Here is a 111,820-nt window from a genome sequence, read left to right as displayed (position 1 = left end):
CATCCAATGACGTCCTCATTCGCCCCGGCCGGATCGACGATGTCGAAACGATCCACGCGGCGATCCTGAAACTCGGCACGCACATCGGCGCGCCCGAGGAGATCATCTCGACAGCGGACGATCTCAGAACCTACGGCTTTGGCGAAAAACCCGCGTTCTCGACCCTGATTGCCGAAGTCGGTGGCGAATTCGCCGGCCTGTGCCTCTATTTCCCGATCTTTTCGACCTGGATGGGGCGGCCTGGCGTCTATGTACAGGACCTCTATGTCGAGGACCGGTTTCGCGGCCGCAAGATCGGCGAGCGCCTGCTGCGGCGCGTCGCGGCACAGTGTCGGAAAGAAGGCGGCGTTTATCTGAGGCTGTCTGTCGACAGCGACAATGAGGGCGCCAAGGCCTTTTACGAAAGGCTGGGCATCGCCTGGTCGAGCTATGAGCAGACGCAGAAGATCATCGGCGAGGCCTTTTTTGCCTTCGCCGACGCGCCGGAGAATGGGGAGCAGGAATGAAAGCCTTCTATGCCGAGGAACAGAAGCGCCATGACCCCAAGGCGTTCCTTTCGAGCGGTGCCGCGCAGCCCAATCCGGAAAAACCGGAGCGGGTCGAAAGATTGTTAGCCGGTGCAAAATCCGCCGGCTGCACGATCGAGCGGCCGCGCAATCACGGGCTCGGTCCGGTCGCGGCGGTGCACACGCCGGAGTATCTCGATTTCCTCGAACACATCTATACGCGCTGGCAGCGCATCGAGGGCGCGTCGGCGGAAGTGATCCCCAACATCCATCCGATCGCGCGCAACGGCTCCTATCCGGCCTCGGCGGTCGGCCAGGCCGGCTATCACATGGCCGACACCGCTTGTCCGATCTCGGGCGAGACCTGGCAAAGCGCGCTATGGAGCGCCTGGAGCGCGGTCGAAGCCGCCGAATCCGTGATGGCAGGCGCACCGGCCGCCTACGCGCTGTGTCGCCCGCCAGGCCACCATGCCTTTGCCGATGTCGCCGGCGGCTTCTGCTTCATCAACAATTCGGCGGTTGCGGCTCAGGTCCTGCGCAAGACGGCATCGCGCGCGGCGATCCTCGATGTCGACCTGCATCATGGCAATGGCACGCAAGGCATCTTCTATGCGCGGCCCGATGTGCTCACCGTCTCGCTGCATGCCGATCCGGTGCGCTTCTATCCATTCTTTTGGGGCCATGCCGACGAACGCGGCGAAGGGCCGGGCCTCGGCTATAATTTCAACCTGCCCCTGCCGCGCAAATCCGCCGACGCCGCGTTTCTCGGGGCGCTTGAGGTTGCGTTCCAGCGCATCCGTGCCTTCTCGCCAGACGCGCTGGTCGTGGCACTCGGTCTCGACGCGTTCGAGGGTGATCCGTTTGGCGGGCTTTCCGTAACCACGCCAGGCTTCTCACGCATCGGCGAAGCCATCGCCAAGCTCGGCCTGCCGACGGTCATCGTGCAGGAAGGTGGCTATCTCTGCGACGAACTCGGTGACAATCTCACCGCATTCCTCACCGGCTTCGGCGGCAAGGCGCGATGAAGATGCAAGCTGACCTCAGGAGCGCTGCTGCCTGAGCATGGCGATAACCCGATGCACGCTCTCCAGTGTCTCGTCGATTTCGTCGGATGTGTTGTAGTGGGCGATGCCTATGCGCACGACGCCATGCTCGGCTGGGATGCCGAGCTGATGGACGATCTCCCACGCGTAGTTATGGCCGGACCACAGGAAGATGTTTTCGGCGTTCATCTGCCGAACGATCGTCTCCGGCACGATGCCGTCGACGGTGAAGGAAACGGTCGGTACGCGATCACTGACCCGCTTCGGATCGGTGATGCCATGGATGGTCAGGCCTGAAATATCGGACAGGCCATCGATCAGCCTTTGCGCCAGCGGGTTCTCGTAGGCGATCGACACCGCGAACGCCTTGGCAATCTTCTGCCTTCGCGATCCCTTCTCGCCTGCCGCCGCGCCCAGCTCGGTAAAATAATCGACCGCGGCCGTGAGGCCGGCCATCAGTTCGATCTGCGGTGTTCCGAGTTCGAAACGCTCGGGCAGGCCGTTCGACGAGCAGCGGCATTTATAGGGCTTCAGACCATCGATGACGTCACGCCGGCCCCACAAAATGCCCATGTGCGGACCGAAGAATTTGTAGGCCGAGCAGATCAGGAAATCGCAACCGAGGTCCTGCACATCGATCAGGCCGTGCGGCGCGAACTGCACGGCATCGACATAGACCAGAGCGCCTGCCTGTCTTGCGATCGCGGTCAGCGCCTTCACGCGATTGATCGAGCCAGTCAGGTTGCTGGCATAGTTCAACGCCACCAGCCGTGTCTTCTCGGATAGCAGCCTGGCCAGCGCCGCCTCCTCGACCTGCCAGCTCTTTTCGTCGAACGGCAGCCAGCGCACGACGAGACCAAGGTCCTCGGCAAGTTGCAGCCAGGGCGACACATTGCCCTCATGGTCCATGCGGGTAAGGATGATCTCGTCGCCCGGCCTCATCGTCCGGCCGAGCGTACGCGACATGTGGTAGGTCAGCGTCGTCATGTTGGCGCCGATGATGATTTCCTCGGGGCTCGCCGCACCGAGGAAATCGGCCATTGCCTGATGCGCCTCATCGACGACAGCTTGAGCAGCGATCGTCGTTTCGAAATAGCCGCCGAGATTGGCATTGGTGGCGAGCAGGCAATGCGACACCGCATCGGCGACGGTCTGCGGCACCTGCGTGCCGGCGGGGTTGTCGAGGTAGATGCGCCGGCGGCCCTTGTCGGTCAGGGAGAGAGCGGGAAACTTTCCACGCACTGCCTCGATAGGAAAGTCCACCATTATCTCCACCCCTTTGTTATTCCTCGTCAATTCTGCACTCAGGTCCGATCAGGGACAGGGATTGCCGACCCGCTGGTGAATGGCATCCACCGCCTTCTGCATCTCTTCGGTCCAGGCGACATCGACGGAAGACAGCGCCATATCGAGCTGCTCGACGCTGGTGGCTCCGACAATGTTCGACGTAACGAAGGGCCTGCTCGACACGTAGGCATTGGCAAACAGCGCCGGTTCCAGACCAAAGGAGCGCGCCAGTTCGTTGTACTCAAGCTGTGCCTCGGCCGCATTCGGCGTCTCGTAGCGCTGGCCGCGGTTGAACAGCTGCGAACGCGAGCCCTGCGGACGCGCGCCATGGTCGTATTTGCCGGTCAGGTAGCCCTGCGCCAGCGGCGAATAGGCGAGCAAGGACACCTGCTCGCGCTCACAGACTTCGGCGAGGTTCACTTCGAAGGTGCGGTTGACGAGATTATAAGCGTTTTGAATCGACGCGACGCGCGGACCGATCCCTTTGTCGGCCTCGGCAAGGAACCGCATCACGCCCCAGGAACTCTCGTTCGACAGGCCGAAATGACGGATTTTTCCCGCCTTCACCAATTCATCGAAGACGGCAAGCGTCTCGGCGATCGGCGTTTCGTTGGTCGGGGCGCCGTCGGCATCGGCGCGCCGAGCCACAGCCCCGACACGCGTCGGATTGGCGCCCCAGGGAATATCCCGTTCCGGCCAGTGGATCTGGTAGAGGTCAAGATAGTCGGTGCCAAGCTTGGCCAGCGATTTGTCGATGGCGTCAAAAATATCGGCGCGCACCAATTGCGACGGCCTGTCGCCGCGAAACCAGCTGTTGGCCGTGCGGCCGACGACCTTGGAGGCAAGGATCACCTTGTCGCGGTTGCCCTTGGCCTTCATCCAGCTGCCGATGATCTTCTCTGTCCGCCCTTGTGTCTCGGCCTTGGGCGGGATCGGGTAGAGTTCGGCCGTGTCGATGAAGTTGACGCCGCGCGAAAAGGCCAGATCCATCTGGGCGTGGCCTTCGGCCTCGGTGTTCTGCTGGCCCCAGGTCATCGAACCCAGGCAAATCTGGGTAACAAGGAGATCGGTCCGACCGAGACGGCGTTTGTGCATGGAATTCTGCTCCGGAGGGAAAGCTGGCGCGGCTGCGCGGGGAGGAATTCGCATTTATAGGGAAAGCAGAGGCGCTCTCCAAGCCTTGGCAAGCCGACTTTTGCGTGAACCCGAGGCGTTTAGCGGCGGGCGCCGGCCAGCGCGCGGCGCTTGGCCTCGTCGATCAGCATGTTGGCCACCTGCATTCGGATCATGGCGCGCTGGCGCAGATGCGGAGCGACACGGTCTGGATGGTTGGCGAAGGCAAAACTGCGGCGCATGCGGCCGAAATCGACCTGTTTCGGCTGATCAAGGCCGAGTTCGACGGCGATCGATTCCGGATCGATCGGCGGCAATTTTTCCTCGGGCTTTGGCTCTTCGCCTGCGAGAGCCAGCTTGGCGTGGTCGAGCAAGGCGGCGAATTCGGTCGCCAGATCGGCACCAGCCTCACGATATTCGGTGGTAAAGCCGCTGCCCGAAACCTTGATGCGGCCGGAATGGAGCTCGTCGGCAACGGAGAGATAATCGAACGGGATGGACGGACGAGCGCCGGCCTCATCGCCCTCAATCCCGTCGCTCTTGTCGGAGGCAACGAAGAGGTCGTCGAGCAACGAAGCGAAATCCCGCTTGGCGCTGGTAACGATGTCAGCCTCCCTCTCGCCCGACCATGCAAGCTTCAGAGCATATAACCGGCTCGTTAAAATTGCATGCCACCGATCTTGACGAATTTAGCCGTTCCCCAGACCGCTGCTCGGGCAGTTGCCATCCTCTAACAAAAAGCCGGACTGCATTTTCATGCAGTCCGGAATTCGCCAGGAGTGGCGAGGAAAAACCGGCCATGTGCCAGCGTTGAAGCCTACGGTCCGCGCCGAGCAAAAGTTTCACTCGGGTCGCATAAAAACGGCCAAAAAAATCAACAGCACATGGCAGGCATGCAAATGCTGCACTGCACAATTGTCACGATTCACCTATATTGCCAGCCGTGGAGGACCAATCAGGAGCCTGAATCATGGGTTTCTTCACTGAAATGTTCGCCCGGCCGCGCCCGCAGGAACATCTTAGGTATCGCGCGGCACTTGCGTTGCTTCATTCGATGAGCAATGCGGACCGTGCCGACATCGGCATCAAACCCGCCGATTTTCCGCGCATCGCACGCGAAATGTCCACCCGCTAGACGCTTGCCAGGGTTTCCCGGCAACAGCCGGGAAACCTCGGTGGCCGGCAATGGTCAGCGCGTTCCCAGGAATGTCGCCTTGCCCAGCGGTACGCCATTGTGGCGAAGGATGTCGTAGGCGGTGGTGAGGTGGAAATAGAAGTTGGGCATGGCCACATGCAACAGATACTGCATGCCAGCCATCGAGGTTTCGCGTCCGCCAAGCTTCAACTCGATCACTTTGTCGTCGGAGCCATCGATGTCGGCGGCCGAGAAAGTCGCCAGATGCGCGATCGTCTTGGCGATCCTCGCCTCCAGATCGGCGAAGCTCGCTTCATTGTCCTCGTATTTCGGCACTTCGCGGCCGGCCAGCCGCGACGGCGCCCCCTTGGCATGGTCGGTGGCGATCTGCACCTGCCTGGTCAGGGCGAACATGTCGGGCGCGAGCCGCGCCGTCAGAAACACCTGTGGGTCGATCTTGCGGTCAATCGCATTCCGCTCGGCTGCCGCCAGCACGCTAGAAAGCGCTTTCAGTCTTGCCGAAAACACGGGCACGGAGGCCTCGTACATCGATATCGTCACGTCAAATCTCCTGTCCGGCCGGAACGCCGGAGGACAGGACCTAGCGCCTTCATGCACGATTCTTCAAGCGTCCTGACACCGCGTCACCACGCTGCCGCAATCGCCATAGTAGAATCTCCCTATCGAGCGGAGATTCCCGATGAGACGCGCCCTATTCGCAGCGACTGCCTTTCTCTCCCTTGTCCCGACAGCCCAGACGGTATTGGCCGCCGACGATACTCCCGAAGCACCCTATGTCGACGATCGGTCGAGCGCCGACGCGGTCATCCGGTCGCTCTACAGCGCCATCAACCGGCACGAATTCGCCCGCGCCTGGGGTTATTTCGGCGAGACCAAGCCTGCGAAGGATTTCGACAGTTTCGTCAAGGGCTATGACGGCACCGACAAGGTCGAGGTCGAGACCGGCAGCGTCTCCGACGAAGGTGCGGCCGGCAGTATTTTCTACAACGTGCCTGTCGCCATCCGTGCCACGGACAAGACCGGCGGCGAAAAGGTCTTTGCCGGTTGCTACACGCTGCGCCAAGTGAATGCCCAGATCCAGGCGGCGCCGCCCTTCGATCCGATCCACATCGAAAAAGGTGCGCTGAAACCCTCCACCGCCGATTTCGAGGAAGCTCTGCCATCAAGCTGCGGCGACGGGCCGCCGCCACCGAAGAAGGACGCGGCACTGGAGCAGGCCAAGAAGGCCTTTCTGGCGACCTATGGTGCCCAGTGCGACAAGAACCTTCTCGCCAATGAGCCGGAAACTTTTTCGATCAAGTACAAGGACAAGGATGCGGCTGCCAGCGACCCTGAAAGGGAAACGCGGCTTTTCCATTTCTCCTGTTCGGCCGCCGCCTACAATGAAAGCTCCATCTACTACATGAGCGACGATGTATCTGGCGTAAGGCAGTTGCAGTTCACCGAACCGGAGATGGATATCCGCTACGTGAACAACGACAGCGAAGGCAAGGTCGAATCCATGCATATCATCGGCTTCCAGACGACTGGCTGGGCGACCAACTCGGACTATGACCAGGAAGCCCACACGATCACCACCTTCAACAAATGGCGCGGCGTCGGAGATGCCTCGTCATCGGGCACCTATCTGTTCCGCAACGGCGATTTTTCGCTGGTTCAGTACGATGTCGACGCATCCTATGACGGCGAGGAGAACCCGCAGACGGTCGTCGATTACAACACCGCGCCCTGAAGGTCGGACTGACTTCTGGGCAGCGTTGGTCAGGGCGCCTTCGACAGCATCCAGTTCAATGTGCCGCGCCAGTCGGTCATGCGGATCGGCGTGCCGTGCGTGCCCGTCTCGAAGCGGACGAAGCGGGTCGGGTAGCTCTTTGTTTTGGCCAGTATCGAGCGAAAAAATGCTTCCTGGTTTGCCACGGGAAAAACCACATCATGGCTGCCTTGGCCGAAGAACACTGGTACGCGGCGCTTGAAGGCGGGACTGGCGAAAAAACTCTCGTCCCATAGCGAGCCGAGCAGCAGCAAGCCGTTGATACGGCCACCGGTGTCCTTGCGGGCGGCAAGCTTCCAGCACAGCGCGCCGCCCATCGAGCCGCAGGCGACGAAGACTTTCGCGCCCGGCGACTGTTCGGCATAATGATCGATCAGCGCCGCGACCTGCGCCGCTCCCGTATCGCCGAAATCGGGAAAGTCAGGTGACAGATAGAGGCCGCCATTTTCGGCCATCAGGTTCTTGAGGCGATTGAAATTGCCGCCGAAGGTGAAGTCGTCGACGCCTTGCTTGCGGCTGCCACCCTGCCCATGCAGATAAAGCACGATGATGCCGGCACCCTCGGTCTTGCCGACGGCAACATGTCTGACATCGCCGGCCTCGGTCTTCAGCAGCAGATCCTGCTGCACCTTGCGCACGCCGGTGTCGGTGTATTGGGGGTGCACGCGGCGCTCGGGCACCTCGTCGCGCTGGTTGATGTCGCGCATCTCGCGATAATCGATGACCGTGTAGGCGCCGTTGGTGTCGGACGAGAGCGTGGCCGGATAGGCAAAGAGATCGTCCTTGAAGGGTTTCAGCGACAGCGTCTGACTTTGGGCGGCCGACGACACCAATGCTGCCACGGTTGCAAGGACACAAAGAAATCGGAAACGGAAAGACATGCCAGCAGGCATGCGTAATTCGGCTTGGGTTTGTCAATCCTGCAGCACGCCGCCGGCACCTTCGAGCGCTTCGCGGGTATCGACGTCGACGGACGCCGCTTCGCCGATCTCGACATCAATGACATCGAGCCCCTCGGCTTCGACCAGATGCCGCGCGCCGGTATCACCTTCGAGATGAGCGATCGCCGGAAACAGCGAGCGTGGCAACAGCACCGGGTTGCCGCGCTTGCCTTGGTGCGAGGCGCGGACCACCGAATTGCCTCCAGCCTTGCGGAAGGCATCGACCAACCTGTCGAGGTCATCAGACGAGACGCCCGGCATGTCACCGAGAACGATCATCACGCCAGCGGAGTCCTCAGGCAGATAGGCAATGCCGGCCTTCAGCGAGGTGGACAGGCCGTCGGCGAAATCGGGATTGTCGGCGAAGGTCACATCCAGCCCCGCCAGCGCCGCGCGCACACGCTCGCGCTGATGGCCGGTGACGACAATCGTGCCCGAAGCCTTCGAGCCGAGTGCGCGCTCGGCGGTGCGGCGCACCAGCGGCTTGCCGTCGAACAGCGCCAGGAGTTTGTTCGGCCCGCCCATGCGGCTCGACCGCCCCGCCGCCAGAAGCACGATCCCGACCTTGAGCTGGCTTTTGGGCGGCAGCGGTTCGCGCGGCTGCGGCCGTGTCGGGATTTCCATCAACAACCCGCCGACGCCCATGCCGGCGATGTCGCTCGCGGTGACGTCGAGGCCGGCAACCAACCGGTCGAGCACCCAGTCGAAGCCGTTCTCCTTCGGGCTGCGGGCGCAACCGGGCGCGCCGATGACGCGCTTGCCGCCGAGCGTGCCGAGCACCAGGAGATTGCCGGGATCGACCGGCATGCCGGCGCGGATAACAGTACCACCCGCCCTTTCGATCGCCGCCGGAACGACGTCGGAGAAATCGCTCATCGCCGAGGCACCGAAGATGACCACAAGGTCGTTGTCGCGCGCCAGCGAGACCACGGCCTCCGCCACCGGCGCGATCTCGTGCGGCGTGCGACGTTCCGCTGTCAGCCTGCCGCCGGAACGCGCCAGCCGCGCTTCGGTGACGCGGAGCGTCTTGTCGAGCACACTCGGCTTGGTCCCCGGCAGCACCGTCTGGATGACGCCGACGCGCACTGGTTGATAGGCGTTGACGGCAAAGATCTCGCCGCCGGCACAGATTTTCATGACCGCATCGACCAAGGCAGAGCCGACAGCGAAGGGAATGATCTTCACGGTCGCGACCATCTGGCCTTTCTCGACCGGCGCATGCTGAGCCAGCGTTGCGATGGTGATGGTCGGATCGACGGCGTTGATGGCGTCGATCATCGCCGCGTCGACGGTGAAGATGCCGGCCGCTTCGGCATGGAGGTTGACCCGGCCGGTGGCCGCGGGCTTTGCCTCGACATTGCGATGGCGCATGCTGGCGGCGATCTTTTCGGCTGCCGCATCCTCGCCGAGATCATCGGGGGCAAGCACGGCCGCGACGACTTCGGCGATCCCGGCGGCTTTCAGCTCCGACAAATCATCCGCGCTCAGGCGGTGCGCCTTGCGGAAGCGCCGTTCTCCGGCGGTGGTGGCATGAGCCAGCACCGCCCCCTCAGCCGCCTCGAGCGGTATCGGGCCGAATTTCACGCCGCCGCACCCTTGGCGTCGAGGCCGCGCGAGCGGAAGGCATGGATGGTCTGAGCGAGAACGGCGACAGCGATCTCGGCCGGGCTGGCGGCACCAATGTCGAGCCCGATCGGGGCATGAATACGGGCAATCTGGTCGGCGGTCGCGCCCAGCGCCAGCAAGCGTTCGACGCGCTTGGCGTGTGTCTTGCGGCTGCCAAGCGCCCCGACATAGAAACAGTTGGCGTCGAGCGCCGCCTTCAGCGCGAAATCGTCGATCTTCGGATCATGAGTGACGGCGGCAAGCGCCGTGTAACTGTCGAGCGGCTGGCGCTTCAGCACATCCTCCGGCCATTCGGCGTGCAAGGCGATATCGGGAAAGCGCTCGGACGTGGCGAAGGCCGTGCGCGGATCGATGATCTCGACAGGGTAGCCGGCGATTTTCGCCATCGGCGCCAGCGCCTGGCTGATATGGACCGCGCCGATCACCACCAGGCGCGGCCGCGGCAGGTGCGCATTGAGAAAGAAGGTCCGCCCTTCGGCCTCGACCGAACCGGAATTACCGGTGCGGAACGCCTTGGCGATCGCGGCGCCGAGATCGCCGGCGACCTGATCACCTTCGCGCACGATGCGGTCGCGTCCATCACCAAGGTCGGTGACAAGGATCGCCGCGCGGCGGGCGCGGCGTTCGGCGTTGAGGGTTTTCAGCGCATAGGGATCCATCGCAGATCAGCCCAGTCTTTCCACGTACACCTTGATGCGGCCGCCACAGGACAGGCCGACCTGCCATGCGGTTTCATCGGCAACACCAAATTCCAGCATCCTGGCCTTGCCGCTGTCGATCACGTCGATCGCTTCGGTCACCACCGCGCCTTCGACGCAACCACCCGAAACAGAGCCGTGGAAATTGCCGTCGGCGTCGATGACCAGATGGCTGCCTACTGGGCGAGGCGCCGATCCCCAGGTCTCGACCACAGTGGCGATGGCCACGTCCTTGCCGTCCTTCATCCAGCCCTCGGCTATAACAAGTGGGTCGCGGGCTTCGTCGAGATAGATGCTGTTTTCCATGTCCGTTTCCTAGGAGTCTGTTTTTCCTCGGGAAACATATGTTTCTCGGGGAAATATGGTTATGCGGCGTGCCTCGCGCCGGCGTCCATCCATCGGCCTGGATCCACGGATTGCGCCGATGTCTTGTCGAGCGACGCGCAGAGATCGGCGAGCGCATCAAGGTTGTGCACCGAGCGGAATTCGTCGACATGCGGCAGCATCGCCTTGACGCCGCGGGCACGTGCCTGGAACCCGTCAAAGCGCAGCAACGGATTCAGCCAGATCAGCCGCCGGCAGGACTTGTGCAGGCGCTCCATTTCTTCCGACAGGCCGGCGACATCGTCGCGTTCCAGCCCGTCGGTGATCAGAAGCACCGCCGCGCCCTGCCCCAGCACACGCCGTGACCATAGCCGGTTGAACTCGGCCAGCGTGTCGCCGATGCGCGTGCCGCCCGACCAGTCCTTCACCGCCGCCGAGCAATCGGCAAGTGCTGCGTCGGGATCGCGGTGGCGCATCTGCCGGGTCAGGTTGGTCAGCCTGGTGCCGAAGACGAACGTGTGCACGCGCCGGCGCTTTTCAGTCAGCGCATGCAGGAAATGCAGGAAGATGCGCGTGTACTGGCTCATCGAGCCGGAAATGTCGGCCAGCACCACCAGCGGCGGGTGAACTTCGCGCGGTGAGCGGAATTTCGGCAGGATCAAGTCGCCGCCGGTCCGCGCCGCCGAGCGCATCATGGCGCGTGGGTCGATGCGGCGGCCGTGCGCGTCGGCCCTGAAACGCCGGGTCCTCACCATGTCGAAGGGCAAGCGCAACCGGGCGATTGCCTTCCTGGCATCCGCCATCTCGGCGGCGTTCATCTGGGCAAAGTCCTTGCCGCGCAGAACCTCGTTGCCAGAGAAGGTGAAGCGGGCATCGACCTCGATCTCCGGGATTTCCTGGGCCGGCTGGTTCTTCTGATGACCCTCGAACATCGCCTGGCTGACGCGATTCTCGGCGGCGCGCGGTTTCTGCTTCTCCCTGACGTCAGGCGCCACCGGCGAAAACATCGCCAGCATCTTTTCGATCAGTTCGCGCGACTTCCAGAACAGCCGGAAGGCCTCATCGAAAATGGCGTGGTCCTCGTGCCGCGAAACCAGCACGGCATGCAGCGTCCAGTAGAAATCGTCGCGCGAGCCGATGCCGGCAACCAGCACCGCCTCGATGGCGTCCTTGACTGAAGCCGGTCCGACCCGCATGCCGGCCTTGCGCAAGGTGCGGGCGAAATAGACGATGTTGTCGGCGATACGTCCGTCCGGCCAGGCTTCCTTCGGTTCGGGGCGGGACAGCGGCATGGGCCTACCCTATTCCGCCGCCGAAAGCTCGGCCTTCACCTCGTTGAGGATGCGCCGGCCTTCGCCCTGTTCGATACGGGCAATATCGTCCTGGTATTTCAACAGCACGCCGATCGTGTCGGACACGGTTTCCGGATCGAGCGCGACCTTGTCGAGTTCGGTCAGCGCGCCGGCCCAGTCGATGGTCTCGGCGACACCTGGCACCTTGAACAGCTCGATCTGGCGCAGCTTCTGGATGAAGGAAACCACCTCGGCCGAAAGCCGCTGGTTGGCTTGCGGCACCTTTCGGCGCACGATCTCCAGCTCGCGCTCGGCATTGGGATAGTCGACCCAGTGATAGAGACAGCGCCGTTTCAGCGCGTCGTGGATCTCGCGGGTGCGGTTGGTCGTGATGATGACGATCGGCGGCTCTTCCGCCTTGATGGTACCGAGTTCGGGCACCGTTACCTGGAAGTCGGACAGGATTTCCAGCAGGAAAGCTTCGAAGGCCTCGTCGGTACGATCCAGCTCATCGATCAGGAAAACCGGGGCAGCACCAGCCTTGCCGGTCAGCGCATCGAGCACCGGACGGCGGATCAGGTACTTTTCGGAAAAGACGTTGCGCTCCATGTCGGAGCGATCGACCTTGCCCGCCGCCTCCTCCATGCGGATTTCGATCATCTGCGCGGCGTAATTCCACTCATAGACGGCGGACGAGACGTCGAGGCCTTCATAACACTGCAGGCGGATCAGCCGGCGGCCAAGCGCCTGCGCCAGCACCTTGGCGATCTCGGTCTTGCCGACGCCGGCCTCACCCTCGAGGAACAGCGGCCGTTTCATGCGCAGCGACAGGAAAAGCACGGTCGCCAGCGACCGGTCCGCCACATAGTCCGCACCGGTCAGGAGATCGAGTGTCTCGTCGATCGTCCGCGGCGCGGCGCGCGGTTTCAGCTCGCTCATTCTTTCTCCGTGAACGCCGCCGCTCCGCTGTCCAGAACGTGGTAGCCGCGGGCGTGGTAGATCAGTGGGCGCAAATTATCGCCCATACGCAGGCCTGTCACCTTGCCAAAAAGCACACGATGGGTCGCCAGATCCTTGGTGTCGATCAGTTCGCAGTCGAAAACGGCGAGCGCACCCTTCAGCGTCGGCGCGCCGGTCGAGATCACGTCCCATTCGCCGAGCGCAAAACGCTCCTCCACCGACAGTCCGGTCATACCGGAAAAGCCGACCGACAGTGGCTCCTGATGTGACGCCAGCGTGTTCAAGGCAAATCTGCCGTTTTTCACGAACAGCTCATTCTTGGCATTTTCGCGGTTGAGACAGACCAGAATGGTCGGCGGCGTGTCCGACACCGAACAGGCCGCGATGACCGTGGTACCGCGCTTGCCGGCCGGCCCGTCGGTGGTAACCACATGGACGTGGCCGGCAAAATGGCTCATTGCGTCGCGATAGGCCTGTGGCCCAATGTCGTTCTTCTTCAGCACCGGAAATTTTCCACAGCCAGAACCCTACCGCTATATATGGCGCCATACGACATGCCACAAGCGAAGTGCTTGGCCCATCTCCTGAAATTCGCGTGTTGCACCAAGGCCAGCCAGCCTTTAGGTCTTGGCGGGAATTGGCGCAGGGAGATGTCGCCAGCTTGGAGGAACTCTTCAACAGGATGCGATCCGGGGCAACGATATCCGCCGCACTGGTCTGGCTGTTCCTGGCCAGCGCCGCCAGCGCCCAGACGCTTCTGGTCGGCGTCGCAGCACCCTTGTCAGGCCCATCGGCGATCCTCGGTAAGCAGATCGAGGCTGGCACCAGCCTGGCGGCCGAAGCGAACGGCATCGAGCTCAAGATCATGGATGATGCCTGTACCGCCGATGGCGGCAGTGCCGCGGCGAAGGAATTCGCGGCGGCCAAGGTCAATGTCGTGGTCGGCTTTCTCTGCACCGATGCGATAGAGGCAGCGATGCCGATCCTGAAGGACGCCAACATTCCGGTCATTACCGTTGGCGTGCGAACCGAAAGCCTGACCGACCGCCGCGCCAAGACCGGCTGGCCGGTCTATCGTCTCGGGCCACGCGGCGACGATGAGCGCAATGCCGTCGCCTCTGCCCTCACCCGTCTGTGGCAGAACGAGCTGTTCGCCATCATCGACGACGGCACCATCTATGGTCGCGAGATCGCCGAGACGCTGCGAGCGGCGGCCGAGCAGGCGGCGCTGAAGCCGGTGTTCGTCGACACGTTCCGGCCACAACTCGACAACCAGATCGGGATGGTTGGCCGGCTGAAGAAGGCCGGCGCGACGCATGTCTTCGCCGGCGGCGACGGCGACGACATCGCCATCATGGGCCGCGATGCAGCGCAACTCTCTGCCGGCATCGTCTTTGCCAGCGGTGAGAATTTGCGCACTCCACCCGGCGAGGTTCCATATGCCACCGGCACGCTGATGATCGCGCCGCCTGAATGGGCCGATGTCGCCGATCCAAAAGTGCTGGAGAGCTTCTCTGGCCGAAAGATCGTGCCGGACGGATACACGCTGCCGGCCTATGCGGCGGTCGAGATCGCCAAGGCGGCATCAAGCTTGTCCGAAACCTCGGGCAAGCCGCTGACCGAAGCCCTCACCGGACAGGATTTCACCACTGCGATCGGGCCGGTCCGCTTCGACGCGAAAGGCGACCTCAGCCAGAGCCCCTACCGTGTCTTCCGCTTCGATGGCACGCGTTTCGTATCCTTGGAAAGCAATTGATGTTTCGCACCGGCCCGCGCAATCTGATCACGGACGTTGCCGGCCTGCGCGTCGGCAATGCTTCCGATGCGAGGCTGAAATCCGGCGTCACGACCATCCTTTGCGATGAACCGGCGATAGCCGGGGTGCAAATCCTGGGCGGTGCGCCGGGCACCCGCGAAACCGATCTGCTGGAACCGCACAATTCAGTCGAGGCGGTCCACGCCGTGGTGCTTTCGGGCGGTTCGGCTTTCGGCCTCGACGCGGCGTCCGGCGTGCAGGCGGCGCTGCGCGAACGCGGCATCGGTTTCGAGGTGGGCGGCTTCCGCGTGCCGATCGTGCCGGCGGCGATCCTGTTCGACCTGCGCAATGGCGGCGACAAGGATTGGGGCCGCTATCCACCCTATCGCGACCTCGGCTATGAAGCAGCGCAAACCGCGACCGCCGATTTCCAGTTCGGTACGATCGGCGCCGGCACCGGTGCTTTGGCCGCGGGACTGAAGGGTGGCCTCGGCTCGGCCTCGACGCTGCTGGAAAGCGGCGTCACGGTCGGGGCACTGGCGGCCGTCAACCCGACCGGCTCGGTGACAGTCGGCCGAACCCGTTACTTCTGGGCGGCTCCGTTCGAAATCGGGGACGAATTTGGCGGACTTGGCTACCCCTCGCCAATGCCGGATGACGCCAAGAAGATCCTGCTGAAATTCCGCGACAAGGATGTCGGAAGGCAGATGGAGGCCGGCGGCAGCACCACCGTCGCCGTCATTGCCACGGACGCGGTTCTCACCAAGGCCGCCGCGAAACGCCTGGCGATATCAGCGCATGACGGCTTCGTGCGCGCCATCTGGCCGACACATACGCCAGCCGATGGCGACCTCGTGTTCGCGTTGGCAACCGGCCGGAGTGGCATAGAACTCACGGCGGACGCGGCAATCGATCTCTATGCCGCGGCCGGAGCCACCATGGCGCGCGCTATCAGCCGCGGCGTCCACGCGGCGAGGCCAGCTGACGGCGACCTGTTTCCCGTCTGGTCGTCACGCCTGGGGTGAAGTGGTCGATCAGACCGGATCGGACTTTTCTTCCTCGAACGTCACCGCGACATCCGAATTCGCGGACAGCCACACCTTCTTGCCGTCGATCTCGGCAACAAGGCTCAGGGGAATGTAGTGGTGATGGCCCTTGTGGGCGCCCTCGCCGCTGTCGACCTTGGTCAGTTTGATGCGCTTGCCGTCGACCTTGTCGACGGTGCCGACATGCACGCCATCGGCGCCGACGACTTCCATATGCTCACGAATTTTGCTGGTGTCGGTCATGGTGGTTCTCCATTGAGACTGCCGACAATAACAAATGACGGGCCGATTGGATGCATCTGCTTTCAGACGCACGACGTTTTGATTCCGTCGTGGTAGGGGGATTGCAACGATCATCGGCTGCCGGAGTGACGAACCGATGCGAATGCTCTTTCTGTTTGCCGTTTTCCCGCTTGCGCAGTTTGCGACGTCGGTCGCCGCCCATGCCGGCGACGTCGCCGAGCTGGAGATCCTCGGTTTCACCAGGGATGGCGGCGTGTTCGCCTTCGAGGAATACGGTGTCCAGGACGGCTCTGGCTTCCCCTACGCCAACCGCTACTACATCGACACCAGCACCGACAGTTTTCTCAAGGGCACCCCGATCCGGGTTCGGCTTGACGACGAGAATGCCAAGCTTGACGCGGCGCGCCTTCAGGCACGGCAGAAAGGCGAGGTCATTGTCAGCGAGGCGGAGTTGACCGCCAACAAGGGCATCACCGCAGGTTTCAACCCGGTGACCGAGCTTTCGGCCGATCCGCACCGGATGGCCGTCAATCCGCGTCCGATCTTTTCGCCGGTCGACCCACCACTCGAGTTTCGGCTCGACGAGATCAGCATGAACAAGACCGAAGGCTGCGAGAGCCAGGGCAAGATCAACGGCTTTCGCCTGCTGCGCATCGAGGCGCAGGATGGCGGCGCGACCAAGCTGCTGCACGAGGACAAGTCGATCCCCAAGAGCCGGGGATGCCCGAACGGCTACCGGATTGGCGCGGTGCAGACGTTTTCGATGGATAGTCTCAGCGCCTATGCGGTGCTGATCGCGGTGCGCCAATATGGCTTCGAGGGACCGGACTTTCGCTGGATCGCGGTGACCGGCCGCCTGTGACACCGCACGCCGCCATTTCCAGCCGCGCCCCGAGCTACATCCGCCGCGCCTTGCCAGGGTGGCGGACAGCGCTTTTCGGCGCCTTGTTGTGGGCCATGTCGATGGGCGCCAGCGTGCTCGTCAACCTGGATGCCTGGGAGACGCCGGAGAAAATCCGCACCGTGTCGATGCTCTTTGCAAGTGGCGGAGCACTCGCCTTTCCGGTTGGCCTGTTCGCCGCGCGGCTGGTCTCGCTCGGAAGGCACTGGGAGGTCGCCTTCGCGGCGGCATTCGTGTGCCTTGCCGCCGCGACCATCGGCCTGACTGGCGGACTGTTTGCCCTGCAATACCGCTCCTACTACGCCGAATGGCATGCGCCTGCTTTCACCCTCACCTGGGCCTTCCAGTTCGTCTTCACGACGCTGGTGGCGCTCTACCAGTTCGTGGTGCTGGGCATCCGGCTCTATTTTCCGACTGGTTTCGTCGCCTTGTTTGCCGCGAGCGTCTGGTTTGCGCGGCAGCGGCGTTGAGCATTTTGTCTTCCTCTGTTAGGACGCGGGCAAACTCCTCGACACATCAGGACTGACCGATGATCCCACGCTATTCCAGACCGGAAATGGTCGCCATCTGGTCGCCGGAAACGCGGTTCCGCATCTGGTTCGAGATCGAGGCCCATGCCTGCGACGCGCTGGCCGAACTCGGTGTCATTCCGAAAGAGGCCGCGAAAACCATCTGGGAAAAAGGTGGCGCGGCCAAGTTCGACGTCGCGGCCATCGACGAGATCGAGCGCGTCACCAAGCATGACGTCATCGCCTTCCTCACCCATCTTGCCGAATTCGTCGGACCAGACGCCCGCTTCATCCACCAGGGCATGACATCGTCGGACGTCCTCGACACCTGCTTTGCCGTGCAGCTCACCCGGGCCAGCGACATATTGCTCGCCGACATCGATGGCCTGCTTGCAGCGCTCAAGCGCCGAGCCTTCGAGCACAAGGACACCGTCACCATCGGCCGCAGCCACGGCATCCACGCCGAGCCGACGACCTTCGGCATCAAGTTGGCGCAGGCCTATGCCGAATTCTCGCGCTGCCGCGAACGGCTGGTGCATGCGCGCGAGGACATTGCCACCTGCGCGATTTCCGGCGCGGTCGGCACCTTCGCCAACATCGATCCCTATGTCGAGGAACACGTCGCGGCAAAGCTCGGGCTCAAGCCGGAGCCGGTGTCGACGCAAGTGATCCCGCGCGACCGCCACGCCATGTTCTTCGCGACGCTCGGCGTCATCGCCTCGTCGATCGAGCGGCTGTCGATCGAAATCCGCCACCTGCAGCGCACCGAAGTGCTCGAGGCGGAAGAGTATTTCTCGCCCGGCCAAAAAGGCTCGTCGGCGATGCCGCACAAGCGCAACCCGGTGCTGACGGAAAACCTCACCGGCCTTGCCCGCATGGTGCGGTCCATGGCGCTGCCGGCGATGGAAAATGTGGCGCTCTGGCACGAGCGCGACATTTCGCACTCCTCGGTCGAGCGCATGATCGGGCCGGATGCCACCGTGACGCTCGATTTCGCTTTGTCACGGCTGACCAGTGTCGTCGACAAGCTGCTCGTCTATCCAGAGAACATGCTGAAGAACATGAACAAGTTCCGCGGCCTGGTGCATTCGCAGCGCGTGATGCTGGCGCTGACGCAGGCCGGCCTGTCGCGGGAAGACTCCTACCGGCTGGTGCAACGCAACGCCATGAAGGTGTGGGAGCAAGGCGCTGATTTTCTTGAAGAACTGCTGGCAGACAAGGAAGTGACCGCAGCCCTGCCGGAAGCCGAGATCCGCGAGAAATTCGACTTGGGCTACCACACCAAGCATGTCGACACGATCTTCAAGCGGGTGTTTGGGGAAGCTTGAGCCACCCCAGCATAAAAAAGAGGCCCGCCCCGGCCACTAGCCGGTGGGCCTCCTTTGCTTGGCGTGCCCGATCAGGCCTTGCCGGGAACGGTCCTGATCACCGTGCCCCACGGATCCTCGCGGGTCGTTTCGCCGGTCACATTGTCCGAACGCATCTCGACCCAGGCAAGGCCCGAGCGAGCGGTGTCGCGGCGGCCGGCGCCGACGCTCTGCCAGGCATTGGCGCCGATGTGGTGGTGATAACCGCCCGACGACAGGAACACCGCCTGGCCGCCATATTTCGCCACCGTGTCGAAGCCGAATTCCTTGTTCCACCAGGCTTCGGCGTCTTCCGGCCTGCCAACGCGCAGGTGGACATGGCCGACAATGCTGTTTTCCGGCGCGCCTTGCCAACCGGCGTCACCCGCCGGCACCTCGGCAACGACGGCCGGGATGTTCAGCCGCTCCGTCGCCATGGCCACCTTGTCGCCATTCCATTTCCAGTCCTGCGGACGGCGGTCTGAATAGATCTCGATGCCATTACCTTCCGGGTCGGTCATGTACAGCGCTTCGCTGACCAGATGGTCGGATGCGCCATCGATGGCGATCTTGTTGGCGATGGCATGGTTGATCCAGCGGCCGAGATCCGCGCGGCTGGGCAGCAGGAATGCTGTGTGGAACAGGCCGGCGCCGCGCGGATCGTCGGGCTTCGCCGAAGGATCCGGCTCGAGGACGAGCAACGGCCGGTTGGCGGCGCCCAAGGTGATCGCGCCGTCGGCACGGCTAAGCTCCTGCAGTCCGACGACTTTGCGATAATAGGCGGCCAGACTTTCGGCGTCCCGCGCCTTCAACCCGACGCGGGCAACGCTGACCGGGGTGGTGGCGGCAAAAGGTAATTCGCTCATCAAATGCTCCGTTCGGCCGGTCCGCGGTGAAACTCCCAAGGCCAAGAGCCCCGCGCCGCCAATCATCTTACGTCGTGTCGGTCCCAAAATCGGGGTTTTCGCACACGCTGTCTCTTTTCCTTACGACAAATCGTCCATCGGCATCGTTCACACAAGATGGCAAGAAGCGAACATCGTGTTCACCATTGTGATCAAGAGTGCAGCCTATGACCGTTGCACGAAGCGGCGGCGCTCGCTATCTCAGCGCCATGAAGGTCAAGGAAGCAGATATTCTCATCGTGCCGGGCTACACCAATTCCGGCCCCGATCATTGGCAAAGCCGCTGGCAGTCGAAATTGTCAACGGCGCGCAGGGTCGAGCAGGCGGAGTGGTCGAAGCCAGTGCGCGACGACTGGACGGCGAACGTGGCCAAGGCGGTCAACGAGGCCGAGCGGCCGGTTGTCATCGTCGCTCACTCGCTCGGTGTCGCCGCGGCGGTGCAAGCCATTCCGCATTTCAAGAAGCCAGTTGCCGGAGCCTTTTTCGTGGCACCGCCCGACGTCGCCAATCCCGAAATGCGGCCCAGGCACCTGATGACCTTCGGCCCTTACCCGCGCGCGCCGCTGCCGTTTCCTTCCCTGGTGATCGCCAGCCGCAACGACCCGTTCTGCGCGTTCGATGTCGCCGAGGACATTGCCGGCGCGTGGGGTTCGCTGTTCATCGATGCCGGCGAGACCGGTCATCTCAACGCGGATTCGGGCTTCGGGCCGTGGCCCGAAGGCTCGATGACCTTTGCCAAGTTCCTCACGGATCTAAAGGCCTGAGTGGTTTGGCCAGGGCTCCCTCACTCAGGAGCCGATCGAATCCCTGACGCTCTTCAGCAGGGTTTTGGCACCGAGCCCGATCAGCGCGTGTTCGGAGCCCATGGCCAGCAGCCGGTAGCCCATCGACACGACGCGGCCGGCAATCGCCGGCTCGACAACATAGATCGCGGCGTGCTTGCCGGCCTTGCGGGTGCGCTCGGCGACCGAGGCTACGGTCTCCATCATGCTTTCCAGCGTTGAATTGACCGTGGCGCCGTTGCTCCATGCGATCGAGAAATCGGATGGCCCGAGGAAGATTCCGTCTATGCCCGGCGTGTCGAGGATGCCGTCGAGCGCGTCGAGAGCCGCGCGGGTCTCGACCATGGCGAAGGCCATGGTGCGCTGATTGGCGTCGCGCAGCCATTCGGCCTGGTCGCCTTTGCCATGGCGCGGAAAGGCATAGGTCGGCCCCCATGAACGCTCGCCGAGCGGCGGATATTTCATGGCTGCGGCGAACAGCTTCGCATCGGCCACCGAATTCACCATCGGTGCAATGACAGCCTCGGCGCCGAAATCGAGCGCGCGGCTTGCCATGTCGAAGCGGCCGACGGGAATGCGCACCAGCGCCGGTTTGCCTGTGGCGAGCACCGGCACAAGGCCGCGCAAGACGCTGTCCTCGTGGTGGCCGCCATGCTGCATGTCGAGCGTGACGGCATCAAAACCCTGCTTGGCGACGATCTCGACGGTCAAGGCATCCGGCACGCCGGACCATGCGGTGAACAGCGTTTCATCGGCCGCAAGACGGGACTTCAGGGACATCTAATCTTTCCTTTGTTAACGTCGGCAGTTTCAGCCGGAAACCGCTGCAAAGGCAAAGAAAAACCGCCCGGCTAGGCCAGGCGGTCGATTGGTCCAGCGTGTGGTTGGATCAGGTGTTCTTGATCTGCTCGATCGCCTGCGCCATCAGCTCGTCCATGGTGCGACGGATCTGATGGTCCGACTGCTCGACACCGGCCGCATCGAAATCCTTGCGGATCTTGCGGAACACGTCGTGGTCGCCGGCTTCCTCGATGTCGGAAACAACCACTTCCTTGGCATAGGCATCAGCATCGGCGCCCGACTTTCCGAGTTTTTCGGCGGCCCACAGGCCAAGCGCCTTGTTGCGGCGCGCCGCGGCCTTGAACCGAAGTTCCTCGTCGAATGCGAATTTGCGCTCAAAGCCCTCTTCGCGGTCCTTCATGCTGCTCATGGCATCCCTCCGATGGAAATCGATTCGCTGGTGATGATCTATATGTGTTGACGAAGCACAAACCAAAAGGTCGCGAGCCGGTCAATACGCTTCGTCGCATGCTGCGCTGCGGCATTTCGGTCCCGAAAGCGGTTGATTGGAAGGATTTGCCGATTGAGCAAATGGTGTGATTGGGATAGACCCGGCATTGAACCCTACCGTAGCCGCACTATTTCAGGCAGACGGACAGGAAATGGTCGCTTGCCGCCTGTCCGGAAATCCAGAGAAAAATCAGATGAAACATCGCCGCCGCATTTATGAAGGCAAGGCCAAGATCCTCTATGAGGGACCCGAGCCGGGTACGCTCATCCAGTTCTTCAAGGACGACGCAACCGCGTTCAACAAGAAGAAACATGAGGTCGTCGATGGCAAGGGGGTGCTCAACAACCGTATTTCCGAGCACATCTTCAACCACCTCAACCGCATGGGCATTCCGACCCACTTCATCCGCCGGCTCAACATGCGCGAGCAGTTGATCAAGGAAGTCGAAATCATTCCGCTCGAAGTGGTGGTGCGCAATGTCGCCGCCGGCTCGCTGTCCAAGCGCCTCGGCATCGAGGAAGGCACTGTCTTGCCGCGCTCGATCATCGAATTCTACTACAAGGCCGATGCGCTCGACGATCCGATGGTGTCGGAAGAGCACATCACCGCGTTCGGCTGGGCGAGCCCGCAGGAGATTGACGACGTCATGGCGCTTGCCATCCGCGTCAACGACTTCCTCTCCGGCCTTTTCATGGGCGTCGGCATCCAGCTCGTCGACTTCAAGATCGAGTGCGGCCGCCTGTTCGAGGGCGACATGATGCGTATCGTGGTCGCTGACGAGATTTCGCCGGACTCCTGCCGCCTGTGGGACGTGGCGACGCATGACAAGCTAGACAAGGATCGTTTCCGCCGCGACATGGGTGGCCTCGTAGAAGCCTACCAGGAAGTTGCCCGCCGCCTCGGAATCATGAATGAGAACGAGCCCGTTCGCCCCACGGGCCCGGTGCTTGTCGCCTCGACCGAAGGCGTCAAAGGCAAGCCGCACTGATAGCGGCTTGCGCCCCGATACCCAGAACAGGAGCATGTCCAGCGTGATCAAGGCCCGCATTACCGTCACCCTCAAGAACGGCGTTCTCGACCCGCAAGGCAAGGCGATCGAACACGCACTCTCCGGGCTGGGCTTTGGCGGCGTCGGCGCGGTGCGGCAGGGCAAGGTGTTCGACGTCGAGCTGGCGGAAAGCGACAAGGCCAAGGCCGAGGCCGATCTCAAGGCCATGTGCGACAAGCTGCTGGCGAATACGGTGATCGAGAATTACGCGGTGGAGATTGCCTGACGTGAAATCAGCCGTCGTCCTTCTTCCTGGCCTCAACCGCGACCGCGACATGATCGCGGCGCTGACCAAGATTTCGGGAAAACCGCCGGTCACCGTCTGGCAGACCGACACCGAAATCCCGGATGTCGACCTGATCGCCATTCCGGGCGGGTTTTCCTTCGGCGACTATCTGCGCTGCGGCGCGATCGCCGCGCGCATGCCGGTCATGCGGGCGGTTGCCGAAAAGGCGGCCAAGGGCGTGATGGTCATCGGTGTCTGCAACGGCTTCCAGATCCTGGTCGAGGCCGGCCTGCTGCCTGGCGCTTTGATGCGCAACACCTCCCTGAAATTCGTCTGCCGGCAGGTCAAGCTGCAGATCGCCAACGCCAACACCATGTTCACCCGCCGCTATCAGCAGGGCCAGATCATCCGCTCGCCAGTCGCGCATCACGATGGCAACTACTTCGCCGACGCCGAGACGCTTGCCCGTCTCGAAGGCGAAGGCCAAGTTGTGTTTCGTTACGCCGAAGGCACCAATCCGAACGGCTCGATCAACGACATCGCTGGCATCATCAACGAGCGCGGCAATGTGCTCGGCCTGATGCCGCATCCGGAAAACCTGATCGAAGCAGCCCATGGCGGCAACGACGGCCGCGCGCTGTTCGAGAGCGCGCTCGGCATTGCCGCCTGACATCGTCGAGGCGTACGCCTTGAAAACAGCCGGACATTGCAGCCCATTTTATTGGGCAAGTCCGCTTCATTGGGGAGAGAGACGGTCATGAAACTCTATTCGCGGCCGTTGTCGCCCTATTCGTCGATCGTGCGGGCGCTGGCCTACATCAAGGACGTTCCGCTCAAGATCATCGCGCCGCCGCCGGGCTTTCCGATCCCGGAAGAGTTTCGCGCCATTTCGCCGCTGAACCGGATTCCGGTGCTGATCACCGGTTCTGGCGAAACGATCCTCGAATCGGTGGTCATCGCCGAGTATCTCGAGGAGCGGTTTCCGGAGCCGGCACTGCTGCCGCCCGATTCCAAGGACCGCGCGCTGGTGCGCATGTTCGCCCGTATCACCGACCTCGATGTCCTCACGCCGACGATGAAGCTTTTCGAGCTTCATTTCCTATCGAAGCGAAACAATGTCGAGATCGACGCCCAGTTCGTCCGCCTGCACCACGGACTGGCGGTAATCGAGGCGCGCATGGCGCAAGGCCCCTTCGCGCTCGGCAACGACATCTGCTTCGCCGATGCCTGGCTGACGCCGACACGGTTCATCTTCAACAATTTCCGGGCGATGACGGGCCGCGACGACCTGCTCGACGCCTATCCCAAATTCGAAGCTTACGAACAAATCGCCTTGCAACACCCGGCATTGTCGCGCGTCTGGGGCGAGATGACCGACGGCTTGAAGACCTTTCTGTCCGAACTTGAGATGGGTGCCGCTTGATCAAGAGCAAGACGATCGCCTTCGTCGCCGCGGCGGGCTTTGCCTTGGCGTCCTGCCAATCGCCCCCAAAGAGCGCGCCTGTTCCCTCGAGCAAAAGTGCGTCGCTGCTGGCCATGGAACAGGTGGCGATATCAGCCCATAAATGCTGGATCGCCAGCAAGGACCCGGCCTTCAAGCAATACCAGATGGCCAACGAACTGAACTCGTTCAGCGGCACGCCGCGTTTCCTGCTGGTGCCAGCCAAGCACTATGGCGGCAAACCATTGCTGGTCGTGCAGGCGCAAGGCAATTCAAGCCGCGTCGACGCGTTCGGGCCGCTGATGAACGACCCGCTCGGCGCGCGCATCGGCTCGGACATCGCGCGCTGGCAAGCCGGCAACCCGGCCTGCGCCGCGGCCGCCTAGCCATGGGTCGCTTTCTGCAGCAGGCGGGTCTGGTTATAGGCCTGGCCGGGCTCGTCCTGCAGTTCTGCATCACCATTCCAGCATCGATGGAAGCCGGCCGCAGCCTGCTCGGCTCGATCGTCTTCCTGTTCAGCTTCTTCACCATCCTGACCAACATCGGCGCGGTCTTGGTGCACACATCGCTGTTGTCGCCCACCGGCTATGCCTGGCTGCCGGCCTTCGCCGGGCCACGCATGCGGGCGGGTGTCGCGGTTTCGATTGCTTTGGTCTTCATCGTCTATGCGACGGTTCTGGCACAGCTCTGGCAGCCGCAGGGGCTGTTCCTGCTCTGCGATGTGCTACTGCATTATGTGACGCCGGTGCTGTTCGTTCTGTGGTGGCTGACATCAGGCGCCGACGGCAGGACACGTTGGAGCGACATCTCCTGGTGGATGCTTTATCCCGTGGCCTATCTGGTCTATGCGCTGACGCGGGCGCCGCTTGCCGGCGAGGTGCCCTACCCCTTCCTCGATGTCGCCAAGAACGGCCCAGCCAGCGTCGCCGTCTCGGCGCTTGCCATCACCGGGCTTTTTCTCGTGCTGTGCATCATCGCAGTCCTTGCGGACCACAGCGTTTCACGATTGCGGGCGCCGGGCGGCAATCGTTAGCTGATGTTCCGGTTCGAGATCATGGCTTTCGTTCTTGGCGATGGTTTTTCGAAGCCCGTTGGCGCTAGTCCCAGAAAGGCTTGAGCCCCTCGTGATGGGCATCGCAGCGCGAGATGCCGATATCCTTGAGCTGATCGTCGGTCATTTCCAGCAATGCCAGCCGGCTGCGCCGGTGCTCCAGCACATTGTCGATCCATCTCGCCAGCGAGCCGACCACGCGCACCAGACGGCTGACAAAGCCGCGCCGGCCCGATGGGCGTGCCGGTTGACATGGTAACTCGGCCCTTGAATGAGGGATTGTCGCGATTGTATTCATTTTCTTTCCACCAGAACTCTTAATTGTACCCTTTTTTCATGTCGCTGATATGTATTGACTCACATATCGGTGCAATATAGAAAATTGTCACCATGACAAATTGGCTTCCAGACCTCACCGCCGGCTCCGGCCCGCTGTATCAACGCCTGGCGGATTCCATCGAAACCGACATCGACCGGGGCGTTATCGATGCCGGCGCAAAACTGCCGCCGCAACGCGATCTCGCCTACGACATCGGCACCACCGTCGGCACGGTCGGCCGTGCCTATCAATTGCTGCGCGAGCGCGGACTGGTAAGCGGCGAAGTCGGGCGTGGAACCTATGTGCTCGGCCAGCGCGCTGGAGGTGTGACGCCGGACTTGCTGGCTCCCGACGCCAGCGCCGAAGGCACGCGTTACATCGATGCCCCCAGAGACAAGTTGCGGTTCGACAGCACGGCAGCGCCAGACATCGGCCAGGGCGCCATTGTCGCCGATGTCCTGTCGCGCACGGCACAGGATCATCCGCACGAGATTTCCAGCTACACGCGGGATTTTCCAGACAGCTGGTACGAAGCCGGCGCCCGCTGGTTGTCGCGAAACTCCTTCCGGCCAACCGCCGACACCATCGTTCCGACGCTCGGCACCCATGCCGCTGTGATGGCGGCGATCGCAGCTTTGACCACGCCCGGCGATTATGTTGCCTTCGAGCACCTCACCTATTCGCAGATTTCGCGTAGCGCCGGCCTGATCGGCCGGCGCACCGCACTGGTGGCATCGGACGACGAAGGCCTCGACCCGGCCGATTTCGAGCGCGTCTGTGCGCAAAAACATCCGAAAATGATCTTCCTGATGCCGACGGCCAAGAATCCGACGCTGGTGACGCTGTCGGCCACGCGCCGCGAGGCAATTGCCCGGGTGGCGCGCGAGTACAATGTCATCCTCATCGAAGACGACCTCTACGGCGACCTCACCGACGACCCGACGCCGCTGCTTGCCGAATATGCGCCCGAACGCACCATTGTCGCCGGCGGCCTGTCGAAATCGGTGGCGGCCGGCATTCGCGGCGGCTGGCTCTCTTGCCCACCCGCTTATCGCCATCGCATCCGCGTCGCCCACAAGATGATGACAGGCGGCATGCCTTTCCTCCTGGCGGAGGTGAATGCCCGGCTGGTGCTGTCCGGCCAGGCCGCTGAGATACGCAAGCGCAGCATCGCCGAAATCGCCGCCCGCATCGCGATCGTACGCGAGACTTTGGCCGGATTTGAGTTCAAGGCGCACGACAAGGTGCCTTTTGTCTGGCTCACCCTGCCTGATCCGTGGCTTTCCGGTACATTCAAGAACGCCTGCCTCGAACATGGCGTGCTGCTCGACGACGAGGACGAGTTCAGGGCGGGTCGCTCCGAGCAGGTTTTCCATGGCGTCCGCTTCGGCATTTCGCAGCCAAGACAACGCAAGGACATCGCCGAAGGCGTTGCTGTCATCCGGCGGCTTCTCGACGAGGGCCGCGCCGGCTACGACAGCTTCTCCTGAACCCCAAAGAGCCTCGCACGCGCGGGATCGCCGCTGCCGAGGACTGCCCAGTGGCTTTGTCCGGCTTTCCTGCGTTTTTCGTCAATCCATGGGTGTATCGGGCTCAAAGCTTGCGATAAGACGGGACTCAAATCCCAACGCCCCGGATAAAAATCGCCACCCATGACCATTTCCAATTCCGTGCCGATCACCCCCGAACTCATCGCCGCGCACGGGCTGAAGCCCGACGAGTATCAGCGCATCCTCGATCTCGTCGGCCGCGAGCCGAGCTTCACCGAACTCGGCATCTTCTCGGCGATGTGGAATGAGCATTGCTCATACAAATCCTCGAAGAAGTGGCTGCGTACTTTGCCGACCACAGGCCCACAGGTCATCCAGGGTCCGGGCGAGAATGCCGGCGTGGTCGACATCGGTGACGGCGACTGCGTCGTCTTCAAGATGGAGAGCCACAATCACCCGTCCTACATCGAGCCTTACCAAGGTGCGGCGACCGGCGTCGGCGGCATATTGCGCGACGTCTTCACCATGGGCGCACGGCCGATCGCGGCGATGAATGCGCTACGTTTTGGCGCTCCTGACCACCCCAAGACCAGGCATCTCGTCTCGGGCGTAGTTTCCGGAATCGGCGGCTACGGCAACGCCTTCGGCGTGCCTACGGTCGGCGGCGAGGTCAATTTCGACGCCCGCTACAACGGCAACATCCTGGTCAATGCTTTTGCCGCGGGCCTTGCCAAGACCGATGCGATCTTCCTGTCGGAAGCCAAGGGCGTTGGTCTGCCGGTCGTTTATCTCGGCGCCAAGACGGGCCGCGACGGCGTCGGCGGCGCCACCATGGCCTCGGCTGAATTCGACGACAAGATCGACGAGAAGCGCCCCACCGTGCAGGTCGGCGATCCCTTCACCGAAAAGTGCCTGCTGGAAGCGTGCCTCGAACTGATGGCCTCGGGCGCGGTCATCGCCATCCAGGACATGGGCGCGGCCGGCCTCACCTGCTCGGCGGTCGAAATGGGCGCCAAGGGCGACCTCGGCATCGAGCTCGATCTCGACAAGGTGCCGGTGCGCGAAGAGCGCATGAGTGCCTATGAGATGATGCTGTCGGAAAGCCAGGAGCGCATGCTGATGGTGCTGCGCCCCGAGAAGGAAAAGGAAGCCGAGGCGATCTTCCACAAATGGGGCCTCGACTTCGCCATCGTCGGCAAGACCACCGACGATCTGCGCTTCCGGGTTCTGCACCAGGGCGACGAGGTCGCCAACCTGCCGATCAAGGACCTTGGCGACAAGGCACCGGAATACGACAGGCCCTGGGTCGAGCCCAAGAAGCCGGCGCCGCTTGCGGCCAACGACATTCCGCAGGCCGATGTTGCCGATGCGCTGCTGAAGCTGCTCGGCGGACCGGATCTGTCGTCGCGCCGCTGGGTGTGGGAGCAATATGATACGCTGATCCAGGGCAATTCGCTGCAGCTTCCGGGCGGTGACGCCGGCGTGGTCCGCGTCGATGGCCATGCGACCAAGGCGCTCGCCTTCTCCTCCGACGTGACGCCGCGCTACTGCGAAGCCGATCCCTATGAGGGCGGCAAGCAGGCAGTGGCCGAATGCTGGCGCAACCTGACCGCGACGGGCGCCTTGCCGCTCGCCGCCACCGACAACCTCAATTTCGGCAATCCGGAACGGCCCGAGATCATGGGTCAACTGGTCGGCGCGGTGAAAGGCATTGGCGACGCCTGCCGTGCGCTCGGCTTCCCGATCGTCTCCGGCAATGTCTCGCTCTACAACGAAACCAACGGCCAGGGCATCCTGCCGACACCGACGATCGGCGGCGTCGGCCTGATCGCCGACTGGTCGAAGATGGTGCGCACCGGATTCGCCGCCGAAGGGCAGATGATCCTGCTGGTGGGCGCTCCAGCCTCATGGGGAACGCATCTCGGCCAGTCGGTCTATATGCGCGACATCCACGGCCGCACCGATGGCCCGCCGCCGCCGGTCGATCTCGAGCATGAAAAGCGCGTCGGCGACCATGTGCGTGCCTTGATTGCGTCAGGTATCGTCACGTCGGCGCATGACGTTTCCGACGGCGGAATCGCGGTGGCTCTGGCCGAAATGGCGATGGCGTCCGGCATCGGCGCGACTGTCCCCGGGCTTGTCGGCACCGATCCGATCCCGGTCTGGTTCGGCGAGGATCAGGGCCGCTATCTCCTGACCCTGTCGATCGACCCGCATGGCGATGAATGGGATGCCATCCGCAAACAGCAAAGCGAGCTCGGCATTTTCGCGCCGTGGATCGGCTCGACCGGCGGCAACGCACTGAAACTCGGCGAGGCGCGGGCGATACCGGTCAGCGAACTGACCGCCGTCCACGAAGGCTGGTTCCCCCGTTTCATGGATCAGGCCAGTTGACCAGACTGGCTGCCCGGGCGCTGCTTGCAGTCGTTTTCTGGCCGTCGCTGTTCTTCTTCTGGTTCCTCGGGCCGTTCGTTTTTTTCCTGCTGTCGACGACCTCGAGCGAGGTTTGCGCCCGGCTGGAGACGCGCGCGGAGTTTCTTGCCGCGGCCAACGGCACCATTCCGATGCTCGCCGTGCAGAACGTCATCTATTCGGTTCCGATCTTGTGCCTGGTACTATGGGACCGCCTTTCACCGGAGACTGCGCGAGCAAGCCATATTGTCACCTGCATCAAGCTTTTTGCCGTTGCGGCGGTCATAGGGGGACTGTGGGAGTACGGCTCCTCGCTTGTCTGCGACGGCCATGGCCAGGCGTTCTTCTCGCCGCTCTGGCAGATAACCAGCTATCTCCCCATCGTCAGCCTGGTCATCAACGTTCCGCTCTATGTGCTGGCCTTCAGTCTCGGCCGCGCTTTCTCGACGCGCGAGGATGTTGCCGAGGACGAAGCAAGCCCACCGGCTTAGGGCCGTTCTGATGCCGTCTTGCCCGTAGCAGGACAGAACAGCTTCAATCCGGACCGGAAAGGCTCTAGGCTCTGGCGAGTCACATCGCATGGCCGCCGGCCGGCCGCTCGAAACAGGATTTTGCCATGGCAATGGATGCCCACGACATCGAAAAACTGATCAAGGACGGCATTCCGGACGCCAAGGTGACGATCCGCGATCTGGCCGGTGACGGCGACCACTATGCTGCCGAGGTGGTGGCCGAGAGCTTTCGCGGCAAGAGCCGAGTTCAGCAGCACCAGATGGTCTATGACGCGCTGAAGGGCAATATGGGCGGCGTGCTGCACGCGCTGGCGCTGCAGACCAGTGTGCCGGACTAAAGGCCTACCCGGCACGCAAAGACGGTCAGGTTGTGCCTCAGGCCGCTTGGCCCAAGACAGCCCATCCTTTGCGCCATTTCGGCCACGGCGCGGCTAACGTCTTGTTTCGAGCAATCGATGGGTTTATTTGAAGGAAATGCTTCGAGCCTGACTCCCACAGGCGTGAAAGGATCGTCCATGAGCGGTATCAACGACTACATCGACAATGAAGTGAAGGGCAACGACGTCGTCCTTTTCATGAAGGGCACGCCCGGTTTCCCGCAGTGCGGATTTTCCGGCCAGGTCGTGCAGATTCTCGACTATATCGGCGCCGACTATAAGGGCGTGAACGTCCTGGACTCCGCCGAGTTGCGCCAGGGCATCAAGGAATATTCCAACTGGCCGACAATCCCGCAGCTCTACGTCAAGGGTGAATTCGTCGGCGGCTGCGATATCGTCCGCGAAATGTTCCAGGCCGGCGAGTTGCAGACGTTCCTCGTCGAAAAGGGTGTCAGCGTCAAAGGCGCCGCCTGACTTTTCTTCGGGCATGATGCTCTCCGAAAATCGAATTCGATTTTCGGGGTTGTGCACCAGGCGTCGGGGCCGCCCCACCTCGGCAATTTTTATGTCCTGACGTAGGGACTAAGACGAGCCAATGCGCCGGCCCGCCGGCGCGTTTTCGTTTGAGAGATCGGACTTGCCGTGGACCAGCCAACAGCAGCGCCGCAATCGGCAAGCAAACTGCCCATTCCGCGCTGGGAATTCATCGCGCTGTGCGCGGCGCTGATGGCGCTGAATTCGCTGGCCATCGACATCATGTTGCCGGCCCTGCAGCAGATCGGCGCCTCGCTCGGCGTCGAGAATGAAAACCACAGGCAGTATGTGGTCACCGCCTACATTCTCGGCTTCGGCGGCGGCCAGCTGTTCTTTGGGCCGGTGTCGGACCGTTTCGGCCGTCGCGCACCGCTTGTCGCCGGGCTGATCATTTACGTGGCGGCGGCTGCCGCGGCCGCCATTGCGCCAAGCTTTGAAACACTTCTCTTGTGCCGGGCCGTGCAGGGCATCGGCGCAGCCGCCACACGCGTCATCGCCGTCTCGATCGTGCGCGACACATTTGACGGCCGGCGCATGGCCGAGGTGATGTCGCTGATCTTCATGGTGTTCATGGCCATTCCGGTCGTGGCGCCGGGGATCGGCCAGTTCATCATGCTGTTCGCGACCTGGCACTGGATCTTCGTCACCATGGCCGCCGGTGCCCTGATCGTGTCGGCGTGGTCGCTGCTGCGCCTGCCCGAAACGCTGCATCCCGAATATCGCCGGCCGCTGACCGTCAACGCCATCGTCGGCGGGTTTCGCATCGTGCTCACCAACCGCATCGCGATCTGCTATGCCTTCGCCAGCACCTTCATTTTCGGCGCCATGTTCGGCTTCATCGCCTCGGCGCAGCAGATCTACGTCGACATATTCAATGTCGGTGAGATGTTTCCGGTCATCTTCGCCGGGGTCGCGGGCGTTCTTGCTTTCTCCAACTATCTGAACTCTCGGCTGGTTGGCCGTATCGGCATGCGGCGCCTGTCGCAGAGCGCGCTGCTGCTGTTTCTGGTCATCAGCCTGGCCTGGCTGGTCGTTTCGATCGAAATGAAGATGCCGCTCTGGCTGTTCATCACCTTCTTTGCCGGCGCCATGCTTCCGTTCGGTGCGCTCGGCGCCAATTTCAACGCGTTGGCCATGGAACCGCTCGGCCAACTGGCCGGCACGGCGTCATCCATCCTCGGTTTCATGCAGACCTTTCTCGGCGGCATTCTCGGCACGCTGATCGGTCAGGCCTTCAACGGCACGGTGACGCCGCTGGCCGCCGGCTTCTGCAGCGTCTCGGTCGCGGCGCTGCTGATGATCTTCATCGCCGAGCGCGGCAAGATGTTCCAGCCGCACAACCCGCCCGTTTCAGGGCACCTGCCGGACGTGCATTAGACTATTGTTTTTCGGCATACAGCCCGGCGATTTAAGCGCTGGCGCACGAATTGATCCTATTGTGCCCAGAGTTCGCGGCGCAGGTCCTGCCAGCTTTGCCTGTCGGGTGCGACCAGCAGACCGCCGCCGAGATGCGACGGCAGATAGGGGCTGCCGTCGAAGCGCGCCGCGTATCCGCCGGCCTCGGCATGGATCAGCACGCCGGCCAGATGATCCCACGGCATCAGCTTGTTGTAGACGACGAAGTGGGCATGGCCGCTGGCCAGCAGGCGGTATTCATGCGCCGCGCAGCGATAGGCGAATTGCGACAGGATCTTCGTCTGGTTGCGGGCCAGCCGTGACCGTTCCGGTTCGGGCATGTATTGCCAGGAGACAGAGCCGGTCATTTCCGAGAGCGGCGCGGGTGCCGTGACGCACACCTTCTCCAGACTGCCATGCGCATGCCTGATATGGCTGCCGGCGCCCCTGGCGCCGATCAGCCAGTCCTTGCCGACGGGGTCATGAATGATGCCGGCAACGGTCTCACCCTTGACCACGACGGCCAGCATGACGCCGAAAAGCGGCACACCCGAAGCGAAGTTGAAGGTGCCATCCACCGGATCGATGACGAAAGCCAGATCGGCATCGCCCAGGCCGTCGAGAAGCGCCGGATTGTCGGAACAGGCTTCCTCACCGACGACCATGGCCGAGGGATAGCGCCCGCGCAGCCTGGCGGTGATGAGCCGCTCGGCATTGACGTCAGCCTCCGTCACCAGGTCGGCGGCGGATGTCTTCTGCCTGATATCGCCGTCGCCCAGCCGGCGAAAGCGCGGCATGATCTCGGTCTGGGCTGCCTCTGCCAGAATGCCGGCCAGCCAGTCGATCGCGGTGTCGTCAAATATCATCGGAAATGTCTTGCCCGGCGGTGAGGGTCTCATTGAGCGCTGCGAAATCGAACAGTTTTCTGTCGAGCAGATGCGATGGCCTGCTGTTGGACAGCGCGCGGAGCATCGTGTCCTTGCGGCCGGGCATGCGCTTTTCGATATCCTCGAGCATCGCCTTCATGGCGTTGCGCTGCAGACCGTCCTGGCTGCCGCAGAGGTCGCAAGGGATGATCGGGAACCGCATCGCCGCGGCGAATTTCTCGAGGTCGGTTTCGGCGCAATAGCTCAACGGCCGCAGCACCATGACGTCGCCCTCGTCGTTGAGCAGCTTTGGCGGCATGGCGGCAAGACGGCCGCCATGGAACAGGTTCATGAAAAAGGTTTCCAGAATGTCCTCGCGATGGTGGCCGAGCACCAGCGCCGAGCATCCTTCCTCGCGCGCGATGCGATAGAGATGGCCGCGCCTGAGCCTCGAACACAGCGAACAATAGGTGCTGCCCTCGGGCAGCTTGTCGGTGACGACGGAATAGGTGTCCTGATATTCGATGCGATGCGGGATGGCGTATCTATCGAGATAGTCGGGCAGGATGTGTTTGGGAAAATTCGGCTGGCCCTGGTCGAGATTGCAGGCCAGCAAATCGACCGGCAGCAGCCCGCGCCATTTGAGGTCCAGCAGCACGGCAAGCAGCCCATAGGAATCCTTGCCACCCGACAGCGCGACCAGCCAACGCTGGCCCGGCTTGACCATCGAGAAATCCTCGATCGCCTGACGCGTGAGCCGCAGCAGCCGCTTGCGCAATTTGTTGAATTCGACAGAGGACGGCACATCGGCGAACAGCGGATGAAAGCCACCTTCGATTTCGGTTCCTGATTCAAGCGATTCGGCGTCTGGCAGCATGTTCATGGCGTCAGTTCCAAAATCCTCGGGCGACGAATGCCCGGCACGGCGCTGCGCCCGGAATTAGCGGACATGGCAGACAAAGAAAAGGCCGCCTCGAAGGGCGGCCTTGTCTTGATGTCGTAAAATGCGTTCGATCAACGCGAATAGAATTCGACGACCAGGTTCGGTTCCATCTGCACGGCGAACGGAACGTCCGCCAGTCCAGGGATGCGCGCGAAGGTCGCGACCATCTTGTTGTGGTCGGCTTCGATGTAGTCCGGCACGTCGCGCTCGGCAAGCCCGACTGCCTCCAGCACGATCACCAGCTGCTTCGACTTCTCGCGCACTTCGACGACATCGCCCGGCTTGCAGCGGTACGAGCCGATGTTGACGCGCTTGCCGTTGACGTTGACGTGGCCGTGGTTGACGAACTGACGGGCGGCGAAAATGGTCGGTACGAACTTGGCGCGGTAGACGACCGCGTCGAGACGCGACTCGAGCAGGCCGATCAGGTTCTCCGAGGTGTCGCCCTTGCGGCGGTCGGCCTCTTCATAAACCTTGCGGAACTGCTTTTCCGAGACGTCGCCATAGTGACCCTTCAGCTTCTGCTTGGCGCGCAGCTGCAGGCCGAAATCAGAAAGCTTGCCCTTGCGGCGCTGACCATGCTGGCCGGGGCCGTACTCACGCTTGTTGACCGGGGACTTCGGGCGGCCCCAGATGTTCTCGCCAAGACGGCGGTCGATCTTGTACTTCGCGGATTCGCGCTTGCTCATCGCATTCCCTTTCAAAACAAACACACCCGGAACCTCATGGTCCGGGTGAAGGAAACGCGCCCTCCTCTGGCCTCCGTTTTCGAGACCTGACAGGGTCTTCCCACGCAACGCGGCGGAAAACCCACGGGACACGTCATTTCAAACAGGATCAGAAAACGGCTAAGGCTCACTGATCTTGCGTATACAAAACAAACACCGGACATCGCTGCCCGGCGTTGGCGGCTGGTTAAACCGAGTTTTAACCGCTGTCAAGCTTGTGCCTAGCGTGGCGTAAGGCAAAGATATAGCGTTTCGCATGTTGATGCAGTGGCGGATGTGGCGGGAGGTGGCTGCGCCAGCGGCATCAGGAAGGGACTGGAGCTAGAGGAGACTGTAGTCACATGAAGAAGTTCTTCCTTACGTTGGCAGGCGCGGCGGTGTTGGCCGGGTCGATGGCGGTTGCACCGGAGCCGGCAGAAGCCAGACATTGGCAAGGGCACCGGCATCATCAGGTTTGCCGCGTGGTGGTGAAGAAGAAGGTGGTCTGGCGGCATGGCCACAGACACGTCATCCGCTACAAGGTGCGGCGCTGCTGGGCGCGCTGGTAAATCATAGTTCGGCCTCAGGCGACCGACATATCATCCGAAGCCCGCGGTTGTGGCCGCGGGCTTTTGATTCTGACCCGTCTTGTCTCCGATTCGATTGGTCTTAGTGCTTCGATTTCTTTTCAGGCAGTCCCTTGCGCTTCGTCTCGGCGAACTCCTCGAGTTGCTTTTCGCTCATCGATTCGAACATTTCCCGGGACGCGCCCTTGAGCTCACTCTTTTTCGTCTCGCCGCGCTTTGCGGAAAGTGCGGCACCGGCGGCCTTTTGCTGGGCTTTCGAGGTGGCAGGCATGATCGGTTCTCCCGTTTTGCATCAGGAGAAAAACGCAACGGCCGCCGTGATGTTCCCTTCGAGGATCAGGACATCGCCAGCCCGAACCCCTGCATCAGGCGACGGGTCGGGAAATCGGTCCTTTCCGATGTGAAGACAGCAAAATCGGGGCCTTCCGGCAGCATCTCGCCACGACCGGTCGGATCGATGTCGGCGAGAAGCGAAAGCGCCCGGCGCGCGATCGCTTCGGCCGGGTCGAGCCAATCGACCGGCCAGGGCGCCGTCTTGCGCATGCGATTGGCCAGAAAGGGATAGTGCGTGCAAGCGAGCACGACGATATCCGTACGCAACGCATCATGTTCGACGAAGCATGGTGCAATCTCGGCGCGCACAGCCTCCTCGTCGACGAAACCCTCGCGCATGTAGATTTCGGCCAATCCCGCCAGATTGTCGCTGCCGACCAGGCGGACGTGGCACTTCTGCGCCCATTTGCTGATCAGATCCCGCGTATACTGGCGCTTCACCGTGCCGGGCGTCGCCAGCACCGAAACCAGCCCGGAACGCGTCCGTTCCGCAGCCGGCTTGATCGCCGGCACCATGCCGACGAAAGGATGCTCGGGAAATCTCTTGCGCAGCGCATCGATCACCAGCGTCGAGGCCGTGTTGCAGGCGATGACTGAAATGGCCGGCGTAAACCGGTCGAGCAGTTTGGCGAACAGTTCGAGGATGTGCGTCCTCAGCGCCGGCTCTTCCCAGGCGCCATAGGGGAAAGCGGCATCATCGGCGACATAGATGAAGCGACGATCGGGCATCAGGACGCGCGCCTCGCGCAGCACGGTGAGCCCGCCAATGCCGGAATCGAACATCAGGATCGGCCGCTCAGTCATTGTCGGTTCCCTTGCCGCCGAGCGGCGGCGTGTCATTGTCGTCGCCATTGGCGTCGGGCGCCGGTCGACCCGCTTCCGCCTTGCGGGCGCGGGCGGCTGCCGCGGGCAAGCGCCTTGGATCGTCGCCAGGAGACCCGTCGCCGCGTGGCATCGCCGGCGAAAATCTGTCGAGTGACGAGATGATGCCGCGCAGCACCTTGAGCTCCGGTTCGGCAAAGCCGGCACGTGTCAGCACGGCGCGCAGATTGTCGACCATCTTCGGCTTCTTCGGCGCCGGCCGGAAATAACCGCGCGCTTCGAGCGCACCTTCCAGATAGGCGAACAGGCCGTGCAACTCTTCCTTGCTCGCCGGCTTCATGTCTGGACCGGCAAAGTTGGTTTTGGTCTCGTCTTCGAGGCCTGACTTCATCCACTCGTAGGACATCAGCAAGGCCGCCTGGGCGATGTTGAGCGAGGAGAAATCAGGATCGACCGGAAAGGTGACAATCTCGTCGGCAAGGCCAACCTCGTCATTGTAGAGACCGAAGCGCTCGCGGCCGAACAGGATGCCGGTGCGCTGCCCCATACCGTGACGGGCCCGAAGCACCCTGCCCGCTTCCACCGGGCCACGCACGGATTTGAAGCCGTCGCGCTGCCTGGCGGTGGTGGCGAAAACGAAGTTCAGGTCGGCGAGCGCCGAGGCCAGATCGTCAAACACCTTCACGGCATCGATGACATGGTCGGCACGGCTGGCGGCCGCGCGCGCCTTCTCGCTCGGCCAACCGTCACGTGGGTTGACCAGGCGCAGCTCGACCAAGCCGAAATTGGCCATGGCGCGTGCGACCATGCCGATGTTCTCGCCGAGCTGCGGCTCGACCAGGATGATGGCCGGACCGGCGGCGGGAATGGTGGTGGTGTCTTCGGTGGCTGGCATGATTGTCAATGAACTGCTGTTTGCGGCATTTCAGCGTCCCCTGCCACATTCGGCCGCGAAAATGAAGCATTCGCAAATGATGGCGGCCACGGCCCCACATTCGTGACCGATCGCCGTTTGCGCGGCCAAAAACGCTTTGATATACGGGCGGCATCCCCCGGCCGAACGCCACGCGGGCAAGGCCGTCCCATATCCCAGCAACGAGGCATTCTTTCCATGGCGAAGATCAAGGTGGCGAACCCGGTCGTCGAACTCGACGGCGACGAGATGACCCGCATCATCTGGCAGTTCATCAAGGACAAGCTGATCCACCCTTACCTCGACCTCAAGCTGGAATATTACGACCTCAGCATCGAGCATCGTGACGCCACCAACGACCAGGTGACCATCGATTCGGCCAACGCCATCAAGAAATACGGCGTCGGGGTGAAATGCGCGACGATCACGCCCGACGAGCAGCGCGTCGAGGAATTCAAGCTGAAGAAGATGTGGAAGTCGCCGAACGGCACCATCCGCAACATCCTCGGCGGCACCATCTTCCGCGAGCCGATCATCATGAAAAACGTGCCGCGCCTGGTGCCCGGCTGGACCAAGCCGATCATCGTCGGCCGTCACGCCTTCGGCGACCAGTATCGCGCCACCGATTTCCGCTTCCCCGGCAAGGGCAAGCTGACGATCAAGTTCGTCGGCGAGGACGGCAAGGTGATCGAGCATGAGGTGTACGACGCGCCCGGCGCCGGTGTCGCAATGGCCATGTACAACCTCGACGAGTCGATCCGCGAATTCGCCCGCGCCTCGCTGAACTACGGCCTGCTGCGCAACTACCCGGTCTATCTGTCGACCAAGAACACCATCCTCAAGGCCTATGACGGCCGCTTCAAGGACATTTTCCAGGAAGTCTACGAGGCCGAATTCGAGGCCGAATTCAAGGCGCGCAAGCTCTGGTACGAGCATCGCCTGATCGACGACATGGTGGCGTCCAGCCTGAAATGGTCGGGCGGCTATGTCTGGGCCTGCAAGAACTATGACGGCGACGTCCAGTCCGACACCGTGGCGCAAGGGTTTGGGTCGCTCGGCCTGATGACCTCGGTGCTGATGACACCGGACGGCAAGACTGTCGAAGCCGAGGCCGCGCACGGCACCGTCACCCGCCACTATCGCCAGCACCAGAAGGGCGAGGAAACCTCGACCAATTCGATCGCATCGATCTTCGCCTGGACTCGTGGTCTCGCCCACCGCGCCAAGCTCGACGACAATGCCGAGCTGAAGCGCTTTGCCGAGACGCTGGAAAAGGTCTGCATCCAGACAGTCGAGTCCGGCTTCATGACCAAGGATTTGTCGCTGCTGATCGGCCCCGACCAGCCCTGGCTCTCGACCACCGGTTTCCTCGACAAGATCGACGAGAACCTGCAAAAGGCGATGGCCTGACAAGTAAGCAAGATGGGCAAGCCCATCGTTTACGGGGCGGACTACAGCGTCTATGTGCGCATCGTCCGCCTCGTGCTCGCGGAAAAAGGTGTCGACTACGAGCTCGTGCCGGTCGATGTCTTTGCCGCCGTGGGCATTCCCGCCTGGTATTTCGAGCATCACTCGTTCGGCCGCATCCCGGCCTTCGAGCATGACGGCTTCCGCCTTTTCGAGACGAGCGCGATTGCCAGATATGTCGACGAAGCGTTCGACGGCCCGGTACTGCAGCCGAAAGACCCGCATGCACGCGCAACGATGAACCAGATCATCGGCATGCTCGACGCCTATGCCTACCGATCCATGGTCTGGGATGTCGCCGTCGAGCGGCTGGAGAAAGAGACGCCCGACGAGGCCCTGATCGCCGGCGGGCTTTCACAGGCAAGCAAAACGCTTGAGGCACTCTCCTCGCTGAAAGCGCCTGGGCCATGGTTGCTGGGCGACCAGCTGACGCTGGCCGATCTGCATGCGGCGCCGATCATCGGCTATTTCGTCAAGGTCGCGGACGGGCAAAAGCTGCTGGCCGAATTTCCCGAGATCCAGGGCTGGTGGGCCCGCATCGCGGCACGGCCGGGCTTTGCCCGCACGCAGAAGGCTGACTGACAGCAAAGGTCCCTTAGCTGGACCCTTGCTATCTGATCATGCGGCTTCGAGCGCGGCCCTCACCGCGGCAATCGCATCATTGGCCTTCGACGCATCGGGACCGCCGGCCTGAGCCATGTCAGGCCGACCGCCGCCACCCTGCCCGCCGAGTGCGGCGGAGGCCACGCGCACCAGATCGACGGCGCTGAAGCGGCCGACAAGATCATCGGTGACAGCGACCACGACGCTCGCCTTGTTGTCCTCGCCAGCGCCGACGAAGACCACGACGCCGGAGCCGAGAGACGTCTTGCCGGCATCAGCCAACGGCTTCAAATCCTTCGGCGAGACGCCGGAAACCGCCTTGCCGAGGAAGCCGACGCCCGCCACCGTCTCGTTCTCCGACGGTGCACCCGCCGCGGCACCGCCGCCCAGCGCCAGCTTCTTGCGCGCCTCGGTCAGCTCTTTTTCGAGCCTCTTGCGCTCGTCGAGCAGCGCCTCGACACGCGCCGGCACGTCAGCCGGCGAGATCTTCAGCGTTGCGGCGACCGATTTCAAGCGCCGGTCCTGCTCGTCGAGATGCTTGCGTGCGGCCTCACCGGTCAATGCCTCGATGCGGCGCACGCCGGCCGCAACCGCGCTATCCGACACGACACGCACCAGACCGATATCGCCGGTCGCCCTGACATGCGTGCCGCCGCAGAGCTCGACCGAATAGGGCCGGTTCGCCTTGGCCCCATGCAAGCCGGTGCCCATCGATACGACACGCACTTCATCGCCGTACTTCTCCCCAAACAGCGCCATGGCGCCTTCTGCGATTGCATCGTCGACCGACATCAGGCGCGTGGACACCGGGCTGTTCTGCACGACGATCTCGTTGGCCATGCGCTCGACTTCTTCGAGTTCCTCGGCCGAGATTGGCTTGTTGTGCGAAATGTCGAAGCGCAGGCGCTCGGGCGCGACCAGCGAGCCCTTCTGCGCGACATGGCTGCCCAGCACCTCGCGCAGCGCCTCGTGGATCAGATGCGTCGCCGAATGGTTCGCGCGCAGCCTGGTACGACGGGCATGGTCCACTTTCAACTCGACCGCCGCGCCGGTCTTGACCGTACCGCTGGCCACCTTGCCGATATGGACGAACAGCCCATCAGCCTTCTTCTGCGTATCGGAGATATCGATCGAGAAGCCTTCGCCCGAAATGACACCGGTGTCGCCCATCTGGCCACCGGATTCGCCATAGAACGGTGTCTGGTTGACGACCACGGCAATCGCCTCGCCTTTGCTGGCGATGTCGACGGTCTTGCCGTCCCTGACAAGCGCCTGGATGAGGCCTTCCGCCTGCTCGGTCTCGTAGCCGAGGAACTCGGTGGCGCCCGCCTGCTCGCGCACCGGGAACCAGACCCTCTCGGTGGCCGCCTCGCCGGAGCCTGCCCAATGAGCGCGCGCCTCGGCCCTCTGCCGCTCCATCGCATCGGTGAAGCCGGCAAGATTGACCGAGATGTTGCGCTGGCGCAGCGCATCCTGCGTCAGATCGAGCGGGAATCCGTACGTGTCGTAGAGCTTGAAGGCCGTTTCGCCATCCAGCATGTCGCCGGCATGCAGCTTCTCCGTAGCCTCCGAAAGCAGACCGAGGCCGCGCACCAGCGTCTTGCGGAACCTTGTTTCCTCGAGCTTCAGCGTCTCGGTGATCAACTGTTCGCCGCGCACCAGTTCCGGATAGGCCTGACCCATCTCGCGCACCAGCGCCGGCACCAGGCGCCACATCAGCGGATCACGGGAGCCAAGCAACTGCGCATGGCGCATGGCGCGGCGCATGATGCGGCGCAGGACGTAGCCACGGCCTTCGTTCGACGGCAGCACGCCGTCGGCCACCAGGAAGGAGGACGAGCGGAGATGGTCCGCGATGACGCGGAAGGACGCAACGGTCTCCTTGTCGGGGCCATGCCCGATCGCCGACGACGCCGCATCGATCAGGTGACGGAACAGATCGGTTTCAAAGACGCTTTCCACGCCTTGCAGGATCGACGCCATGCGCTCCAGGCCCATGCCGGTGTCGATCGACGGGCGCGGCAGGTCGATGCGCTCCTCCTTCGTCACCTGTTCATACTGCATGAACACCAGGTTCCAGAATTCGAGGAAACGATCACCATCCTCCTCCGGACTGCCGGGAGGGCCGCCCCAGATGTGCTCGCCCCGGTCAATGAAGATTTCCGAGCACGGCCCGCACGGTCCGGTGTCACCCATCGCCCAGAAATTGTCCGAGGTCGCAATGCGAATGATGCGGTCGTCGGAAAACCCGGCAATCTTCTTCCAGAAGCCGGCCGCCTCGTCATCCGTATGATAGACGGTGACCAGCAGCTTGTCCTTCTTCAGCCCGAATTCCTTGGTGATCAGGTTCCAGGCCAGCTCGATCGCACGCTCCTTGAAGTAGTCGCCGAAGGAGAAATTGCCGAGCATCTCGAAGAAGGTCAGATGGCGCGCGGTATAGCCGACATTGTCGAGGTCGTTGTGCTTGCCACCGGCGCGAACGCTCTTCTGGGCGGTCGAGGCGCGCGAATAAGGCCGCTTCTCGAGGCCCGTGAAGACGTTCTTGAACTGCACCATGCCGGCGTTGGTGAACATCAGCGTCGGATCGTTGCGCGGCACCAGCGGGCTCGACGCGACGATCTCGTGACCCTCCTTTTGGAAATAGTCGAGAAATGTCGACCGGATCTCGTTCACGCCACTCATGAATGCTGCCTTTTCGAGAGAACCGCCGGCCAGCCGACGGAAAATGGGCTCTTGCGTCCTGGAAGATAGACTTGGCCTTTTAGCGATCGCACCGCACCCTGTCCAGAAACACGGAATTGGTCCAAATCGCGGCCTTTGCCGACTGTCCGGACCAGCCTGCCTCGCCGCCAAAACGCAAAACCGCCGACCCAGGGCCGGCGGTTCGAAACGCATTGATACGCAAACTCAAACTGGGGTACGCGAACTCAGGCTGAAGCCCTGACGGGCCATGCTCGTCCTACATCGCGCCGGCTTCATCCTCGAAACCGTCGTCACCGCCTTCGGAGCCACCATTCTCGAGGAATTTCTCGGCGATCAGCCCGGCATTCTGCCTGAGCGCCAGTTCGATCTCGCGCGCCGTGTCGGGATTGTCGCGCAGGAAAAGTTTTGCATTCTCGCGACCCTGGCCGAGACGTTGCGAATTGTAGGAGAACCAGGCACCCGACTTCTCGACCACGCCGGCTTTGACGCCAAGATCGACCAGTTCGCCGGTCTTGGACACGCCCTCGCCATACATGATGTCGAACTCGACCACCTTGAAGGGCGGCGCCAGCTTGTTCTTGACCACCTTGACGCGGGTCTGGTTGCCGACGACCTCGTCGCGATCCTTGACCGAGCCTATGCGGCGGATGTCGAGGCGCACCGAAGCATAGAACTTCAGCGCGTTGCCGCCGGTCGTGGTTTCGGGCGAACCGAACATGACGCCGATCTTCATGCGGATCTGGTTGATGAAGATGACCATGGTGTTGGAGCGCGAGATCGACGCGGTGAGCTTGCGCAGCGCCTGGCTCATCAGCCGGGCCTGCAGGCCCGGTAGCGAATCGCCCATCTCGCCTTCGATTTCAGCGCGAGGCGTCAACGCCGCGACCGAATCGACCACCAGCACGTCAATGGCGCCGGAGCGCACCAGCGTGTCGCAGATTTCCAGCGCCTGCTCACCGGTGTCGGGCTGCGAGATCAGAAGGTTCTCGAGATCGACGCCAAGCTTGCGCGCATAGACCGGGTCAAGCGCATGCTCGGCATCGACGAAGGCGCAGATGCCGCCCTTCTTCTGGGCTTCCGCCACAGTGTGGAGGGCGAGCGTCGTCTTGCCCGAGCTTTCCGGCCCGTAGATCTCGATGATGCGGCCGCGCGGCAGGCCACCGACGCCAAGCGCGATGTCGAGGCCAAGCGAGCCGGTCGGCACCGTTTCGATCTCGACGACCTGCTCGTTCGCGCCGAGCCGCATGATCGAGCCTTTGCCGAAAGCCCGCTCGATTTGCGACAGCGCCGCATCCAGAGCCTTTGATTTGTCCACCGCTTTGTCCTCTACCAGCCGCAAAGAATTCTGAGCCATGATACATCACCCCTTGGTCGTCAATGAAGGCCGGACAATCCGTAATCCCTGCCATTTTGTACCTTTTTTGTTCTCGTTTGGCAAGGGGCTTCAAATATCTGAAAAACAATCAAAATTCGGATTTGTTCTTTTTTCGTCCCAGAACCCGAGCAGGAATGCATCCCACATTGGGCCAGACAGCTTGGCCGTTTCGATCCGCCGAATCGTTGCCTTGCATGCGAAACTCCGTCACGCAGCCTAGCGCTTGTGCGGTTGGAATAACAAAGGTCATATCGCCGGCATGGTGAAATCTCCAAGAATTCTGGCGGTGGGCGGTGCCCATATCGACCGGCGCGGCCAGGTTTCGGGCGCTTACGTGCCCGCCGCCTCCAATCCGGGCACGATGCGCGAGGATGTCGGCGGCGGCGTCTTCAACGCATTGCGCAGTCTGGTGCGGCGCGGAGTCTCCGCCTCGCTGCTGTCGGTGCGTGGCGGCGATGCCGCCGCCGATACCGTCGCGCGAGCCATCGCGGAAGCAGGCATTGCCGACCTGTCCGCCGTGTTCCTTGATCGGACAACGCCGAGCTACACGGCGCTGATCGACCGCGAGGGCGAACTGATCGTCGGCTTCGCCGACATGGCGCTCTATGAGCTGGCATTTCCCAAGCAGATTCGTCGTTCCAAGGTGCGGGAGGTGATCGCGGCCGCCAATGCCATTCTGTGCGACGCCAATCTGCCTTCGGCGGCACTGGAACGGCTGGTTTTGCTTGCCGCCGGCAAGCCCGTGTTCGCCATTGCCATTTCGCCGGCCAAGATCGTGCGTTTGAAATCGGTCCTCAGCCGTCTGGCCGTCGTCTTCATGAACCAGCGCGAAGCCGTCGCCCTGGCTGGCCTGGACGGTACGGCGTCCGGGCCAGACATCGTTGATGGTCTGAAACGCGCCGGCCTCAACAGCGCGGTGGTCACGGCGGGCGGTGGCCCGGTGCTGGGTTTTGACTGCGACGGCACCTTTGCCGTCATGCCGCCCGCGCCCAGGAAGGTGGCGGATGTCACCGGCGCCGGCGATGCGCTGGCGGGCGCAACCGTTGCCGCCCTGCTGCGTGGCATGCCCCTGCGCGCGGCACTGCGCGAGGGCGTCGCCGCGGCGACGCTGGCCATCGAAAGCGCCGACGCCGTTCCCGATTTCACCGCGGCGACCTTCTCCGAGGCGCTGGCTCTTGTGCCGGATGCGCAGGAAGTGGCATGAGACCGGCAAATTCATAGTGCCGGAGTGCCGCTCGCGCGTCCCGATGGATCGCCGCACTCCGGGTTGGAGATACAGATGACCCCTGAGACCGCCCGCCCCTTCATCGACATCCATGCGCCGGTGGCGCAAGCCTTGGCCGCTGGCCGGCCGGTGGTGGCGCTGGAAAGCACCATCATCACCCATGGCATGCCCTACCCCGACAATGGCGCGATGGCGGCGGACGTCGAAAAGATCATCACCGATGGCGGCGCCGTGCCGGCGACGATCGCCGTGGTTGCCGGCCGCATCAAGATCGGGCTTTCGGACGGTGAGCGCGAATCGCTCGCCATGACCGGCGATGCCATGAAGCTGTCGCGCGCCGACCTCGGCTTTGCCGTCGCGCAAGGGCGCACCGGCGGCACCACGGTCGCCGCCACGATGATCGCGGCGCACATGGTCGGCATCAAGGTGTTCGCCACCGGCGGCATCGGCGGCGTGCACAAGGGCGCCGAAAAGAGTTTTGACATTTCCGCCGATCTCGACGAGCTGGCGCGCACGCCGGTCATCGTCGTATCGGCCGGCGCCAAGGCCATCCTCGACATCGAAAAGACGCTGGAAGTGCTGGAGACGCGCGGCGTGCCGGTGGTTGGCCATGGCTGCGAGACGATGCCAGCCTTCTGGTCGCGCCATTCGCCGTTCCGCGCGCCGTTGACCTTGTACAAGCCGGAAGACATCGCGCATTTCTACCAGACGCGGCAGGCGCTCGGGCTCGGCGGCGGCATGCTGATCGCCAACCCGGTGCCGGAGAACCACGAAATCCCGGCCGAGGAGATGGCCGGCTATATCGAAGCCGCGCAGCAGGCAGCCGAGGCTCTCAACGTGACCGGCAAGGCGGTGACGCCATTCCTGCTCTCGAAAATCCTCGAACTGACCGGCGGCAGGAGCCTCAAGACCAACATCGCCCTGGTCGAAAACAATGCACGACTGGCGGCGAAGATCGCCAGGGCATTGTAGTTTCCACGCAGCTACTTGCCGGCGCGCCGTCCCGCCTCATGGGCGCGGCGCGCCCACACCGCCATCTCGTCCGGATCGTCGAAGGCGCTGTCGGGAATGCTCCAGTAGGGCATGGAGACCAGCTTGCCGTGCCGCGAGCCGGTATAGGTCCATTGCTTGCAACCGGCGGCTTCGAAGGCGGGCGCGCTTTGCTCGTCCGCCTTCAGCATCAATTCGCCGCGCAGCACGATGGCGACGATGACGCCGTCGAAATAGATGCCCTTGCCGCCGAACAATTTGCGGATGCTGACCGGGCCAAGGCCTTCGAAAAGTTCGGCTATGCGTTCATTGTCCATGCCGCGATCATGACATCGGCATCTGGCATTGTCATCGCCGCAACCAAAACCATGCTGACAGGTTGAGAACGAAATTCGTCGGAGTTTTTCATGCCGCTTCTGCTCAAAGGGTCCTGCCGGTGCAACGCCGTGCGTTTCGAGGTCGAGAGCCACACACCGGTGCCGTTCATGCTCTGCTACTGCTCGATCTGCCGCAAGCAACAGGGTGGTGGCGGCTTCGCCATCAATCTCGGCGCCGACTACGAAACGCTGAAAATTACCGGCAAGCGCAATCTCGGCGTTTATCGAGCCGAGATCGAGGATGACGAGCATCCGCAATGCGAAGTCTCGTCAGGCGAGCGGAATTTCTGCAGGAAATGCGGATCGGCACTGTGGCTCTACGATCCGACCTGGCCGGAGTTGGTCCATCCCTTCGCCTCGGCGATCGACAGCGACTTGCCGAAGCCTCCGAGCAAGGTGCATCTGATGCTGAAGTACAAGGCGAACTGGGTCGAGCCTGATATCGGCAAGGGCGACAAGACATTCGACGTCTATCCGGAGGAATCGATCGCCGACTGGCACAAACGAATGAAAATGTGGGTGGATTAGCATCCTTCTCCCCGTTTGCGGGGGAGGAATACTCAGGCCGACGCCCGCGCCTCTGCCAGCGCTTTCAAGTCAGCCGGCTTCAACTCGACGGATTCGCCGCAGCCGCAGGCCGAACTCTGGTTCGGGTTGTGGAAGGTGAAACCGGTGCGCAGCGTCGTCTGCTCGAAGTCCATCTCGGTGCCGAACAGGAAAAGCGCTGCTTCAGGCGCGACATACACATGGGCGCCGTCGCGCTCGATATGGTCGTCCTTGGTGTTGGGCTCGGTCACCAGATCGACCGTGTATTCCATGCCGGCGCAGCCGCCCTTCTTGATGCCGAGGCGTATGCCATGCGCGTTGTCGCGGGTGGCGACGATCTCGCGCACCCGGTCGGCGGCCTTTTCGGTCATCGTGATGACGGCGAAGCGTCCCATTCTTTTTCTCCGCGTTCACGCAGGTTCAAAGCCTGCGGAATGAGTCTTCACCTAAAATGGTGAAGAATGTCGGCCGGCGCAACCCCGGTCCGTTCAGTGTGCCTTCGACAGCAATTGGTTGGCTTGCCGTTGCAGGACCTCGTGCATTCCTACCGGATGGCTGTCTTCGGCTGCATAGAACCGATCAGTCGCCTCGTCGAATGCCGTCTCCGGCAATTCGTCCATCTTGTCCATTCTAGCAAGGCGATCTTGAGGGAAGTCTGCGCCAAAAACCAGCAATGCACTTCTGGCAGCTTCGGCATGATCTGGCAGGCCAAGTGTCTGCATCGCGGATATGGCCCGCTCCACGGTAATTCCAAATGAGTTGTGGAAATATTGGTGGAAGCTTCCATTCAAGACGTCGCCGAATAGCAGGTCCGCACAAAGGACGTCGACGACATCGGCTGGCAACTCTTGCAGGATCGAGTGAAACTCGTTTGGGGCGTTGCAGGCATTCAGAAAGCGATCCCCACCCCAGCGCTGCATAAGTTTCATAGTTGCAGGCGGCACGAAGTCGGGAACGTCTATTTCCCATTCCTCCACCTGCAGCCCCTCAATACCAACCCACCGCGACCTGCGCCTCTTCCGACATGCGGTCGGGCGACCAGGGCGGGTCGAAGGTCATATTGACCTCGACGCCGGAAACGCCTTCGACGGCGCCGACGGCGTTTTCCACCCAGCCCGGCATTTCGCCAGCGACAGGGCAGCCGGGCGCGGTCAGCGTCATGTCGATCTTGACCGAACGGTCGTCCTCGATGTCGATCTTGTAGATGAGGCCAAGCTCATAGATATCGGCCGGGATTTCCGGGTCGTAGACGGTCTTCAGCGCCGAGACGATGTCGTCGGTCAGCCGCGCCAATTCGTCGGCGGGAATGGCCGAAGCGGAAACCAGCGGGTTGATGGCCGCATCCGGTGCGGTCTCTGTGGTATGGCTAGCGTCGTCCATGATCGTCACCCGAAGAACTTTCGCGCTTTTTCGAGCGCTTCCGCCAAAGCGTCGACTTCGGCCCTGGTATTATACATGCCGAACGATGCCCTGCATGTGGAGGTTACGCCAAAACGTTTCAACAGCGGCTGGGCGCAATGGGTGCCCGCGCGGACCGCTACTCCCTGCCGATCTATCACCATCGACACGTCATGGGCATGAATGCCCTGCAACTCGAAGGAAATGATCGCCCCCTTGCCCGGTGCGTCGCCGAAGATGCGCAGCGAATTGATGGCGCGCAGCCGCTCGTGGGCATAGGTCTTGAGGTCTTCCTCGTGCGCGGCAATGCGCTCGCGGCCGACCTTTTCCATATAGTCGAGTGCCGCGCCCAGCCCGATAGCCTGCACGATTGGCGGCGTGCCGGCCTCGAAGCGGTGCGGCGGCTCGTTGTAGGTGACGATGTCTTCCGTCACTTCCTCGATCATCTCGCCACCGCCCATGAACGGTCGCATGCCCAGGAGAATGTCCTTCTTGCCATAGAGCACGCCGATGCCGGACGGACCGTAGACCTTGTGGCCGGTGAAGACGAAGAAATCGCAATCGAGATCCTGCACGTCGATCGGCATGTGCACGGCGCTCTGGCTGCCGTCGACGAGTACGGGAATTCCACGCGAATGCGCAATGCGCACGATCTCCTTGATCGGCGTCACCGTGCCCAAGGCATTCGACATCTGCGTGATGGCGACAAGCTTGGTGCGGTCGGTCAGCCGCTTCTCGAATTCCTCGATGTGGAAGACGCCGAGATCGTCGACCGGCACCCAGACCAGCCTGGCGCCCTGCCGCTCCCGGATGAAATGCCACGGCACGATGTTGGAGTGGTGCTCCATGATCGACAGCACGATCTCGTCGCCCTCGCCGATGTTGGGCATGCCATAGCCATAGGCGACCGTGTTGATCGCCGACGTCGTGTTCGAGGTGAAGACGATGTTGTCGGTGCTCGGCGCATTGAGGAAACGGCGCACAGTCTCGCGCGCCTTCTCATACGCATCGGTCGCGGCATTGGACAAGAAATGCAGGCCACGGTGAACGTTGGCGTATTCCTGGCTGTAGGCGTGCTGGATTGTATCCAGCACCACCTGCGGCTTCTGAGCCGACGCGCCGTTGTCGAGATAGACCAGCGGCTTGCCATAGACTTCCCGCGACAGGATCGGGAAGTCGCGGCGGATCGCCTCGACGTCGTAGAAATCTCCGATCTTGCCTGGAGCGTTCATCAGGATCACCCGTGTGCCACGAACCAGTCGTCAAGCCGCGCTTCGAGCGCCTCGACAATCGTCTCGTCGTCCAATTCCTCGATCACCTCGGCGACAAACGCCTTGACCAGAAGGCCGCGCGCGCTCTTCTCGTCGATGCCACGCGCCATCAGGTAGAACAGGTGGTCGTGGTCGATCTCGGTGACGGTCGCACCATGGCCGCAGACGACGTCGTCGGCGAAGATTTCAAGTTCGGGCTTGGTCGAGAACTCACCGTCGTCCGACAACAGCAGCGTGTTGCAGGCCATCTTGGCGTTGGTCTTCTGCGCATACTGGTGGACGTTGATGCGGCCCTGGAAGACGCCGCGCGCCTTGCCCGTCACCACGTTGCGGATCACTTCCGTCGAGGTCGTATGCGGCACGGTGTGGTCGAGCACCATGGTCACGTCGCTATGGGTGTCGCCTGCAAGCAGGTTGATACCACGCAATTTGAAGTCGGCGCCCTCGCCAGTGGTCTTGACCATGATCTCCTGGCGCACGAGCTTGCCGCCGGCATTCATGACGAACAGCGTCAGTTTGGCGTTCTTACCGATATGGGCCTTGAACTGCGCCAGATGCGTTGCCGTTTCCGGCTGTTCCTGGACGATCAGCCACGTCACCTCGGCGCCCTCGCCGAGCACGAGCTGGCTGACCGAACTTACCAGAGCGGCCCCGTCACCCGTCTGACGCTCGACGATAACGGCCTTGGCGCCGGCGCCGACCCGCAGCGGCAGGCGCACATGCGTCTGGCCACCGGCCTGCAGGTTCTGCAGTTCGATCGGCTTGTCCAGTTCGACGCCATCGGCGATGTCGACAAAATAACCATCGGCAACGAAAGCGGTGTTCAAAGCGCCGATGGCATCGTCGCTGCCATAGGGATCGAGCCCCGGCGCGATGCTGCCATCGATCAGCTTTTCCGACAGGCGCTGCACGGTGACGCCCTCAACGGCCGGCACCTTCGTGCTGGATACGCCGTTCAGTACGGCCAACACGGCCGAGCCTTCCACGATCGGAGCAATGGCTTTGACCGCTGCGGCCGGATCGAAGTCCGGCACCGCATTCAGCAACCGACGCAGGTCCGTGTAGTGCCAGGATTCGACGCGCCGCGTCGGCAGGCCGTGCTTGATCGCCTCGATGGCGTCGTCACGCTTCAGCATCACCGCGCCGTCGCCCGGCAGCAGCGACAGCCGCTCGCCGAATGCGTCTATCAACGCCGTCTCGGCCGGTGTCCGCTGGGGCTGTGTGTGCATATTCATCAGTCTTGCCTCTGGCATCTCACGCGGCTTCGCCGATCACGCCGGCATAGCCATTGGCTTCCAGGTCGAGCGCCAGCGACTTGTCGCCGGACTTGATGACCTGGCCCTTGTAGAGCACGTGCACGCTATCCGGCACGATGTGTTCGAGCAGGCGCTGGTAGTGGGTGATGACCAGGAAAGCCCGGTCCGGCGTGCGCAACGCGTTGACGCCGTCAGAAACGATCTTCAGCGCGTCGATGTCGAGGCCTGAATCGGTTTCGTCGAGCACGCACAGCTTCGGCTCCAGCAGCTTCATCTGCAGGATCTCGGCGCGCTTCTTCTCGCCGCCGGAGAAGCCAACATTGAGCGGTCGCTTGAGCATCGCCATGTCCATGCTGAGCGAGGCGGCGGCTTCCTTCACACGCTTGAGGAATTCCGGTATCTTCAGCGGCTCTTCGCCACGCGCCTTGCGCTGCTCGTTCATGGCCACTTTCAGAAATTCCATGGTCGCCACACCCGGTATTTCCATCGGATACTGGAAGGCGAGGAAGATGCCTGACGTGGCGCGCTCGGCCGGATCCATTCCGAGGATCGACCGGCCGTTGTAGAGGATGTCGCCCTCGGTCACTTCATAGTCCTCGCGGCCGGCGAGGATGTAGGACAGCGTCGATTTGCCCGAACCGTTCGGACCCATGATGGCGGCGACCTCGCCGGCTTTCACCGTCAGGTTCAAGCCGCGGATGATTTCGGTGCCGTCATCGACGATGCGGGCGTGCAGGTTTCTGATCTCAAGCATTCTTTTGTTTCCTGAATATCTGTCCGGTCAGCCGACCGAGCCCTCAAGCGAGATTCCGATCAGCTTCTGCGCCTCGACGGCAAACTCCATCGGCAGCTGCTGGATGACGTCCTTGACGAAGCCGTTGACGATCAGCGCGATCGCTTCCTCCTCGGGAATGCCGCGCTGCATGACGTAGAACTTCTGGTCCTCGGAAATCTTCGAGGTCGTCGCCTCATGCTCGAACTGCGCCGTCGAGTTCTTGGCTTCCATGTAGGGCACGGTGTGCGCGCCGCACTGGTCGCCGATCAGCAGGGAATCGCAGTTGGTGAAGTTGCGGGCATTGGTCGCCTTGCGATGCGCCGAAACCTGGCCGCGATAAGTGTTCTGCGAGAAGCCGGCGGCGATGCCCTTGGAGATGATGCGGCTCGACGTGTTCTTGCCGAGATGGATCATCTTGGTGCCGCTATCGACCTGCTGATAGCCATTCGACACGGCGATCGAATAGAACTCGCCGCTGGAATCGTCGCCGCGCAGGATGCAGCTCGGATATTTCCAGGTGATGGCCGAACCTGTTTCGACCTGCGTCCACGAGATCTTCGAGCGGTCGCCACGGCAGTCGCCGCGCTTGGTGACGAAATTGTAGATGCCACCCTTGCCCTCGGCGTCGCCGGGGTACCAGTTCTGCACCGTCGAATATTTGATCTCGGCATCGTCGAGCGCCACCAATTCGACCACCGCGGCATGAAGCTGGTTCTCGTCGCGCTGCGGCGCCGTGCAGCCTTCGAGATAGGAGACGTAAGCCCCCTCCTCGGCGATGATCAGCGTACGCTCGAACTGGCCGGTGTTCTTCTCGTTCATGCGGAAATAGGTCGATAGTTCCATCGGGCAGCGCACGCCCTTGGGCACGAAGACGAAGGAGCCGTCGGTGAACACAGCCGAATTCAGCGTGGCATAGTAGTTGTCGGAAGTCGGCACGACCGAACCGAGATACTGCTTCACCAATTCCGGGTGCTCGCGAATGGCTTCCGAGATCGAGCAGAAGATGACGCCGGCCTGCGCCAACTCCTTCTTGAAGGTGGTGACGACGGAGACGGAATCGAACACCGCGTCGACAGCGACACGGCCGGATTTGTAGACATTGTCGCTAACTTCCTCGAGTTCCGAGGCGTCGGTCTTCTGCACGCCGGCGAGGATTTCCTGCTCCCTCAGCGGAATGCCGAGCTTTTCGTAGACCTTCAAGAGTTCGGGATCGACATCGCTGAGCGAGGTCGGGCCGGGCGTGCTCTTGGGCGCCGCATAGAAGTAGATGTCCTGGAAATCGATCTTGGCGTAATGGACGCGCGCCCAGGTCGGCTCGTCAAGCGTCAGCCAGCGGCGATAGGCTTCCAGACGCCATTCCAGCATCCAGGACGGTTCGTCCTTTTTGGCCGAAATGAAACGGATGATATCTTCGCTCAGCCCTTTCGGGGCCTTGTCCATCGCGATTTCGGTCTGGAATCCATATTTATACTGGTCGACATCGATCTTGCGGACTCGATCGATCGTCTCCTGCACAGCAGGCATTAGCGTTCTCCATCCACGCCGGGGTCAAGGCCCGGCAGTTTTCAAACTATGGCACCGCCAAAATGAACACCCAAAGGGCAATCCGCGGCAGCGTAAGTTCCATATAGTGCGTTCCGACCGGAAATTCACCCGGCCAGCATGAAACGCACGGCTCTACCAGGCCGTGAAGCCTGTCTATCCCTGGCCGCTCATGCGGCCTTTTCCCTGTCCGCCTTTTCCCTGGCGGCTTGTCGCGCGGCGATCCCCGCCAACGCGATGCGGAACAACTCGATGTCCTGCGCGCCGGTCGCTGAACCGATCGACACGCGCAAGGCGCCAGCGCTGTCACTGTGCCCCATGGCCTTCAGCACATGGCTCGGCCCGACCTTGCCCGACGAGCAGGCGGAGCCGGCAGACAGAGCCACACCGGCCAGATCGAAGGCGATCTGCGCGGTTTCGGCCTTGACGCCCGCAATAGCGAAGAATGTCGTGTTGGCAAGCCTTGGCGAACCGGTTCCGAAGATTTCCACGTCCGGCACCAGCATTTTCACGATGGCTTCGATCTCGTCGCGGCGATGCCCAACCGCATCCATGGCCGGCAGTCCGGTCCGAGCCTCGCGCGCGGCCGCGCCAAAACCAGCGATGGCCGCGAGGTTTTCCGTGCCGCCGCGATGGCCCTTTTCCTGGCCGCCGCCACTGATCAGGGGCTTCGGCATCATCAGATCGGAGGCGGCGACGATGGCGCCGACGCCTTTGGGACCGCCGATCTTGTGCGAAGACAGAATAAGATAGTCGGCGTAACCCGCTGACATATCGATCGAAACACGGCCCGCGGCCTGAACGGCGTCAACGACGAGAACGCCGCCCGCCGCCTCGACGATTCCGGCAATCCGATCGATCGGCTGGATCACCCCGGTCTCGTTGTTGGCGGCATGGATGGCAACCAGCGGCAGGCCATCGGCCTTGCCATGCGCGGCAAGCGCCGCGGCCAGGGCTGCAAGGTCGGCGATGCCGTTGGCGTCGACGCCAATCCGCGTCACCTGCGCTGCCGGGAAGCGCCCGCCATTCAACAGGCAGGGATGATCGGCCTCGGACACGTAGAGCCGGCTCATGTGCACCGTGCCGCGCCCCATCCGCCAGTCGGGTGTCAGCAGCGTCGAGGCGGCCTCCGTCGCGCCGGAGGTGAACACGACATGCTCGGGCTTGGCGTTGACCAGCGCTGCCACATCACGCCTTGCAGTCTCGATCAGGCGTCGTGCAGCACGCCCCTCGGCGTGGACCGACGACGGGTTGGCGGCGACATCAAGCGCCGCGACCATAGCCTCGCGCGCCACCGCAAGCAGCGGCGCACTGGCATTGTAGTCGAGATAGGCGCGTAGTCCGGCCATTTTCGTCCAGTTGGTCCCGTCAGAAGCCATTCCGCCGTCGTATGGCGTTATTTCCTTGAAATTCCAAGGCGAGCCGTCCTATTTACGCGGCTTGCGGCGCGAGTGGCCGGGCTCGACGTTTTGGCTACTCAGTTTTGAACAATTCTAAACTAGCTTCTAAGAAGACGCTCGCCCTGCGTCAAGGCCAGAGGAAGATACGTTCCGGGCGCCGCGCATTCGTATTACCTAAGTGGAGTATTTCATGCCTGAGGTCATTTTCACCGGTCCGGCCGGCCGTCTGGAGGGACGCTACCAGCCCTCCAAGGAAAAGAGTGCGCCGATTGCCATCATCCTGCACCCGCATCCGCAATTTGGCGGCACGATGAACAACAAGATCGTCTACGACCTCTTCTATATGTTCCAGAAGCGGGATTTCACCACGCTTCGCTTCAATTTCCGCGGCATCGGCCGAAGCCAGGGCGAATTCGATCACGGTACCGGCGAGTTGTCGGATGCCGCTGCGGCACTCGACTGGGTGCAGTCGCTGCATCCGGATTCCAAAAGCTGCTGGGTCGCCGGATATTCGTTCGGCTCGTGGATTGGCATGCAGTTGCTGATGCGCCGGCCGGAGATCGAGGGCTTTATCTCGATCGCGCCGCAGCCCAACACCTATGACTTCTCGTTCCTGGCACCCTGCCCGTCATCGGGCCTGATCATTCATGGCGATGCCGACAAGGTGGCGCCGCCGAAGGACGTGCAAGGCCTGGTCGACAAGCTGCACACGCAAAAGGGCATCACCATCACGCAGAAGACCTTGCCTGGCGCCAACCACTTCTTCGCCAACGACGCCGACCTGCTGCTCGAGGAATGCGCGGACTATCTCGACCGTCGGCTCGCCGGCGAATTGTCCGATCCGCGGCCGAAGCGGCTGAGATAGACCAGGAAGAGGCGACAGGCGATGTACGAGCCTCCTCAATTCAAGGAAACGCGGACGGACATCCTGCACGAGCTGATCCGGGCGCATCCGCTGGGCCTGTTGATTTGCAACGGCGCCGAGGGGCCTGTCGCCAACTCCATCCCCTTCCTGCTCGATGCCGACGTGCCGCCCAACGGCAGGCTGCGCGCGCATCTTGCCAGGGCCAATCCACAATGGCGCCTGTTGGCCGACAATCCGGCCTCGCCGGTGCTGATCGTCTTCCAGGGCAGCGATGCCTATGTGACGCCGTCCTGGTACGAGACCAAGCGCGAAACCGGCAAGGTGGTTCCGACCTGGAACTATGCCATCGTGCAGGTGCGCGGCACGGTCAAGGTGATGGATGACCAGGACTGGCTGGCGCGGCAGATTGCCGATCTGACTGCCTCCCAGGAAGGCGCTCGCGAGGCCCCCTGGGCAGTGACCGACGCGCCAGCGCCATTCATCCAGTCGCAGATCAAGGGCATCATCGGGCTGGAAATCGAGATCAACGAAATCCACGGCAAATGGAAGGTCAGCCAGAACCGGCCGGTCGCCGACCGCGCCGGCGTTGCCCAGGGGCTGGAAAGCGAAGACCACCGGTCACCCGATATGGCCAGCCTGGTGAGATCGTATGGCGGTCTCGACGGCAACTAGGCTTCGGCAAATCCGTGCGCTCAGGCAATCTTCCTGGTCGGGCCAATCAGCCAAAACGTCTCCTTGCGAACCGGCAATCCCGACCCTGTCGGACGAAAGATGAAGCCAAGCCGGGCAAAGACCAGCCCACTAGCCAGCGCGAATGCGCAGCCAAGGCCGAAGCCGGCGACGGTGTCGCTGGGATAGTGCGCGCCGACAAAGACCCGCGTCGACGCGATGCACGCCGTGATGGCCAAGGCGATGTACCAGCGGCGCGGAAACAAAAGCAGGGCGACCCCGAACACGGCGCCCATTGTCGTGGCATGGCCGGACGGAAATCCGGCGAAGCGCGCATCAAAGGCGAAAGGGTGCAGGGACAGAACACCAAAATCGTGGAAATAGAGCGGGCGGGCCCGACCGATGGCGTATTTCAGCACATTGACGGCCAGGCCGGACAGACCAACCGCGCTCAGCACCAGAAATGCCAGGCAGGTCCAGTTGTAGGCCAGCATCAGCGAACGCCTCGAAAGGCTTCGCCAGTCCGTCAGGTTCGCGGCGACGAGCAGAAGCGCTGATGGAATGAGATACCAGCCACCCAGGCCGAACTGTGTGAAAAAATCGGCTAGGTGAACGAACCTTGGCGACCACTGGTCGCGAAGCATCCCCGCCGGAGTGTCGAGGCGAACAAACGCTGCCGCCGTCAGAAAAACCCAGACCAGGCCCCAGACAGGCCACACTATGTTCGGGTAGCCGGCGGGTCGAACGGCAAAGCGCTTGCTTGCGATCTGCATCGTATCGCGAAAATTGTCCAGGGATCGGCGCCCCACGCCAAGGAGCCCGCGGGAAACAGAAGGGCGCGATTTCACGAGCATTGGAAATTCGACCCTATCATCGAACAGCCGTCATTGAACCACACGGTAAAGGCCGAGCGACAGTTTGTCTCCCGACGAATAGTTGAGCCCGTCGATCCGGGCAACGCGGTTCGCGGATTTGCCTTGTGCCGCCAGCAGGCCATTCAGTTTCTGCTCATCGCCGACCTGCGCCAGTGCTAACGCACAGGCAGGGTCGGCAAGAAGATGCCTGGCGACGCCATCGACGTCGGTCAGAACCGTTTTCGTGCCGACAAGGAACACCAGGCTCGGCTCGTGATACCCCGCCGAGGCAAGCACGGTGGTGTCGCAAGGCCTGTTGGCGCGGACAGCCGCCTCGATCGCCGGGCTCAGCCAGACCGGCTTCAGCGAGGGCGCAATGATGCCGAACAACAAGGCATAGGTGATGCCCGCACAGACCGCGACGGCGGCAATGCGGCGAAGCGGCACTTGCAACCGCCGCGAAAAGGCGAAGTAGCCGGCGCCGAGCGCCGCGGCGGCCGCTGGGATGCTCCACCATGAGAAGGTGCCGGTGAGGTAGATCGGCGCGCCCACGCACACCACGGCCAGGCCGAGGCTGACCACGACCAGGCCGAATGCGGTCGACCACCACAACCAGCTTTGCCAGCGCCGGAGCGGTGCATTGGCATCCTGCGGCGACAATGTCAGCAGCCAGCCGATCAGCAGCGCCATGCCGGGGTACGCCGGCAGGACATAGTGCGGCAGCTTTGTCGGAATGAGTTCGAACACCAGCCAGAATGGGATGTACCAGGCAAGGCAGAAACGCAGCCGGGGATCGTCGCGCAACCGGTTGAGCGCCTGGAGCCCGGCACCAACCGCGATCAGACCGAAAGGCCACATGAACAGCGAGTAGGTCAGCATGTAGAAGCCGGGCGGCAGGCCATGCGATTCCTCGCCCGACGCGACCTTGCCAAGCATGTCCTTGCCGACGGCCTGTTGCAAGAAAGCGCCATGGCTTTTCCAGGTGATCAGGGCAAGCCAGGGCAGCACGATCAGCACAACGAGCGCCAGACCGCGCCCCACTCTGAGCTTCGCCAGCCAGCGCCCATCGCGCTCGAAGGCGAACAGCACCGCGATGGTGAGCGCCGACAGCAGCGGCGCGATCGGTCCCTTGATGAGGATTGCAGCACCCTGCGCTATCCAGAAGATCCACCATAGATGGCCGGCGACAGGTTCGTTCCGGCGTGACGCCAGATAGATCTGCGCCAGCGCGCCTTGCGCCGCCACGCAACAGGCCAGCAGCATCGCATCGGTCTTGGCGTCGCGGCCCTCGAACGCGGTGGCGAAGATCGCGGCCATGACCAGGCCGGCGGCGATACCGGCATTGGCTCCGAAAAGATTGGTGCCGGTCCAGGTGATCGCCAGCACGGCAATGGCAATGCCTAGCGCCGAGACCGTGCGATAGACCCAAATCGGCGCTTCGGCGCCCCCGCCGCTCAGCATCACGGCCGTGGATTGCAGCCAATAGATACCGATCGGCTTCTGGTAGCGCGAGGCGTCCTGAAAGCGGATGTCGACATAGTCGCCGGTCTCGACCATCTGCTTGGTGGCCTGGACGAAGCGGGGTTCATCGCGGTCGATCGGCGGCATCGACGCCAGCCCCGAAACGGTCATCACCAGGCTGAACAGGAAGAGAAGGATGTAATTCCTGTTCAGCGCCATGTCTGGGCCTTTCCGACCATTTTCTTAATAACGCCCAGGCCGCTCAATCGACCTTGGTCATCGCCGCCGCCTTGCGCTCATTCGCGATCAGCCAGAGATTTCTGATATAGATGAACATGCCCATGGCCTGCCCGGCGATGAACACCGGATCCTGACGCTGGATGGCATAGATCAGAAGCAGGCCGCCACCGAACAGCGAGAAGAACCAGAAGGCGACCGGCACGACGCTGCGCTTGGCCTTCTCCGAGGCGAGCCACTGCACGACGAAGCGCATGGTGAAGAAGAACTGGGCGATGAAGCCGAGCAGGATCCAGGCATCGAACTGCTTGATGAAAACCTGGTGAAGCCAGGTCACCAATTCCTGAAGCACGTCACCCATGCCTGATTTCCTCTACTTTGGGCATTCTGCGGCGCCTGCGGCGCAGCCACCAGACACCGCCGAGATCGAGCGCGCCCTGCAGGCCGCGATCAAAAATCCCATAATTCGACTTGCCGTGGCGGCGCGAACGATCGACGACGTCGCAATGCACGACGCGGTAGCCCTCCTGGATGACCAGCGCCGGAACGAAGCGATGGGTGCCGTCGAAGAACGGCAGTTTGCGCAGGATATCGGTATGGACCGCCTTCAGGCCGCAGCCGGTGTCGCGCGTCTCGTCATGCAGGATGGCATTTCTCAGCCAATTGGCGAAACGCGACGCCAGTTGCTTGACCTTGCTGTCGCGGCGCTTGAGGCGCTGCCCTTGTGCAGCGCCGAACTCGGGCCCGGCCTGCCGCAAGGCATCGACCAGCACCGGAATGTATTGCGGATCGTTCTGGCCATCGCCGTCGATCGTGGCGACGATGCTGCCGCGCGCCGCCCAGGCGCCTGAACGCACCGATAGGCTCTGGCCGGCGGATTTCTGGTGCCGCAATTCCCGCAGCGGAAACGGGCGAATTGCCGCCTGCTCGGCGAGCACCGAAGCGGTCTCGTCGGTCGAACCGTCATTGACGATGATCAGTTCGAATTCGCGGCCGGCCATCGCCGCCTCGATCTCATCGATCAGCAGCGGCAGGTTTGCCGCCTCGTTCCTGCAAGGAATGACGATGGATATCAATGCGTCCGGCATGTCGCGTCGGGCTCTGTCGTCGGATATGGCATTGGATGGATGCCGTGCGGTGCCGTTCGAGGTCGTGGGCTGCAAGAACCTTCTGGCGCGGCGCCTCATTACGCCAGCCGAAACGATGAAGCAAGCATTCGTGCCGGAAGGCTCGCTGCAACGTTTCAACAACGGGTGATCGGTTCGGCGTCTTGCGATCCCTGGCGCAAGCGCAATCACCCGCAAAACCGGATTCCACTTTTGCTAATCGCGAGTTCTTCGTTGACGCGCGATCTGACACAAAACCGGATTCCACTTTTGCTAATCGCGCTTGGATGCTAAACGCCCGCGTTCATGCACGCCAGAGCCGCAGCGGCCGGGCGCTTCCGGGAAAGAAACAATGTCCGCCTTCAAATCCGATTTCCTGCGCACGATGAGCGAGCGCGGTTTCATCCACCAGACCTCGGACGATGCCGGCCTCGACAATCTCTTCGCCAAGGAGACGGTGACGGCCTATATAGGCTTCGACGCGACCGCCAAGAGCCTGCACGCTGGATCGCTGATCCAGATCATGATGCTGCACTGGCTGCAGCAGACCGGCCACCGGCCGATCGCGCTGATGGGTGGCGGCACTTCGATGATCGGCGATCCGTCCTTCAAGGACGAGGCGCGCAAGCTGCTGACCCCGCAGGATATCGACGACAACCTCGCCGGCATCCGCCGCAACTTCATGCCCTACCTCAAATTCGGCAGCGGCCCGAATGACGCGATCATGGTCAACAATGCCGACTGGCTGATGGAGATCAACTACGTCAATTTCCTGCGCGACGTCGGCCGTCACTTTTCCGTCAACCGCATGCTTGCCTTCGATTCCGTCAAGCTCCGGCTCGATCGCGAACAGTCGCTGTCGTTCCTCGAATTCAACTACATGATCCTGCAGGCCTATGATTTCGTCGAGCTGTACAAGCGCCTTGGCTGTCGCCTGCAGATGGGCGGCTCCGACCAGTGGGGCAACATCATCAACGGCATCGACCTCGGCCGTCGCATGGAGGACGCTCAGCTCTACGCGCTGACCACGCCGCTGCTCACCACCTCATCGGGCGCCAAGATGGGCAAGTCGGCCTCAGGCGCGGTCTGGCTCGATGCGGAAATGCTGAGCCCCTACGAATTCTGGCAGTACTGGCGCAACACCGAGGATGCCGACGTCGGCCGGTTCCTGAAACTGTACACGACGCTGCCCTTGACCGAAGTCGCACGCCTGGAGCAACTCGGCGGATCCGAGATCAACGAGGCGAAGAAGGTGCTCGCCACCGAAATCGCCGCCATGCTGCACGGCCGCGAGGCGGCGGAAAGAGCCAGCGAGACGGCGCGCAAGACCTTCGAGGAAGGCGCGCTCGCCGAATCGCTGCCGACCGTCGAGGTGGAAAATGCCAAGCTCGAAGCCGGCGTCGGTATCCTGTCGCTTCTGGTAACAGCCGGGCTGGCGGCGTCGAACGGTGAAGCGCGGCGGCATGTGCAAGGTGGCGCCGTGCGCTTGAACGATCAGCCTGTCAGCGATGATCGTCGGCTGGTGACATCCAGGGATTTGAGTCCGGAAAACGTCGTAAAGCTTTCACTCGGCAGGAAAAAGCACATCCTCGTGCGGCCGGCCTGAGGTCGATTACCGGTACTCGAAGATCGACCTGAATATACCGGGAGCGATGACGGACAGCGGATTGACGTCCAGCAGTGGCTTGTTGGCGTTGCCCTTGAGCCGGTAGGTGACGCCGATCAGGCCACGATCGCGGCCGTTGCCGAGAAGCGCGCCGACGATCGGCAATTCGCCGAAGATGCGGTTGAGGCCATAGACCGGCATGAAGGTGCCGGTCATGTCCATGTTGTTGTCCTGGTCATAAAGCGTGCCCTGGAAGGTGGTGCCGATGCGCGGACCGCGCAGCACGCCATTGGCCAGTTTCAGGTAGCCGCTGCCCTTGTCGATCTCGGCATAGCCGCGTTCGAACTTCACCCGCGACGTGTCGAGATTGCCCTTGACCGCCTGGTTGAGACTGCGGCTGTCGCCGGCCGGCGTCGTCGAGACGATGGAGGCCAGCTTCGGTTCGTTGACGACGAAGAAGTTGGTCGTATCGACCTTGCCCTTCATCGGACCGTCGCTCGCTCCCGACAGCGCCAGCGTGATCGAGCCGCCTTCCATGTGTTCGTAGATGTTGAGAAACCTCAATATGGCACCCGCATCCGCGGACTGCACGTTGAGCGCGCGGCGGCCTTCGCCGGTCGTGTTGCTGATGGTTATGGCGGCACCCGAACTTGCCGTGGCGCTGACCTTCAGCCCGTTCACCCTCGAGCCGGCCGCGCTGTAGTCGAGCTTGAGGTTGGACAATTGCTCGTCGTGGAAACCGGTCAGCTGATCGACATCGGCGCTGACCGAAATGGCGTCCGAACCGGTGGTCTTGGTCGCTGTGTCGACGTCCGAGGTGAACTGCTTGATGAGAGAACGGGCATCCAGCACGTTGCCATTGACGTCGACCGCATAGCCCTTGCCCGACCGCTTCACCGACACCGCGACGTCGTCTCCCCTGTTCAGGGCGACCTTGCTGAACCGTGCGGACGACAGCGCGCCATTGACCAGCACAACGCTGCCGTCGACGGAGAAAGTCTTTCCGTCGAGATTGAAGTCGGACAGCGTCGTGGTGTCGCCGGACTTGGTCATGACGAACGTGACATTGGCGGGAACCCCCGCGCCCTTGCTCCAGCCCGCCCAGGGAATGTCCAGCCTGGCATTGGTCAGATCGGCCGAGACGTTCTGGTTGCCGGTACCGCTCTTGTCGATGGCGACCTTCACCGTTCCGGCAAGCAGCGGCGTCAGGCCGGGCATCGCGGCGGCACGCACCTTGTCGTCGAGCACCAGAGCCACCTTGCGGCTGCGCGCCGGACCGCCGTCCTCCAGCGGCTCGACGAGATCGAGCTCGGCCGGCATGCCGTTCAGCGCTGCCTTGGCGGAGATCACCGCCTTTTCGGGGTCGATCGTGATCGAGCCGTCGGCATCCGCCACGGTCTGGCCCTCGAAAGGCTTGGCCAATGAAAGGCCCGTGTAGTCGAGCGACACCAGCCAATCTAGCTTCGAGGTGTCGATACCGGACTGCAACGGGATGTCCGCCTTGACGTGGCCGGTGACGCTGCCGGACAGGTCTTCCGGCAGGAAGCCGACATGGCGCATGGCGTTGATCGGCTCATACGAGGCGAGTTCGGCGATTGCCGGCGCTTCGCCCTCGACGTCCAGGTCGAGCGAGCCGATGACCGGTGGATGGTTCGCCGCCTTGACCGTCAGCGTTCCGTTGCTAGCCGCGACTGTACGGCCACTGGGCATGAAGACCGTGCCCGAGGTCAGCGCGATATCGACATCATTGGCACGGAAACCAACGACGCCGACCGCGTCGCGTATCGGCGGAATGCGGCCGGCCGTGTCGAAACGCGAGCCTTCGATCTGGAAGCGGCCGAACACCTCGTCGGCGGAAAGCGGCACGCCATTGCCCAGGCGATCCGGCACGACGTGGAACTGAAGGTTGGCGTCGACGACGCGGCCGCCAAACAGATTGTCCAGCACCCACAACCGCGCATTGCGCGCCGAAAACCACGGCCAAAGCTGCTTGACGTGGGAGACCGGCATGTTGTGGACGTTGAAGGCGAGATTGATCCCAGGCGCCTTGCCGTCGACGAATTCCACGGCGGCGGTGCCCAGCACCTCGCCGCTGGAATCGGAACGAAGCGCGATCTGCTCGGCCACCAACTTATGGCTTATGGTCTGATAGACGCCGGCAATTCGAGCGAGGAAAGCAAGCGCGGGCTCTGGCGACTCCGATGGCGCCAACGTCGAACCGTCGCTGGTCAGGTCGTAACGATAGGACGGCTCCTCACCGGCAGCCCCCGTCGCCGGCTTCGGCCCTACCGAGCCGGCAAAATTGAATGTCGAGCGGCCGGTCTTCAGCAGCAGCCTGTCCACCTGGATCTTGTTGCTGCCCGCAACCAGCGTCGCATCGACACCGACATCTGCCGGCAGCAGTCCACGAGCGTCAAGATCGAACACGGACCCCGTCGATGACAGCGCGGCCGTAAGGCGCGAAGCATTCGTGCCGGTCCCTTCCGATCCTGTCAGCTTCAGTGCGACCGCGCCCAACTTGCCGGCAGCGGCCGTGGTGTCACCGGCATCCGCCAGATCGATGCTCGCATTCAGCGCCGTCACGCGGTGTACCGCGATATCGCGGGTGGCGGAAGCGGCGACGGTAACCACCCTGCCGTCGACCTCCGCCTGTGACGAAAACTCCACGCCGCCCGGCCCCGACTGCGCGACGGTGGCGTCGGTGATCTTGACCCGTCTGATCGTTGCGGTGTCGGGCAGCACGAATTCGACGTTGCGAAGATCGATCCGGCGCAGCGAATCTTCCCGCACCGCGTCGAGCGCGCGGTGGATGTTGCCGAACACCGCATCGGACAGTTTCTCCGGATCGATGAGGCCGTTCTCGTTGCGCAGGGCCGCGGTCCAGTCGCCACTGGTCGGCATCGCCGCCACGACAATGCGCGCATCGGATATCCTGGCGCTGGTCAGCCGCACGTCCCCCCACAACAGCGGTATCAGGCGCACGCCGAAACGCACGCGGCCAGCATCCGCCATCGGCTTGCCGTCGGCGGTCTTCAGGCTGACGTCGCTGACCTGCAGGGCAATGAAGCTCGATCCGTCAAGGGTGATGCGCGCCGGTCCGACCGAAACATCGACATCGAGGCCGGCCAGTTTCTCAATGGCGGTTTCCGCTTCCGCCCGAAGCCGCTCGGAGCCAACGCCAGATACACCGACCAGATAGACAACGACAGCCGCCAACAACACGAGGCTGGCGAAGCCGGCGAACACCCTTGCCAGGATGCGAAAGCCGCGTCCGATCGACGCCTGACCGAGCGGCGGCACACGGCACGCGGACGGAAAAGTCCCCAGGTCTGTGATCTCATCACGCCTGAACCGAATCTTCTCGTGCTGCGGTTGCTCCTGATCCACGCAATTTTCCGTTGTACGAACTCGATCGTGGACGAATCCCCGTTCGACCCTATATCGGTGTGGCTTCGCGCGTAACCTCAAACAAGGGCATTGGTATGGCTGACCTCGATGTAGGTGATCTTGCGCCGCAATTCGATCTCCCGCGGGACGGCGGCGGATCGCTCAGCCTTGCCGCCCTGTCGGGTAAGCCCGTTGTGCTCTATTTCTATCCGCAGGACGACACAACAAGCTGCACGCAAGAGGCGATCAGCTTTTCGCAGCTGAAGCCCGAATTCGAAAAGGCCGGTGCCGTGGTGATCGGCCTGTCACCTGACAACGCCAAGAAGCACGACAAGTTCAAATCGAAATACAATCTCACCATCGACCTCGCCGCCGACGAGGAGCGCAAGGTCATCGAGGCCTATCATCTGTGGGTCGAGAAATCGATGTATGGCCGCAAATACATGGGCGTCGAGCGGGCGACGTTCCTGATCGGCCGTGATGGGCGGATCGCCAGGGTCTGGCGCAAGGTCCGGGTCAAGGACCATGCCGAGGACGTGCTGGAGGCTGTCCGCGCGCTTTGAGTTCTTGCCGGCAAGGCTGATGCGCCTTCCCCGCAACCTAATGCCCGCCTAGCGGGCCATCGCTGACGGCAAGGCGACACCGCAAAGCTTTGTTAACCCTAATAATGTGTAATCAAGCAGTCGTGGTGTCGTAACGAAAGCTTGGTCCCGTGAACGCAACCGGTCAGTCAGCAGTCTTCGGCAGGCGCAAGGAGCCCCATACAGTCATCATCGCCCGGGGCAATGAGATCAGGCACTTCACGGTCCGCCCCTGGCTCGCGGCATTTCTCGGTTCAGCGCTGGCCGCCATCGTCGTCGGCTACCTGCTGGCCACCTCCTACCTCGTACTGCGCGATGACCTGATCGGCGCGACCACGGCGCGGCAGGCCCGTATGCAGCAGGCCTACGAAGATCGCATTTCGGCGCTTCGCGCCCAGGTCGACCGCATCACCAGCCGCCAGTTGCTCGACCAACAGCTGATGGAAACCAAGGTCAGCGAACTGCTTGAACGCCAGAGCCAGTTGAGCCAGCGCCATGGCCGCCTCGGCCCGCTGCTCGAACGCGCCGAGAATGAAGTCGGAACGGCGCCAGCTCAAAATCCGGCAGCGGTTGGGAAGCCGGACAAACCCGCCGAGGTGACCGGCAGCATCAACCAGCCTGTACAAAACTACGCGGTCGCCAGTCTGAGCGCCAACCCCCGTGCTGGCGACACCAGGCCGTTCTCACTTTGGTCGACCCGCTCCGACCCGCTGCCTAACGATTCAGCCGCCGATCGCGCCGACAAACTGTTCGTGTCGATCAACCAGTCGCTGAAATCCATCGAGAGCGAGCAGCTCAGCCGCATCAGCACGCTTGCCGACAACGCCTACAAGAGCGCCGACGCGATCACCCAGGCGCTCGTAGCGGCGGGCCTGCCGGTCGATAGTGATTTCGGCAGGAGCAACAGCGATGTCGGCGGACCGCTGATACCGCTCGACAGTTCGATGATCTTCGACAGCAAGGTCAAGGAACTGGACGAGGCGCTGGACACGCTCGACCAGCTCAAGAAGGAAGCGCGCCAGCTGCCGCTTGCCAATCCGGCCCCCGGCCACTCCGTCACCAGCCCGTTCGGCGTTCGCACCGATCCTCTCCTAGGCACCGCCGCACTGCATTCCGGAATGGATTTCAGGGCCCCGATCGGCATGGCTGCCAAGGTCACGGCGCCCGGCGTCGTCACCAAAGCCGGCTGGAACGGCGGCTATGGCCGCATGGTGGAGGTCGACCACGGCAATGGTTTTGCGACGCGTTACGGGCACCTCAGCGAGATCGACGTGACCGTCGGCGAGAAACTGGACGCCGGCGCCGTCATCGGCAAGACCGGCAGCAGCGGTCGCTCGACCGGCCCGCATCTGCATTACGAAGTCCGCCACAATGGCGAAGCGATCGATCCCTTGCGCTTCCTGACTGTCGGCAAGAAGGTCGCCCAGTATCTCTGAGGCGCTCAACCCCTGGTCCAGGCCGGGGAATTATAGCCTTCGCCGGTGCGCCCGATCGCGTGCGCCAGCAGGCGGAACTGACACATTCGACGCCCGTTAGAGCAGTGGGGGTAACCCTTGTCATCAATTGATGACAAGCGCGGCCCGCTGCTCTTCGAAGGCTGCCCAAGTGTATTGCTCTGGCTTCAACACCTCGTTGAGCGCCTTCCACTCTCCAAATCGCCATCCTGGGTAGCAGAGCAGTTCGTCAAACAGGATGACGCTGCCGCTGACGAGCCTATCCCTACAGAGCGTGAGAATAGCTTTGCAGGGTGTGTAGGTGTCCGTGTCCACATGAATGAAAGCAATCGGGCCTTGATGCTGCTTAAGAAACGTTGGAAGCGTATCTTCGATCCAGCCCTTCATCAGGCTCACATTTTGCCGAACCCTCGGCACAAGGCCGTCCCTGTTGAACTGCTGACCTTTGGCTTGGAAGTCAGTTCCAGCCCAGTTTTCTTGAAGGCCTAGAAAAGCATCGAATCCAAAGATTGGCCGCGTGTCGCCGCGCGCCGTCAGCCTATCGGCAAAATGGTTGATGCTTGTCCCGTCAAAGACACCAAATTCCAGCAGAAACCCGGACTTCGCCACCTTCTCAATTGCGTAAGTTCGTATTTGCTGCTGGTCGTTGAAAAGTAATGCATTGTCCATGTGCGGCGCCACAAAATCAGCACCCTCGATAACGCAGCGCTCATGCAGTATTTGCGTCATACGCCGTTCTGGAAGCACAACTACTGATGGCTGGCGCTTTCGTTTGAGACCGTGTCTCTCCAGGAAACTTGTAAGTTTCGACACTATTTGCCGCTCCACCAAATGTGCTCTTGTGAGTGAGGCGGGATGGAAAATCAAGCGCCGTGGATTTTGCCTTCCTTGGCCCCGTCCTACACCGGTTCGCAATGGCCTCGTCGCCTGCGGACCGCGGCGCCCAAGGATGCGCAAATTATTTTTGAATTCCATTTGACTGAATAAATAACTGGTGCGAAGCTGCCCTCTCCTAAGGGGCGCAAGTCATGGCACTGCGGGGAACCAATCAGGAATTCGGCCGGCCCTACAACCGGCGTATCGTGCTTGAGTCCATCCGCCTTCATGGACCGATCGCCCGCGGCGAGATTGCCAGGCGCGTCGGCCTCACCGTCCAGACGGTATCGACCATCGTTCGCGAGCTCGAAGAGCAAGGTTACATCCTGTCCCTGCGCGAAGAGCCGAAGGGACGTGGCCTGCCGCCGGCGACCCTGCGGATCAATCCCGACGGCGGCTATGCCGTCGGCACCCACATCACCCCGCTCGGCATCAACGCCGCCTTGATCAATCTGAGCGGCGACGTGATCGAGAGCAGCTACCGCGAGGCCCCCAACGCGACGCCGGACCACGCCTTCGACCTGATCGGGGCTATGGTGATCGAATTGACCCGATTGCGGGCTGGAGGACGGGTTCTCGGAGTTGGTATGGCCCTGCCCGGGCCGTTCGGCGTCGAATCCATGAGTTTTGTCGGTCCGACCACCATGGCCGGCTGGAAGGACGTGGCGCTGCGCGAGCGGCTGGCGGCTTCCACCGGACTACCGGCCTTCTTTGAAACCGACATGGCGGCCGCGGCCATGGGCGAACGCCTCTACGGCCTTGGGGCTCAATTCTCCGAATACTACTACCTGTATTTCGGCGTCGGCCTTGGCGGTGCCATGGTTCACGACGGCAGCGTGTTGCGTGGCGCCTGGGGAAATGCCGGCGAGATCGGACACATTCCTGTCGTTCCCGGCGGCGAGAATTGCCCCTGCGGCAACAGCGGCTGCCTCGAAAGATACCTCTCGCTCGAAGCGCTCCGGCGCTGGAACGGCAGCGAGGCCGATTGGGTCGTAGAAGTCGCTCCGGTCTTCCACAACGCGGTCGCCATCATCGAGAATCTGTTCGATCCGGAAACAATCATCCTGGGCGGACTGGCGTCCACCGAACTGCTCGAGCGGCTGGCTGGCTCGACCGCGGGCCTGCACAACTCCGTCTCCGCGCGCAAAGACCGCAAGACGCCTCGAATTGTCGTAGCGCGCGGCGGGCAGCATTCGGTGTTGCGCGGCGCCGCCGCCCTTGCTGTTTCCGGAGTGCTGTCGCCCCGCTTCGGGCAGATGTTCGCTGCCGAACGCGAGCGCGAGCGCGACCTTCTCAAAAGCAGGGAGATTGCTGCATGAGCGAACCGCTGCTGGTCCTCGACAACGTCACCAAGAACTATGGCGCGATCGAAGCGCTCAAGGGGATCAGTTTCTCGATCGGCCGGGGCGAGGTCGTGGCGTTGCTGGGCGACAACGGTGCCGGCAAATCCACGCTGGTCAAGATCATCTCCGGCGGGCTGGAGCCGACTTCCGGCCGCATGTTGTTCGAGGGCAAGGAATTCCTCGCCAGGTCGCCCGCCGAAGCCAAGGCGGCGGGCATCGAAACCGTCTACCAGGACCTCTCGCTGTGCACCAATGTCGATGTGGTCGCCAATTTCTTCATGGGCCGCGAGATCACCAGGAAGGTTCTTGGCATTCCGGTGCTCGATGAGCGCGCCATGGAGGCCGTCGTCGAAAAGGCGCTGGCTACCGCCGGCACCCGCATACCTTCGCTGCGCACCAATGTCGAGCATCTTTCGGGCGGCCAGCGGCAAGCCATCGAGCTCAACCGCTTTGTCCACTGGGGCGGCAAGCTGGTGCTGCTCGACGAACCGTTCGCCGCACTCGGTGTCGAACAGACGCGGCGCGGTCTCGACATGATCCGCCAGGTGGCGAGCCAGGGCATCGGCGTCGTCATCATCACCCATATCATGCAGCAGGCCTTCCAGGTCGCCGACCGGATCGTGGTGATCCGGCAAGGCGTCGTGGCGGGCGATGTCGCGCGCAACAAAACAAGTCCCGACGCGGTGATCAACATGATCACCGGTGAGACGCTTGCCGGTGCCGGACCGGCAGGCTGAGGGACAAAAGAGGGGTCCGGCTTAACAGGAGCGAACGACATGAAGAGAATACTTCTTGCTGTCTTCGGTATCTTGGCACTGGCCTTTGCCACGCTCACGCCGGCATTCGCCCAGTCCAAGGGAACCGTATATTACTTGGTGCCGACATTGCTCGATGAGTTTCAGACCGGCTCGGTGAGCGCGCTGGAGCTGTTCGTGAAGCAGGTCGGCTATGAGGTGAAGACGCTGAACGCCGACAACAAGACCGACGCTCAGCAATCGCAGATGAATGACGTCATCGCGCTGAAGCCGGCCGCGATCATCCTTGCCGCCGTCGACTTCAATGCCCTGAAACCGTCCATCGAGGCCGCGCGCGCCGCCGGCATCCCGGTGGTCGAATTCGACCGCCAGATCACGTCGACGCTTTCGGACTTCACCTCCGTGGCCGGAACCGTCGAAATCGGCTACGTCGCCGCCGATCAGGCGCAAAAGCTGCTGACCGCGAAAAACGGCTCGGTGAAGGGAAAAATTCTGCAGGTGCTCGGCGACCCCGGCGATCCCTACACGCTCGACATCCAGAAGGGTTTTGAGGAGAAGATGAAGGCGTTTCCGGACGTCAAGATCATCTCGCTGCCGGCCATGCAATGGGAGGCCAGCAACGCCGGCACCATCGTTTCCGACCAGATGCTCGCCAACCCCGACATCGACCTGATCTTCAGCCATGCCGCTCACCTCTCGGTCGCCGCCGTCGCCTCGCTCGAGGCTGCCGGCAAGAAGCCGGGCGACGTCATGCTGATGAGCTCGAACGGCGCGCCGGTCGGCCTCGACCTGATCCGCAAAGGCTGGCTCAATGTCGAAGTCGAGCAGCCGCTCTACGCGCAGGCCGCGGCGATCGCCATGTTCATGGACAAGGTCGTCAAGAAAGAAGAAATCAAGCCCGGCGAATATGATGTGCTCGGCCTGAAATCGACCGTGACCAAGGAAGCCTGGGGCCCGAACATCAAGATCCCCGGTGCTGCCATCACCAAGGAAAACGTCGACAACCCGGCCTTCTGGGGCAACCAGAAGCCGCCGACGGACACCGTCAAATCGGTCGAATAACAGCATCCCCGCAAAAACGCTCCGGGCCATCTCGGTCCGGAGCCAATCCTCTGCAATTTCAATTTGCGCATGGTCCTGCGAAGATCGAATTAGATTTTCGGGTTCGTGCGCCAGCCGGATCAGCCCATGAACCCCCGCACCCGCCACGCCCTGGAGTTCGTCCTCGACAACCTCGTCTGGTTCATGTTGCTGTTCGTGCTGGTTGTCTTTTCCATCTTCATCCCGAACTATTTCCAGCTCGGCATCTTCGCCAACATCATCGAGGCTTCCAGCGTGCTCGGCGTCATGTCGATCGGCCTGGCGCTGGTCATCATCGCCGGTCACATGGACCTGTCGGTCGAATCGGTGGCAGCACTCAGCGCCATGGCGGTCGGCATCCTGTTCTGTTCGTCAGGCATTGGCCTTGGCGTTCAGCTCCATCCAGAGTGGTTGATGGTTCCGGTTTCGCTGCTGCTGGCGCTTGCCGTGGGTGGCCTCATCGGCGCCTTCAACGGCTATCTGGTTGTCAGGGTGAAGATGAGCGCCTTCATCATCACCCTGGCCTCCTACATCTGGGTACGAGGCCTTGTGCTGGTCATTTCGGGCGGCCGCTCGGCGCAGGACCTTGCACCGGCAATCCGCTGGTTCGGCATCCAGCGCCTCGCCGGCCTGCCGCTGACGGCCTGGATAGCAGTTGCCTGTTTCGTGGTCTTCTCGCTGATCATGGCCAAGACGCCGTTCGGCCGGCATCTCGTCATGATCGGCGGCAATGAGACGGCAACGTTCCGCGCCGGCATCCGCGTGAACCGCAATCTCATCATCGCCTTCGTGCTCGCCGGCGCCATCGCCGGCCTCGCCGGCTGGCTGCTGGCCATCCGCACCTCCGGCGCCACCGCCAATCTCGGCGTCGGCCTGCTGTTCAATGCCTTTGCCGCGGTCGTCATCGGCGGCGTCAGCCTGAAAGGCGGTGTCGGCACCCTGCCCGGCGTCTATGCCGGCGTGCTGCTGCTCTCGGCCATCAACACGGCGATCAACCTCATGGGCCTCCCGGCCAACTTCACCCAGGTGATCCATGGCCTGCTGGTGCTGGCCGCCGTGCTGCTCGACGCTTTCAAGCAAACCATTCGCCAAAGACTCGCATGACAGGACGGCTCGCATGACCAACCGGTTAAAAGACAAGGTCGCGCTGATCGTCGGCAGCGCGCGCGGCATCGGCAAGGGCATCGCGCTGCGCTTTGCCGAAGAAGGGGCAAAACTCGTGCTCGCCGACAACGAAGTCGAAGCCGGGCAAGCAACCGCTGTCGAACTCGGCGTCCCCTTCATCCGCACCGATATCTCGCGGATGAGTGACGCAGAAGCCGCCGTGACGACGGCACTGAAGCACCATGGCCGCCTCGACATCATCGTGCAGAATGCCGGCATCTATCCCTGGCAATTGATCGAGAACACCACCTCGGACGACTGGGATAGCGTCATGGCCGTCAATCTGCGCGGCACTTTCAATGCCGCGCGCGCAGCGCTTGTGCCGATGAAGGCGCAGCACTTCGGCCGCATGCTCTTCACCTCATCCATTACCGGCCCGCACGTCACCAGCCCCGGGCACGGCCACTATTCCGCCAGCAAGGCCGGAATCAACGGCTTCATCCGTGCCGCCGCGCTCGAATTCTCGGGCTATGGCATCACCGTCAACGGCGTCGAGCCCGGCAACATCCTCACCGAAGCGATCGAGCTTCACCGCGGCGCCGCCTATATCAAGAACATGGAGGACTCCATCCCGCTCGGCCGGCTTGGCAGCCCGCGCGATGTCGCCAATGCCTTCCTGTTCCTCGCCTCCGACGATGCCAGCTACATCACCGGCACGACCATTGTCGTCGATGGCGGGCAATTGCTGCCGGAGGGTAATGATTTTCGCCTCTTGCCGCCCTGATCCATGCGCCAACGGCAACGGACCGGCTGTGTCTCCTGGCAGCGAGCGGGAAGGCGAGCCGCGACTTCAAGCGCAAGATCCGGTGCTCAGTACATCAGCGGGTAAATTTCCCCTCAAAAGTTGTGTGGAACTCGGATACATCTCAAAGGTTGTGCACGAAGTGCTCACCAACGGAGGTGCTTGTGAATGACAGACGAAATCAGGACAGGCCATATCTACCAGCGGGCTCATGCTTTGGCGGAAGGTGGTTTTCACCACTCGCCAGCCGAGATCGTCGCCACGTTGCTGGCCGAAGGCTACCCGGAAGCGGCCGAGTTGCTGGACTCCAAAAACATCCATGCCGATCTGCGGCGGATTTGCAAAGCGGCGGTTGATGGCCAGCCAACTCCGCACCGCGGGCTTCGCCACTGACGCGGCGGTGGATAGATTGTGTGATTGGGATGGTGGGCGATGACGGGCTCGAACCGCCGACATCTTCGGTGTAAACGAAGCGCTCTACCAACTGAGCTAATCGCCCGCTCCGGGCCGGACCTTTAAGCGGTCAGGACCGGCTTCGCAAGGCCAAATGAGTGCTGGACGCCCTCCTTGGAGGCCGGTTTTGCCAACAAAACGCCAGCTGTCAAAAAACCTTCTCCTGATTGCTGTTATGCTGTCTTGCCGCGCTTGACACCCGCTGGCGAACCCCTTATCCAGCGGCCCAACGACGAACACGGCTGACACGTGCTCGTCAATGCGCGGGTGTAGCTCAGTTGGTTAGAGTGCCGGCCTGTCACGCCGGAGGTCGCGGGTTCGAGCCCCGTCACTCGCGCCATTTCTCTCAAGGGATAACAAGCCCTTGGCTTCAGAGAAATGTCGACATTGAATGTCAAAAACGTCTTCTTTCGTGAAGCAACTCAGGTCTTTCCGGACCCGAGTTCGAGCACTCATGGATCGGTCTCCAAATCCGCTTTTGGATCGAGCCCGCCACTTGCGCCGTTTCCTGCCAGAGCCGAGCAGAGGCTCTCTACGCGAACGGTCTAAGCCGTCGCAGAATTCTCGCCATTCCGCCTTTCGGGACATTTTTATGCGTATAGCTCTGACTGCCATGCGTCAGGCGTTTCGCCTGGTGATTGCGCATGTAGGCATCGGCCCGCTTTTCGAACGAATCACCGGCATAGTCCGGATATCGCGCGGATGCGGGATTCAGCTCATTGTAGATGGGCGCACGAAATACGGACATCTTTGCGAGAAAGCATTGATCCGAGAACCCGTAACCGACAAGGAATTCGCCCGCCCGGTCGAAACTCTCCGATCTTGCTTCGTCAAACCTGTCGTTCCAGCACAGATTCGCGACGACAAGGTCGCTCCTGCCTTCCATGAGCTGGATGGCTGGGTCGATCCACCGGTGACGACGGTTCGGGTATGAGTCGCCCTTGTAGTAGAGCAGATAGTCGGCTGTGCTGGCGTGGATGCCGACCAGTTCACTGATCGAATACAGGTAACCGCGGCCAAGGGACGTCCTGTCGATCTGGAAGAAATCCAACGCAGCATCCGCGTGATCTTCAACGAATAAATACTCGTCGAGATGGCCGCGGGCGATTGCCGCCTTCGCCGCGGCTTCGACCGGACGACGCTTCCTGACATTGTTGATGATCAGGCGGCGTCTGGAAAACGGATAGGCGCAGCGGTCCAGGACGACACGCAGATAATGTCTTCCGAGCACGATCCGCCAGTCGTTCTCGTAGCAGTTGGTTTCGAAATCGACGGTCAAGCCACCGGCATTTCTCGATGATGGTGTGGTGTCGGCCAAGGGCTGTCCTGACAGGCGGGATACCAGGTGGCTATGCTCCCAGCTCAGCTCTCGTCGAGCAGCGCCTCGACTTCCTGCAGCGTCGGCATCGACGGCGCGGTGCCGGGGCGGGTCACGGAAATGCCGGCGACGGCGCAAGCGAAGCGCACCGCCTGCAGCGGCTCAACCCCTCGCGAAAGTGCTGCCGCAAGGCCGCCATTGAAGGCGTCTCCCGCCCCCGTGGTCTCGACCACCGGCCCCGCGCTGATGGCGGGGACATGGTCGGAGCGATCCTTCGTGTGCAAAAGCGCGCCCTTGTCACCGAGCGTGACGATGACCGTGCCGACGCCCTTTTCGAGCAGCCTGTCGGCAGCGCGGCGCGCGTCGTCGACCGAGGAGACCTTCATGCCGGTCAATTCCTCCGTCTCAGTCTCGTTGGGCGTGACATAGTCGCAGAGCGTGTAGATGCGGTCGGGAAGCTTTGCCGCCGGGGCCGGATTGAGGATCGTCGTCACCCCTGCCCCACGCGCGATCTCCAGCGCTCGCATCGCGGCATCGATCGGCTGTTCGAGCTGCGTGACAAAGACGCCGGCGGCGCGGATCAGCTCGGCATTGGCCTCGATATCGGCTGGTGAAATCAGCATGGCCGCACCGGGGCTGACGATGATGGCGTTGTTGCCGGTCGTCTCCTCTACGAAGATGTAGGCCGCTCCCGTGTAACTGTCGGGCGTATCGATGACGGCGCTCTTGACGCCGGCCTCCTGCCAGGTTCGCTTGGCCATGTCGGCGAAGGCATCGACGCCGAGCCTTGTCAGGAATGTGGTGTCGGCGCCGAGCTTGCCGGCGGCGACCGCCTGGTTCGACCCCTTGCCGCCAGGGCCGAGCTTGAAGGAGTTGCCGAGGATCGTTTCGCCCATGCGCGGCTGGCGCTCGGCGCGATATGCAGTGTCGGCGACAAAGACGCCCAGGATGACGACGGGCTTGCCGGAGGCCATGCTGCTACTCCGCATCCGGCGGCACGACGCCCTTGCGGAAGGCGAAGCAGCCGTAGAAGCGGCGTTCCCCTGTCTGGATTACGCAATAGGCCTGCTTGGCGCGCTCGTAGAAGGCGTAGCGCTCGACGGAAATCATCGGCCAGGCCTTGCCTTCGGCCTTGTCGATCTCCTTTTGCACTTCCTTCTGCACCGGCGGGATCTCGTCCGGCTTGCCGACGATCTCCATCCGTGCGGCAGAGTCATCGACAAAGGTGTCCAGCGGATAGAGCGACAGCACCGCCTTTACCACCTCCGCGGCCGACGCATCGATGCGCAGCAGCTTGCCGTGCACGGTCTTCTTCGCCACCGAATCGGACGGGAAGTTGGTGTCAGCGATGATCAGGTCATCGCCATGGCCCATCGCCCGCAATGCCTGAAGCACGTCAGCATTGAGCAGCGGATTGATGCCTTTGAGCATGATAGTCCTCGTGAAGTCCGTTTGAGATCAGAGACGCTTGCCGGTCTCGGCGTCGAAAAGATGGATCTGGTCGAGCCTTGGCTTGAGCTTGAGCGTGTCGCCGGGCTTGAAGTCGTGGCGCTCACGGAACAACGCCACCATCTCGCCCTCACCAAAGCGGAGGAACACCAGCGTTTCCGAACCGGTCGGCTCAACCACCGAAATCTTCGCCGGCACGCCATCGGGATGGATTTCCAGATGCTCCGGCCGCACGCCATAGACGACGGCCTGCCCGTCCTGCGCGGCATTGTCCGCGGCAATCGGGAACAGTGTGCCTGATATTTCGACGCCGGGCCTGGCGCCTTTGCGCATGACGCCCTTGAGCAGGTTCATCGACGGCGAGCCGATGAAGCCGGCGACGAAAAGATTGGCCGGCCGGTCGAACAGTTCCAGCGGCGCGCCGACCTGCTCGATGCGGCCATCGCGCATGACGACGATCTTGTCGGCCATGGTCATGGCCTCGATCTGATCGTGCGTGACGTAGATGGTGGTGGTCTTCAGCCGCTGATGCAGTTCCTTGATCTCGGTGCGCATCTGCACGCGCAGCTTGGCATCGAGATTGGACAGCGGCTCGTCGAACAGGAACACCTGCGGATTGCGCACGATGGCGCGCCCCATCGCCACGCGCTGGCGCTGGCCACCGGAGAGCTGCCGGGGATAGCGTTTCAGATAGGGATTGAGGTCGAGGATGTCGGCGGCGCGCTTGACCCGCTCGGCGACCTCGGCCGGATCGGTTTTGCGCAGTTTGAGGGCAAAGGCCATGTTCTGCTCGACCGTCTTGTGCGGATAGAGCGCATAATTCTGGAACACCATAGCGATGTCGCGCTTGGCCGGCGGCAGATGATTGACGACGCGGTCGCCAATGGAGATCGTGCCGCCGGAGACGGTCTCCAGCCCGGCCACCATTCTCAGCAACGTGGACTTGCCGCAGCCGGAGGGACCGACCAGCACCACGAACTGCCCGTCGGCAATGTCGACGCTGACCTCGTGCAGAACCTTGACGGTTCCGAACGCCTTGGCCACCTTGCTGATTGCGACTTGCGCCATGTCTCCCCCAATCGGCTCCATTGGCCGTAGGCGCAGAAGCTAACCAACGCGACCGGTCAGGGCAAGTCGGTCTCTTATAGATAAAAACCTGTCCTCGTTGACACGGCAGTTGGTTGTGAGAATAGTGGTAGGTGCTGGTCCAAAGTCGGTGGCCGATCCGCAATCGGAACATCAATCGATGCAGGGTGGGGTCCTGCGTAATTCGTTTCCGAGCCGGGAGAATCGCTGGTGTTCCAGCGTCCGACAATGACCACATCCATTCACACTGATATTCTGGGAGGAATAGTCCATGAGAACCGATCTTTACGAAAAGCTGGTCCGTGCCGGTGCCACAAGGCGCGACATCCTGAAGGGCGCGGCCAGCATGGCCGCTATCGCAGCCGCATCCGGCGCCGGGCTTGGCGCATTGACGCGTCCGGCCTCCGCCGCCAGCGAGCTTCGCACGAAAATCCTGCAGATCCCCGGTGTCGGCAAGGGTCAGCCGACCGACGCCGATTTCCAGAAGGTCGGCGAGCTTTGCCTGGAAGCAACCAAGGCCAACGTCAAGGAAGGCGAATTCGCCGGCGTCGAGCTGACCTTCATGGGTCTCAACAACCAGAACCTGCATAATGTGCTGTTCCGCGGCTTCCTGAAGCCATGGGAAGCCTATACCGGTGCCAAGATCAGCTGGATCGACCTGGCGCAGGCCGACTATAACGCCCGCCTCCAGCAGTCGATCGCCACCGGCACCGTTGATTTCGACATCATCGAGATGGGCGCGCCGTTCGAAGGCGATGTCTGCGGCAAGGGTCTCACGTCGGAAATGCCCGACTGGGTCAAGAAGCAGATCGATTTCGACGATCTGGTCAACTATCTCAAGCCTCCGGTCGGCACCTGGGACGGCAAGCAGTATCGCGTGACCATTGACGGCGACGCGCACAATTTCAACTACCGCACCGACGTGTTCGCGGACGCCGATCTCGCCAAACAATGGAAGGATGGCGGCGGAGAAGGCGAGTGGGGCGTGCCGAAGACCTGGCAACAGGTCCAGGCGGTCACCAAATTCCTCAAGGGCAAGAAGTTCAAGGGCCAGGACGTCTACGGCTACCTCGATGCGCCCAAGCCCTGGGGCGGATTCGGCTTCTACTTCCTTGGCAGCCGCGCCAGCGCCTATGCCAAGCATCCGGATGACAAGGCCTGGCTGTTCGACGCCGACACGATGAAGCCGCGCATCAACAATCCGGCCTGGGTGCGGGCAATCCAGGACGTCATAGACGCCTTGCCTTCCGAACCGGCGGACCAGATCAACGCTGACCCGAACACCACCGGCTTCCAGCAGTTCCTGGCCGGCACTGGTTCGATGATCCCCTGGTGGGGCGACATCGGTTCCAACGTCAAGACCAACGATTCCTCGGTCATTGGCGATGTCACCGGCTTCTCGATCCTGCCCGGTTCCGACGACGTCTACAATTCCAAGACCGGCAAGTGGGACAAGCTCGCCAGCGGGCCGAACTACGCGCCGAACTGCGCCTATCTAGGCTGGGGCGTCTATGTGATGGCGCGCGTCGATGCCGACGAGAAGAAGAAGAAGGCGGCCTGGTCCGCCGCCGCCCATCTCGGCGGCAAGGACCTGTCGATCTGGACGGCGATGTATCCGTCGGGCTTCCAGCCCTACCGCAATTCCCACTTCGACATTCCGGAATGGGTGGCGGCAGGCTACGACGAGGCTTTCATCACCTCGTACCTCAAGTCTGAAGGCGACTCCTACAACCACCCGAACGCGGCGATCGAGCCACGCATCCCCGGCATCTTCCAGTACTACAGCGCCGCCGAGGACATTCTGGCCAACACCTTCGCGGGCAAGATGAAGGCGCAGGAAGGCGCCGACGCCATTGCCGCGGCTTGGGAGAAGCTTACCGACCAGATCGGCCGTGAAAAGCAGGTCAAGCTCTACAAGGCTTCGCTCGGCATGTAGGCTGGTTTTATATGAACCCGTGGTCCGGCGGCAAAGGCCGCCGGACCACAACTGACCGGCTCCGTCTCATCGCGGAGCCCCCTGAATGGGCGAGATTTGTGGCTGACCAGACTTCGACCGCGAGCCAGTGGCCGGCAGACGCCGCCCCTTACGACCTGATTTCACCAGCCCGTAAACGGCTGGGCTGGGCGTTGATGGCTGCTGCTACGCTCGGCCTGCTGGCAACGATCCTTGTCCAGATCCTTTACAAGAGCGAGGTCGACACGATCGGCTTCGAGACGTGGCGCCCGGTCGTCTACGCCTATGTGCTGTGGGGCGTGGCAATCGGCATCGGCCAGGTGCTGACACGCGGTGAAGACGGCCAGCGCGCGCTGTTCCTGCTGCCGGCGCTGCTGTTCACCATCGCCATGGTGATCTTCCCGACCCTGTTCGGCTTCTACATCGCGCTTACCGACTGGAACCTCAGCTCCTTCAGCGGCCGCAGGTTCAACGGGCTCGACAATTTCTGGCAGATGCTGGGCGATCCCTACTATCGCAATGCGCTGTTCAACATGGTGCTCTATGTGCTCGCCGTGCTGGTCGAATATGTCATCGCCTTCGGCCTTGCACTGCTGCTCAACGCGCAGATCCGCGCGCGAAAGTTCTTCCGTGTCGTCTTCCTGATGCCGCTGATGCTGTCGCCGGTCGCGGTGTCGTGGATGGTCGGCAAATCGCTGATGGAATATCGCTTCGGGCCAGCGGCAACACTGGCCCGCTATCTCGGCTGGGAAAACCCGGCCTTCTTCTCGGATCCGATCACGGCGCGCATCTCGATCATGGTGCTGGATGCCTGGACCTTCATCCCGTTCATGATGATCATGCTGCTCGCCGGCCTGCAGGCGATGTCGCGTGAGATACTCGAAGCCGCGCGGGTCGACGGTGCCAATGCATGGCAGACCTTCTGGCAGGTCACCTTTCCACTAATGCTGCCGGTGTCGGTGACGGCCGTCATCCTGCGCATCATCTTCAAGCTGAAGCTTGCCGACATCATCATCACGGTGACGTCCGGCGGCCCGGGCGGTGCCACCGATTCCGTCTCCAGCTTCATCTATCGCGAATACCGCGACCGCTCGAATGTCGGTTACGGCACCATGCTGGCGATGGCCTATCTCGTCATCATCGTCGTGTTCGTGACCTGGCTGCTGAAATTCGCCAACCGCTTCGTGCGCAACGTTAACTGAGCGGTGGGAATCATGAGCGTTCAAACCACCGAATACACCGTTTCCGAAATCCGCTCTCCGGCGAGCTTCATCACCAGCCGCGTCTTCATCTACGGCGCGCTGGTGTTCTGGGCCTTCATCTGCCTGTTCCCGATCTACTGGACGCTAACCACTTCGTTCAAATCGGCGGTCGATGTCACCCAGGGCCACCTGATCCCCTTCGTCGACTTCCAGCCGGACTGGAAGGGCTGGCGTTCGCTCGGCCTGTCGCCGGATTCGATCTTCCAGACCTCCACGGTGCGCGATGAGTTCTTCAAGCGCTTCATGAACTCGGTCATCACCTCGGTCGGCGCGTCGAGCCTCGCCATCGTCATCGGCAGCCTGGCGGCCTATGGGCTCACCCGCTATCGCTACCGTTTCGCCTGGTTCAAGAACGAGGACATCTCGTTCTTCTTCCTGTCGCAGCTCATCCTGCCGCCGGTGGTGCTGGCGCTGCCCTTCCTGGTGCTCTACCGGGAGGTCGGCCTGCTCGACACACGCATCGGGCTGATCCTGCTCTACACGCTGATGGTGCTGCCGATCGTCATCTGGATCATGCGCGACCAGTTCAACTCGATCCCGGTCGAGCTCGAGGAAGCGGCACTGGTCGACGGGCTTTCGATCTGGGGAGCGTTCCTGCGCATCGTCATGCCGATCGCGTTGCCGGGCATGGTCGCCGCCTTCATCCTGGCGATGGTGCTGTGCTGGAACGAATATTTCTTCGCCGCGCTTCTGACTTCGACCGACGCCAAGACAATTCCCGTCATGGTGGCGAGCCAGACCGGCTCGCAAGGCATCAACTGGTGGTCGATGGCAGCGCTGGCCACTGCGGCAATAGCGCCACTTGCCGTTATCGGCATCGCGCTGGAACGTTATCTGATCATGGGCATGACTGCCGGGGCAGTGAAGTGACGACCGGATACTGGTTCGCGCGCAACATCCGCGTGGGCCACCAGGGTTACGACCGCTACGGCAAGGGTGCCACGCCGGTCGCCTGGCAAGGCCAGGCCGTCATCGCCGGCTTTGTACTGGCGATGGTGGGAGGCGGCCTCTGCATGCTGCTGATCGTGCTCTACACCAAGCTGTTTCCACTTGGCATCGCGCTCTTTGCCATCCTTGCCATTGCCGGCGGCGGCACGTTCATTTGGGCCGTGGCAACGAAAAGCGATCCGGACAAGTCGATCGCCGACTACCGGGCAGAGCGGCAGAAAATCCGCGGTTAGCCCCTCAGGATCGTGCGCAGGTGATCCATGATCATGGCGACGCCCCCTTCTCCAAGCTCAGCCGATGCCTCCTTGGCGCTCGCCGTGTACCAGCCCGTATTGTCGGCGAGGTGGGCGGCATCGACAGCTTCGGGGCATAGCGCCAACATCAATGACGTCTCGCCAATGCCGGCATGGTCGAACGGGTACTTGCCGTTCATTGCCGCCGGCATCAGCGGATCCACCTGCACCCAGTTGAAGAAGTTTTCACCCGCAGCGTGTCCCGAATAGTAGTCGGCCATCGCCTCCGAACCCCACCAGCCCTCGCCACGCTGCTTCTCGAGGAAGCGGAAGATCGCCTGGCGGCCGGCGGTCTTGAAGGCGAGATCGGTCGGCATGCCGGCGGCGAAATTCTCGGTCTGGTGGTGGATGATGGCGTGGATGTTGCGGAAGCCGATGCGCAGCAGGCTGTAGAACAGCTCCTCCGCGAACGGCGCCAGCGCATTGCCACCGACCTGCACCGAGCCATTGCCTTCCGGCGGCGCCACCGCATAGCTCGCCGCGCCGTAGTAGAAGGGCGGCAGGATGACAATGTCCCTCTCCTTCTCGAGTAGATCTAGCGTCTTGACGACGGCCAGCGTGTCCATGCCGACGGCCATGTGCTCGCCGTGGTATTCGAGCACCCCGAGCGGCAGTGCCACCGGCCAGTTCTCGGCGATCGCCTTGCGGATCTGGTGTGGCAGCATCAGTTCATAGCGCATGATCTATTCCATGTTGGTGTGGCGAGCGCGCATGGCTTCCGGCGACGCCGTAGTCAGTTCCCTGAGCTTCAGCACCATCACCTCGAACAGCAGGAACAGTGCGCCTTCGAACACCGAGCCCATCGGCAGCACCGACGTCTTCCGCGAACCCTGGTCGTCGGCCATGGTCTGCGCCGGGATGAGCAGCGTGAAATCGGCCTGTCTTGCGGCGCTGCTCTCAGCCTGAGCGGTCAGCAGGAGGTTGGTGGCGCCGGCACCGTGCGCGACCCGCATCAAGGCCAGCACGGTCGATGTCTCACCAGGCCCGGAACTGGCCAGGAAGACATCGCCCGACCCCAGGGGTGGCGTGCTCATGTCGCCGACCACGGAGACCGGCAGGCCGAGATGGTAGAGCCGCATGGCAAAACCCTTGACCTGCAAGGCCTCGCGGCCGCAGCCATAGACGACGATCTGTCTGGCGTCGGCCAGCATCTTGCAGGCTGCGTCGATGCGAGCCTCATCGATGCGAGCCAACACGCCGCCGAGTTCGCCGAGCGCGGTCTTGAAGAGGTTTTCGCTCTGCTCGCTCACCACAAACCCGCCCTCCAAATCATCCCGGGATTTTCCCACGAACAGCTTGATTTGGTTCATGCTAGCAACGGCGAAAATGCGTGTCCAACGCTCCGCGACGCTTTTGCCGGGCCACGGGCATGATAGTGTCATGTCAGACAAATCAACCCAGGAAAAAGCAGGACATGAAGACACGGCATTTCGACCGCATCGGCAATGGCGGCATCAGCTTTACCGAGCTCGGCTTCGGCACGGCGCCGCTCGGCAACCTCTACCGTGCAGTCTCGGACGAGGACGCCAATGCCACGCTGGAGGCCGCCTGGGCGACCGGCTGCCGCTACTACGACACCGCGCCGCTCTACGGGCTTGGCCTGTCGGAAACGCGGCTCAACCCCTTCCTGCGCTCCAAGAAGCGCGACGACTATGTGTTGTCGAGCAAGGTCGGCCGCATCATGCGCGCCTGTCCGCCGGAGGAGCGAACCGGCATCGGCAAGTTCTTCGACACGCCGTCGCGCCGCGAGGTGTACGACTACAGCTATGATGGTGTCATGCGTTCGTTCGAGGCCTCATTGGAGCGGCTTGGCGTCGATCGGATCGACATCCTCTTCGTCCATGATGTCGACATCTTCACCCATGGCAGCAAGGAAGCGTCCGACCGGCGCATCGAGGAGTTCATGCGCTCGGGCTATTACGGGCTGCTGTCCCTGCGCGACCAGGGCGTCATCAAGGCGTTCGGCGGCGGCATCAATGAGTGGCAGGTTGCCCAGACGCTGGCCGAGCGCGGCGATTTCGACCTCTTCCTGCTTGCCGGGCGCTATACGCTGCTGGAGCAGGAGGCGCTGACATCCTTCCTGCCGCTTTGCCAGGCGCGCGGCATCGGCATCGTTCTCGGCGGTCCCTACAATTCCGGCATCCTGGCGACGGGGCCGAAACCGGGCGCCTATTACAACTATACCGAAGCGCCGCAGGACGTGCTTGACCGCGTGGCGCGTATCGAGGCCGTCTGCAAGCGCCATGGCGTGCGGCTGATCGAGGCGGCGCTGCAGTTCCCGTTGCTGCACCCGTCGGTCGTCTCGGTGATCCCCGGCGGCCAGCGGCCAAGCGAAGTCGAGAGCAACCGGTCGCTGCTCGATGCGAAACTGCCGGCAGCGCTTTGGGCCGATCTCAAGAAGGAAGGCCTGATGCGCACTGAGGCGCCGACCGCATAAGCCGACGACCGTTCGCGTTGCCGTAGGGCACAAAAATGAAAAGCCGGGCAAGCCCGGCTTTTCTGGTCTCTGAAAAGAAAAGAAACGCTTAGTTGACTGCGTCCTTGAGGCCCTTGCCGGCCGAGAACTTCGGCACGGTGCGTGCCGGGATCTGCACCTCGGCACCGGTCTGCGGATTGCGGCCGGTCGAGGCCGCACGCTTTGACACGGTGAAATTGCCAAAGCCGACAAGCCGGACATCGCCGCCCTTCTTCAGTTCGCCGGTGATCACGGAAAATACCGCATCGACCGCCGACTGCGCGTCACCCTTCGAAATGCTCGCGGCGTCGGCGACAGCGGACACCAGTTCGTTCTTGTTCATAAAAATTCCCTTCCATGAGAACACCGGAACTAACGACTCATCCGGCAGGAAACGGACTTTAGAAAGAAGCGTTCCCGCAACCAAGTCGAAAAGCCGGGAAAAAAGCGGAAAAAGCCCGGAATTCCGGGGTTTTTCACATGAAAAAGCCGGGCATGAAGCCCGGCTCTCTGTTTGTGCGCTGCAACTTTAGCTTTTACTAATGCGCAAGCGTCTTGCTGGCATCGTCCGCGCTGTCCGTTGCGGCCGGCGGATTGACGGGCTCGACCCATTCGATCGGCTCCGGCATACGCACCAGCGCATGGCGCAACACCTCACCGACCCGTGCGACCGGAATGATTTCCATGCCGTTCTTCACGTTGTCCGGAATCTCCGCCAGATCCTTGGCGTTGTCTTCCGGGATCAGCACCTTCTTGATGCCGCCGCGCAATGCGGCAAGCAGCTTCTCCTTGAGGCCGCCGATCGGCAGCACCCTGCCGCGCAGCGTGATCTCGCCGGTCATGGCGACATCGGCCTTGACCGGAATGCCGGTCAGCACGGAGACGATCGCTGTCGCCATCGCCACGCCAGCCGACGGTCCGTCCTTGGGCGTGGCACCCTCCGGCACGTGGACGTGGATGTCGCGCTTGTCGAACAGCGGCGGTTCGATGCCGAAATCGATGGCGCGCGAGCGGACATAAGAGGCCGCCGCCGAAATCGATTCCTTCATCACGTCGCGCAGGTTGCCGGTCACCGTCATGCGGCCCTTGCCGGGCATCATGACGCCTTCGACCGTCAGCAATTCGCCGCCGACTTCCGTCCAGGCGAGCCCGGTAACGACACCGACCTGATCGTCAGCCTCGACCTGACCGAAGCGGAAGCGCGGAACACCGAGGTAATCGGCGAGGTTCGCCGCCGTGATGTTCACCGTCTTCTTCTTCGTCTTCAGGATCTCGGTCACCGCCTTGCGCCCGAGCTTCATCAGCTCGCGCTCCAGACTTCTGACGCCCGCTTCACGGGTGTAGGTCTGGATGATGGCGCGGATCGCGTCCTCACCGACGGAGAATTCCTTCGGCTGCAGCGCGTGATCGCGGACCACCTTCGGCATCAAGTGCCGCTTGGCGATTTCGATCTTCTCGTCCTCGGTGTAGCCGGCGATACGGATGATCTCCATGCGGTCCATCAACGGCGCAGGGATGTTCAGCGTATTCGCCGTCGTCACGAACATCACGCTCGACAGGTCGTATTCGACCTCGAGGTAATGGTCCATGAACGTCGAGTTCTGTTCCGGATCGAGAACCTCGAGCAGCGCCGACGACGGATCGCCACGGAAATCCTGGCCCATCTTGTCGATCTCGTCGAGCAGGAAGAGCGGGTTGGACTTCTTCGCCTTCTTCATCGACTGGATGACCTTGCCGGGCATCGAGCCGATATAGGTGCGCCGGTGGCCGCGGATCTCGGCTTCGTCACGCACGCCGCCCAGCGCCATGCGGATGAATTCGCGACCCGTCGCCTTGGCGATCGACTTGCCGAGCGAGGTCTTGCCGACGCCGGGAGGGCCGACGAGGCACAAGATCGGCCCCTTCAGCTTCTTCTGGCGGCTTTGCACGGCAAGGTACTCAACAATGCGGTCCTTGACCTTGTCGAGGCCGAAATGATCGGTGTCGAGCACGTTCTGCGCAAAGGCCAGGTCCTGCTTGACCTTGGAGTTCTTGCCCCACGGGATCGACAGGATCCAGTCGAGATAGTTGCGCACGACGGTCGATTCGGCCGACATCGGCGACATCGTCCGCAGCTTCTTCAATTCGGCTTCCGCCTTTTCGCGGGCCTCCTTGGAGAGCTTGGTCTTCTTGATGCGCGCCTCGATCTCGGCGGCCTCGTCGCGGCCGTCCTCGCCCTCGCCGAGCTCCTTCTGGATCGCCTTCATCTGCTCGTTGAGGTAGTACTCGCGCTGCGTCTTCTCCATCTGGCGCTTGACGCGCGAGCGGATGCGCTTCTCCACCTGCAGGACGGAGATTTCGGCTTCCATGAAGCCCATCGCCTTTTCCAGCCGCTCCTTGACCGAGAGCGTGGCCAGCATCTCCTGCTTCTCGGGGATCTTGATGGCGAGATGCGAGGCAACCGTGTCGGCGAGCTTGGAATAGTCGTCGATCTGGCTGGCGGCACCCACCACTTCAGGCGAGATCTTCTTGTTCAGCTTGACGTAATTCTCGAAGTCGGTGACGACCGAACGGGCCAGCGCCTCGACCTCGACCTCTTCCTCTTCCGGCTCGACCAGCGCCGTGGCGCGGGCCTCATGGAAATCAGGGCGGTCGGTGAACGAGTCGATTTTCGCGCGCGTGGCGCCCTCGACCAGAACCTTGACGGTGCCGTCAGGCAACTTCAGCAATTGCAGCACATTGGCGAGCGTGCCGATGTCAAAGATGGCATCGGGCTCCGGATCGTCGTCGGCGGCATTCATCTGGGTGGCGAGCAGGATCTGCTTTTCCTGACCCATCACCTCTTCCAGCGCCTTGATCGACTTCTCACGCCCGACGAAGAGCGGAACGATCATATGCGGGAACACCACGATGTCGCGCAACGGGAGGACTGCGAAGACGCCGTCGCTGGGAGCCTTGGATATTTTGGCCATTGTCCAACCTTTCATATCGCGGCCGCTAAGCAGCCAACCGCGAATCTTATATTAACGACCGGGGATCGTTCCGCCTACCACCGTTTGTGACGGGAGTTTTATAGCACAGAAATCGGGCACCTCGGCCTTCTCCGTTTAGTTGGATGCACGACCCACAAAGATCAAGGGGCAGGTACAAATCCGGCACTCCAACTTGCCCGCAAGTGACACATTTGCGACGGCAAAACCGCGCGTAGCCGCGAAACCCTGCGTAACAGCAAAACGGCGCCCTGCGGCGCCGTTTCAGAATTCCACTGCAGGCTCATGTCAGGCGCTGACATTGCCCTTCTTTTCCTTCTGTTCGGAGTAGATGTAGAGCGGCCGGGCGCTGCCGGTCACCACCTCTTCCGAAATCACCACTTCGCGCACGCCTTCGAGCGCCGGAAGTTCGAACATCGTGTCGAGCAGGATCGCTTCCATGATCGAGCGCAGGCCACGCGCGCCGGTCTTGCGCTCGATGGCGCGCTTGGCGATCGCCGACAAGGCATTCTCATGGAATGTCAGGTCGACATTCTCCATCTCGAACAGCCGCTGATACTGCTTGACCAGCGCATTCTTCGGTTCGGTCAGGATCTGGATCAGCGCCGGCTCGTCAAGGTCCTCAAGGGTCGCCAGAACCGGCAAACGGCCGACAAATTCAGGAATAAGACCGAATTTCAGCAGATCCTCGGGCTCGACCAGACGGAAAACATCGCCGGTGCGGCGATCCTCGGGCGAAGCGACGATGGCGCCGAAGCCAATCGAGGTTTTTCTGCCGCGATCCGAAATGATCTTGTCCAGGCCGGCAAAGGCGCCACCGCAGATGAACAGGATGTTGGCGGTGTCCACCTGCAGGAACTCCTGCTGCGGATGCTTCCTGCCGCCCTGCGGCGGCACGGAGGCGACCGTGCCTTCCATGATCTTCAACAGCGCCTGCTGCACGCCCTCGCCCGACACGTCGCGGGTGATCGAGGGATTGTCGGACTTGCGCGAAATCTTGTCGATTTCGTCGATGTAGACGATGCCGCGCTGGGCGCGTTCGACATTGTAGTCGGCCGACTGCAACAGCTTCAGGATGATGTTTTCGACGTCCTCGCCGACATAACCGGCCTCGGTCAGCGTCGTCGCGTCGGCCATGGTGAACGGCACGTCGATGATGCGGGCCAGCGTCTGCGCGAGCAGCGTCTTGCCGCAACCGGTCGGGCCGATCAGCAGGATGTTCGACTTCGCCAGTTCGACATCGTTGTTCTTGCCGGCATGCGCGAGGCGCTTGTAGTGGTTGTGAACCGCCACCGACAGCACACGCTTGGCGTAGGGCTGGCCGATGACATAGTCGTCGAGAACCTTGAGGATCTCCTGCGGTGTCGGCACGCCCTCGCGCGACTTCACCATCGAGGTCTTGTTCTCCTCGCGGATGATGTCCATGCAGAGCTCGACGCACTCGTCGCAGATGAAGACCGTCGGACCGGCGATCAGCTTGCGCACTTCGTGCTGGCTTTTGCCGCAAAACGAGCAATAAAGCGTGTTCTTGGAATCACCGCTGTTGTTGCCGACCTTGCTCATTTTCATGTCCTTTCATGGCCGCCCGCCGATGGTCTGGCTGAAAGGGCGCATACTCTATCTATCGCGGGAATCCGCCGCCGCCAGTATCCCGGCTCCCGCAACGCATTCCGTACGAAACACAAATCAGAAAACGTGGCAATGATTCGCGACAACCCCGCATAAAGCTAAGCCGCCGAAACTCAACATAGCCTTAACGTAGGCAATCCTGTCCGCCGAGGGAACAGCCAATTGTGGCCGAAATGCCGCAAGACGCGCCAAAAGCGCGTGATGGCGCCATCCAACTGCCAACAAGCCTTTATGCCACAGCTCCTTCACCCGCCTCGCGCGACGAAATCACCTTGTCGATGAGGCCGAAATCCTTGGCTTCGTCGGCGGTCATGAAATGGTCGCGGTCGAGCGTCTTCTCAATCTCTTCGTAGCTCTTGCCAGTGTGCTTGACATAAACCTCGTTGAGGCGACGCTTCAGCTTGATGATGTCCTGGGCATGGCGCTCGATGTCGGAGGCCTGGCCCTGGAAGCCGCCGGACGGCTGGTGAACCATGATGCGGGCGTTCGGCGTGGCGAAGCGCATGTCCTTGTGGCCAGCGGTCAGAAGCAACGAGCCCATCGAGGCCGCCTGGCCGATGCAGAGCGTCGACACGGCCGGCTTGATGAACTGCATGGTGTCGTAGATCGCCATGCCCGAGGTGACGACGCCGCCCGGCGAATTGATATAGAGGTTGATTTCCTTCTTCGGATTTTCGGCTTCGAGGAACAGAAGCTGCGCGCAGACCAGCGTCGCCATGCCGTCCTCGACCGGACCGGTGATGAAAATGATGCGCTCCTTGAGGAGGCGGGAGAAAATGTCGTAGGCCCGCTCGCCGCGATTGGTCTGTTCGACCACCATCGGAACGAGGTTCATGTAGGTTTCGACGGGGTTCTTCATTAGTTATCTCTTATCTCGCGGTGGGATTCCGGCGCCGGGAATGCTGGCAAGTCGGGCAGAATCGGTTCTGGATCGTTGTTCCGTAAATAGGATGCCGGCTCATCCTTGTGCAAGGCCGCCCCGTCCTAGCCATCTGGGTAAGTCGAATCAAGGTTACGCTGACAGGATTATCGGCTGGCGCCGTCTCCTGCTGGCGACACTCGTGATCCAGTAGCAGTTTCTTAACCGCGTCGCTTAACGAAATGCGCGGAAACCGCTTTTCTCCGAAAAGGCTTCCTCTACAATTCAACGTTGAACTTGTGCGTAGGGTTCAAACAGGGGGAGTGTCATGTCCGGGAAAACCGCATGCTTCACCATTGCCGGGCTGACCATGCTCGGCACGATTTCCGACACGGCGGCCGGCGGCCGCGCCGCCGAATGCTATGAACCTGTCCGCACGCCGGCCGTCTACGACACGGTCTACGAAGACGTCATGGTCAGCCCGCCCGGCCAGCAGGTCGACTACGTCCCTGCCATCTACGGCACCCGCGAGCGCGTGGTGATGACCGTTCCGGCACAGGTGACCTACGAGGTCGTGCCCGCCGTCACCCGCACCGTCTACCATACGGTCCAGGTCGACGATGGTGGCTATTCCTGGGAATGGCGCGTCATCCACGGCCGCCGCGTGCTGTGCAAGATCTGGCACAGGGCGCGTTACGGGCGGGTTGCCGAGACCGTGGTGATCCAGCCTGAGCGCACGCGGCGGGTCGTCATCCCGGCGCAGTACGACCGGATTGCCGAAGAGGTGCTGGTGCAGCCGGAGCAAAGGCGCGTCATCGATGTTCCCGCCTCCTACCAGACCGTCGCGCGGCGCGTGCTGGTCCGCGAAGGGTCGTCAGGCTGGCGGCGTGTGCATATTCCGAGGCATTGCCAGGATTAGCGGCCATGGCGTAGCCTGCGCCGCAGCGAATTTCCGCTGGGCTGAGGACATGCGCGACCTGGAAGTTTCCAATCGAGAACTATCAGATCTCGCGGAAGAGGCCCTGGAACTGGCCAAAAGCTATTGGGCGTCCCTCGAGGGGCGTCGGGCGTACCCCTCGACCAGCGGCAAGGATACGACCGAACTCTTCTCGCGGCCCTGGCTGGAGAACGGTCGTGGCCGGGAAGTCTTGCAGGACTTCAAGTCGATCTCAGAGCATGTCCGACCTGCTACCGGCAGATTCTTCGGTTACGTCGTCGGCTCAGGCGAACCAGTCGGGGCGCTGGGAGAATTGCTGGCCGCTGTGCTCAATCAGAATGTGACGTCGTGGCGGTCGGCTCCCGCGGCGACGTCGATCGAACGCGCCGTTGTCGGATGGTTGGCGGAGGCTGTCGGCTGCGCCGGATTTACCGGCAGCCTGTGCGGCGGCGGCTCGACGGCCAACCTCATGGCGTTGGCGATGGCGCGTGAAGCCAAGCAGCCAGCCAACGAAACAGGTGCACGGCCCTGTGTGATCTATGCTTCCGAACAAGTGCACATGTCCATTCCCAAGGCTGTCGCACTGCTGGGCATCGGCAGAAAAAACCTTCGCTTGATCCCTGTCGACGACAAGTTCCGGATGCGACCGGATGCCCTCCAGGCGGCCATTGCCGTCGACCGCGAGGCTGGAAACATGCCGATCGCCATCGTGGCCACGGTCGGCACCATCGTCTCCGGCGCGATCGATCCCCTCCCCGAAATTGCAGACATTGCCCGGAGGGAGGCGCTATGGATGCATGTCGATGGTGCCTATGGGGGCCTGGCGGCTCTGGCGGTGCCGGAAAAGTTCCAGGGGTTGTCTTCGGCGGATTCTCTGTCGCTCGACGCGCACAAATGGCTGTATCAGCCACTCGATTGCGGCTGCCTGCTCAATCGTCATCCAGATGTCGCGCGCACGACTTTCTCGCACAGCGACGATTATGTCAGGATCCTGAGCGAAGACCCTACGGAAGCGTTTGCCTCCTTCGAGGAGTCGATCGAGCTCTCTCGACGCTTCCGTGCGCTGAAACTCTGGATGTCGCTGCAGTATCACGGGCGCAGTGCCTATCGCGAAGCCATCACGCGCGATCTCCATCACGCACAATTATTGGCACAGACAATTGCGTTGTGTCCGGAGCTGGAACAGCTCGCCCCTGTATCGCTAAGCGCAGTCTGTTTCCGCCACCGCTCGAAGAGCAACGAAGCGATCCTGCGCCGCGTGATCGCGCGTGGCCGGGTGTACCTGTCAAATGCAACGATCAACGGCCAGTTTGCCCTGCGGGCGTGTTTCGTCAATCACCGAACGACGCCAGAGGACGTGCGGGCGATCGTGTCGGAAGTCATTGCCGCCGCCGACGAGCTCAATCGCTGAGCCGCCGTTGCCCTTCGACCTGGCTTGCGCCTCAAGCCACCTCTGCCCGCAGCCATGCCTTCAGGTCAGCGACATTGCCGTCGCCGACGCAAGCCGCGACCCGCCTGCCGACCGCCGCACCGAATTTATAACCATGGCCCGAACAAGCCGAGACGACCAGGCATTTGCCCTTCTCGTGCGCCATGAATTTCTCGTCGGCGGTGAAGGTGTAGGCGCAAGTGACGACCTCCGTCACCCGATACTCCCCGATACGGGCGATCGGTGGCGAAAACAGATTTCGGATCGCCTCGCCCTCGCCTGCCACCGGTTGACGGTTCCAGTCGGCATCGCTGGTCGGCACCCGGTGCAGTCCCGAACCGAATTTCATCCCGGCGCCGCCGGAGGGCGGGATCACATAGCCGTCGACAGCGCCGCCGATATCGAGGACCACCGGTGCGGCCTGCCAGGCGGCCTCGAGGTCCGCCGGCGGTTCGACATAGGCGAGCGCGGTTCGATATGTCTTCAGCTCGCCATCCAATTCCGGGAACAGTTTCAGCACCCAGGCGCCGGCAGCGATGACGATGCGGTCGGCCTGCATGGTTTCGCCGCCCGCGAGCACAATACGGCCGGCTTCAGCATCGACTTCCACGACCTTACTGTTCTCGTAGACATTGGCGCCGTTGGCGCGCAGCCATCTTGCCAGGCCGGACGCGATCTTGCGGCAATGCAGCGCGCCGCCTTCGGTTGAATAATAAGCGTAACGGAATGAGCCAGCCTCAAGAAATGGCCAGCGTTCGACGGCTGCGTCCGGCTCCAGCAATTCGAACGGGAAATTGCCCTCTTCCAGGCCCTCGCGATATTCCTCGGCCTCGTCACCAGGCTCGCGCGAAATGCAGACAAATCCGCGCGCATCCAGGTGGTTTTCACCGAGATCGGCCCACATCTCGTCCCAGGCCTGATAGGCTTCGGTGATCAGTCGGCCATAGCCGGTTCCGGCCCGGTAAGCGCGGCGAATGATGCGGTGATGGTCGCCCGACGCGGCCAGCGGATTGGGGATCGGCCCCTGTTCGACGATCGAGACGCTGTGTCCAGCCTTGACAAGCGACCACGCCGTCGAAAGCCCGGCGATCCCAGCACCGACCACAATCACATTCATCAGATCAGACTTTCCGCAGCCGCATTGGCTGGCTCAACTCATTGGGTGTCGGGCGCCAACATACGGTCTGGCACCAAGCTGGCAAGCCGCGCTAATGGTCTGGCATGACCAAATTGACGCCACCTTACCTGGCCTTTGATCCAGCCATCCGCCATCTGCGGCTTGATCCGCACGAACCGGCCTTCTTCCAGAATCCTTATGAGGCCTATGCCTTTCTACACAGCGCATCGAATGCATTTTCTTGGGAAGAATTCGGTTTCTGGTGCTTTGGCGGCTTCGATGACGTCAACCGGCTGCTGCGCGACCGCCGCTTCGGCCGCCAGAACCCGGCCGGCGTTCCCGACAGCCGCGGTATCGGCCAGGATCGCAGCCATCTCAGCGCCTTCGACGGCATCGAAGCCAACTCGATGCTGGAGCTGGAGCCGCCGGTGCACACGCGGCTCAGAACGCTGGTCAACCGTGCCTTCGTCTCGCGTCAGATCGAACGGCTGCGGCCGCGTGTCGAAGCCCTCGCCAACGAGCTGATCGACCGTTTCGAACCGGACAAATCAGTCGACCTGTTGCCTGCCTTCGCGGCTCCCCTGCCGATCACCATCATCGCCGAGATGCTCGGCGTGCCGGTCGAGATGGGGCCTCAATTGCTCGACTGGTCGCATCGGATGGTTGCGATGTACATGCATGGCCGCACGCGCGAAACCGAGGAGACGGCCAACCGCGCCGCGGGCGAATTTACCGATTTCCTGCGCTTCTATCTCACCGACCGGCGCAAGAACCCGGGCGACGACCTGCTGTCGCTGCTGATCTCGGCGCAGCAGGACGGCCAGAAGCTGTCGGAGGACGAGCTGGTGTCCTCGGCGATCCTGTTGCTCAATGCCGGCCACGAAGCGACGGTGCATCAGGCCGGCAACGCCATCCGTTCGATCCTCGCGCAAGGCGGTGACCCGCGCCGCTTCTTCATCTCGCCCGAAGCGACCGCGGCAACGGTCGAGGAATGCCTGCGTTTCGACGCGCCGCTGCACATGTTTACCCGCTACGCCTATCAGGAGATCGAAATCGCGCCCGGCATCGTCGTGCAGCCGGGCCAGACGATCGGCCTGCTGCTTGGCATGGCCAATCATGACCCGCGCGCCTTCGCCGAACCCCTCGCCTTCCGGCCGGATCGTGCGGACCAGAAGAACGTGTCATTCGGCGCCGGCATCCATTTCTGCATCGGTGCGCCGCTCGCCCGGCTCGAATTGCAAGTGTCGCTGAAAACTTTGTTCGGACGGCACCCGCGACTCCATCTTGCCGAACAGCCGCGCTTCCGCGACACTTACCACTTCCATGGGCTGGAAACGCTCGCCGTCGGCTTCTGACGATCGCGGGCCTGGGGCTGCGAGATGAGGGGCATTTCGATACGCGCGGTCGCGCTGGCTTTGGGCATCGCACTGGCGAGCCTTGCCAGCGCACGGGCTCAGCAACAACAGGAAAACATCCCGCAAGAAAACAGCGACGCCGTGGCAAGGAAGCTGGCGAGCATTCTGATTGAACGCCAGACCGGTGCCGCCGTGCCCGCCGACAGGTACTGGGCCTATGAGGCCGATTTCAACCTCGACGGGTTTTCCGAACTCTATGTCTATGTCGCCGATCCTGCTTGCGACGGGGTGAAATGCGGACTTTTCGTTTTCGTGCTGGAAGGCGACAGCTATCGCGAGGTGTTGGGCGACATCCCGGGCGCAAGGCTTACCGATCCCGCCAAGGTCGGCTTCGGCGCCTTCAAGCGTAACGGCTTCATCGACTTTCAACTCGACCAAGTACTGGCCAGTTGGACAGGCGATCATTATGCAGATTCCTCGACGTTCCCTGCCACGTCGCTCGACGGTATCGCCTTCCTGGCGGCTTGCCAGAAATCCAAATCGAGCGAGCAGCCCGAGGAGGGCGAAGCTGAACAGGTGGCCGGCGAGTGCCAATGCCAGTTCAACCGGTTTCAGGCAATCGGCTTGAGCCAGGCCAGCCTGGACACCTATACGGCCTCGATGGGCGAAAACTTCGCCTATCCGAGTGGCGAGAAGGAAAAGGCATGGCTTGCCCTGCTCAAGGACGCCGAGGATGTGGGAACGGGTTGCGGCGTCATAAGTGGCAAAAGCCAGTGGCAACCGGCCTATTTCAAGCACGGCGACCAGCCGCAGCAAAAGCTCGACTCCGAAGCCTTCCTGGACGCCTGCCCAGCGCAGGATTTCATCCTGACCAATCGCAAGACCGGATCGCCAGACCGAGCGCTCGGTCTGTGCGGTTGCATCGCCCGCGAACTCCCGACGCAAGGGGTCACGCAAACGGGACTCGATCTGCTGACGCAGTATTATCGCAACGAGATCTCCGACGCGGACATCGAGGCGCAGGACGCCGACATTCTGACCTTCCACGACCAGGCGTCGGAAGCTTGCCTCAGCCAGTTCCCGGCGAAGTAGGCAACGCAGCTTGGTTCAAACATTGTGGGGACGGGACACCATGGGCGAGACAATGAGATTTGCCTTTTTGCAGGAGCCGCCCTTCTGCTTCAGGGATGCCGGCGGCAATCTCCTCGGCTGCGATGCCGGGCTCGCCGGCAAGGTGTGCGAGGGGCTGAAGCTCGATGCCTTCCTGCCGATCGAAACGGAGTTTGCCGAACTGCTTCCCGGATTGGCTGACAACTGCTGGGACATGACCACCGGCCTGTTCATCTCGGACGAGCGCAGGAAACTTGTCGACTTCACGCGGCCGATCTGGGTGCTGCAGGACGGGTTGCTGGTCGCCAAAGGCAATCCCCGTGGCTTTCGCGGCTACCGGTCGGTGGCCGAGGATCGGACGGCGCTGATCGGCGTCATATCCGGTCAGATCCAACATCAGACGGCGCTGCAAAATGGCATTGCGCCGGAGCGGATCCGGATGTTCGCCACACAAGCGGGCGCGGCGGAGGCCGTAGAGGCCGGCACGGTGCATGCCTATGCCAGTGTTGACCTGGCGCACCGAGGCTATCTCGACCGGTGGCCGCAGGCACCTCTTGCCGTCATCGATGTGCCGGCAGCGGAAAAACAGCCGGCTGCCGGCGCCTTCGCCGTGGCCAAAAACAATACGGCTCTGCGCCAACGCATCGATTCAAGCCTGGGCGAACTGCTGGGAAGTCCTTGGCACCGGGAATTGATGAGCGGATACGGATTTTCCGATGCCGATATCGATCGCCTTTTGTGAGGCTGGGTGCTGCGAAATGATCAAAGCTTGATCACGTATTCCTTGCGTGTCGTTTCAAGCACTTCCCAGCTGCCCTTGAAGCCGGGCCTCAGCACGAAACTGTCTCCAGCCTTGACGGTGCGCGCTTGCCCACCGTCCTCGGTGACCACCGAAACGCCGGACACGATGTGGCAGAATTCCCATTCGTCATAGACGATGCGCCATTTGCCAGGGGTCGATTCCCAGATGCCGGCATAGAGGCCGCCTTCCCGCTCCTCGACGTTCCAAGTGCGGAATTTGGGATCGCCGGAGATCAACCGATCTGGCGCCGGCGCGCCAGATTCGGGTTCGACGCTGTCACTCGATATTGTCAGATAATGCGCGGACAGAATTTGCCTCCATGAAAGAACCGGCCTCGCGCCGGCTCACCCCCCCCCCCGGCGCTGCGCGCCGACCCTCCCCACGAGGGGGAGGGTAAAAGGATCAGACCTTGGCAAGCGCCTGTTCAAGGTCGGCGACGATGTCGTTGACGTCCTCGATGCCGATGGAAAGCCGCACGGTGTCCGGGCCCGCACCGGCCTTGACCTTCTGCTCGTCGGAAAGCTGGCGGTGCGTCGTCGACGCCGGGTGGATAACCAGCGACTTGGTGTCGCCCACATTGGCAAGGTGCGAGAACAGTTCGAGCGCCTCGACGAACTTGACGCCGGCCTCGTAGCCGCCCTTGAGGCCGAAGGTGAACACGGCACCGGCGCCCAGCGGCGAGTACTTCTTCTGCAGCGCGTTGTTCTTGTCGCTGGGCAGGCCGGGATAGTTCACCCAGGCGACCTTGGGGTGATTGGACAGCCAGCCGGCGACCGTCACCGCATTGTCGCAGTGGCGCTGCATGCGCAACGGCAAGGTTTCCAGGCCGGTCAGGATGAGGAAGGCGTTGAACGGCGAGATCGCCGGGCCGAGGTCGCGCAGGCCGAGCACACGCGCGGCAATGGCGAAAGCGAAATTGCCGAAGGTTTCATGCAGTACGAGACCGCCATATTCGGGGCGCGGTTCCGACAGCATCGGGTACTTGCCCGACTTCGACCAGTCGAAGGTGCCGCCATCGACGATGGCGCCGCCGATCGAATTGCCGTGGCCGCCAATGAACTTGGTCAGCGAGTGCACGACGATGTCGGCGCCATGCTCGATCGGCCGGAGCAGGTAGGGCGAAGCCAGCGTGTTGTCGACGATCAGCGGCAGGCCATGCTTGCGCGCGATGTCGCCGATTTTCTCGATATCGACGAAGGTGCCGCCCGGATTGGCGAGGCTCTCGATGAAGATCGCCTTGGTCCTGTCGTCGATCTGGCTTTCGAAGGTCGAGATGTCATTGGTGTCGGCCCAGCGCACTTCCCAGCCATAATTCTTGAAGGCGTGGCCGAACTGGTTGATCGAACCGCCGTAAAGCTTGTTGGCGGCGACGAAATTGTCGCCCGGCTGCATCAGATTGTGGAAGACGATTACCTGCGCGGCGTGGCCGGACGCGACCGCAAGCGCGGCCGTTCCGCCCTCCAGCGCCGCAAGACGCTCTTCCAGCACCGCCTGCGTCGGATTCATGATGCGGGTGTAGATGTTGCCGAAGGCCTTCAGCCCGAACAGCGAGGCGGCATGATCGGCATCGTCGAAGACGAAGGAGGTCGTCTGGTAGATCGGCGTGGCGCGCGCGCCAGTGGCCGGGTCGGGTTTGGCGCCCGCATGGACGGCGAGCGTGTTGAAACCGGGCGTACGGGTCACTGAAACCTCCCTTTGAACCTTCTGAAATTAGCCGCGCATTCTTGGCGAAGCCCGTGCGCGAATGCAAAGAAGAAAGTACCCTTCGGTGCAGGACTTTCGACCAAATCGCAAGAAAATACGGCGTTTGCGGGAATAATTTTGCGCCCAGGGCGCGTCGAGTTCGAAGGAATGTATGCGCCGCGCCTTAGGCGTTCCTCCCGGTGCGCGTCGTCATGCCAAAACCGCCGCGCACGGTTGGACGACATGCATCATTTCTGGCGCACGCCGAAACTCTGGAATCCGGACCGCATCAGCGGCTTCTTCGACGACAGCACCCCGGAGTTGACGCCGGTCCAACCGATCTCGCCGGACAACTTGCCATATTCGATCTTGGGACAGCGGTTCATCACTACCTTGATGCCTGCCGCTTCGGCGCGGGCGGCAGCTTCGTCATTACGCACGCCAAGCTGCATCCAAAGCACTTTCGGCAACGGAACGAGCCGCAACACCTCATCGACGATGCCAGGCACTGCGGTTGCCGCGCGAAAGATGTCGACCATGTCGATTGGCTGCGGAATATCGGCAAGCCTTGCATAGGTCATCTGGCCGAGGATTTCCTTGCCGGCCTGGCCGGGATTGATCGGGAACACCGAAAAGCCCTTGGCCAGCAGGTATTTCAGCACGAAATAGCTCGGTCGCACATCGTTGGCGGATGCGCCGACCATGGCGATGGTCTTCACCGAATTGAGGATGCCGGCGATGTAGGCGTTGTCGTAGCTTTCGTGATTCATGCCTTGTCCTCATACAACGCCTCGGCGAGAAAACCATCCGGGTCATTGGTGAAATCGCGCAATGTGTTCGCCAGTGCAGCGCCGCTCCTGTCGATGGCGGCGGAATGATCGACCGGCCGGTAGCCCTTGCCGCCGCCGGCCTCGTCGTAGCCGGCCAACGCGCCGATCGCCTCGAGCAAGGTGGAGTTGCCGGTGCCGTTCTCGCAGACGATGATGGTGATCGGTGTGGTGAATTCGAGTTCGAAGTCGTGGCCGCGAAACAGCGGCAGGTTCCAGGGGTACTGTTCCCAGTTAGCCACCCGCTCGGGGTCGAGTAGGATGCGCTTCAGGTACGGTGCCTTGAACCGCGTCAGCTGCTTGCGGTAAGCCATCAACCGGGCAGCGAAATCGTGCCGTCTTCGGCGATCGGAAAGGCCGGATTGTGCGCCACTTCCCAGATATGCCCGTCCGCATCGGCGAAGTAACCGTACCAGCCGCCCCAGAAGGCGCGGCCGGCCGGCTTGACGATGCGGCCGCCGGCCTTCTCGGCCATGGCGAGCACCTCATCGACTTCGGCGTCGGAACGGGTGTTGTAGGCGAGGTAGACCGCCGACGGCGCCCTGCCGAAAGCGATGCCGGAATCCTCCTCGGCGCTTTCGCGCGGGAACAGGCCGAGAATGGCACCGCCCATCTGGAAGAAGGCGACACCGTCGGTGATGCCGGCATGACGGATGAGACCCATCGCCTCGTAAAAGCGCACCGCACGCTCGAGATCGTCGGTCGCGATCGTTATGATGGAGATGCGCGGTTCCACGACTACTCGTCCGTCCATTCCGGCTTGCGCTTGCCGATGAAGGCGCCGATGCCTTCCTCGGCGTCGCGCGCCAGCATGTTCTCGACCATGATGCGGCCGGTGTAGCCATAGGCGTCAGCCAGTCCCATTTCGGCCTGCGCGTAAAAGGCTTCCTTGCCGGTCTTCACCACCAAAGACGATTTGGAAGCAATGGTTTGCGCGTATTTGGTGACAATCTGATTCAGATATTCGCGCGGCACGACGCGGTTCACGAGGCCGAACTCCTTGGCGGTTGCCGCATCGATCGTCTCGCCGGTCAACAGCATCTCCATCGCATGCTTGCGCGAGACGTTGCGCGACAGCGCCACCATCGGCGTCGAGCAGAACAGTCCGATGTTGACGCCCGGCGTGCAGAAGGTCGCCTCATGCGAGGAGATCGCCAGGTCGCAACTGGCGACCAGTTGCAACCCGGCGGCGGTGGCCAGGCCGTCCACCTCGGCAATCACCGGCAGGGGATGACGCACGATCGCCTGCATCAGTGCGGCGCAGGCCGCAAACGTCTCTTCGAAGAAGGCCTTGCCATGATCGGCGTCGGCGCGGCGCGCGGTCAATTCCTTGAGATCATGGCCGGCGCAGAACACCTTGCCGGCCGCCGACAGCACGATGACGCGAACGGCCCTGTCGGCGTTGGCGCGATCGAGTTCCGCCATCAGCGCCGCCATCACCGAAAGCGACAAGGCGTTGGCGGGTGGATTGGCCAGTGTCAGCCGCAGCACGCCCTTGTCCAGCCGTGCGGCGACCGGACCGTCAACGGCGGCAGGCTTGATGGCAAGGATTTCGGCCATGAATAAGGTCTCCTCGATTCCGCTCGGGCTGGCAGAGTATCTAATATCGGATCGGGTTTCATCCAACACCCCATCGCTTGCGCCAGGGGACGGAGCTGTTGCCAGAAACGCCGTGCTGCGCTCATACAGGCTGGTGCAACACGAGAGGCCGACATGCCTGCCCAGACCAATCTCAAGCCCGTGCTGACCGCGGCGCAAGTCAATGTGCTGATGGAAACCGTCTATCCGCAGCTCAATGAGCAGTTCAGATATTACGAGGCGATCGACGTGTTCCCAGGCGGCTGCATTGTGCGACTCAATGCCGGCGAACGACACCTGCGCCCCGGTGGCACGGTGTCCGGCCCGTCACTGTTCACGCTGGCCGACATCGGCGGCTATGTCTGTGTGCTTTCGCATGCCGGGCCTGATGCGCTCTCGGTCACCACCAATCTCAACATCAATTTCGTGCGCAAGGCCGAGGCCGGACCGATCGACGGCCATTGCCGCATTGTGAAGCTGGGAAAGAGCCTGATGGTGTTCGACATCGACATCGTCGCCGGCCCGGAAGGACATACGATCGCGCACGCAACGGGCACCTACTCGATCCCACCGAAGCGAAATAGCGATGTGGTAAAATAATACCTTTTACTCAAGGCATTGTTTTTGCTTCTCTTTTCCTGCTTCAAGACTTTTCACGCGCCTTGACGCAACAACTGCCCTCGCCTATAAGCCCTCACGAAGCAGCGGCCCGCAAAGGCCGCCGTTTTGTTATTGGCGACGGACAGCGTCTCATCGCCAATCCAAGCAACAAGAAACGCCTTCCTCGTGAAGGTCCGAACCGAAAGCAGAAAACCATGACAACCTTTTCGCAGAAGCCTGCGGATGTGGTGAAGAAGTGGATCCTGATCGACGCCGAGGGTCTCGTCGTCGGCCGTCTCGCCACTGTCATCGCCAATCATCTTCGCGGCAAGCACAAGCCGACCTTCACCCCGCATGTCGACGACGGCGACAACGTCATCGTCATCAATGCCGACAAGGTGGTGTTCACCGGCAAGAAGTTCACCGACAAGGTCTATTACTGGCACACCGGCCACCCCGGCGGCATCAAGGAGCGCACCGCGCGCCAGCTGCTCGAGGGTCGTTTCCCCGAGCGCGTCGTCGAGAAGGCCGTTGAGCGCATGGTCCCGCGTGGCCCGCTCGGCCGTCGCCAGATGAAGAACCTGCGCGTCTATGCAGGCGCCGAGCATCCGCATGTCGCCCAGCAGCCCGAGGTTCTCGACGTGGCCAAGCTGAATTCCAAGAACAAGAAGGTCGCATAAGATGGCTGAGCTTTCCTCGCTCGCAGAACTGGGCGCCGCCACCGGCAACACCAACACGCAGCCGGCGGCCCCCGTCCACGTCCAGAAGCTCGACAAGTCGGGCCGCGCCTATGCCACCGGCAAGCGCAAGAACGCCATCGCGCGTGTTTGGGTGAAGCCGGGTTCCGGCAAGATCGTCGTCAACGACAAGGAATTCGCGACCTATTTCGCGCGTCCGGTCCTGCAGATGATCCTCAACCAGCCGATCATCGCCGCCAACCGTTCGGGCCAGTACGACATCGTCGCCACCGTTGTCGGCGGCGGCCTCTCCGGCCAGGCCGGCGCGGTGCGTCACGGCATCTCCAAGGCGCTGACCTACTACGAGCCGACGCTGCGCGCCGTGCTCAAGAAGGGTGGCTTCCTGACCCGCGACAGCCGCGTCGTCGAGCGCAAGAAGTACGGCAAGGCGAAAGCCCGCCGCTCGTTCCAGTTCTCGAAGCGCTAAGCGCTACGCAGCTTCAGACAATCGAAAGGCCGCCTCCGGGCGGCCTTTCTTTTTGCACTCACCAGACAGCCGCCGCACCCGTCGAATGACGACAAATCTCAGGGTCTACCGGCCTTGATGAAGTCGATGAAAGCACGCAGCGGGGCCGGCACGAGGCGCCGACCGGGATAATAGAGGAACGGTCCGGAGAAGCTCTGCCACCACGGTTCGAGCACGGGCTCGAGGGCGCCGCTCTCGAAGTGAGGCCGAAGCCAGCCCTCGAAGAGGCCGATGATGCCGGTGCCGGCCATGGCCGCATGGACGGCAAGATCGGTCGCCCCACCGATCCGCACGATCAGTGGCCCCGTCGGATCTACCCGTACCACCTCGCCGTCACGCTCGAATTCCCACGGCAGCATCGAACCGCTGGCAAAGCGGCCGCGCAGGCAAGCGTGGCCGAGCAGGTCGCTCGGGTGTTCAGGGCGCCCATGGCGATCGAGATAGGCGGGGCTGGCGGCGGTGGCGAAATGCTGGAGGCGCGGTCCGATCGGCACCGCGATCATGTCCTGTTCCAGCCGCTCGTCGTAGCGGATGCCGGCGTCGCACCCGGCCGCCAGCACGTCGACGAAGTTCTCATCGGCGATCACCTCCAGCCGGATGCCGGGATACGCGGCGAGGAAGCCCGGAACGATGTCGGGCAATATCAGTCGCGCGGCGCTGACCGGCACATTGAGACGCAACGAGCCCGCCGGCCTGTCGCGAAAGCCATTCAACACGTCGAGCGCCGCCTCCACCTCCGACAGCGCCGGGCCGAGCCGACCCAGCAGGCTGAGGCCCGCCTCGGTCGGGACAACACTGCGCGTCGTGCGGTTGAACAGCCTGACGCCGAGCTGTGCCTCGAGGCGTCGCACCGCCTCACTCAAGCCGGAGGCGCTGCCGCCGCTCGCACGCGCGCCATCGCGAAAACCCCCGGCCCGCGCCACCGCCACGAACGCGTTCAGATCGCTGAGGTCCATCATTGTTCGCCAATCCGCACAGCCTGTGTGGATTGTACCTGATTATCCCGAGATTGAGCAGCGCCTATCTTCGCCTCCTCAAAGGAGACCACTCATGTCCAATATCGACCAGGCCGAAACATCCACCCTCGGCAGCCGCACCGTAAAGCGTCTTGGCTACGGTGCCATGCAGCTAGCGGGGCCCGGTGTGTTCGGGCCGCCCAGGGACCATGACGCGGCACTGGCCGTGCTGCGCGAAGCCGTTGTCCAAGGGGTCGACCACATCGACACCAGCGACTTCTATGGCCCGCACATCACCAACCGGCTGATCCGCGAAGCGCTGTCACCCTACCCGAACGATCTCGTCATCGTCACCAAGATCGGCGCCCGGCGCGGCACGGATGGATCGTGGCTGCCGGCCTTTTCTCCCGAAGCGCTGACCCAGGCGGTGCACGACAATTTGCACAATCTCGGCCTTGAGGCGCTGGACGTGGTCAACCTTCGCATCATGTTCGACACCCATGGTCCCGCCGAAGGGTCGATCGAAGCGCCGCTCACCGTGCTGGCCGAGCTTCAGCGGCAGGGCCTGATCAGGCATATCGGCTTGAGCAACGTGACGTCAGCGCAAATCGCGGAGGGACGCCGGATCACCGAGATCGTCTGCGTGCAGAACCAGTACAATCTGGCGCATCGCGGCGACGACGCCCTGATCGACGACCTTGCCCGTGACGGCATCTCCTATGTGCCGTTCTTCCCGCTCGGTGGCTTCAATCCGCTGCAGTCATCAACTTTATCGGACGTCGCCACGCGCCTCGGCGCCACCGCCATGCAGGTCGCGCTCGCCTGGTTGCTTCACCGTTCGCCCAACATCCTGCTGATCCCCGGCACATCGTCGGTCGCGCATCTGCGGGAGAACCTCGCCGCTGGCGAACTCGTGCTTTCGGACGATGTGCTCACGAAACTGGACGGCGTGGCGGCAGCCGCCTGACGGTCGGCTGGCTATCTTTCCAAGATAGCTTACGCGCCCAGTCGCGCGCTTCGATCCGGCCTAGTTGATGCTCGCCGTGTTGGCGGGCTCAGCCGGCCGCGCCTCATCGGCATAAGGCACCCGGTAACCGTTCGCCGCCAACCAGTCGATTGCCGCCTTCGGCTCGTCGGTCTGGATGATGGTGGCGCCGCGATCGGCCCAGAAACCCCAGCTTTCGCGCGGCAGGCTGGCCCGGACCGCCAGCTCGTCGCCGCGGCCGCCGGCAAGGAAGCCGCCCGGCTTGTTGACGATGGCGTAGGTGTCGGCCCAGATGTGCCAGTTGCCTCGCACCGCGGCCGCGCGCATGCGGGTGCTGAAAAGCGGTCCGCCGGTCTCGGTCAGTTTCTCGGCGCCCGCCCGCCAGTTGATCAGTTCGATCGCGCGCGGCGAGAAGGCGTGGTCGACAGTCTCGGCGAAACCGGCATCATGTACCGCGTCATCGGCTATGATCGGCATGAACTGGAAGGCGCCGCCGATGGCACCCATGGCCGCCTTGACCGTGGCAATCCGCTGTGGATTCCACAGGTTCTCTTTGACGATGACCTGCTCGGCCATGCCGAGGTCGCGGGCGACGGCGATCATGCCGGGCAGACTTTCGACATCGAGCTTGTTGTCAAGATTGATGAGAATCCGGTCCCTTGTGGCCGCCAGCATCTCGCGCAGCGTCGAAACCGTCTCATTGGTGACGACGCCAGTGCCCTCAACCACCAGCCGACAGGTCTTGAGTTCGGCCAGCGTGTATTTGACCACCTCGCCCTTGCAGGTCGTGGTGCGGTCGAGCCAGCTGTCATGCATGACGACGAACTCGCCGTCCTTCGAGCGCCTGATGTCGACCTCGACGATTTCGGCGCCCATGGCGATCGAGCCTTCCACGGCGGCGATCGAATTCTCCGCATAGAGCGTCTTGCCGGCCTGCATGCTGCCGGCGCGATGCGCGGCCACCATGACATGGTCGCGCCACTGGTTGGCGCGCTCGAAGCGGTCGAGAATCTGCCTGGCGCGGCTCTCTTCGGCACCGGCCGCGCCAACAGACGCCATCAGCGCGGTGGAAAGCAGAAGGCTCAGCCAGACGGTTCGCATCGAGAATCGCTCCTTGCCGGATCGAGACCCGGATAGGCGATGCCCGTGACATCCAGGTGAACGAAGCCGGCTAGCCGATGTCTTGTTTGAGCATGATCCTTTCCGAAAACCGGTTGCCACTTTTCGGGATCATGCTCGCGAGAGCTGAGCGTCAGATGCGTTTCGAAAGCCGGCGGAACCACGCCATGGCCGGCATTTCGAAAAAGCGCCAGGTGATCCAGGAAACGGCGATGGTGGCGACGAGCATGACGGTGATCGCCACGGACCCGATCCAGCCGGCGCCAAAGCCCGTCGCGGGCTGGCCGCGCAGCACGATGTCACCGATCAGGCCGTAGTCGAGCTTGCGTTCGACGAGCCCGGCGACGTTGATCAGCCGCGCCTGGACGAAGATATGGACCATGTAGATCGAGTAGGACAGCGCGCCGAGCGTCAGCATGAACGGCGTCCGGAGCAAGGCGCTGACCCAGCCGCCTTCATGGGCGAAGAGAAACAGCGCCAGCGCGAACACCAGGGGTGCCGCGATGCCGAGATCACTGTCGCCCGCCAGCGAGACGAAAAGCACGATGACCGCCACCATGACAATCTCGGCAAGGGTCCAGGCCATGCGTGGGCCACCCCTGGCGAGCGCCTGTCGCGCCCCTGCAATGGAATCATGTTGAAACCAGGCCAGCAGGGCACCCAGCGAGAAGCCGTACAGGCAGCGGATGAAGCCGAAATCGAAAGACACATCCATATGATGGGTCGAAAATCCGAGCAGGAACAGCGGCGCGGTGACCGCAGCGGCGACGAACCATACCCAGGCGCGCGCGCCGGCGACGAAGACCACGCCGGCAAACAGGAGATAGGCGAAGAACTCCGCCGAAATGCTCCAGCTAGGCGCATTCCAGGTCAACTGATCCTCGAAACCGACACCCTGCAGCAACAGCAGATTGGCAACCAGGCTCTTGAGGTCGAAACCACCGGTGAAAGGAGCGGCCCCGGTGCCATGCAGTTGTGGCAGCATCAGCCGAAGCAGTTCGAAACCGGCAAAGGCGGCGAGCATGATGAGATGCAGCGGGTAGATGCGACCGAAACGGACCAGTGCAAAGCGAGCGACCTCTTCCGGCTGATTCAGCCGATTGCCGTAACTGCTGGCGATGACGAAACCGGAGAGAACGAAGAAGAAGTCGACGAAAAGGTAGGACGAGCCGATGAAGGCGCTTTGCGAAACCATCGAAGCGGTCGGGAAATGGAACAGCGCCACCAGAAGCGCGCAGATGCCGCGCCACGAATCGAGAACCAGGAAGCGTTCACCCGCGATCGTGCCGGCGTGGGTCGACACCATGGCGCGAGAGGGATTGAGGAACGCCGTCTGCGTCATGATGATACAAATCCTGTCTTGCCGCGGCACTCGAGCGGCGCCATTTCGTCTCGCCAAGCTGTGACTGGCATCTTCCGTGCCGGTTCTGTAGTTGTTGCACCCCGATGAAAAACGAGGATCCGTAATGGCGAACAAGAACATCGACCACGCCTTCACCGCCCGTTCTAAAACGGGCGGCGCCCTCGAGCCGACCTATTCCGGCGCGCTGTCGTTCATGCGGCGCAAATACACGAAGGACGTGAAGGGCGCGGACGCGGTGGTATGGGGCATTCCGTTCGACGCCGCCGTCACCAACCGGCCCGGCGCCCGTTTCGGGCCGCAGGCGATTCGCCGCGCCTCGGCGATCCTCGACAACGACCCGCAATACCCGTTTTCACGCGATCTGTTCGAGCATCTGGCGGTGGTCGACTATGGCGATTGCCTGCTCGACTCGGGCAACCACCAGAAGACGCCGGGGACGATCGAGCGCGAGGCGGCGAAGATCCTGAAGTCGGGTGCCTTCCTGTTGACGTTGGGTGGCGACCATTTCGTGACCTGGCCGCTGCTCAAGGCGCATGCCGCCATCCACGGTCCACTCGCTTTGGTGCAGTTCGATGCCCACCAGGATACCTGGCCGGACGACGGCAAGCGCATCGACCATGGGTCCTTCGTCGGCCGCGCCGTGAAAGAAGGCATCATCGATCCAGACCGCTCGATCCAGATCGGCATTCGCACCCATGCGCCTGACACATTCGGCATCAAGATCCTCTACGGCCACGAGATCGAGGAGATGCGGGCTTCCGACATCGCCTACGCCACTGTCGACCGCACCGGCGGCAGGAAGACCTATCTCACCTTCGACATCGACTGCCTCGATCCGGCCTATGCGCCCGGCACCGGCACGCCGGTTGCGGGCGGGCCGTCCTCGGCGAAGATCCTGTCGACGCTGCGCCAGCTCAACCAGGTCGATATTGTCGGCGCCGATGTGGTGGAGGTTGCGCCGGCCTATGATCACGCCGATATAACGGCGATCGCCGGCTCGATGGTGGCGATGCAGTATCTCGGCCTGCTGGCGGAGCGAAAGGCCCGGCTTGAAGAGATGAACAACAACGGCAATCACAACGGCGCCACAGTGAATCATGGTCAAGGCATATAGTCTTGAAATATCAGGGAATTTGATCAGGCAATGAAACCGAAAATCTTCATCGACGGCGAGCACGGCACCACCGGCCTGCAGATTCGCGCGCTGCTTGCCGAGCGCGGCGACCTGGAGATCATTTCCATTCCTGCCGAGCGTCGCAAGGAAACGGCGGCGCGGGCAGAGTTTCTCAACGCCGCCGATATCGCGATCCTGTGCCTGCCGGACGACGCGGCGAAGGAAAGCGTCTCGCTGATCGCCAACGACACCACCAAGGTCATCGATGCGTCGACGGCGCATCGCGTGGCCGAAGGCTGGGCGTATGGCTTCGCCGAAATGGACAAGGAACAGGCGAAGACTATCGCCTCGGCGAAGCGCGTCGCCAACCCCGGCTGCTGGCCGCAGGGACCGATCGCGACATTGCGGCCGCTGGTCACCGCCGGCCTGCTGCCGGCGGATTTCCCGATCACGGTCAACGGCATTTCAGGCTATTCGGGCGGCGGACGCCCGATGATCGAGGACTATGTCGCCAAGGGCGAGGACGCTTCGGAATTCCTGCCCTATGGCCTTACCCTGCAGCACAAGCATGTCCCGGAACTGAGGGCCTATGCCAGGCTGTCGCATGACCCGATCATGCAGCCGGCGGTCGGCAATTTCGCCCAAGGCATGATCACGGTGGTGCCGCTGCAGCTTGGTGGTCTCGACCACGTGCCGACGGGTGCGGAGCTTCACGCGGCCATCGCCGACCATTTCGCCGCCATCAAGGGCGGCGTGGTCGAGGTGGCGCCCTATGTGCATCTGGAGCGCATGCCGGAGATCGATCCGGAGATCTACAACGGCACCAACCGGATGAGGGTCTATGTCTTCGCCAACGACAAACGCGCGCAGGCGCTGCTGCTGGCGGTCTACGACAATCTCGGCAAGGGAGCGTCGGGTGCCGCCGTGCAGAACATGGACCTGATGCTCGGTCTCTGATGGACGCACCAGCCTTGCCGGCGCGCTGGAAAGTCAGTGCGCCAGAACTCATTGCCGAGACTTTTTCAAGCCGCATCTGGAAGGTTGTTCGCGACGACGGCTCGCCGGCCGTCGTCAAGGCGCTCAAACCTTTCGACGATGTCGCCGACGAATTGCGTGGCGAGCATTTCCTCGCCTGGCGGCGCGGCGAAGGCGCGGTGCGCCTGCTTGGCCGCGATGGCCACAGCATGCTGCTCGAATATGCTGGTGACATGTTGCTTACGCGGGTTCTCGATGAAAAGGGCGATACCGCTGCGACCGCGGTCGCGGCGGAGGTGATGGCGAAGCTGTTTTCGCCATCCAAACATCCCTACCCGCCCGAGCTTCAGCCGCTCAGGGAGCGGTACGCCAGCCTGTTCAGGAAAGCCGCGACCGATCGCGATGCCGGCGATGACAGCCTCTATGTCGAGGCCGCCGCCATCGCCGAACGGTTGCTGTCCAATCCGCATGACATCAGGCCGCTGCATGGCGATCTTCACCACGACAACATCCTGCACGGGCCGCGCGGCTGGCTGGTGATCGATTCGAAGGGCGTGCTCGGCGACCCCGGCTTCGACGCCGCCAACATGTTCTACAACCCGCTCGACCGCGACGCGCTCTGCCTCGATCTCCAGCGGATCGCGGACATGGCCGAAGTCTTTGCCAAGACGCTTGGGCAGTCACCGGCGGCGATACTGGACCATGCCATCGCCTATGGCTGCCTGTCGGCGGCCTGGCACCACGAGGACGACAACGCGGTCGATGAGAACCGCGAACTGTCGATCGCGGGGGCGATCCGCGCGGTACGGGCGAATTTCTGACCTCAGGGACGGGCCGAGAGGCTCCGCATCAACTCCTGAGCACGACATCCTGCGGCAAGGGATAAGCGCCCTTGGTGCCGCGCCAATGCGCGGTGGCAAAGCCCAGCACGATCAGCGCAAAGCCCTGATGGGTAAGTGCCATATGCAGCGGCACCTGCATCAGCAGCGTGCCGATGCCGATCGAGGCCTGCACCAGCACCAGCACAAACAACAGTGTCGCGCGGCGGGCGTGGGTTGAGCCCGGCAGGCGTATCCGGGTGGCGATCATGTGCCAGAGCGCGACGGCGAAAACCGTGTAGGCACCGAGGCGATGGACGAACTGCACCGTCTTCGGACTTTCGAAGAAATTGCGCCACGCCGGCTCGAGGATCAGTAGATCCCCCGGTATCAGCTTGCCGTCCATCAGCGGCCAGGTGTTGTAGCTGAGGCCCGCATCGAGCCCGGCCACCAGGCCGCCGAGATAGATCTGGATCAGCGCCAGAAGCACGATGAAGCCGGCCAGACGCTGCGTCGAACGATCGGCGGCGGGTTCGGAATGCGGCGCCAGCCCGCGCGCAACGACCATGGTCGCCGTGAAGATCAGCGCCGCCATCGTCAGGTGGGTCGCCAGCCGGTACTGGCTGACGGAAACCCGGTCGACCAGACCGGAGGCCACCATCCACCAGCCGATGGCGCCCTGCAGGCCGCCAAGGAGGAGAATGCCCGCCAGTTTCGGCCCCAGGCCGCGTTCGATGCGGCGCGTTGCCCAGAAGAACAGCAGCGGCAAGGCAAAGACCAGGCCGACGCTGCGTGCCAGGATACGATGCGCCCATTCCCACCAGAAAATCGACTTGAACGCCTCGATGCTCATGCCCTTGTTGAGCTCGGCATATTGCGGGATCTGCTGATAGAGCTGGAATTCCTCTTGCCACTCAGCATCGTTGAGCGGCGGTATCACGCCGTGGATCGGCTTCCACTCGGTGATCGACAGACCGGAATCAGTGAGCCTTGTGGTGCCGCCGACCAGCACCAGCGCGAACAGCACCAGAAGCACGACATAGAGCCAGCCGCGCAGAAGTGCCCGGTTGTGCAGGTCGCGGTCGCGAGCCACAAATGGCGCGGCAACTGATATGGCAGCCATGGTCTTGTCCCGGCAGGTTGGTTTCGCGGATTGGTGGACCATCGCACTCCTGCTGGCAAGACCAGGCGGCGCGGCACGCCGTCGCGCCGCGTCTGCCGGGTTGCACCGCTTCGCTTCAAGGCCTATGCGAGGCCAACACCCTGAGCTCGCCGGGATCCTTGTCCGGGTTCCCGACAGGCTCGACCAGGAGGCCATCCATGCCCGTGCGCCTGAAAAAGCTGATCGGAATGTTTCTGCTGGTGGCGCTGGTCATCATCTATGCGCTGCTCGCATCGATCTTCGCCATCGCCCGGCTGTCGGAGTCGGGACCGTGGGTGCACTTCCTGTTCTTCCTGCTCAGCGGCCTGCTGTGGGTGCTGCCGGCGATGGGCATCATCAAGTGGCTGATGCTGGAGCCACGGGCCAAGCGCTGAGCGGAAGCCTGCCTGCTGGCGTCAGATCGTCACGAGCATCTTGCCGGCGTTGGCGAGCGGGGTCGTCACGCCCGACAGCATGGTGCGGATGTGGGCAAGGCTCTGGTAGCGGCCGTTGACGGAAATGCGCGGCAAGGCGTGCAGGAAGCCGGCATGTTCGGCGCGCAGCACACCGTGGCGCGTCGTCACGGCGGAGGTATAGCCGGCGTCGCGGGCGAACCCCACTTCGCGGCAACCTACCGCGCTGGCATAGCCATAGGGATAAGCGAAATGGCGCGGTTCTTCGCCGAGTTCGGCCTGCAACAGGCCGCGCACGGCGCCGATCTCGTGCCGCGCATCGGCTTCGGAAAGCCGCTTCAGATTGCTGTGGTTGATCGTATGGGCGCCGATCGTCACCAGCGGATGCGCGGCCATGCCGCGGATTTCATCCCAGTTCATCAGTGTCCGCAGACGCGGGCCGTCAGCGTCGACGCCTGTTGCATTCGCCAGGTCACGCAGCACGGCCCGCAGGTCCTCCTCGCGGACTTCCGAGGTGAGGTAGGCATGCAGGCGTGCGTTGGCCTGAAGCTTTTTGGCCGGGGTCGAACAGTCGACCGTCAACGGGCCGCCCGGGGTATTCAAGGTCAGCCGGGTACCCACATTGACGATATCCTCGACCACATCCCACCACAGATCGGCGGTACCGCTGATCAGCCCGGGCGCGACATAGATGGTGATCGGCGCGCAGTGCTTTTCCAGCATCGGCAGTGCCTCGGTCATGTTGTCACGATAGGCATCATCGGCGGTGATAGTGGCAAACTGGCCGCCCTTGCCGCCTGCCTTGATGCGCTCAACCGCTTCGTCCATCGAAACGAAGGCATAGCCGCTCGCCTTCATGTCGGCAATCACGGCGTCAAGGAAGCCGGGCGCGATATTCAGATGCCGGTTGACGCTGTCAGGCTTTTCAGGCGTCGCGGTGACGCGGTGCAGCATCAGGATGGCGCCAATGCCGCCAATGAACGGCTTGGCCAGCGGTGCGAGACCGGTATAGCGGGCGACGTTCAGCGCCAGTTTCCGGA

General features: G+C 62.4%; 118 protein-coding genes, 2 tRNA genes and 1 pseudogene (2 of these 121 cut by a window edge). 59 read left to right on the top strand and 62 right to left on the bottom strand.

The genetic code is table 11. The annotated features are described in order from the left end of the window. Both BLS48_RS13605 and BLS48_RS13600 read left to right on the top strand, forming a co-directional pair. Positions 1–506, top strand: partial view of a GNAT family N-acetyltransferase gene (locus BLS48_RS13605; protein ID WP_167365081.1) — the 3' portion only. 10 nt of this gene lie to the left of the window's left edge; the window shows 506 of its 516 coding nt (coding positions 11–516); its start codon lies beyond the left edge, outside the window; it ends in the stop codon at positions 504–506. Next, positions 503–1,531, top strand: a complete 1,029-nt coding sequence (locus BLS48_RS13600; protein WP_091578323.1) for a histone deacetylase family protein — start codon at positions 503–505, stop codon at positions 1,529–1,531. The genes BLS48_RS13605 and BLS48_RS13600 overlap by 4 nt, the downstream gene beginning before the upstream one ends. Before the next feature lie 15 nt (positions 1,532–1,546). Here BLS48_RS13600 and BLS48_RS13595 read toward each other — a convergent pair whose 3' ends face one another. From BLS48_RS13595 to BLS48_RS13585, 3 genes are all read right to left on the bottom strand, one after another. Continuing rightward, the gene (locus BLS48_RS13595) at positions 1,547–2,815 is read right to left on the bottom strand and encodes a cysteine desulfurase-like protein (protein WP_167365074.1); all 1,269 of its coding nucleotides are present in this window, start codon (positions 2,813–2,815) and stop codon (positions 1,547–1,549) included. A 48-nt stretch (positions 2,816–2,863) separates the two neighbouring features. After that, entirely contained in the window at positions 2,864–3,931 is a 1,068-nt protein-coding gene (locus BLS48_RS13590; protein ID WP_091578321.1) for an aldo/keto reductase, read from the bottom strand. Positions 3,932–4,050: 119 nt separating this feature from the next. Beyond that, entirely contained in the window at positions 4,051–4,521 is a 471-nt protein-coding gene (locus BLS48_RS13585; protein ID WP_091578320.1) for a hypothetical protein, read from the bottom strand. 398 nt (positions 4,522–4,919) lie between these two features. Between BLS48_RS13585 and BLS48_RS13580 the strand changes: the two genes are divergently transcribed. After that, entirely contained in the window at positions 4,920–5,084 is a 165-nt protein-coding gene (locus BLS48_RS13580; protein ID WP_091578318.1) for a hypothetical protein, read from the top strand. 54 nt (positions 5,085–5,138) lie between these two features. Here BLS48_RS13580 and BLS48_RS13575 read toward each other — a convergent pair whose 3' ends face one another. After that, a complete protein-coding gene (locus BLS48_RS13575; protein WP_091578316.1) occupies positions 5,139–5,645 on the bottom strand; it encodes a DUF1993 domain-containing protein in 507 nt (168 codons plus the stop codon). Between the two features lie 139 nt (positions 5,646–5,784). Here BLS48_RS13575 and BLS48_RS13570 point away from each other — a divergent pair, with 139 nt between their 5' ends. Beyond that, complete coding sequence (locus BLS48_RS13570; RefSeq protein WP_091578314.1) at positions 5,785–6,837, top strand: DUF1176 domain-containing protein; 1,053 nt, start codon at positions 5,785–5,787, stop codon at positions 6,835–6,837. Between the two features lie 29 nt (positions 6,838–6,866). On the opposite strand, the gene BLS48_RS13565 is transcribed toward BLS48_RS13570, so the two are convergent. Genes BLS48_RS13565 through BLS48_RS13535 form a run of 7 tightly spaced genes read right to left on the bottom strand, consistent with a single transcriptional unit; the run spans position 6,867 to position 13,220 of the window. Next, entirely contained in the window at positions 6,867–7,757 is an 891-nt protein-coding gene (locus BLS48_RS13565; protein WP_091578313.1) for an alpha/beta hydrolase, read from the bottom strand. Positions 7,758–7,790: 33 nt separating this feature from the next. Further along, complete coding sequence (locus tag BLS48_RS13560) at positions 7,791–9,401, bottom strand: NTP transferase domain-containing protein (RefSeq protein ID WP_091578311.1); 1,611 nt, start codon at positions 9,399–9,401, stop codon at positions 7,791–7,793. Then, entirely contained in the window at positions 9,398–10,102 is a 705-nt protein-coding gene (locus tag BLS48_RS13555) for an XdhC family protein (protein ID WP_091578310.1), read from the bottom strand. The genes BLS48_RS13560 and BLS48_RS13555 overlap by 4 nt, the downstream gene beginning before the upstream one ends. Before the next feature lie 6 nt (positions 10,103–10,108). Further along, positions 10,109–10,447 carry an XdhC family protein gene (locus tag BLS48_RS13550; RefSeq protein WP_091578308.1) on the bottom strand — a complete coding sequence of 113 codons (339 nt, stop codon included), beginning with the start codon at positions 10,445–10,447 and terminating at the stop codon, positions 10,109–10,111. 59 nt (positions 10,448–10,506) lie between these two features. Then, entirely contained in the window at positions 10,507–11,757 is a 1,251-nt protein-coding gene (locus tag BLS48_RS13545) for a vWA domain-containing protein (protein ID WP_167365072.1), read from the bottom strand. A 9-nt stretch (positions 11,758–11,766) separates the two neighbouring features. Continuing rightward, positions 11,767–12,696 (bottom strand): AAA family ATPase, encoded by a 930-nt coding sequence (locus BLS48_RS13540; protein ID WP_091578306.1) that lies wholly within the window; start codon positions 12,694–12,696, stop codon positions 11,767–11,769. Then, a complete protein-coding gene (locus BLS48_RS13535) occupies positions 12,693–13,220 on the bottom strand; it encodes a flavin reductase (protein WP_091578305.1) in 528 nt (175 codons plus the stop codon). The genes BLS48_RS13540 and BLS48_RS13535 overlap by 4 nt, the downstream gene beginning before the upstream one ends. A 179-nt stretch (positions 13,221–13,399) precedes the next feature. Between BLS48_RS13535 and BLS48_RS13530 the strand changes: the two genes are divergently transcribed. Both BLS48_RS13530 and BLS48_RS13525 read left to right on the top strand, forming a co-directional pair. Continuing rightward, positions 13,400–14,473: a branched-chain amino acid ABC transporter substrate-binding protein gene (locus BLS48_RS13530; protein ID WP_091578511.1), complete on the top strand. Its 1,074-nt coding sequence runs from the start codon at positions 13,400–13,402 to the stop codon at positions 14,471–14,473. After that, positions 14,473–15,498 carry a P1 family peptidase gene (locus BLS48_RS13525; protein WP_091578303.1) on the top strand — a complete coding sequence of 342 codons (1,026 nt, stop codon included), beginning with the start codon at positions 14,473–14,475 and terminating at the stop codon, positions 15,496–15,498. Before BLS48_RS13530 ends, BLS48_RS13525 begins: the two co-directional genes overlap by 1 nt. A gap of 9 nt (positions 15,499–15,507) precedes the next feature. Here the strand turns inward: BLS48_RS13525 and BLS48_RS13520 are convergent, their stop codons facing one another. Beyond that, positions 15,508–15,762, bottom strand: a complete 255-nt coding sequence (locus tag BLS48_RS13520) for a DUF2171 domain-containing protein (RefSeq protein ID WP_091578302.1) — start codon at positions 15,760–15,762, stop codon at positions 15,508–15,510. Positions 15,763–15,898: 136 nt separating this feature from the next. Here BLS48_RS13520 and BLS48_RS13515 point away from each other — a divergent pair, with 136 nt between their 5' ends. Genes BLS48_RS13515 through purB form a run of 3 tightly spaced genes read left to right on the top strand, consistent with a single transcriptional unit; the run spans position 15,899 to position 18,500 of the window. Then, positions 15,899–16,624, top strand: a complete 726-nt coding sequence (locus BLS48_RS13515) for a DUF2259 domain-containing protein (protein WP_091578300.1) — start codon at positions 15,899–15,901, stop codon at positions 16,622–16,624. Next, entirely contained in the window at positions 16,621–17,133 is a 513-nt protein-coding gene (locus BLS48_RS13510) for a hypothetical protein (RefSeq protein ID WP_167365071.1), read from the top strand. The genes BLS48_RS13515 and BLS48_RS13510 overlap by 4 nt, the downstream gene beginning before the upstream one ends. A gap of 59 nt (positions 17,134–17,192) precedes the next feature. Continuing rightward, a complete protein-coding gene (gene purB / locus BLS48_RS13505) occupies positions 17,193–18,500 on the top strand; it encodes an adenylosuccinate lyase (RefSeq protein WP_091578299.1) in 1,308 nt (435 codons plus the stop codon). A 71-nt stretch (positions 18,501–18,571) separates the two neighbouring features. Here the strand turns inward: purB and BLS48_RS13500 are convergent, their stop codons facing one another. Further along, a complete protein-coding gene (locus tag BLS48_RS13500) occupies positions 18,572–19,384 on the bottom strand; it encodes a VOC family protein (protein ID WP_091578297.1) in 813 nt (270 codons plus the stop codon). A 248-nt stretch (positions 19,385–19,632) separates the two neighbouring features. Here BLS48_RS13500 and BLS48_RS13495 point away from each other — a divergent pair, with 248 nt between their 5' ends. Continuing rightward, complete coding sequence (locus tag BLS48_RS13495; protein ID WP_091578508.1) at positions 19,633–20,187, top strand: RBBP9/YdeN family alpha/beta hydrolase; 555 nt, start codon at positions 19,633–19,635, stop codon at positions 20,185–20,187. Between the two features lie 24 nt (positions 20,188–20,211). Here BLS48_RS13495 and BLS48_RS13490 read toward each other — a convergent pair whose 3' ends face one another. Beyond that, positions 20,212–20,985: an HpcH/HpaI aldolase family protein gene (locus tag BLS48_RS13490; RefSeq protein ID WP_091578296.1), complete on the bottom strand. Its 774-nt coding sequence runs from the start codon at positions 20,983–20,985 to the stop codon at positions 20,212–20,214. Between the two features lie 109 nt (positions 20,986–21,094). Further along, the gene (locus tag BLS48_RS13485) at positions 21,095–21,415 is read right to left on the bottom strand and encodes a DUF1476 domain-containing protein (protein WP_091578294.1); all 321 of its coding nucleotides are present in this window, start codon (positions 21,413–21,415) and stop codon (positions 21,095–21,097) included. Positions 21,416–21,689: 274 nt separating this feature from the next. On the opposite strand from BLS48_RS13485, the gene purC reads away from it, so the two are divergent. From purC to BLS48_RS13455, 6 genes are all read left to right on the top strand, one after another. Continuing rightward, a complete protein-coding gene (gene purC / locus BLS48_RS13480) occupies positions 21,690–22,484 on the top strand; it encodes a phosphoribosylaminoimidazolesuccinocarboxamide synthase (RefSeq protein WP_091578292.1) in 795 nt (264 codons plus the stop codon). Between the two features lie 43 nt (positions 22,485–22,527). Further along, on the top strand, positions 22,528–22,770 hold the full coding sequence (gene purS, locus BLS48_RS13475; protein ID WP_023810342.1) for a phosphoribosylformylglycinamidine synthase subunit PurS: 243 nt from the start codon (positions 22,528–22,530) through the stop codon (positions 22,768–22,770). 1 nt (position 22,771) lies between these two features. Next, positions 22,772–23,440 carry a phosphoribosylformylglycinamidine synthase subunit PurQ gene (gene purQ, locus BLS48_RS13470; protein ID WP_091578291.1) on the top strand — a complete coding sequence of 223 codons (669 nt, stop codon included), beginning with the start codon at positions 22,772–22,774 and terminating at the stop codon, positions 23,438–23,440. A gap of 87 nt (positions 23,441–23,527) precedes the next feature. After that, a complete protein-coding gene (locus tag BLS48_RS13465; protein WP_091578289.1) occupies positions 23,528–24,193 on the top strand; it encodes a glutathione S-transferase family protein in 666 nt (221 codons plus the stop codon). Continuing rightward, the gene (locus tag BLS48_RS13460; protein WP_091578287.1) at positions 24,190–24,597 is read left to right on the top strand and encodes a hypothetical protein; all 408 of its coding nucleotides are present in this window, start codon (positions 24,190–24,192) and stop codon (positions 24,595–24,597) included. The genes BLS48_RS13465 and BLS48_RS13460 overlap by 4 nt, the downstream gene beginning before the upstream one ends. A 2-nt stretch (positions 24,598–24,599) precedes the next feature. Then, positions 24,600–25,244 (top strand): Pr6Pr family membrane protein, encoded by a 645-nt coding sequence (locus tag BLS48_RS13455; protein ID WP_091578286.1) that lies wholly within the window; start codon positions 24,600–24,602, stop codon positions 25,242–25,244. Between the two features lie 64 nt (positions 25,245–25,308). Here BLS48_RS13455 and BLS48_RS13450 read toward each other — a convergent pair whose 3' ends face one another. Next, positions 25,309–25,560, bottom strand: a complete 252-nt coding sequence (locus tag BLS48_RS13450) for a DUF1127 domain-containing protein (protein ID WP_091578284.1) — start codon at positions 25,558–25,560, stop codon at positions 25,309–25,311. A gap of 92 nt (positions 25,561–25,652) precedes the next feature. Between BLS48_RS13450 and BLS48_RS13445 the strand changes: the two genes are divergently transcribed. From BLS48_RS13445 to BLS48_RS13420, 6 genes are all read left to right on the top strand, one after another. After that, on the top strand, positions 25,653–27,071 hold the full coding sequence (locus BLS48_RS13445; protein WP_091578282.1) for an aminotransferase-like domain-containing protein: 1,419 nt from the start codon (positions 25,653–25,655) through the stop codon (positions 27,069–27,071). Positions 27,072–27,233: 162 nt separating this feature from the next. Beyond that, positions 27,234–29,465, top strand: coding sequence for a phosphoribosylformylglycinamidine synthase subunit PurL (gene purL, locus BLS48_RS13440; RefSeq protein WP_091578280.1), 2,232 nt, complete (start codon positions 27,234–27,236; stop codon positions 29,463–29,465). Further along, positions 29,462–29,974: a hypothetical protein gene (locus tag BLS48_RS13435; protein ID WP_091578279.1), complete on the top strand. Its 513-nt coding sequence runs from the start codon at positions 29,462–29,464 to the stop codon at positions 29,972–29,974. The genes purL and BLS48_RS13435 overlap by 4 nt, the downstream gene beginning before the upstream one ends. A 125-nt stretch (positions 29,975–30,099) precedes the next feature. Further along, on the top strand, positions 30,100–30,333 hold the full coding sequence (locus tag BLS48_RS13430) for a BolA/IbaG family iron-sulfur metabolism protein (protein ID WP_010909092.1): 234 nt from the start codon (positions 30,100–30,102) through the stop codon (positions 30,331–30,333). A 177-nt stretch (positions 30,334–30,510) separates the two neighbouring features. Beyond that, positions 30,511–30,846 (top strand): Grx4 family monothiol glutaredoxin, encoded by a 336-nt coding sequence (grxD, locus tag BLS48_RS13425; protein WP_013532137.1) that lies wholly within the window; start codon positions 30,511–30,513, stop codon positions 30,844–30,846. A gap of 168 nt (positions 30,847–31,014) precedes the next feature. Further along, entirely contained in the window at positions 31,015–32,283 is a 1,269-nt protein-coding gene (locus tag BLS48_RS13420; protein ID WP_091578277.1) for a multidrug effflux MFS transporter, read from the top strand. Between the two features lie 56 nt (positions 32,284–32,339). Here BLS48_RS13420 and BLS48_RS13415 read toward each other — a convergent pair whose 3' ends face one another. The 3 genes from BLS48_RS13415 to rpsD all read right to left on the bottom strand — a co-directional run bounded on the left by BLS48_RS13415 (position 32,340) and on the right by rpsD (position 34,799). Then, on the bottom strand, positions 32,340–33,167 hold the full coding sequence (locus tag BLS48_RS13415; RefSeq protein WP_091578275.1) for an inositol monophosphatase family protein: 828 nt from the start codon (positions 33,165–33,167) through the stop codon (positions 32,340–32,342). After that, positions 33,157–34,050 (bottom strand): tRNA 2-thiocytidine(32) synthetase TtcA, encoded by an 894-nt coding sequence (ttcA, locus tag BLS48_RS13410; RefSeq protein WP_091578274.1) that lies wholly within the window; start codon positions 34,048–34,050, stop codon positions 33,157–33,159. The genes BLS48_RS13415 and ttcA overlap by 11 nt, the downstream gene beginning before the upstream one ends. A gap of 131 nt (positions 34,051–34,181) precedes the next feature. Further along, on the bottom strand, positions 34,182–34,799 hold the full coding sequence (gene rpsD / locus BLS48_RS13405) for a 30S ribosomal protein S4 (RefSeq protein WP_091578272.1): 618 nt from the start codon (positions 34,797–34,799) through the stop codon (positions 34,182–34,184). 380 nt (positions 34,800–35,179) lie between these two features. Here rpsD and BLS48_RS13400 point away from each other — a divergent pair, with 380 nt between their 5' ends. Then, the gene (locus tag BLS48_RS13400) at positions 35,180–35,386 is read left to right on the top strand and encodes a hypothetical protein (RefSeq protein WP_091578271.1); all 207 of its coding nucleotides are present in this window, start codon (positions 35,180–35,182) and stop codon (positions 35,384–35,386) included. A gap of 100 nt (positions 35,387–35,486) precedes the next feature. Here the strand turns inward: BLS48_RS13400 and BLS48_RS13395 are convergent, their stop codons facing one another. The 3 genes from BLS48_RS13395 to BLS48_RS13385 form a co-directional block, all read right to left on the bottom strand. After that, a complete protein-coding gene (locus tag BLS48_RS13395; protein ID WP_091578269.1) occupies positions 35,487–35,675 on the bottom strand; it encodes a DUF3008 family protein in 189 nt (62 codons plus the stop codon). A 65-nt stretch (positions 35,676–35,740) separates the two neighbouring features. Then, the gene (gene murI, locus BLS48_RS13390) at positions 35,741–36,541 is read right to left on the bottom strand and encodes a glutamate racemase (RefSeq protein WP_091578267.1); all 801 of its coding nucleotides are present in this window, start codon (positions 36,539–36,541) and stop codon (positions 35,741–35,743) included. After that, positions 36,534–37,454, bottom strand: a complete 921-nt coding sequence (locus tag BLS48_RS13385; RefSeq protein WP_091578266.1) for an RNA methyltransferase — start codon at positions 37,452–37,454, stop codon at positions 36,534–36,536. Before BLS48_RS13385 ends, murI begins: the two co-directional genes overlap by 8 nt. 216 nt (positions 37,455–37,670) lie before the next feature. Between BLS48_RS13385 and BLS48_RS13380 the strand changes: the two genes are divergently transcribed. Together BLS48_RS13380 and BLS48_RS13375 are read left to right on the top strand one after the other, a co-directional pair. Beyond that, positions 37,671–38,882, top strand: coding sequence for an NADP-dependent isocitrate dehydrogenase (locus BLS48_RS13380; RefSeq protein ID WP_091578264.1), 1,212 nt, complete (start codon positions 37,671–37,673; stop codon positions 38,880–38,882). 12 nt (positions 38,883–38,894) lie between these two features. Then, positions 38,895–39,521 (top strand): glutathione S-transferase family protein, encoded by a 627-nt coding sequence (locus BLS48_RS13375; RefSeq protein WP_091578263.1) that lies wholly within the window; start codon positions 38,895–38,897, stop codon positions 39,519–39,521. 36 nt (positions 39,522–39,557) lie between these two features. Here the strand turns inward: BLS48_RS13375 and alaS are convergent, their stop codons facing one another. Both alaS and recA read right to left on the bottom strand, forming a co-directional pair. Next, positions 39,558–42,224 carry an alanine--tRNA ligase gene (gene alaS / locus BLS48_RS13370; protein ID WP_091578261.1) on the bottom strand — a complete coding sequence of 889 codons (2,667 nt, stop codon included), beginning with the start codon at positions 42,222–42,224 and terminating at the stop codon, positions 39,558–39,560. Positions 42,225–42,501: 277 nt separating this feature from the next. Beyond that, a complete protein-coding gene (recA, locus tag BLS48_RS13365; RefSeq protein WP_010909075.1) occupies positions 42,502–43,599 on the bottom strand; it encodes a recombinase RecA in 1,098 nt (365 codons plus the stop codon). Positions 43,600–43,879: 280 nt separating this feature from the next. On the opposite strand from recA, the gene BLS48_RS13360 reads away from it, so the two are divergent. Then, entirely contained in the window at positions 43,880–44,824 is a 945-nt protein-coding gene (locus BLS48_RS13360) for a carbohydrate kinase family protein (RefSeq protein ID WP_091578260.1), read from the top strand. A gap of 75 nt (positions 44,825–44,899) precedes the next feature. Next, a complete protein-coding gene (locus BLS48_RS13355; RefSeq protein WP_091578258.1) occupies positions 44,900–45,817 on the top strand; it encodes a pseudouridine-5'-phosphate glycosidase in 918 nt (305 codons plus the stop codon). A gap of 11 nt (positions 45,818–45,828) precedes the next feature. On the opposite strand, the gene BLS48_RS13350 is transcribed toward BLS48_RS13355, so the two are convergent. Next, positions 45,829–46,152 carry a TfoX/Sxy family protein gene (locus BLS48_RS13350; protein ID WP_091578257.1) on the bottom strand — a complete coding sequence of 108 codons (324 nt, stop codon included), beginning with the start codon at positions 46,150–46,152 and terminating at the stop codon, positions 45,829–45,831. Between the two features lie 90 nt (positions 46,153–46,242). On the opposite strand from BLS48_RS13350, the gene BLS48_RS13345 reads away from it, so the two are divergent. Then, the gene (locus BLS48_RS13345; RefSeq protein WP_091578255.1) at positions 46,243–46,740 is read left to right on the top strand and encodes a GFA family protein; all 498 of its coding nucleotides are present in this window, start codon (positions 46,243–46,245) and stop codon (positions 46,738–46,740) included. 32 nt (positions 46,741–46,772) lie between these two features. Here the strand turns inward: BLS48_RS13345 and sufA are convergent, their stop codons facing one another. The 8 genes from sufA to BLS48_RS13305 all read right to left on the bottom strand — a co-directional run bounded on the left by sufA (position 46,773) and on the right by BLS48_RS13305 (position 54,349). Continuing rightward, entirely contained in the window at positions 46,773–47,153 is a 381-nt protein-coding gene (gene sufA / locus BLS48_RS13340) for a Fe-S cluster assembly scaffold SufA (RefSeq protein ID WP_013532156.1), read from the bottom strand. A gap of 93 nt (positions 47,154–47,246) precedes the next feature. After that, on the bottom strand, positions 47,247–47,735 hold the full coding sequence (locus BLS48_RS13335; RefSeq protein ID WP_143019426.1) for a DMP19 family protein: 489 nt from the start codon (positions 47,733–47,735) through the stop codon (positions 47,247–47,249). Positions 47,736–47,745: 10 nt separating this feature from the next. Further along, positions 47,746–48,138 carry an SUF system Fe-S cluster assembly protein gene (locus BLS48_RS13330; protein ID WP_091578506.1) on the bottom strand — a complete coding sequence of 131 codons (393 nt, stop codon included), beginning with the start codon at positions 48,136–48,138 and terminating at the stop codon, positions 47,746–47,748. A gap of 5 nt (positions 48,139–48,143) precedes the next feature. Continuing rightward, entirely contained in the window at positions 48,144–49,388 is a 1,245-nt protein-coding gene (locus BLS48_RS13325) for a cysteine desulfurase (RefSeq protein WP_091578504.1), read from the bottom strand. A gap of 5 nt (positions 49,389–49,393) precedes the next feature. Next, positions 49,394–50,662, bottom strand: coding sequence for a Fe-S cluster assembly protein SufD (gene sufD, locus BLS48_RS13320; RefSeq protein ID WP_091578252.1), 1,269 nt, complete (start codon positions 50,660–50,662; stop codon positions 49,394–49,396). A 19-nt stretch (positions 50,663–50,681) separates the two neighbouring features. Further along, the gene (sufC, locus tag BLS48_RS13315; protein WP_091578250.1) at positions 50,682–51,437 is read right to left on the bottom strand and encodes a Fe-S cluster assembly ATPase SufC; all 756 of its coding nucleotides are present in this window, start codon (positions 51,435–51,437) and stop codon (positions 50,682–50,684) included. A 27-nt stretch (positions 51,438–51,464) separates the two neighbouring features. Further along, positions 51,465–52,982 carry a Fe-S cluster assembly protein SufB gene (gene sufB / locus BLS48_RS13310; RefSeq protein ID WP_091578249.1) on the bottom strand — a complete coding sequence of 506 codons (1,518 nt, stop codon included), beginning with the start codon at positions 52,980–52,982 and terminating at the stop codon, positions 51,465–51,467. Positions 52,983–53,170: 188 nt separating this feature from the next. Next, positions 53,171–54,349, bottom strand: a complete 1,179-nt coding sequence (locus tag BLS48_RS13305; protein ID WP_091578503.1) for a cysteine desulfurase family protein — start codon at positions 54,347–54,349, stop codon at positions 53,171–53,173. Between the two features lie 241 nt (positions 54,350–54,590). Between BLS48_RS13305 and BLS48_RS13300 the strand changes: the two genes are divergently transcribed. Continuing rightward, on the top strand, positions 54,591–55,265 hold the full coding sequence (locus BLS48_RS13300) for an alpha/beta hydrolase (protein WP_091578247.1): 675 nt from the start codon (positions 54,591–54,593) through the stop codon (positions 55,263–55,265). 21 nt (positions 55,266–55,286) lie between these two features. After that, positions 55,287–55,937 (top strand): FMN-binding negative transcriptional regulator, encoded by a 651-nt coding sequence (locus BLS48_RS13295; protein ID WP_091578246.1) that lies wholly within the window; start codon positions 55,287–55,289, stop codon positions 55,935–55,937. Positions 55,938–55,957: 20 nt separating this feature from the next. On the opposite strand, the gene BLS48_RS13290 is transcribed toward BLS48_RS13295, so the two are convergent. From BLS48_RS13290 to BLS48_RS13275, 4 genes are all read right to left on the bottom strand, one after another. Beyond that, the gene (locus tag BLS48_RS13290; RefSeq protein WP_244529583.1) at positions 55,958–56,707 is read right to left on the bottom strand and encodes a phosphatase PAP2 family protein; all 750 of its coding nucleotides are present in this window, start codon (positions 56,705–56,707) and stop codon (positions 55,958–55,960) included. Between the two features lie 111 nt (positions 56,708–56,818). After that, positions 56,819–58,468 (bottom strand): ArnT family glycosyltransferase, encoded by a 1,650-nt coding sequence (locus BLS48_RS13285; RefSeq protein WP_167365070.1) that lies wholly within the window; start codon positions 58,466–58,468, stop codon positions 56,819–56,821. A gap of 43 nt (positions 58,469–58,511) precedes the next feature. Then, positions 58,512–58,847: a lipid-A-disaccharide synthase N-terminal domain-containing protein gene (locus tag BLS48_RS13280; RefSeq protein WP_091578243.1), complete on the bottom strand. Its 336-nt coding sequence runs from the start codon at positions 58,845–58,847 to the stop codon at positions 58,512–58,514. Then, positions 58,840–59,574, bottom strand: a complete 735-nt coding sequence (locus BLS48_RS13275) for a glycosyltransferase family 2 protein (protein ID WP_091578241.1) — start codon at positions 59,572–59,574, stop codon at positions 58,840–58,842. The genes BLS48_RS13280 and BLS48_RS13275 overlap by 8 nt, the downstream gene beginning before the upstream one ends. On the opposite strand from BLS48_RS13275, the gene BLS48_RS34940 reads away from it, so the two are divergent. Both BLS48_RS34940 and tyrS read left to right on the top strand, forming a co-directional pair. Beyond that, on the top strand, positions 59,552–59,743 hold the full coding sequence (locus BLS48_RS34940; protein WP_143019425.1) for a hypothetical protein: 192 nt from the start codon (positions 59,552–59,554) through the stop codon (positions 59,741–59,743). The genes BLS48_RS13275 and BLS48_RS34940 overlap by 23 nt on opposite strands. A 201-nt stretch (positions 59,744–59,944) precedes the next feature. Next, complete coding sequence (tyrS, locus tag BLS48_RS13270; protein ID WP_091578240.1) at positions 59,945–61,198, top strand: tyrosine--tRNA ligase; 1,254 nt, start codon at positions 59,945–59,947, stop codon at positions 61,196–61,198. A 6-nt stretch (positions 61,199–61,204) separates the two neighbouring features. Here the strand turns inward: tyrS and BLS48_RS13265 are convergent, their stop codons facing one another. Next, entirely contained in the window at positions 61,205–64,585 is a 3,381-nt protein-coding gene (locus tag BLS48_RS13265) for a DUF3971 domain-containing protein (protein WP_091578238.1), read from the bottom strand. A 95-nt stretch (positions 64,586–64,680) separates the two neighbouring features. On the opposite strand from BLS48_RS13265, the gene BLS48_RS13260 reads away from it, so the two are divergent. Next, the gene (locus BLS48_RS13260; RefSeq protein WP_091578237.1) at positions 64,681–65,148 is read left to right on the top strand and encodes a peroxiredoxin; all 468 of its coding nucleotides are present in this window, start codon (positions 64,681–64,683) and stop codon (positions 65,146–65,148) included. 149 nt (positions 65,149–65,297) lie between these two features. After that, positions 65,298–66,602, top strand: a complete 1,305-nt coding sequence (locus BLS48_RS13255; protein WP_091578235.1) for a M23 family metallopeptidase — start codon at positions 65,298–65,300, stop codon at positions 66,600–66,602. Positions 66,603–66,725: 123 nt separating this feature from the next. Here the strand turns inward: BLS48_RS13255 and BLS48_RS13250 are convergent, their stop codons facing one another. After that, a complete protein-coding gene (locus BLS48_RS13250) occupies positions 66,726–67,349 on the bottom strand; it encodes a class I SAM-dependent methyltransferase (protein ID WP_167365069.1) in 624 nt (207 codons plus the stop codon). 299 nt (positions 67,350–67,648) lie between these two features. Between BLS48_RS13250 and BLS48_RS13245 the strand changes: the two genes are divergently transcribed. From BLS48_RS13245 to BLS48_RS13220, 6 genes are all read left to right on the top strand, one after another. Continuing rightward, positions 67,649–68,815 (top strand): ROK family transcriptional regulator, encoded by a 1,167-nt coding sequence (locus tag BLS48_RS13245; RefSeq protein ID WP_091578232.1) that lies wholly within the window; start codon positions 67,649–67,651, stop codon positions 68,813–68,815. Next, entirely contained in the window at positions 68,812–69,576 is a 765-nt protein-coding gene (locus BLS48_RS13240) for an ATP-binding cassette domain-containing protein (RefSeq protein WP_091578231.1), read from the top strand. The genes BLS48_RS13245 and BLS48_RS13240 overlap by 4 nt, the downstream gene beginning before the upstream one ends. Before the next feature lie 39 nt (positions 69,577–69,615). Further along, positions 69,616–70,656 (top strand): sugar ABC transporter substrate-binding protein, encoded by a 1,041-nt coding sequence (locus tag BLS48_RS13235; RefSeq protein WP_091578229.1) that lies wholly within the window; start codon positions 69,616–69,618, stop codon positions 70,654–70,656. 126 nt (positions 70,657–70,782) lie between these two features. Then, positions 70,783–71,778, top strand: coding sequence for an ABC transporter permease (locus BLS48_RS13230; protein ID WP_091578228.1), 996 nt, complete (start codon positions 70,783–70,785; stop codon positions 71,776–71,778). A 13-nt stretch (positions 71,779–71,791) separates the two neighbouring features. Beyond that, entirely contained in the window at positions 71,792–72,562 is a 771-nt protein-coding gene (locus BLS48_RS13225) for an SDR family NAD(P)-dependent oxidoreductase (protein ID WP_091578226.1), read from the top strand. 186 nt (positions 72,563–72,748) lie between these two features. Further along, on the top strand, positions 72,749–72,973 hold the full coding sequence (locus BLS48_RS13220) for a hypothetical protein (protein WP_091578225.1): 225 nt from the start codon (positions 72,749–72,751) through the stop codon (positions 72,971–72,973). Between the two features lie 30 nt (positions 72,974–73,003). Here BLS48_RS13220 and BLS48_RS13215 read toward each other — a convergent pair. Next, positions 73,004–73,079, bottom strand: a tRNA-Val gene (locus BLS48_RS13215). Positions 73,080–73,296: 217 nt separating this feature from the next. On the opposite strand from BLS48_RS13215, the gene BLS48_RS13210 reads away from it, so the two are divergent. After that, positions 73,297–73,373: transfer RNA gene (locus BLS48_RS13210), tRNA-Asp, on the top strand. A 192-nt stretch (positions 73,374–73,565) separates the two neighbouring features. Here the strand turns inward: BLS48_RS13210 and BLS48_RS13205 are convergent. The 4 genes from BLS48_RS13205 to BLS48_RS13190 are packed head-to-tail and all read right to left on the bottom strand — an operon-like array spanning position 73,566 to position 76,868. Beyond that, on the bottom strand, positions 73,566–74,351 hold the full coding sequence (locus BLS48_RS13205; protein WP_143019424.1) for a hypothetical protein: 786 nt from the start codon (positions 74,349–74,351) through the stop codon (positions 73,566–73,568). 44 nt (positions 74,352–74,395) lie between these two features. Then, entirely contained in the window at positions 74,396–75,325 is a 930-nt protein-coding gene (gene rbsK / locus BLS48_RS13200) for a ribokinase (protein WP_091578222.1), read from the bottom strand. A gap of 4 nt (positions 75,326–75,329) precedes the next feature. Further along, a complete protein-coding gene (locus BLS48_RS13195) occupies positions 75,330–75,782 on the bottom strand; it encodes an RbsD/FucU family protein (protein ID WP_091578221.1) in 453 nt (150 codons plus the stop codon). 27 nt (positions 75,783–75,809) lie between these two features. Further along, positions 75,810–76,868: an ABC transporter ATP-binding protein gene (locus BLS48_RS13190; protein WP_091578219.1), complete on the bottom strand. Its 1,059-nt coding sequence runs from the start codon at positions 76,866–76,868 to the stop codon at positions 75,810–75,812. A gap of 289 nt (positions 76,869–77,157) precedes the next feature. Between BLS48_RS13190 and BLS48_RS13185 the strand changes: the two genes are divergently transcribed. The 4 genes from BLS48_RS13185 (at position 77,158) to BLS48_RS13170 (ending at position 81,283) form a co-directional block, all read left to right on the top strand. After that, positions 77,158–78,822, top strand: a complete 1,665-nt coding sequence (locus tag BLS48_RS13185; RefSeq protein WP_091578218.1) for an ABC transporter substrate-binding protein — start codon at positions 77,158–77,160, stop codon at positions 78,820–78,822. A 98-nt stretch (positions 78,823–78,920) separates the two neighbouring features. After that, positions 78,921–80,042 carry a carbohydrate ABC transporter permease gene (locus tag BLS48_RS13180; RefSeq protein ID WP_091578216.1) on the top strand — a complete coding sequence of 374 codons (1,122 nt, stop codon included), beginning with the start codon at positions 78,921–78,923 and terminating at the stop codon, positions 80,040–80,042. Between the two features lie 12 nt (positions 80,043–80,054). Next, a complete protein-coding gene (locus BLS48_RS13175) occupies positions 80,055–80,972 on the top strand; it encodes a carbohydrate ABC transporter permease (protein WP_091578215.1) in 918 nt (305 codons plus the stop codon). Beyond that, a complete protein-coding gene (locus tag BLS48_RS13170; protein WP_091578213.1) occupies positions 80,969–81,283 on the top strand; it encodes a hypothetical protein in 315 nt (104 codons plus the stop codon). Before BLS48_RS13175 ends, BLS48_RS13170 begins: the two co-directional genes overlap by 4 nt. Here the strand turns inward: BLS48_RS13170 and BLS48_RS13165 are convergent. Both BLS48_RS13165 and BLS48_RS13160 read right to left on the bottom strand, forming a co-directional pair. Next, complete coding sequence (locus BLS48_RS13165) at positions 81,280–82,023, bottom strand: creatininase family protein (protein ID WP_091578211.1); 744 nt, start codon at positions 82,021–82,023, stop codon at positions 81,280–81,282. The genes BLS48_RS13170 and BLS48_RS13165 overlap by 4 nt on opposite strands. A gap of 3 nt (positions 82,024–82,026) precedes the next feature. Next, entirely contained in the window at positions 82,027–82,593 is a 567-nt protein-coding gene (locus BLS48_RS13160; protein WP_091578500.1) for an SIS domain-containing protein, read from the bottom strand. 164 nt (positions 82,594–82,757) lie between these two features. Between BLS48_RS13160 and BLS48_RS13155 the strand changes: the two genes are divergently transcribed. After that, a complete protein-coding gene (locus tag BLS48_RS13155; RefSeq protein WP_091578209.1) occupies positions 82,758–83,780 on the top strand; it encodes an aldo/keto reductase in 1,023 nt (340 codons plus the stop codon). 88 nt (positions 83,781–83,868) lie between these two features. Here the strand turns inward: BLS48_RS13155 and BLS48_RS13150 are convergent, their stop codons facing one another. From BLS48_RS13150 to clpP, 4 genes are all read right to left on the bottom strand, one after another. Then, positions 83,869–84,141 carry an HU family DNA-binding protein gene (locus tag BLS48_RS13150; RefSeq protein WP_023798342.1) on the bottom strand — a complete coding sequence of 91 codons (273 nt, stop codon included), beginning with the start codon at positions 84,139–84,141 and terminating at the stop codon, positions 83,869–83,871. Between the two features lie 196 nt (positions 84,142–84,337). Continuing rightward, positions 84,338–86,749: an endopeptidase La gene (gene lon / locus BLS48_RS13145; RefSeq protein ID WP_091578208.1), complete on the bottom strand. Its 2,412-nt coding sequence runs from the start codon at positions 86,747–86,749 to the stop codon at positions 84,338–84,340. Positions 86,750–87,055: 306 nt separating this feature from the next. Then, positions 87,056–88,330 carry an ATP-dependent Clp protease ATP-binding subunit ClpX gene (gene clpX, locus BLS48_RS13140; RefSeq protein WP_023759839.1) on the bottom strand — a complete coding sequence of 425 codons (1,275 nt, stop codon included), beginning with the start codon at positions 88,328–88,330 and terminating at the stop codon, positions 87,056–87,058. A gap of 295 nt (positions 88,331–88,625) precedes the next feature. After that, positions 88,626–89,255: an ATP-dependent Clp endopeptidase proteolytic subunit ClpP gene (gene clpP / locus BLS48_RS13135; protein WP_091578206.1), complete on the bottom strand. Its 630-nt coding sequence runs from the start codon at positions 89,253–89,255 to the stop codon at positions 88,626–88,628. A 328-nt stretch (positions 89,256–89,583) separates the two neighbouring features. Between clpP and BLS48_RS13130 the strand changes: the two genes are divergently transcribed. Together BLS48_RS13130 and BLS48_RS13125 are read left to right on the top strand one after the other, a co-directional pair. Beyond that, positions 89,584–90,174: a hypothetical protein gene (locus BLS48_RS13130; RefSeq protein WP_091578204.1), complete on the top strand. Its 591-nt coding sequence runs from the start codon at positions 89,584–89,586 to the stop codon at positions 90,172–90,174. Between the two features lie 49 nt (positions 90,175–90,223). After that, positions 90,224–91,603 carry a pyridoxal phosphate-dependent decarboxylase family protein gene (locus BLS48_RS13125; protein WP_091578203.1) on the top strand — a complete coding sequence of 460 codons (1,380 nt, stop codon included), beginning with the start codon at positions 90,224–90,226 and terminating at the stop codon, positions 91,601–91,603. Positions 91,604–91,634: 31 nt separating this feature from the next. Here the strand turns inward: BLS48_RS13125 and BLS48_RS13120 are convergent, their stop codons facing one another. Beyond that, positions 91,635–92,738, bottom strand: a complete 1,104-nt coding sequence (locus BLS48_RS13120; RefSeq protein ID WP_091578201.1) for an NAD(P)/FAD-dependent oxidoreductase — start codon at positions 92,736–92,738, stop codon at positions 91,635–91,637. A 104-nt stretch (positions 92,739–92,842) separates the two neighbouring features. Between BLS48_RS13120 and BLS48_RS13115 the strand changes: the two genes are divergently transcribed. Genes BLS48_RS13115 through BLS48_RS13105 form a run of 3 tightly spaced genes read left to right on the top strand, consistent with a single transcriptional unit; the run spans position 92,843 to position 95,945 of the window. After that, on the top strand, positions 92,843–94,093 hold the full coding sequence (locus BLS48_RS13115) for a cytochrome P450 (protein ID WP_091578200.1): 1,251 nt from the start codon (positions 92,843–92,845) through the stop codon (positions 94,091–94,093). Positions 94,094–94,117: 24 nt separating this feature from the next. Next, positions 94,118–95,185 (top strand): hypothetical protein, encoded by a 1,068-nt coding sequence (locus tag BLS48_RS13110; RefSeq protein WP_091578198.1) that lies wholly within the window; start codon positions 94,118–94,120, stop codon positions 95,183–95,185. A 52-nt stretch (positions 95,186–95,237) separates the two neighbouring features. After that, entirely contained in the window at positions 95,238–95,945 is a 708-nt protein-coding gene (locus tag BLS48_RS13105) for a transporter substrate-binding domain-containing protein (protein WP_244529581.1), read from the top strand. Positions 95,946–95,965: 20 nt separating this feature from the next. Here the strand turns inward: BLS48_RS13105 and BLS48_RS13100 are convergent, their stop codons facing one another. From BLS48_RS13100 to BLS48_RS13075, 6 genes and pseudogenes are all read right to left on the bottom strand, one after another. Continuing rightward, a complete protein-coding gene (locus BLS48_RS13100; RefSeq protein WP_425284685.1) occupies positions 95,966–96,313 on the bottom strand; it encodes a cupin domain-containing protein in 348 nt (115 codons plus the stop codon). Between the two features lie 94 nt (positions 96,314–96,407). After that, the gene (locus BLS48_RS13095) at positions 96,408–97,688 is read right to left on the bottom strand and encodes an O-acetylhomoserine aminocarboxypropyltransferase (protein WP_091578194.1); all 1,281 of its coding nucleotides are present in this window, start codon (positions 97,686–97,688) and stop codon (positions 96,408–96,410) included. Between the two features lie 248 nt (positions 97,689–97,936). Then, positions 97,937–98,458 carry a CoA-binding protein gene (locus BLS48_RS13090; protein WP_091578192.1) on the bottom strand — a complete coding sequence of 174 codons (522 nt, stop codon included), beginning with the start codon at positions 98,456–98,458 and terminating at the stop codon, positions 97,937–97,939. Positions 98,459–98,514: 56 nt separating this feature from the next. Continuing rightward, positions 98,515–98,829, bottom strand: a pseudogene (locus BLS48_RS13085) (AAA family ATPase); the annotation flags it as partial. Further along, entirely contained in the window at positions 98,829–99,251 is a 423-nt protein-coding gene (locus tag BLS48_RS13080; protein WP_091578191.1) for a VOC family protein, read from the bottom strand. The pseudogene BLS48_RS13085 and the gene BLS48_RS13080, both read right to left, overlap by 1 nt. 2 nt (positions 99,252–99,253) lie before the next feature. Next, on the bottom strand, positions 99,254–100,075 hold the full coding sequence (locus BLS48_RS13075) for an enoyl-CoA hydratase (RefSeq protein ID WP_091578189.1): 822 nt from the start codon (positions 100,073–100,075) through the stop codon (positions 99,254–99,256). A 153-nt stretch (positions 100,076–100,228) separates the two neighbouring features. Here BLS48_RS13075 and BLS48_RS13070 point away from each other — a divergent pair, with 153 nt between their 5' ends. The 3 genes from BLS48_RS13070 to rpsI all read left to right on the top strand — a co-directional run bounded on the left by BLS48_RS13070 (position 100,229) and on the right by rpsI (position 101,857). After that, positions 100,229–100,693 (top strand): PaaI family thioesterase, encoded by a 465-nt coding sequence (locus BLS48_RS13070; protein WP_091578187.1) that lies wholly within the window; start codon positions 100,229–100,231, stop codon positions 100,691–100,693. Positions 100,694–100,908: 215 nt separating this feature from the next. Beyond that, the gene (gene rplM, locus BLS48_RS13065) at positions 100,909–101,373 is read left to right on the top strand and encodes a 50S ribosomal protein L13 (RefSeq protein WP_010915638.1); all 465 of its coding nucleotides are present in this window, start codon (positions 100,909–100,911) and stop codon (positions 101,371–101,373) included. 1 nt (position 101,374) lies between these two features. After that, the gene (gene rpsI, locus BLS48_RS13060) at positions 101,375–101,857 is read left to right on the top strand and encodes a 30S ribosomal protein S9 (protein WP_091578186.1); all 483 of its coding nucleotides are present in this window, start codon (positions 101,375–101,377) and stop codon (positions 101,855–101,857) included. A gap of 98 nt (positions 101,858–101,955) precedes the next feature. On the opposite strand, the gene BLS48_RS13055 is transcribed toward rpsI, so the two are convergent. Then, on the bottom strand, positions 101,956–102,855 hold the full coding sequence (locus tag BLS48_RS13055; RefSeq protein WP_091578184.1) for a LysR family transcriptional regulator: 900 nt from the start codon (positions 102,853–102,855) through the stop codon (positions 101,956–101,958). A 91-nt stretch (positions 102,856–102,946) separates the two neighbouring features. On the opposite strand from BLS48_RS13055, the gene BLS48_RS13050 reads away from it, so the two are divergent. After that, a complete protein-coding gene (locus BLS48_RS13050; protein WP_091578182.1) occupies positions 102,947–103,819 on the top strand; it encodes an aldo/keto reductase family oxidoreductase in 873 nt (290 codons plus the stop codon). A gap of 60 nt (positions 103,820–103,879) precedes the next feature. On the opposite strand, the gene BLS48_RS13045 is transcribed toward BLS48_RS13050, so the two are convergent. Next, on the bottom strand, positions 103,880–104,938 hold the full coding sequence (locus BLS48_RS13045; protein WP_091578180.1) for a glycerophosphodiester phosphodiesterase family protein: 1,059 nt from the start codon (positions 104,936–104,938) through the stop codon (positions 103,880–103,882). Between the two features lie 151 nt (positions 104,939–105,089). Beyond that, on the bottom strand, positions 105,090–106,298 hold the full coding sequence (locus BLS48_RS13040) for an acyltransferase family protein (RefSeq protein ID WP_091578179.1): 1,209 nt from the start codon (positions 106,296–106,298) through the stop codon (positions 105,090–105,092). Between the two features lie 124 nt (positions 106,299–106,422). Between BLS48_RS13040 and speB the strand changes: the two genes are divergently transcribed. From speB to BLS48_RS13025, 3 genes are read left to right on the top strand one after another with little or no spacing between them, the layout of a single operon-like run. Further along, positions 106,423–107,433, top strand: a complete 1,011-nt coding sequence (gene speB, locus BLS48_RS13035; RefSeq protein ID WP_091578177.1) for an agmatinase — start codon at positions 106,423–106,425, stop codon at positions 107,431–107,433. Positions 107,434–107,463: 30 nt separating this feature from the next. Further along, the gene (argC, locus tag BLS48_RS13030; protein WP_091578176.1) at positions 107,464–108,390 is read left to right on the top strand and encodes an N-acetyl-gamma-glutamyl-phosphate reductase; all 927 of its coding nucleotides are present in this window, start codon (positions 107,464–107,466) and stop codon (positions 108,388–108,390) included. Beyond that, a complete protein-coding gene (locus BLS48_RS13025) occupies positions 108,390–109,229 on the top strand; it encodes an aminoglycoside phosphotransferase family protein (protein WP_091578174.1) in 840 nt (279 codons plus the stop codon). Before argC ends, BLS48_RS13025 begins: the two co-directional genes overlap by 1 nt. Before the next feature lie 28 nt (positions 109,230–109,257). On the opposite strand, the gene BLS48_RS13020 is transcribed toward BLS48_RS13025, so the two are convergent. Beyond that, positions 109,258–110,349: a COX15/CtaA family protein gene (locus BLS48_RS13020; protein ID WP_091578172.1), complete on the bottom strand. Its 1,092-nt coding sequence runs from the start codon at positions 110,347–110,349 to the stop codon at positions 109,258–109,260. A 197-nt stretch (positions 110,350–110,546) separates the two neighbouring features. Here BLS48_RS13020 and BLS48_RS13015 point away from each other — a divergent pair, with 197 nt between their 5' ends. Then, positions 110,547–110,762: a DUF2842 domain-containing protein gene (locus BLS48_RS13015; RefSeq protein WP_091578171.1), complete on the top strand. Its 216-nt coding sequence runs from the start codon at positions 110,547–110,549 to the stop codon at positions 110,760–110,762. A gap of 21 nt (positions 110,763–110,783) precedes the next feature. Here BLS48_RS13015 and BLS48_RS13010 read toward each other — a convergent pair whose 3' ends face one another. Continuing rightward, positions 110,784–111,820, bottom strand: partial view of a polysaccharide deacetylase family protein gene (locus tag BLS48_RS13010; RefSeq protein WP_091578168.1) — the 3' portion only. Its footprint extends 22 nt past the window's final position; only the last 1,037 of its 1,059 coding nucleotides appear in the window; the start codon falls outside the window, past its right edge; the stop codon is at positions 110,784–110,786.

The sequence above is a fragment of the Mesorhizobium qingshengii genome (assembly GCF_900103325.1).
In the GTDB taxonomy this organism is placed as follows: Bacteria; Pseudomonadota; Alphaproteobacteria; order Rhizobiales; family Rhizobiaceae; genus Mesorhizobium; species Mesorhizobium qingshengii.
The sequence above is the reverse complement of the archived record's forward strand: the minus strand, read 5'-3'. Positions and strand labels throughout refer to the sequence as shown.

Coding starts and splice junctions, on each gene's coding strand:
- murI (WP_091578267.1), bottom strand. CDS start 36,541: ATGACTGAGCGGCCGATCCTGATGTTCGATTCCGGCATTGGCGGGCTC.
- BLS48_RS13155 (WP_091578209.1), top strand. CDS start 82,758: ATGAAGACACGGCATTTCGACCGCATCGGCAATGGCGGCATCAGCTTT.
- rpsI (WP_091578186.1), top strand. CDS start 101,375: ATGGCTGAGCTTTCCTCGCTCGCAGAACTGGGCGCCGCCACCGGCAAC.
- BLS48_RS13025 (WP_091578174.1), top strand. CDS start 108,390: ATGGACGCACCAGCCTTGCCGGCGCGCTGGAAAGTCAGTGCGCCAGAA.
- sufA (WP_013532156.1), bottom strand. CDS start 47,153: ATGGGACGCTTCGCCGTCATCACGATGACCGAAAAGGCCGCCGACCGG.
- BLS48_RS13285 (WP_167365070.1), bottom strand. CDS start 58,468: ATGGCGCTGAACAGGAATTACATCCTTCTCTTCCTGTTCAGCCTGGTG.
- BLS48_RS13485 (WP_091578294.1), bottom strand. CDS start 21,415: ATGAGCAGCATGAAGGACCGCGAAGAGGGCTTTGAGCGCAAATTCGCA.
- BLS48_RS13280 (WP_091578243.1), bottom strand. CDS start 58,847: ATGGGTGACGTGCTTCAGGAATTGGTGACCTGGCTTCACCAGGTTTTC.
- BLS48_RS13520 (WP_091578302.1), bottom strand. CDS start 15,762: ATGACCGACACCAGCAAAATTCGTGAGCATATGGAAGTCGTCGGCGCC.
- purL (WP_091578280.1), top strand. CDS start 27,234: ATGACCATTTCCAATTCCGTGCCGATCACCCCCGAACTCATCGCCGCG.
- BLS48_RS34940 (WP_143019425.1), top strand. CDS start 59,552: ATGGATATCAATGCGTCCGGCATGTCGCGTCGGGCTCTGTCGTCGGAT.
- BLS48_RS13115 (WP_091578200.1), top strand. CDS start 92,843: ATGACCAAATTGACGCCACCTTACCTGGCCTTTGATCCAGCCATCCGC.
- BLS48_RS13045 (WP_091578180.1), bottom strand. CDS start 104,938: ATGCGAACCGTCTGGCTGAGCCTTCTGCTTTCCACCGCGCTGATGGCG.
- BLS48_RS13360 (WP_091578260.1), top strand. CDS start 43,880: ATGGTGAAATCTCCAAGAATTCTGGCGGTGGGCGGTGCCCATATCGAC.
- BLS48_RS13040 (WP_091578179.1), bottom strand. CDS start 106,298: ATGACGCAGACGGCGTTCCTCAATCCCTCTCGCGCCATGGTGTCGACC.
- sufB (WP_091578249.1), bottom strand. CDS start 52,982: ATGCCTGCTGTGCAGGAGACGATCGATCGAGTCCGCAAGATCGATGTC.
- BLS48_RS13530 (WP_091578511.1), top strand. CDS start 13,400: ATGCGATCCGGGGCAACGATATCCGCCGCACTGGTCTGGCTGTTCCTG.
- BLS48_RS13450 (WP_091578284.1), bottom strand. CDS start 25,560: ATGAATACAATCGCGACAATCCCTCATTCAAGGGCCGAGTTACCATGT.
- BLS48_RS13230 (WP_091578228.1), top strand. CDS start 70,783: ATGAACCCCCGCACCCGCCACGCCCTGGAGTTCGTCCTCGACAACCTC.
- BLS48_RS13570 (WP_091578314.1), top strand. CDS start 5,785: ATGAGACGCGCCCTATTCGCAGCGACTGCCTTTCTCTCCCTTGTCCCG.
- BLS48_RS13330 (WP_091578506.1), bottom strand. CDS start 48,138: ATGGACGACGCTAGCCATACCACAGAGACCGCACCGGATGCGGCCATC.
- argC (WP_091578176.1), top strand. CDS start 107,464: ATGAAACCGAAAATCTTCATCGACGGCGAGCACGGCACCACCGGCCTG.
- BLS48_RS13350 (WP_091578257.1), bottom strand. CDS start 46,152: ATGGACAATGAACGCATAGCCGAACTTTTCGAAGGCCTTGGCCCGGTC.
- BLS48_RS13590 (WP_091578321.1), bottom strand. CDS start 3,931: ATGCACAAACGCCGTCTCGGTCGGACCGATCTCCTTGTTACCCAGATT.
- BLS48_RS13345 (WP_091578255.1), top strand. CDS start 46,243: ATGCCGCTTCTGCTCAAAGGGTCCTGCCGGTGCAACGCCGTGCGTTTC.
- BLS48_RS13195 (WP_091578221.1), bottom strand. CDS start 75,782: ATGCTCAAAGGCATCAATCCGCTGCTCAATGCTGACGTGCTTCAGGCA.
- BLS48_RS13600 (WP_091578323.1), top strand. CDS start 503: ATGAAAGCCTTCTATGCCGAGGAACAGAAGCGCCATGACCCCAAGGCG.
- purC (WP_091578292.1), top strand. CDS start 21,690: ATGAAACATCGCCGCCGCATTTATGAAGGCAAGGCCAAGATCCTCTAT.
- BLS48_RS13495 (WP_091578508.1), top strand. CDS start 19,633: ATGAAGGTCAAGGAAGCAGATATTCTCATCGTGCCGGGCTACACCAAT.
- BLS48_RS13385 (WP_091578266.1), bottom strand. CDS start 37,454: ATGCCAGCCACCGAAGACACCACCACCATTCCCGCCGCCGGTCCGGCC.
- rplM (WP_010915638.1), top strand. CDS start 100,909: ATGACAACCTTTTCGCAGAAGCCTGCGGATGTGGTGAAGAAGTGGATC.
- BLS48_RS13175 (WP_091578215.1), top strand. CDS start 80,055: ATGAGCGTTCAAACCACCGAATACACCGTTTCCGAAATCCGCTCTCCG.
- BLS48_RS13540 (WP_091578306.1), bottom strand. CDS start 12,696: ATGAGCGAGCTGAAACCGCGCGCCGCGCCGCGGACGATCGACGAGACA.
- BLS48_RS13245 (WP_091578232.1), top strand. CDS start 67,649: ATGGCACTGCGGGGAACCAATCAGGAATTCGGCCGGCCCTACAACCGG.
- BLS48_RS13015 (WP_091578171.1), top strand. CDS start 110,547: ATGCCCGTGCGCCTGAAAAAGCTGATCGGAATGTTTCTGCTGGTGGCG.
- rbsK (WP_091578222.1), bottom strand. CDS start 75,325: ATGGCCTCCGGCAAGCCCGTCGTCATCCTGGGCGTCTTTGTCGCCGAC.
- rpsD (WP_091578272.1), bottom strand. CDS start 34,799: ATGAGCAAGCGCGAATCCGCGAAGTACAAGATCGACCGCCGTCTTGGC.
- BLS48_RS13185 (WP_091578218.1), top strand. CDS start 77,158: ATGAGAACCGATCTTTACGAAAAGCTGGTCCGTGCCGGTGCCACAAGG.
- BLS48_RS13240 (WP_091578231.1), top strand. CDS start 68,812: ATGAGCGAACCGCTGCTGGTCCTCGACAACGTCACCAAGAACTATGGC.
- clpX (WP_023759839.1), bottom strand. CDS start 88,330: ATGAGCAAGGTCGGCAACAACAGCGGTGATTCCAAGAACACGCTTTAT.
- BLS48_RS13380 (WP_091578264.1), top strand. CDS start 37,671: ATGGCGAAGATCAAGGTGGCGAACCCGGTCGTCGAACTCGACGGCGAC.
- BLS48_RS13075 (WP_091578189.1), bottom strand. CDS start 100,075: ATGGCCGAAATCCTTGCCATCAAGCCTGCCGCCGTTGACGGTCCGGTC.
- BLS48_RS13490 (WP_091578296.1), bottom strand. CDS start 20,985: ATGTCCCTGAAGTCCCGTCTTGCGGCCGATGAAACGCTGTTCACCGCA.
- alaS (WP_091578261.1), bottom strand. CDS start 42,224: ATGAGTGGCGTGAACGAGATCCGGTCGACATTTCTCGACTATTTCCAA.
- BLS48_RS13525 (WP_091578303.1), top strand. CDS start 14,473: ATGTTTCGCACCGGCCCGCGCAATCTGATCACGGACGTTGCCGGCCTG.
- BLS48_RS13555 (WP_091578310.1), bottom strand. CDS start 10,102: ATGGATCCCTATGCGCTGAAAACCCTCAACGCCGAACGCCGCGCCCGC.
- ttcA (WP_091578274.1), bottom strand. CDS start 34,050: ATGAACATGCTGCCAGACGCCGAATCGCTTGAATCAGGAACCGAAATC.
- BLS48_RS13235 (WP_091578229.1), top strand. CDS start 69,616: ATGAAGAGAATACTTCTTGCTGTCTTCGGTATCTTGGCACTGGCCTTT.
- BLS48_RS13120 (WP_091578201.1), bottom strand. CDS start 92,738: ATGAATGTGATTGTGGTCGGTGCTGGGATCGCCGGGCTTTCGACGGCG.
- BLS48_RS13105 (WP_244529581.1), top strand. CDS start 95,238: ATGAGATTTGCCTTTTTGCAGGAGCCGCCCTTCTGCTTCAGGGATGCC.
- BLS48_RS13500 (WP_091578297.1), bottom strand. CDS start 19,384: ATGAGCGAATTACCTTTTGCCGCCACCACCCCGGTCAGCGTTGCCCGC.
- BLS48_RS13515 (WP_091578300.1), top strand. CDS start 15,899: ATGCGAATGCTCTTTCTGTTTGCCGTTTTCCCGCTTGCGCAGTTTGCG.
- recA (WP_010909075.1), bottom strand. CDS start 43,599: ATGGCTCAGAATTCTTTGCGGCTGGTAGAGGACAAAGCGGTGGACAAA.
- BLS48_RS13190 (WP_091578219.1), bottom strand. CDS start 76,868: ATGGCGCAAGTCGCAATCAGCAAGGTGGCCAAGGCGTTCGGAACCGTC.
- BLS48_RS13110 (WP_091578198.1), top strand. CDS start 94,118: ATGAGGGGCATTTCGATACGCGCGGTCGCGCTGGCTTTGGGCATCGCA.
- tyrS (WP_091578240.1), top strand. CDS start 59,945: ATGTCCGCCTTCAAATCCGATTTCCTGCGCACGATGAGCGAGCGCGGT.
- BLS48_RS13415 (WP_091578275.1), bottom strand. CDS start 33,167: ATGATATTTGACGACACCGCGATCGACTGGCTGGCCGGCATTCTGGCA.
- BLS48_RS13055 (WP_091578184.1), bottom strand. CDS start 102,855: ATGATGGACCTCAGCGATCTGAACGCGTTCGTGGCGGTGGCGCGGGCC.
- speB (WP_091578177.1), top strand. CDS start 106,423: ATGGCGAACAAGAACATCGACCACGCCTTCACCGCCCGTTCTAAAACG.
- BLS48_RS13225 (WP_091578226.1), top strand. CDS start 71,792: ATGACCAACCGGTTAAAAGACAAGGTCGCGCTGATCGTCGGCAGCGCG.
- BLS48_RS13275 (WP_091578241.1), bottom strand. CDS start 59,574: ATGCCGGACGCATTGATATCCATCGTCATTCCTTGCAGGAACGAGGCG.
- BLS48_RS13165 (WP_091578211.1), bottom strand. CDS start 82,023: ATGCGCTATGAACTGATGCTGCCACACCAGATCCGCAAGGCGATCGCC.
- BLS48_RS13375 (WP_091578263.1), top strand. CDS start 38,895: ATGGGCAAGCCCATCGTTTACGGGGCGGACTACAGCGTCTATGTGCGC.
- BLS48_RS13545 (WP_167365072.1), bottom strand. CDS start 11,757: ATGCCGCTGTCCCGCCCCGAACCGAAGGAAGCCTGGCCGGACGGACGT.
- BLS48_RS13250 (WP_167365069.1), bottom strand. CDS start 67,349: ATGACGCAAATACTGCATGAGCGCTGCGTTATCGAGGGTGCTGATTTT.
- BLS48_RS13295 (WP_091578246.1), top strand. CDS start 55,287: ATGTACGAGCCTCCTCAATTCAAGGAAACGCGGACGGACATCCTGCAC.
- BLS48_RS13355 (WP_091578258.1), top strand. CDS start 44,900: ATGACCCCTGAGACCGCCCGCCCCTTCATCGACATCCATGCGCCGGTG.
- BLS48_RS13595 (WP_167365074.1), bottom strand. CDS start 2,815: ATGGTGGACTTTCCTATCGAGGCAGTGCGTGGAAAGTTTCCCGCTCTC.
- BLS48_RS13290 (WP_244529583.1), bottom strand. CDS start 56,707: ATGCAGATCGCAAGCAAGCGCTTTGCCGTTCGACCCGCCGGCTACCCG.
- lon (WP_091578208.1), bottom strand. CDS start 86,749: ATGGCCAAAATATCCAAGGCTCCCAGCGACGGCGTCTTCGCAGTCCTC.
- BLS48_RS13070 (WP_091578187.1), top strand. CDS start 100,229: ATGCCTGCCCAGACCAATCTCAAGCCCGTGCTGACCGCGGCGCAAGTC.
- BLS48_RS13325 (WP_091578504.1), bottom strand. CDS start 49,388: ATGAACGCTCCAGGCAAGATCGGAGATTTCTACGACGTCGAGGCGATC.
- BLS48_RS13130 (WP_091578204.1), top strand. CDS start 89,584: ATGTCCGGGAAAACCGCATGCTTCACCATTGCCGGGCTGACCATGCTC.
- BLS48_RS13305 (WP_091578503.1), bottom strand. CDS start 54,349: ATGGCCGGACTACGCGCCTATCTCGACTACAATGCCAGTGCGCCGCTG.
- BLS48_RS13050 (WP_091578182.1), top strand. CDS start 102,947: ATGTCCAATATCGACCAGGCCGAAACATCCACCCTCGGCAGCCGCACC.
- BLS48_RS13565 (WP_091578313.1), bottom strand. CDS start 7,757: ATGTCTTTCCGTTTCCGATTTCTTTGTGTCCTTGCAACCGTGGCAGCA.
- BLS48_RS13550 (WP_091578308.1), bottom strand. CDS start 10,447: ATGGAAAACAGCATCTATCTCGACGAAGCCCGCGACCCACTTGTTATA.
- BLS48_RS13465 (WP_091578289.1), top strand. CDS start 23,528: ATGAAACTCTATTCGCGGCCGTTGTCGCCCTATTCGTCGATCGTGCGG.
- BLS48_RS13395 (WP_091578269.1), bottom strand. CDS start 35,675: ATGCCTGCCACCTCGAAAGCCCAGCAAAAGGCCGCCGGTGCCGCACTT.
- BLS48_RS13090 (WP_091578192.1), bottom strand. CDS start 98,458: ATGAATCACGAAAGCTACGACAACGCCTACATCGCCGGCATCCTCAAT.
- BLS48_RS13220 (WP_091578225.1), top strand. CDS start 72,749: ATGACAGACGAAATCAGGACAGGCCATATCTACCAGCGGGCTCATGCT.
- BLS48_RS13020 (WP_091578172.1), bottom strand. CDS start 110,349: ATGGCTGCCATATCAGTTGCCGCGCCATTTGTGGCTCGCGACCGCGAC.
- BLS48_RS13455 (WP_091578286.1), top strand. CDS start 24,600: ATGGGTCGCTTTCTGCAGCAGGCGGGTCTGGTTATAGGCCTGGCCGGG.
- sufC (WP_091578250.1), bottom strand. CDS start 51,437: ATGCTTGAGATCAGAAACCTGCACGCCCGCATCGTCGATGACGGCACC.
- BLS48_RS13580 (WP_091578318.1), top strand. CDS start 4,920: ATGGGTTTCTTCACTGAAATGTTCGCCCGGCCGCGCCCGCAGGAACAT.
- purB (WP_091578299.1), top strand. CDS start 17,193: ATGATCCCACGCTATTCCAGACCGGAAATGGTCGCCATCTGGTCGCCG.
- BLS48_RS13300 (WP_091578247.1), top strand. CDS start 54,591: ATGCCTGAGGTCATTTTCACCGGTCCGGCCGGCCGTCTGGAGGGACGC.
- BLS48_RS13260 (WP_091578237.1), top strand. CDS start 64,681: ATGGCTGACCTCGATGTAGGTGATCTTGCGCCGCAATTCGATCTCCCG.
- grxD (WP_013532137.1), top strand. CDS start 30,511: ATGAGCGGTATCAACGACTACATCGACAATGAAGTGAAGGGCAACGAC.
- BLS48_RS13150 (WP_023798342.1), bottom strand. CDS start 84,141: ATGAACAAGAACGAACTGGTGTCCGCTGTCGCCGACGCCGCGAGCATT.
- BLS48_RS13430 (WP_010909092.1), top strand. CDS start 30,100: ATGGCAATGGATGCCCACGACATCGAAAAACTGATCAAGGACGGCATT.
- BLS48_RS13125 (WP_091578203.1), top strand. CDS start 90,224: ATGCGCGACCTGGAAGTTTCCAATCGAGAACTATCAGATCTCGCGGAA.
- sufD (WP_091578252.1), bottom strand. CDS start 50,662: ATGAATATGCACACACAGCCCCAGCGGACACCGGCCGAGACGGCGTTG.
- BLS48_RS13445 (WP_091578282.1), top strand. CDS start 25,653: ATGACAAATTGGCTTCCAGACCTCACCGCCGGCTCCGGCCCGCTGTAT.
- clpP (WP_091578206.1), bottom strand. CDS start 89,255: ATGAAGAACCCCGTCGAAACCTACATGAACCTCGTTCCGATGGTGGTC.
- BLS48_RS13400 (WP_091578271.1), top strand. CDS start 35,180: ATGAAGAAGTTCTTCCTTACGTTGGCAGGCGCGGCGGTGTTGGCCGGG.